At 67.2% G+C, this 115,343-nt stretch carries 87 protein-coding genes and 4 tRNA genes (2 of these 91 running past the window's edge); 30 read left to right on the plus strand and 61 right to left on the minus strand.

All coding sequences use genetic code 11. From position 1 onward, the window contains the following. The 4 genes from J2728_RS10765 to J2728_RS10780 all read right to left on the minus strand — a co-directional run. A protein-coding gene (locus tag J2728_RS10765; RefSeq protein ID WP_309998974.1) for a CehA/McbA family metallohydrolase domain-containing protein crosses the window boundary here: on the minus strand, window positions 1-1,464 show its 5' portion. It extends 57 nt beyond the left edge of the window; the window shows 1,464 of its 1,521 coding nt (coding positions 1-1,464); its start codon is at window positions 1,462-1,464; its stop codon lies off the left edge, out of view. Window positions 1,465-1,571: 107 nt separating this feature from the next. After that, the gene (locus tag J2728_RS10770; protein WP_309998976.1) at window positions 1,572-4,463 is read right to left on the minus strand and encodes a TonB-dependent receptor; all 2,892 of its coding nucleotides are present in this window, start codon (window positions 4,461-4,463) and stop codon (window positions 1,572-1,574) included. Window positions 4,464-4,567: 104 nt separating this feature from the next. Beyond that, window positions 4,568-5,491 carry a FecR family protein gene (locus tag J2728_RS10775; RefSeq protein WP_309998977.1) on the minus strand — a complete coding sequence of 308 codons (924 nt, stop codon included), beginning with the start codon at window positions 5,489-5,491 and terminating at the stop codon, window positions 4,568-4,570. Continuing rightward, window positions 5,488-5,994: an RNA polymerase sigma factor gene (locus J2728_RS10780; protein ID WP_309998979.1), complete on the minus strand. Its 507-nt coding sequence runs from the start codon at window positions 5,992-5,994 to the stop codon at window positions 5,488-5,490. Before J2728_RS10780 ends, J2728_RS10775 begins: the two co-directional genes overlap by 4 nt. A 591-nt stretch (window positions 5,995-6,585) precedes the next feature. Here J2728_RS10780 and J2728_RS10785 point away from each other — a divergent pair. From J2728_RS10785 to J2728_RS10800, 4 genes are all read left to right on the plus strand, one after another. Further along, entirely contained in the window at window positions 6,586-9,093 is a 2,508-nt protein-coding gene (locus J2728_RS10785; protein WP_309998980.1) for a TonB-dependent receptor, read from the plus strand. Beyond that, window positions 9,081-9,671 carry an RNA polymerase sigma factor gene (locus tag J2728_RS10790; protein WP_309998984.1) on the plus strand — a complete coding sequence of 197 codons (591 nt, stop codon included), beginning with the start codon at window positions 9,081-9,083 and terminating at the stop codon, window positions 9,669-9,671. Before J2728_RS10785 ends, J2728_RS10790 begins: the two co-directional genes overlap by 13 nt. Continuing rightward, complete coding sequence (locus tag J2728_RS10795; RefSeq protein WP_309998985.1) at window positions 9,661-10,632, plus strand: FecR family protein; 972 nt, start codon at window positions 9,661-9,663, stop codon at window positions 10,630-10,632. The genes J2728_RS10790 and J2728_RS10795 overlap by 11 nt, the downstream gene beginning before the upstream one ends. A gap of 126 nt (window positions 10,633-10,758) precedes the next feature. Next, window positions 10,759-13,404 (plus strand): TonB-dependent receptor, encoded by a 2,646-nt coding sequence (locus tag J2728_RS10800; protein ID WP_309998986.1) that lies wholly within the window; start codon window positions 10,759-10,761, stop codon window positions 13,402-13,404. 113 nt (window positions 13,405-13,517) lie between these two features. On the opposite strand, the gene J2728_RS10805 is transcribed toward J2728_RS10800, so the two are convergent. From J2728_RS10805 to J2728_RS10815, 3 genes are all read right to left on the minus strand, one after another. After that, window positions 13,518-14,570, minus strand: a complete 1,053-nt coding sequence (locus J2728_RS10805) for an esterase-like activity of phytase family protein (protein ID WP_309998987.1) — start codon at window positions 14,568-14,570, stop codon at window positions 13,518-13,520. Next, the gene (locus J2728_RS10810) at window positions 14,567-15,622 is read right to left on the minus strand and encodes a LacI family DNA-binding transcriptional regulator (RefSeq protein ID WP_309998988.1); all 1,056 of its coding nucleotides are present in this window, start codon (window positions 15,620-15,622) and stop codon (window positions 14,567-14,569) included. Before J2728_RS10810 ends, J2728_RS10805 begins: the two co-directional genes overlap by 4 nt. 111 nt (window positions 15,623-15,733) lie before the next feature. Next, entirely contained in the window at window positions 15,734-18,091 is a 2,358-nt protein-coding gene (locus tag J2728_RS10815) for a TonB-dependent receptor (RefSeq protein ID WP_309998989.1), read from the minus strand. Between the two features lie 277 nt (window positions 18,092-18,368). Here J2728_RS10815 and J2728_RS10820 point away from each other — a divergent pair, with 277 nt between their 5' ends. Next, a complete protein-coding gene (locus J2728_RS10820) occupies window positions 18,369-19,622 on the plus strand; it encodes a NupC/NupG family nucleoside CNT transporter (protein WP_309998991.1) in 1,254 nt (417 codons plus the stop codon). Here J2728_RS10820 and J2728_RS10825 read toward each other — a convergent pair. Then, complete coding sequence (locus tag J2728_RS10825) at window positions 19,600-20,430, minus strand: carbohydrate kinase family protein (RefSeq protein WP_309998994.1); 831 nt, start codon at window positions 20,428-20,430, stop codon at window positions 19,600-19,602. The genes J2728_RS10820 and J2728_RS10825 overlap by 23 nt on opposite strands. An 80-nt stretch (window positions 20,431-20,510) precedes the next feature. On the opposite strand from J2728_RS10825, the gene J2728_RS10830 reads away from it, so the two are divergent. The 8 genes from J2728_RS10830 (at window position 20,511) to J2728_RS10865 (ending at window position 28,672) form a co-directional block, all read left to right on the plus strand. Continuing rightward, a complete protein-coding gene (locus J2728_RS10830; protein ID WP_309998995.1) occupies window positions 20,511-21,161 on the plus strand; it encodes a phosphoribosylanthranilate isomerase in 651 nt (216 codons plus the stop codon). Continuing rightward, window positions 21,158-22,060, plus strand: coding sequence for a nucleoside hydrolase (locus J2728_RS10835; RefSeq protein WP_309998997.1), 903 nt, complete (start codon window positions 21,158-21,160; stop codon window positions 22,058-22,060). Before J2728_RS10830 ends, J2728_RS10835 begins: the two co-directional genes overlap by 4 nt. 183 nt (window positions 22,061-22,243) lie before the next feature. After that, on the plus strand, window positions 22,244-22,849 hold the full coding sequence (locus tag J2728_RS10840) for an RNA polymerase sigma factor (protein ID WP_309998998.1): 606 nt from the start codon (window positions 22,244-22,246) through the stop codon (window positions 22,847-22,849). Beyond that, the gene (locus J2728_RS10845; RefSeq protein WP_309999000.1) at window positions 22,815-23,780 is read left to right on the plus strand and encodes a FecR family protein; all 966 of its coding nucleotides are present in this window, start codon (window positions 22,815-22,817) and stop codon (window positions 23,778-23,780) included. Before J2728_RS10840 ends, J2728_RS10845 begins: the two co-directional genes overlap by 35 nt. A 91-nt stretch (window positions 23,781-23,871) precedes the next feature. Further along, window positions 23,872-26,250, plus strand: coding sequence for a TonB-dependent receptor (locus J2728_RS10850; protein WP_309999002.1), 2,379 nt, complete (start codon window positions 23,872-23,874; stop codon window positions 26,248-26,250). A 4-nt stretch (window positions 26,251-26,254) separates the two neighbouring features. Further along, the gene (locus tag J2728_RS10855; protein ID WP_309999003.1) at window positions 26,255-27,451 is read left to right on the plus strand and encodes a ComEC/Rec2 family competence protein; all 1,197 of its coding nucleotides are present in this window, start codon (window positions 26,255-26,257) and stop codon (window positions 27,449-27,451) included. 118 nt (window positions 27,452-27,569) lie between these two features. After that, complete coding sequence (locus tag J2728_RS10860) at window positions 27,570-28,001, plus strand: OsmC family protein (RefSeq protein ID WP_309999004.1); 432 nt, start codon at window positions 27,570-27,572, stop codon at window positions 27,999-28,001. A 41-nt stretch (window positions 28,002-28,042) separates the two neighbouring features. Next, complete coding sequence (locus tag J2728_RS10865) at window positions 28,043-28,672, plus strand: pyridoxamine 5'-phosphate oxidase family protein (RefSeq protein WP_309999005.1); 630 nt, start codon at window positions 28,043-28,045, stop codon at window positions 28,670-28,672. Here J2728_RS10865 and J2728_RS10870 read toward each other — a convergent pair. From J2728_RS10870 to J2728_RS10905, 8 genes are all read right to left on the minus strand, one after another. After that, window positions 28,652-29,428: an acetoacetate decarboxylase gene (locus tag J2728_RS10870; RefSeq protein ID WP_309999006.1), complete on the minus strand. Its 777-nt coding sequence runs from the start codon at window positions 29,426-29,428 to the stop codon at window positions 28,652-28,654. The two genes, J2728_RS10865 and J2728_RS10870, sit on opposite strands and share 21 nt — an antisense overlap. After that, the gene (locus tag J2728_RS10875; protein ID WP_309999008.1) at window positions 29,425-30,594 is read right to left on the minus strand and encodes a patatin-like phospholipase family protein; all 1,170 of its coding nucleotides are present in this window, start codon (window positions 30,592-30,594) and stop codon (window positions 29,425-29,427) included. The genes J2728_RS10870 and J2728_RS10875 overlap by 4 nt, the downstream gene beginning before the upstream one ends. Before the next feature lie 26 nt (window positions 30,595-30,620). After that, a complete protein-coding gene (locus J2728_RS10880) occupies window positions 30,621-31,643 on the minus strand; it encodes a 3-hydroxybutyrate dehydrogenase (RefSeq protein ID WP_309999009.1) in 1,023 nt (340 codons plus the stop codon). A 170-nt stretch (window positions 31,644-31,813) separates the two neighbouring features. Beyond that, window positions 31,814-33,202, minus strand: a complete 1,389-nt coding sequence (locus J2728_RS10885; protein WP_309999012.1) for an efflux transporter outer membrane subunit — start codon at window positions 33,200-33,202, stop codon at window positions 31,814-31,816. Further along, on the minus strand, window positions 33,199-34,293 hold the full coding sequence (locus J2728_RS10890; protein WP_309999013.1) for an HlyD family secretion protein: 1,095 nt from the start codon (window positions 34,291-34,293) through the stop codon (window positions 33,199-33,201). The genes J2728_RS10885 and J2728_RS10890 overlap by 4 nt, the downstream gene beginning before the upstream one ends. Further along, entirely contained in the window at window positions 34,280-35,899 is a 1,620-nt protein-coding gene (locus tag J2728_RS10895; RefSeq protein WP_309999015.1) for an MFS transporter, read from the minus strand. The genes J2728_RS10890 and J2728_RS10895 overlap by 14 nt, the downstream gene beginning before the upstream one ends. Before the next feature lie 237 nt (window positions 35,900-36,136). Then, entirely contained in the window at window positions 36,137-36,739 is a 603-nt protein-coding gene (locus tag J2728_RS10900; RefSeq protein ID WP_309999017.1) for a hypothetical protein, read from the minus strand. Then, window positions 36,693-37,028: a hypothetical protein gene (locus J2728_RS10905; protein WP_309999020.1), complete on the minus strand. Its 336-nt coding sequence runs from the start codon at window positions 37,026-37,028 to the stop codon at window positions 36,693-36,695. The genes J2728_RS10900 and J2728_RS10905 overlap by 47 nt, the downstream gene beginning before the upstream one ends. 188 nt (window positions 37,029-37,216) lie before the next feature. Between J2728_RS10905 and J2728_RS10910 the strand changes: the two genes are divergently transcribed. Continuing rightward, entirely contained in the window at window positions 37,217-39,967 is a 2,751-nt protein-coding gene (locus tag J2728_RS10910; protein WP_309999023.1) for an ATP-binding protein, read from the plus strand. Between the two features lie 352 nt (window positions 39,968-40,319). On the opposite strand, the gene J2728_RS10915 is transcribed toward J2728_RS10910, so the two are convergent. Then, the gene (locus J2728_RS10915) at window positions 40,320-41,855 is read right to left on the minus strand and encodes an N-acyl-D-amino-acid deacylase family protein (protein ID WP_309999025.1); all 1,536 of its coding nucleotides are present in this window, start codon (window positions 41,853-41,855) and stop codon (window positions 40,320-40,322) included. Window positions 41,856-42,021: 166 nt separating this feature from the next. Between J2728_RS10915 and J2728_RS10920 the strand changes: the two genes are divergently transcribed. After that, complete coding sequence (locus J2728_RS10920; RefSeq protein ID WP_309999026.1) at window positions 42,022-42,531, plus strand: Lrp/AsnC family transcriptional regulator; 510 nt, start codon at window positions 42,022-42,024, stop codon at window positions 42,529-42,531. 3 nt (window positions 42,532-42,534) lie between these two features. Here the strand turns inward: J2728_RS10920 and J2728_RS10925 are convergent, their stop codons facing one another. The 6 genes from J2728_RS10925 to J2728_RS10950 form a co-directional block, all read right to left on the minus strand. Continuing rightward, entirely contained in the window at window positions 42,535-43,521 is a 987-nt protein-coding gene (locus J2728_RS10925) for a dipeptide epimerase (RefSeq protein WP_309999029.1), read from the minus strand. Beyond that, window positions 43,521-44,546 (minus strand): N-acetyltransferase DgcN family protein, encoded by a 1,026-nt coding sequence (locus J2728_RS10930; RefSeq protein ID WP_309999031.1) that lies wholly within the window; start codon window positions 44,544-44,546, stop codon window positions 43,521-43,523. Before J2728_RS10930 ends, J2728_RS10925 begins: the two co-directional genes overlap by 1 nt. A 26-nt stretch (window positions 44,547-44,572) precedes the next feature. Continuing rightward, window positions 44,573-44,818: an Lrp/AsnC ligand binding domain-containing protein gene (locus J2728_RS10935; protein WP_309999464.1), complete on the minus strand. Its 246-nt coding sequence runs from the start codon at window positions 44,816-44,818 to the stop codon at window positions 44,573-44,575. Between the two features lie 189 nt (window positions 44,819-45,007). Next, on the minus strand, window positions 45,008-45,457 hold the full coding sequence (locus J2728_RS10940) for an Lrp/AsnC family transcriptional regulator (RefSeq protein ID WP_309999032.1): 450 nt from the start codon (window positions 45,455-45,457) through the stop codon (window positions 45,008-45,010). 30 nt (window positions 45,458-45,487) lie between these two features. Next, complete coding sequence (locus J2728_RS10945; RefSeq protein ID WP_309999035.1) at window positions 45,488-46,507, minus strand: isoaspartyl peptidase/L-asparaginase family protein; 1,020 nt, start codon at window positions 46,505-46,507, stop codon at window positions 45,488-45,490. Window positions 46,508-46,514: 7 nt separating this feature from the next. Further along, on the minus strand, window positions 46,515-47,546 hold the full coding sequence (locus J2728_RS10950; protein WP_309999038.1) for a cyanophycinase: 1,032 nt from the start codon (window positions 47,544-47,546) through the stop codon (window positions 46,515-46,517). A 274-nt stretch (window positions 47,547-47,820) separates the two neighbouring features. Here J2728_RS10950 and J2728_RS10955 point away from each other — a divergent pair, with 274 nt between their 5' ends. Then, the gene (locus J2728_RS10955) at window positions 47,821-50,634 is read left to right on the plus strand and encodes a TonB-dependent receptor plug domain-containing protein (protein ID WP_309999041.1); all 2,814 of its coding nucleotides are present in this window, start codon (window positions 47,821-47,823) and stop codon (window positions 50,632-50,634) included. 58 nt (window positions 50,635-50,692) lie between these two features. After that, the gene (locus J2728_RS10960) at window positions 50,693-52,612 is read left to right on the plus strand and encodes a M61 family metallopeptidase (protein ID WP_309999043.1); all 1,920 of its coding nucleotides are present in this window, start codon (window positions 50,693-50,695) and stop codon (window positions 52,610-52,612) included. Between the two features lie 118 nt (window positions 52,613-52,730). Here J2728_RS10960 and J2728_RS10965 read toward each other — a convergent pair whose 3' ends face one another. The 7 genes from J2728_RS10965 to J2728_RS10995 form a co-directional block, all read right to left on the minus strand. Next, entirely contained in the window at window positions 52,731-53,330 is a 600-nt protein-coding gene (locus J2728_RS10965; RefSeq protein WP_309999044.1) for an FMN-binding negative transcriptional regulator, read from the minus strand. A gap of 31 nt (window positions 53,331-53,361) precedes the next feature. After that, window positions 53,362-54,903: an amidase gene (locus J2728_RS10970; protein ID WP_309999046.1), complete on the minus strand. Its 1,542-nt coding sequence runs from the start codon at window positions 54,901-54,903 to the stop codon at window positions 53,362-53,364. A 20-nt stretch (window positions 54,904-54,923) separates the two neighbouring features. Further along, complete coding sequence (locus J2728_RS10975; protein WP_309999048.1) at window positions 54,924-56,888, minus strand: alpha/beta fold hydrolase; 1,965 nt, start codon at window positions 56,886-56,888, stop codon at window positions 54,924-54,926. Between the two features lie 71 nt (window positions 56,889-56,959). Then, complete coding sequence (locus J2728_RS10980; protein WP_309999050.1) at window positions 56,960-59,413, minus strand: TonB-dependent receptor; 2,454 nt, start codon at window positions 59,411-59,413, stop codon at window positions 56,960-56,962. Window positions 59,414-59,521: 108 nt separating this feature from the next. Further along, on the minus strand, window positions 59,522-60,571 hold the full coding sequence (locus J2728_RS10985; RefSeq protein ID WP_309999051.1) for a FecR family protein: 1,050 nt from the start codon (window positions 60,569-60,571) through the stop codon (window positions 59,522-59,524). Further along, on the minus strand, window positions 60,564-61,091 hold the full coding sequence (locus J2728_RS10990; protein ID WP_309999054.1) for an RNA polymerase sigma factor: 528 nt from the start codon (window positions 61,089-61,091) through the stop codon (window positions 60,564-60,566). The genes J2728_RS10985 and J2728_RS10990 overlap by 8 nt, the downstream gene beginning before the upstream one ends. Window positions 61,092-61,345: 254 nt before the next feature. Continuing rightward, window positions 61,346-62,377 carry an ornithine cyclodeaminase gene (locus J2728_RS10995; RefSeq protein WP_309999465.1) on the minus strand — a complete coding sequence of 344 codons (1,032 nt, stop codon included), beginning with the start codon at window positions 62,375-62,377 and terminating at the stop codon, window positions 61,346-61,348. A 138-nt stretch (window positions 62,378-62,515) separates the two neighbouring features. Between J2728_RS10995 and J2728_RS11000 the strand changes: the two genes are divergently transcribed. Further along, window positions 62,516-62,941: an Lrp/AsnC family transcriptional regulator gene (locus tag J2728_RS11000; RefSeq protein ID WP_309999055.1), complete on the plus strand. Its 426-nt coding sequence runs from the start codon at window positions 62,516-62,518 to the stop codon at window positions 62,939-62,941. Window positions 62,942-63,218: 277 nt separating this feature from the next. On the opposite strand, the gene J2728_RS11005 is transcribed toward J2728_RS11000, so the two are convergent. Beyond that, complete coding sequence (locus J2728_RS11005; RefSeq protein ID WP_309999057.1) at window positions 63,219-63,968, minus strand: SDR family oxidoreductase; 750 nt, start codon at window positions 63,966-63,968, stop codon at window positions 63,219-63,221. 90 nt (window positions 63,969-64,058) lie between these two features. Here J2728_RS11005 and J2728_RS11010 point away from each other — a divergent pair, with 90 nt between their 5' ends. Together J2728_RS11010 and J2728_RS11015 are read left to right on the plus strand one after the other, a co-directional pair. Next, window positions 64,059-64,958, plus strand: a complete 900-nt coding sequence (locus J2728_RS11010; protein WP_309999059.1) for an AraC family transcriptional regulator — start codon at window positions 64,059-64,061, stop codon at window positions 64,956-64,958. A gap of 290 nt (window positions 64,959-65,248) precedes the next feature. Beyond that, window positions 65,249-65,416, plus strand: a complete 168-nt coding sequence (locus tag J2728_RS11015) for a hypothetical protein (RefSeq protein WP_309999060.1) — start codon at window positions 65,249-65,251, stop codon at window positions 65,414-65,416. 4 nt (window positions 65,417-65,420) lie between these two features. On the opposite strand, the gene J2728_RS11020 is transcribed toward J2728_RS11015, so the two are convergent. The 3 genes from J2728_RS11020 to J2728_RS11030 all read right to left on the minus strand — a co-directional run bounded on the left by J2728_RS11020 (window position 65,421) and on the right by J2728_RS11030 (window position 68,715). Then, window positions 65,421-66,446: an SDR family oxidoreductase gene (locus tag J2728_RS11020; protein WP_309999063.1), complete on the minus strand. Its 1,026-nt coding sequence runs from the start codon at window positions 66,444-66,446 to the stop codon at window positions 65,421-65,423. Window positions 66,447-66,613: 167 nt separating this feature from the next. Further along, a complete protein-coding gene (locus tag J2728_RS11025; RefSeq protein WP_309999065.1) occupies window positions 66,614-67,528 on the minus strand; it encodes an SDR family oxidoreductase in 915 nt (304 codons plus the stop codon). Between the two features lie 296 nt (window positions 67,529-67,824). Beyond that, window positions 67,825-68,715: a LysR family transcriptional regulator gene (locus J2728_RS11030; RefSeq protein ID WP_309999068.1), complete on the minus strand. Its 891-nt coding sequence runs from the start codon at window positions 68,713-68,715 to the stop codon at window positions 67,825-67,827. 120 nt (window positions 68,716-68,835) lie between these two features. On the opposite strand from J2728_RS11030, the gene J2728_RS11035 reads away from it, so the two are divergent. Together J2728_RS11035 and J2728_RS11040 are read left to right on the plus strand one after the other, a co-directional pair. Then, complete coding sequence (locus J2728_RS11035; RefSeq protein WP_309999069.1) at window positions 68,836-69,297, plus strand: DoxX family protein; 462 nt, start codon at window positions 68,836-68,838, stop codon at window positions 69,295-69,297. 66 nt (window positions 69,298-69,363) lie between these two features. After that, the gene (locus J2728_RS11040; RefSeq protein WP_309999466.1) at window positions 69,364-69,576 is read left to right on the plus strand and encodes a tautomerase family protein; all 213 of its coding nucleotides are present in this window, start codon (window positions 69,364-69,366) and stop codon (window positions 69,574-69,576) included. Between the two features lie 177 nt (window positions 69,577-69,753). On the opposite strand, the gene J2728_RS11045 is transcribed toward J2728_RS11040, so the two are convergent. Next, entirely contained in the window at window positions 69,754-70,785 is a 1,032-nt protein-coding gene (locus J2728_RS11045) for an AraC family transcriptional regulator (RefSeq protein WP_309999071.1), read from the minus strand. Window positions 70,786-70,836: 51 nt separating this feature from the next. Between J2728_RS11045 and J2728_RS11050 the strand changes: the two genes are divergently transcribed. The 3 genes from J2728_RS11050 (at window position 70,837) to J2728_RS11060 (ending at window position 74,108) form a co-directional block, all read left to right on the plus strand. Next, window positions 70,837-72,153 carry an MFS transporter gene (locus J2728_RS11050; RefSeq protein ID WP_309999073.1) on the plus strand — a complete coding sequence of 439 codons (1,317 nt, stop codon included), beginning with the start codon at window positions 70,837-70,839 and terminating at the stop codon, window positions 72,151-72,153. A 107-nt stretch (window positions 72,154-72,260) separates the two neighbouring features. Continuing rightward, window positions 72,261-73,112: an SDR family oxidoreductase gene (locus J2728_RS11055; protein ID WP_309999074.1), complete on the plus strand. Its 852-nt coding sequence runs from the start codon at window positions 72,261-72,263 to the stop codon at window positions 73,110-73,112. Between the two features lie 201 nt (window positions 73,113-73,313). Further along, window positions 73,314-74,108 (plus strand): MipA/OmpV family protein, encoded by a 795-nt coding sequence (locus J2728_RS11060; protein ID WP_309999075.1) that lies wholly within the window; start codon window positions 73,314-73,316, stop codon window positions 74,106-74,108. 47 nt (window positions 74,109-74,155) lie between these two features. Here J2728_RS11060 and J2728_RS11065 read toward each other — a convergent pair whose 3' ends face one another. From J2728_RS11065 to J2728_RS11080, 4 genes are read right to left on the minus strand one after another with little or no spacing between them, the layout of a single operon-like run. Further along, a complete protein-coding gene (locus tag J2728_RS11065; protein ID WP_309999077.1) occupies window positions 74,156-74,464 on the minus strand; it encodes a DUF4387 domain-containing protein in 309 nt (102 codons plus the stop codon). Next, entirely contained in the window at window positions 74,448-75,866 is a 1,419-nt protein-coding gene (locus J2728_RS11070) for an acyclic terpene utilization AtuA family protein (protein WP_309999080.1), read from the minus strand. The genes J2728_RS11065 and J2728_RS11070 overlap by 17 nt, the downstream gene beginning before the upstream one ends. 28 nt (window positions 75,867-75,894) lie before the next feature. Further along, entirely contained in the window at window positions 75,895-77,208 is a 1,314-nt protein-coding gene (locus J2728_RS11075) for a CitMHS family transporter (protein ID WP_309999081.1), read from the minus strand. A 30-nt stretch (window positions 77,209-77,238) separates the two neighbouring features. Then, a complete protein-coding gene (locus tag J2728_RS11080) occupies window positions 77,239-79,404 on the minus strand; it encodes a TonB-dependent receptor (RefSeq protein ID WP_309999082.1) in 2,166 nt (721 codons plus the stop codon). A 134-nt stretch (window positions 79,405-79,538) separates the two neighbouring features. Here J2728_RS11080 and J2728_RS11085 point away from each other — a divergent pair, with 134 nt between their 5' ends. After that, a complete protein-coding gene (locus tag J2728_RS11085) occupies window positions 79,539-80,720 on the plus strand; it encodes a citrate synthase family protein (RefSeq protein ID WP_309999085.1) in 1,182 nt (393 codons plus the stop codon). 451 nt (window positions 80,721-81,171) lie between these two features. Here the strand turns inward: J2728_RS11085 and J2728_RS11090 are convergent, their stop codons facing one another. The 11 genes from J2728_RS11090 to J2728_RS11140 all read right to left on the minus strand — a co-directional run bounded on the left by J2728_RS11090 (window position 81,172) and on the right by J2728_RS11140 (window position 104,840). Next, window positions 81,172-83,256, minus strand: a complete 2,085-nt coding sequence (locus J2728_RS11090; RefSeq protein ID WP_309999086.1) for an alpha-L-fucosidase — start codon at window positions 83,254-83,256, stop codon at window positions 81,172-81,174. 13 nt (window positions 83,257-83,269) lie between these two features. Further along, window positions 83,270-85,669 carry a hypothetical protein gene (locus J2728_RS11095; protein ID WP_309999087.1) on the minus strand — a complete coding sequence of 800 codons (2,400 nt, stop codon included), beginning with the start codon at window positions 85,667-85,669 and terminating at the stop codon, window positions 83,270-83,272. Between the two features lie 38 nt (window positions 85,670-85,707). After that, on the minus strand, window positions 85,708-88,038 hold the full coding sequence (locus tag J2728_RS11100; protein ID WP_309999088.1) for a GH92 family glycosyl hydrolase: 2,331 nt from the start codon (window positions 88,036-88,038) through the stop codon (window positions 85,708-85,710). After that, window positions 88,035-89,489 (minus strand): glycoside hydrolase family 125 protein, encoded by a 1,455-nt coding sequence (locus tag J2728_RS11105; RefSeq protein ID WP_309999090.1) that lies wholly within the window; start codon window positions 89,487-89,489, stop codon window positions 88,035-88,037. The genes J2728_RS11100 and J2728_RS11105 overlap by 4 nt, the downstream gene beginning before the upstream one ends. Beyond that, a complete protein-coding gene (locus tag J2728_RS11110; RefSeq protein WP_309999091.1) occupies window positions 89,486-92,104 on the minus strand; it encodes a glycoside hydrolase family 3 C-terminal domain-containing protein in 2,619 nt (872 codons plus the stop codon). Before J2728_RS11110 ends, J2728_RS11105 begins: the two co-directional genes overlap by 4 nt. Before the next feature lie 9 nt (window positions 92,105-92,113). Further along, window positions 92,114-94,756, minus strand: a complete 2,643-nt coding sequence (locus J2728_RS11115; RefSeq protein WP_309999093.1) for a beta-mannosidase — start codon at window positions 94,754-94,756, stop codon at window positions 92,114-92,116. Window positions 94,757-94,769: 13 nt separating this feature from the next. Further along, on the minus strand, window positions 94,770-97,079 hold the full coding sequence (locus J2728_RS11120) for a beta-N-acetylhexosaminidase (RefSeq protein ID WP_309999095.1): 2,310 nt from the start codon (window positions 97,077-97,079) through the stop codon (window positions 94,770-94,772). Window positions 97,080-97,089: 10 nt separating this feature from the next. Then, window positions 97,090-98,175, minus strand: a complete 1,086-nt coding sequence (locus J2728_RS11125; protein ID WP_309999097.1) for a glycosyl hydrolase family 18 protein — start codon at window positions 98,173-98,175, stop codon at window positions 97,090-97,092. Between the two features lie 15 nt (window positions 98,176-98,190). Then, the gene (locus J2728_RS11130; RefSeq protein ID WP_309999098.1) at window positions 98,191-99,840 is read right to left on the minus strand and encodes an alpha-L-fucosidase; all 1,650 of its coding nucleotides are present in this window, start codon (window positions 99,838-99,840) and stop codon (window positions 98,191-98,193) included. Further along, window positions 99,840-101,993 (minus strand): glycoside hydrolase family 2 protein, encoded by a 2,154-nt coding sequence (locus tag J2728_RS11135; RefSeq protein WP_309999099.1) that lies wholly within the window; start codon window positions 101,991-101,993, stop codon window positions 99,840-99,842. Before J2728_RS11135 ends, J2728_RS11130 begins: the two co-directional genes overlap by 1 nt. Window positions 101,994-102,170: 177 nt before the next feature. Continuing rightward, entirely contained in the window at window positions 102,171-104,840 is a 2,670-nt protein-coding gene (locus J2728_RS11140) for a TonB-dependent receptor (RefSeq protein ID WP_309999100.1), read from the minus strand. 438 nt (window positions 104,841-105,278) lie between these two features. On the opposite strand from J2728_RS11140, the gene J2728_RS11145 reads away from it, so the two are divergent. From J2728_RS11145 to J2728_RS22285, 4 genes are all read left to right on the plus strand, one after another. After that, window positions 105,279-106,061 carry a copper homeostasis protein CutC gene (locus tag J2728_RS11145; protein WP_309999102.1) on the plus strand — a complete coding sequence of 261 codons (783 nt, stop codon included), beginning with the start codon at window positions 105,279-105,281 and terminating at the stop codon, window positions 106,059-106,061. Between the two features lie 3 nt (window positions 106,062-106,064). Beyond that, complete coding sequence (locus J2728_RS11150; RefSeq protein WP_309999105.1) at window positions 106,065-106,871, plus strand: GntR family transcriptional regulator; 807 nt, start codon at window positions 106,065-106,067, stop codon at window positions 106,869-106,871. A gap of 80 nt (window positions 106,872-106,951) precedes the next feature. After that, window positions 106,952-108,175: an ROK family transcriptional regulator gene (locus J2728_RS11155; RefSeq protein WP_309999107.1), complete on the plus strand. Its 1,224-nt coding sequence runs from the start codon at window positions 106,952-106,954 to the stop codon at window positions 108,173-108,175. Window positions 108,176-108,373: 198 nt separating this feature from the next. Next, the gene (locus J2728_RS22285) at window positions 108,374-108,469 is read left to right on the plus strand and encodes an NAD(P)H-dependent oxidoreductase (protein ID WP_473701034.1); all 96 of its coding nucleotides are present in this window, start codon (window positions 108,374-108,376) and stop codon (window positions 108,467-108,469) included. 219 nt (window positions 108,470-108,688) lie between these two features. Here the strand turns inward: J2728_RS22285 and J2728_RS11160 are convergent. The 11 genes from J2728_RS11160 to J2728_RS11210 all read right to left on the minus strand — a co-directional run. After that, window positions 108,689-108,765 (minus strand) — tRNA-Arg (locus J2728_RS11160). A 27-nt stretch (window positions 108,766-108,792) separates the two neighbouring features. Then, the gene (locus J2728_RS11165) at window positions 108,793-109,098 is read right to left on the minus strand and encodes an ETC complex I subunit (RefSeq protein WP_099443843.1); all 306 of its coding nucleotides are present in this window, start codon (window positions 109,096-109,098) and stop codon (window positions 108,793-108,795) included. Between the two features lie 26 nt (window positions 109,099-109,124). Then, a tRNA-Pro gene (locus J2728_RS11170) sits at window positions 109,125-109,201 on the minus strand. A gap of 59 nt (window positions 109,202-109,260) precedes the next feature. Continuing rightward, window positions 109,261-109,722: a DUF192 domain-containing protein gene (locus J2728_RS11175; RefSeq protein WP_309999110.1), complete on the minus strand. Its 462-nt coding sequence runs from the start codon at window positions 109,720-109,722 to the stop codon at window positions 109,261-109,263. 70 nt (window positions 109,723-109,792) lie between these two features. Next, window positions 109,793-110,386 carry a stationary phase survival cold shock domain protein CspD gene (gene cspD, locus J2728_RS11180; RefSeq protein ID WP_309999112.1) on the minus strand — a complete coding sequence of 198 codons (594 nt, stop codon included), beginning with the start codon at window positions 110,384-110,386 and terminating at the stop codon, window positions 109,793-109,795. A 170-nt stretch (window positions 110,387-110,556) separates the two neighbouring features. Beyond that, window positions 110,557-110,631, minus strand: a tRNA-Glu gene (locus J2728_RS11185). Between the two features lie 46 nt (window positions 110,632-110,677). Then, window positions 110,678-110,752, minus strand: a tRNA-Glu gene (locus J2728_RS11190). A gap of 136 nt (window positions 110,753-110,888) precedes the next feature. Further along, window positions 110,889-112,703 (minus strand): single-stranded-DNA-specific exonuclease RecJ, encoded by a 1,815-nt coding sequence (gene recJ, locus J2728_RS11195; RefSeq protein ID WP_309999467.1) that lies wholly within the window; start codon window positions 112,701-112,703, stop codon window positions 110,889-110,891. 184 nt (window positions 112,704-112,887) lie between these two features. After that, window positions 112,888-113,865, minus strand: a complete 978-nt coding sequence (locus J2728_RS11200; RefSeq protein ID WP_309999113.1) for a class 1 fructose-bisphosphatase — start codon at window positions 113,863-113,865, stop codon at window positions 112,888-112,890. Between the two features lie 59 nt (window positions 113,866-113,924). Beyond that, complete coding sequence (gene glpX / locus J2728_RS11205; protein WP_309999115.1) at window positions 113,925-114,878, minus strand: class II fructose-bisphosphatase; 954 nt, start codon at window positions 114,876-114,878, stop codon at window positions 113,925-113,927. 73 nt (window positions 114,879-114,951) lie between these two features. Further along, window positions 114,952-115,343, minus strand: the 3' end of a protein-coding gene (locus tag J2728_RS11210) for a homoserine dehydrogenase (protein WP_309999116.1). 898 nt of this gene lie beyond the right edge of the window; 392 of the gene's 1,290 nt are visible here — the last part of the coding sequence; the start codon falls outside the window, past its right edge; its stop codon occupies window positions 114,952-114,954.

Below are 115,343 nucleotides of genomic sequence, written 5' to 3' on the forward strand. Positions count from 1 at the left end.
CTCGCCGAGCGGGTCCGGCAAGGGCTCGGCTTCTCCGCCGCTGGTGCCGCGAACGCGAATATAGATGGGGCCGCGCACATTCCTCAGCACATGGACCATCGACAGCGTCTCGCCCTCCCGAGCCCACGACGCGGGGGTGAAGGCGCGCGCCACGCGCGTGGTCGGGTTCGCGTCCAGGGAGCGGTCGCTAGCGGCCCCCAGAATTTCGCCCTGGATGAGGTCCACGCGGGCCACGCTAGGGGAAAAGCCGCCAAAATTCTTGCCTGACGGGTCGCGCACGCGGATCACCACCGTCACGTCCGAACCCGCCGGAACTTCCAGACGACCACCGATATCGGCCTTCGCGCCGGCGGCGCTCGCGGTGACGTCGACCTCCGAGACGAGATCACCCAGCGTCACGAAGATGCGCCCGTTGCGTAGACCATCCAGCACATCATCATAGGTATGCGCGGCCTTCACATAGGTCTTCGAGTACTCCCCAGGCCAGAAGTCATCACCCCCGTCCGTGTAGTGGCGATGCGAGTCCGAGGTCGAGGTGATCCACCAGCGGCGCCCCTCTCCCAGCATGGCGTCCCAGAAGCCGCCCAGCCTGGCCGTCATCTGGTCGAAGCCGCCCATGGTCGGGGCGCGGGAATAGCCGCCCCGATCGCCTTTGGGCTTGAGCGATCCGTCGGAATTCAAGCTCGAGGCCTGGTGTCCGGGCGCGCCCTCCATGCCGACGGCGACATCGGGGGCGGTGTCGTTCCAGTCACGCAGCTCGGACGGCGAGACCAGGCCATAGCGCCCCACCCCGGTCGCGGACCTGGACGGGTGGTTGGCGATTACGACCGGCGGCCGGGGCAGCGCCTTCATGTGACGCAGGGCCTCCAGCATGAAGGCTTCCTGGTCGCGCGCCGGATCGGCGGGCCAGGGCTCGCGCCGATTGTAGCGGCTTTCGATTCCGAACAGGGCGTCGCGCTCCCCGTCCGACCGCGGCAGGATCAAGCTGGAGTGCTCGGCCGCGGGTGTATCGAGCTCCATGCCCCAGAATTGCAGCACCCCCGGCGTCTCGCGCCGCGCGCGGAGCAGTTCGGGATAGGCCTCGTCGCGATTGAGCTTGGAATGGTTGGGGCCCCCGTGATCGGTGGCGACCATCCAGGACAGGCCGTGCTTGGCGGCCATGCGGGCGTTGGTGGTGATCGGGTTGCTGGCGTCGCCCGCCTTGATCAGGATCGGCGGCTGCGACGGATCGGCGGCGGGCTTCACCGAGACGCTGAACCAGCTGTGAACGTGGTGATCGCCAGCCAGCCAGCGACGTTCCGAAGGCTTGGCGGGCCGGACGGTGCGTTTGGCCGGCGCGACCGGCTGAACGGCGTGCCCGGGGTGAGCGGAGGCCATGGTCCAGCCCCCAGGGACGAGACACAGGGCGAGCCCCAGGACGGCCGTGGAGCCCATAAGGCGGCGATGAGGCGAGAGCGTACGCATCGGGACTTCCTAGCCGAGCGGTGTGACGTTTCCCACAGGCCGCGGTGGAAAGGCCAAACGGCCCGCGTCACACGACGCGGGCCATCCGCCTCCAGCGACCGGCGACGTTAGAACTTGGCCCGAAGACCAAAGCTCACCGTGCGGCCGTAGTTGGTGTAGCCGCCGAACCAGCCGCCCTTGATGAACTGCCACTGCGAGGCTTTTGTCAGGTTCTGCCCCTCGATCGCCGCCGTGATCCGAGGCGTGATCTTGTAGCTGACGCTCGCGTCCAGCGAGCCGAACGCCTTGTCGTTCAGCGCCGACAGGCCCGCGCCGCCGACGTCCTGCAGGACGTCGTCGACCCAGCTATAGCTGGCGCGCGCGGCGAAGCGCTCCTTCTCGTAGAAGGCCGTCACGTTGAAGCTGTTCTTGGCGACATTGACCATCTCGTCCTTGAGGGTCGGCGAGTAGGTCGCTTCGGTGTCGGTGTAGGTGTAGTTGGCCAGGAAGCCCAGGCCGTCGAATGGCGCCGGCAGGCGCTTGAACAGGTGCTGGTAGGCCAGCTCGACGCCTTTGATCGTCGCCTTGCCGCCGTTGGTCGGCGAGGTCAGCACATAGGTCTGGCCGTCGACGATGATGTTGGTGTTCTGGCTGTAAACGAAGGTCGTGATGTCCTTGTAGAAAGCCCCGCCGATCAGCGCGCTGCCCGGGGCGAAGTACCATTCCAGGGTCGCGTCATACTGCCAGGCCTCGAACGGCTTCAGCAGCGGATTGCCGCCCACGGCTGTCAGCAGGGTCCCGGAATTCAAGGTCAGGCGCGGCGCCAGGTCGGCCAACGACGGCCGGGTGATCACCTTGGCGGCGGCCACGCGGGCCTGCAGCGTATCGGTCAGCTCGAGCGCGAAATTGGCCGTCGGCAGAATGTCCGTATAGGTCTTCTCGAAACGCACGGGCAGCGCCGCCGAGCCATTGTCGGCGTGGCCGGACGAGACCTGCTTGGTCTGGGCCACCCGCGCGCCGACCTGGCCGCGCAGCGGCGCACCGAACAGGCTCGTGTCGATATCGCCGAGGGCGTAGCCCGCCGCGATCTTCTCGGACACGCGATACGAGTTGCGCTGGTCGGCGCGGGCCGTGCCCTTTTGGTTCGGGTCGCGCAGAGCCCAGAAGGCGGCCGGATCCGGCATGGCCCAAGACGAGGGCACGCCGCCATCGGTCCCGCCGAGGAAGTCGCTCACCGGGAACGGATCGAAATAGTCCGCGCCGAAGAACTTGCCAGCCAGATTGGTCGTGTAGTTGACGTCGGCGCGATTATACGACCGCGAGCGCTCGCGGAACTTGACGCCAAACTGGAGGCGGCTGACCGGACCCAGGCTCACCGGCCGTTCGGCGTCGAACTGCAGGGCGGTCTCGTCGTCCGTCGCGTTGTTGACCCGCCATTCGATACGGCGGAACGGCAGCAAGGACGGATTGTTCAGGTCGCCGGTCAGCAGCGTGACGTCGGGCAGCGCGTCGCCGGCCTGGGGCAGATTGAAGGTCGTCCGGCCCATCGCGCCCTGCAGGCGGGTGCGGGTGATCGGCTTGGAGGTCTCCGAATAGGCCCGCGCGTAGGCCAGATCGGCGGTGATCGTCCAGTCCTCCAGAGTCTGGCGGATCTTGCCGGCGATCATCATGTTGTCGTGCGCCAGGTCGCTGACTTCACGGCCGATCTGGCTGTTGGTGTTCGCCGTGCCGCCCGTCATGACGCCGTTCTTGATCACGGCCGAGCCGGCGACCAGGGTCGAGAGGTCCGGATCGACCGAATAGGTCAGCTCGTCATAGTGGTCGTCCAGCTTGGTGTAGCTGGCGTCCAGCGTGATCTCCGTGGCGTCGCTGGGACGATACTGAGCCGACAGGACCAGGCCCTTGCGCTCGCGATCCTCGCGTTCCAGCGTCGGGCGGATGTTGGTCGCGTACAGGTTCACGCCCTGGGCGATCAGGCTTTTCCCCAGAGCGGTGCTGGCGTTTGGAAAGCTCCAGCCAACGCCGGTGATACGGTCCTGGCGTAGGGTGCGCTGGTCGTACACCAGAGCCGCCAGAACGCCGAACGTGCCCGCCGCGTTGGTCCAGCTGGCCAGACCCGACAAGCGCGGATCGGTCTTGCCCGCCAGTTCCGGACGGCTGGCGGTGGCCGACAGCGCCAGAGTGGTGCGGCCCAGGTCCAATGGGCGGAACGTCTTGATGTCGACGATGCCGCCGATGGCCCCCTCGTCCAGCGAGGCCAGCGGCGTCTTGCCCACCTCGACGCCGGCCACCAGCTCGGACGGCAGTGTGTCGAAGCGGAATTGGCGGCCGCTCTGGCCACTGTCGCGCATGTTCTCGTTCACCGCGGCGCTACGGCCGTTCAGGGTGACAATCTGGAAGTTCGGGCCCAGACCCCGGACGCGGACGAACAGGCCCTCGCCCCGGTCGCGGGTGATGGCCACGCCGGGCACGCGCTGCAGGGCCTCGGCGATGTTGTTGGACGGGAACTTGCCGATGTCCTCGGCGGAGATGGCGTCGACGACGTTGGCGGCCTTGCGCTTGTCGTTCAGCGCGCGGGCCAGCGAGTTGGCGAAGCCACCGGTGACGACCAGTTCCTCGACCGTGGCTGGCTCCTCGGTTTGGGGCGGAGAGGCTTCTGCGCGCGTCACCGTCGCGGCGACGGGCGACGGCGCGGTGGAGACGCGCTGGGCGGCCGGGCGCAGGATCGCGGCCCCGCCATTGCGCACGAACGTTAGCCCAGTGCCCCGCAGCAGTTCAGCCAGACCGCGCTCGGCGTCGAACTGGCCCCGCACGCCTTCGGTGCGCTTGCCGTTCAGCAGGACCGGATCGGCCAGGACCTGCAAGCCGGTAGCCCGCGAAAAGCTCGGCAAGGCGGAGGCGAGGTCGCCGGCCGGGATGGCCAAGGTCGGCTTCTCGGGCGGGGCGGCCACGGCGGAACTCGCCGCCAGCAGCACGGCCGCGGAGGCCGAGCCAAACCAGATCCAGGTCTTAGAAGTCATGTCGTCATCCCCGATTTCGCGCGACGCTCAACGTCGGCTTCGGGGGGGTGACGCTGGCGCCCCCCATTTCCGGACAGAGATTTTTGTGAAGTTTCGACGACGCCCTACCGCGACAGCACCACGCCCGCGGGCGTCTCCCGCACCTCGAAGCCGTGCATCAGCGCCAGGTTGCGCACCAGCGCCCGCGGCTCATCGAGACGGAAGCGGCCCGCCACGCGCTGACGCCCCAAATCGGGATCAGCGATCGTGATCAGGGTCGGCGAGGCTCGGTTCAGGCGTTCGACCAGGCGGGCCAGCGTCACCCCATCTGTTTCAAGCCAGCCAGAACGCCAATCGTCCGCATGAAGGTCGAAGGCGCGCACCGCCGATAGCCGCCCCTCCTTGGCGAAGGCTCGCTGCCCCACCGTCAGATCGGCTGTGCGGTGGATTAGACCCGAGGGCGCCAGCCGGACGCGACCACGCCGCACCGACAGCTCCAGGCGCCCATCCCCGCGCTCCAAATCGAAAGCGGTGCCCAGAACGCGCGCCGAACCTTCCGGGGCCTTGACCGTGAAGGGCCGCGCCGCGTCGTGGGCGACGTCGAAGAAGGCTTCCCCGCGGACAAGATCGACCTGGCGCCGCCGCGTTCCCAGCCGCACCTCCAGGCGCGTGGCCCCGTCCAAGGTCACCAAGGTCCCGTCGGACAGGGTCGCGACGCGCTGCTGACCGGGCGCGGTTTGCAGCACGATCGGCTTCAAGGTCATCAGCTGAGCCCGAGGCCAGATCGCGAACAGCGCCAATCCACACGCCAGAAGCCCGCCCGCGAGCACGGTCAGTGGACGCGCGCGTAGCGCCGCGCCACGCCGCTGTTCACTCATCCGCATGGCCTCGGCCAAGGCCGGATCCTGGCTCGCGCCCCAGACCTGCTCGAAGGCCTGGGCATGCGAAGGGTCAGCCGACTTCCAGATCTCGAAGGCGGCGTCGTCGCGATCGCCGGCGTCCAAGCGCCGGGCGGCCCAGAGGGCGGCTTGTCGCCGGGCGCGGCTCATGGACGCCCCTCCCCCGCCCGCCGTTCAGCCTTGGCGACTTCGCGATGCAATTGCTCGAGGGCCCGCGCCACATGCTTTTCGACCGAGGCCTCGCTCAGTCGCAAATCCTGGGCGATCTGACGTGACGAATGGCCGTGCAGCCTGCGACGGATGAAGACATCTCGGCGCAGAGGCGGCATGGCGTCCAGCGCCTTACCGAAGACCTCGACCCTTTGGCGATGCATCAGAATCTGTTCCGGCGCGGGGGCTTGGCAGGGGATATCGTCATCCAGAGCCTGGGCGGGACGCCGGCTGGCGCGACGGAAATGATCTCGCACCAGGTTCAAAGCGATGCGATAGCCCAGGGCGGCGCGATCGACGATGGTGCGCGCCCGCTCATAGGCCAGGAGGCGTTCGAACGTTTCCTGCACCAAGTCCTCGGCGGTCGCGGGATCGCGCGTCCGTCGAACAATGAACTGATAGAGGTCGCGCCGCTGCGCGCGCAGGCTAGCCAAGTCGCTCATCGAAGCGCTTCTCGCTCACCAGGAGCGGCGGGACGTGAGGACCGGCGCGGCATGTTCCGGCGCCTAGCACGACTTTGTGACATTACCGCTTCTGGTAGACCAGCATCGGTCTCGACCGGCGCCAAGAAGCCAGCCGCCTCGCGGCAAGGCGCCCATCAGCCGGCCCCAACGCGATGGGCCACTGTCGCCCAAGTGTCATGCTGAGCCGATAAGGAGCGCTGGGCCTTGAGCCGCCAGTCGCTTCCGCCAGGCATGTCCTCCCGTCTTCTTCCTCCCGCGCTCGCGTTGGCTGTTGTCGCGGCGCCGGGTTGCGCGTTGGCGGCGCCCATCACCTTGGCCGAGAGCCTGAACCGGCTCGCCGGCGAGCGTGATGTCGTGATCCTGTTTCCGCCGGACTTGGTGAAGGATCGACCAGGTCGGTCCTCGCCTCGTTTCGTTTCCACGGGCCGGGCCATCGAAATCCTCCTGGCCGATGCTCCGGCTCGTGGGCGCGAAGTCCGGCGGGGTGTCTTCGTGGTGGAGCGCGTGTCGTCACCCGCTCCGAGCACCGCCTCCCCGCCTCAAGTCTCGGCGCCGCCATCGGGAGACGCCGTGGTTGAACCCATCACGGTGACGGCGGCCTACGCGGCCAGCCTGGATCGATCCATCGCGCTCAAACTAAGGGCTGGCTACGGCCTGGACGCGGTCAGCGCCGAGGACATCGCCCGCCTGCCGGCCGCCAATGCCGCGGAAGCGCTTCAGTTGGCGCCCGGCGTCAGCCTCGAGCGCCACCGTGGCGTCGGCCTCTATGTCAGCGTCCGAGGCCTGGGTCCCCAGTTCCAGAACGTGCTGCTGAACGGGCGGCCGATCGCCATGAACGACCTCGTGGAAAACGGCGGCTTCCGCGGTCGCCAGTTCCGGTTCGAGGTCCTGCCCGCCGATGTCGTCGATCAGATCGAGGTCGCCAAGACGGCGACCGCCGAAATGGACGAAGGCGCATTGGGCGGCAACATCGACGTGCGCACCTTCAAACCCTTGGATCGCGGCCGCCGCTCCGTGGTCTCGGCGCGTGTCTCCGACGGGCGGATCGGCAAGGCCGATCCTTCCCTGTCTGGGGTTTGGAGCTGGGTGGACGATAGCGGACGTCTGGGTTTGCTGGCGGGCGGAGTTGTCGAACGCCGACGCATCCGCAACGACCGTCTCTATCAGACCGGCTGGAATCTGAACCGCTTCGCCACCGTCCTGGGCCCTGGCCTCTACACGCCCACCCGCACGCGACCGACCATCGAACTCGAAGATCGTCGCATGGCGTCGGCCGACTTCACCCTGCAGTGGCGGCCATCTCCCCATTGGCGGCTGGATGTCGACCTTCTGGCGACGCGGCTGGACGCCCACTACCGGGAGTATGGGCTGGACATCTACACGGACGACACCTCGATCTCGAACCCACGCTTCGTGGCGGGCAGTCAGGCGGTCAAGGGCCACACAGCGCAGGCCGGGGTCATCGAGGACGCCCGCTGGATGGCCTCGCAGGAAACCAGCCTGAACCGGCATGACCTGCTCGCGCTGGGCGTTCATGAGCAATGGACCAGCGACGCCTGGACGATAGACGCCGACTACGCCTTTTCGCGCGCCCGCAGCTATCACCCGGACGGTCGCGGCACGGTCCGCGCCCGTGTCGCCTTCTATGCGCCGCTGGAATACGACTTTCGAAACGGGCTGAGCGGCGGGCCGACGCTACGCACCACCCGAGACTACGCCGATCCCGCCAGCTTCGTCGGCCAGACCTTTGACTATACCTGGAAGGATTCCCGCGACACCGATCAGCTCTACCGGCTCGACGCGGGGCGAGAGCTGGACGCGGGCAAGCTCTCGTTCGGTTGGGAAACCCATATCCGGAAGAGAAACTACCAGCGGCGCGACTGGAACCTGAACGCCCTGGTCGGGACGCCGCTGACGAGCCTGGGCGACCGGGCCTACGGCCTGACGCCCTTCGACGATTTCCTAAGCGGAACGCCCGCCGACCTGCCGCGCCGTTGGGTGGCTCCGGACACCCGGTTCTTCCACGACCTGCTCTATACGTCCGCGATCGCGGACCAACCGCCGTCGCTCGCGGATCGACGCAACTCCTTCGTGGTGCGCGAAGCGATCCGTTCGGCCTATGCGCGCTATGACTTCACCACCGCCTTGCTGGGTCGGCCGGTCGGCGGAAACATCGGCCTTCGCCACGCGCGGACCCGCCAGACCTCGGTCGGCGTGATCGCGAGCGGCGACGATCCCCTGCCGGCCCAATGGCGCAAGGAGTACGGAAACTGGCTGCCTAGCGCGAACCTGAGGGTCGATCTGAGCGCCAACCTCCTGCTGCGCTTGGCGGCGTCGCGCGTGATCAGCCGGCCCAACGTCATCGACAGCGCGCCGCGCATCACCCTGGCGCGAGACACGCCGACCGCCAGTGGCGGTAACCCGGAGCTAGCGCCATTCCTGGCCACCCAGGCGGACGTTTCGCTGGAGTGGTACTTCCCAGGCGGCGGCGCGATCAGCCTGGCCGCGTTCGACCGAAAGCTGGACAACTACATCACCGCCAAGAACACGTTCATCGAAGCGCCGGGGCGCGGCCAGATCCTGCTCTCGACCAACGTGAATGGCGGAGATGCGCGGCTACAGGGTCTGGAGGCGACCTTCAGCCGTGTCTTCCGCGCGCTGCCGGCGCCGTTCGACGGCCTGGGCGTCCAGGGCGCTGCCACGCTCGTGCGTAGCCGCGCCAACTACTTCGCCGGCGATCGGGTGATCCGCAACGCCCTGCTCGGTCTGTCGCGCTCAAGCTGGAGCGCCGTCGTCTTCTACGAGAAGGGGCGCGGCTCGGCGCGGCTCGGATACAACTGGCGCGGCGCCTACCTGACCTCGATCGGCAGCTCGATCACCGCGCCGTCGACCACGGCGGCGTTCGGCTCTCTGGACGGCGCGGCCTCCTGGCGACTGAACCGAAACGCCACCCTTTCCCTGGAGGGCGTGAACCTGACCGACGCCCGCCGCTACGTTTATGGCGAAAGCCGGGACCAGCCGATGGAAATCCACCACTGGGGCCGATACCTGTCCGCGAGGATGAGATGGGCGTTCTGACCTTCCCCGGCGCGAGCGCCAGTGTCGATCCGCCCGATGGACCCAGCGAGTCCGCCCCGGCCACTCCGCCGCTAGAGGCGCCGCGCTTCGAGGCGCTGGTGTCACGCTATCGTCGCCCCCTGCTGCGCTTCTTCCAGCGCCGGTCCGTCGGGGTCGAAGACGCCGAGGATCTGACGCAGGAGGTCTTCATGCGGCTGTCTCAGCGGTTCTCGCGTCTGCACTGGGGTAATCCGGACGGGCTGGTGTTCACGGTCGCCGCCAACACCTTGGTCGATCACGAGCGCCATCAGCGCTCGCGTCGCCGCGACCGCCATGTGGAGGTCGATCCCGCCCTGCCCGCCGACGAACCGACCGCCGAGGCCGCCCTGGCGGGACGCCAACGGCTGGCCAAGCTGGTCGCGGCTCTAGAACAACTGCACCCCAACGCACGCGCCGTGTTCGTGCTGTGCCGTTTCGAAAACCTGACGCAAGCCGAAGCGGCGGCGCGCCTGAACCTGTCGCTCAGCGCCGTCGAGAAGCACATGATGAACGCCCTGGCTCGCCTGCGCGACGCCATCGAGACCGCGCATGACGCCTGAAGAAAATCCTGATCCCCGCCTTCTGATGGCGGCCAGTCTGACTCGTCCGCTGACCGTCGCCGAGCAGGCCGTATTGGACGCTTGGTCGACCTCGTCGGCCGAGGCGCGCGAGGAAATCGCCCGCACCCGTGAAGTTTGGCTCGCCATGGGATTGGCGGCCGAAGCGCCCGTCGTGCGCGCCATGCGCCACGAGGCGCGCCGCCATGCGCGCCTTGACCGATCAGCCCGGCCAGACCGGCGCGCGATTGTGGCCAGCCTAGGCGTGTTGGCCGCGGCCCTTGTCGTGGGCGTGGCGATCAACGCCGGGCCGCGCGTCCAGCGCTACGACGCGCCGCCCCACGCCTCGGCCCGCCTGACGCTCGCCGACGGCAGCCACGTGGTGCTTAGCCCCGGCGGCCGCATGACCACGCGCTTCAGGCCGCATGCCCGAGACGTATCGCTGGAGGCCGGCGACGCCTTCTTCGAGGTGGCTCACGACAAGACTCGTCCCTTCGCGGTAGAGGCCTCGGGGCGAACCCTGATGGTGCTCGGCACGCGCTTCAACGTGGCCGGCGGAGGCCGGTTGATGGTGTCCCTGGTCGAGGGCTCGCTGCGCGTCAGCCAACCAGGAGCGACCAGCGTGCTGCTGCGTCCGGGCCAGCGGTATGTGGGAGGCGCGGGTGTCGGCGGCGGCGTCGAGGCGGGCGACGTGACGGGCGACGCGGCCTGGACCGATGGCCGAGTGGTGCTCACCGACGCCAGCCTTGGCCAGGCGGCCGAGCGACTGTCACGGGCCTCGGGCCGCGAGGTCCATCTGACGGATCCGTCGCTGGCGCGCCTACGCCTGTCGGGCTCGCTGGACATTGGTCGGATGGATGATGTCAGCGCTGCGCTGGAGGCCCTACTGCCGGTGCGAGCGATGGTCACGAAGGAGGGAGGCCTCGTCGTCTCTCCAATCGAGAGTTCATCCCGACACGGATAAAATCGCGACTTTTCAACAGGATCGTCGCAAATATTTCACCGACGTCGGACTGAGGGCAGGCCCGCGTCCCTCCGTTCTTCTGCGCTGACCCGCCTCCCTGCGGGCTCACCAGAGATCGGGGATACAATGTCCAGCTTCAAGTTCCCGTCCGCGCGCTGCGCGGGCGCCGTCGCCATCCTCGCCTTCGCCGCGCTGGGCGCGGGCCAGGCGCAAGCCGCCGACGCGGCGGCCGCGACGCCAGCGGCCGAACCCGCGGACGCCGTGGATGCGATCGTCATCACCTCGTACGGCAAGAGCCTGCAGGCCGCCGCCGCGCTGAAGCGCTCGGCCGAGTACGGCCTGGACGCCGTCAACGCCGAGGACATCGGCAAGTTTCCGACGCGCAACGCCGCCGAGGCTCTGCAATTGGTCACCGGCGTGACCATCGACCGGCAGCGCGGCGCTGGCCTCTATGTCAGCGTCCGCGGTCTGGGCCCGCAGTTTCAATACACCGAGCTCAACGGCCGCTCGATCGCGGTGAACGACCTGATCGAGAATGGCGGCGCTCGCGGTCGCCAGTTCCGCTTCGAAGTGCTCCCCGCCGAGCTGATCTCGCAGATCGAGGTCGTCAAGACCCCGACCGCCGACATGGACGAAGGCGCGCTGGGCGGCAACATCAACATCAAGACCTTCAAGCCGTTCGACCTGGGCAAGAAGGCCGCCTTCTCGGCGCGCGAGACCTACAACGACGTCCGCAAGAAGGCAGACCCGTCGGCCTCGGGTCTGGTCAGCTGGACCAACCAAGACAAGACCTTGGGCCTGTTGGCTTCCGGCCTCTACGACGAGCGCCACGTTCGCAACGACCGCCTCTACATGGTCGGCTGGAACCTCGATAAATTCAAATCGGTGCTGGGCTCAGGCCTCTACACGCCGACCCGCACCCGGCCAACGGTCGAGACAGAACACCGCAAGCTCTATTCGGGCGCCATCTCCGGCCAGTGGAAGCCCAACGGCGACTTCCAGACCGACGTCGACGTCCTGGTCACGCGTCTGGATGTCGACTACGACGAGTTCGGCCTCGACATCTATCCGGACGATACGACCTTCGCCGTCCCGACCTTCGTGGCGGGCTCGCAAAAGGTTGTCGGCGACACCGTCGTGGGCGGCACGATCAACAACGTCCGCTGGATGGGCTCGCGCGAAACCAGCCTGAACCGCCACGACTTGACGATCTTCGGGATCAAGCAGGCCTGGACGCCCGGCGCCTGGACGTTCAACGCCGAGTATGGCTATTCGCGCGCCCGCAGCTATCACCCCGACGGCAAGGCCACGACGCGCGACCGCATCGCCTTCTTCGCCCCGCTGACCTACGACTTCTCGCGCGGCTATAAGGCGATCCCGCAGCTGACCACGACGGTCGACTACAACAATCCCGCCAACTATGTCGGCCAAGCCTTCGACTACACCTGGAAGGACTCGCGCGACACCGACGAGACGTTCCGCCTGGATGGCTCACGGGTCTTCTCGGGTTGGTTCACCAAGGTCGCGTTCGGCGTCGAGCAGCACAACCTGAACCGCACGTACCTGCGTCGCGACTGGGTGTTGAACGACATCCTGAACGTGCCGCTGACGACCCTGGGCTCGAGCTTCTACCAGCCCATGCCGTATTCGGGCTTCCTGTCGGGTCTGTCGGGCAACTCGCCGCGGACCTGGGTCTCGCCCACCAGCGACGCCTACTACAACAAGATGTTCACGCCGGCCGTCGCTGCCCAGCCGTGGTCGAACGCGGACCTCCGCAACACCTTCATCGTTGACCAGAAAATTCACAGCGCCTATGCGCGCGGCGACTTCAAGTTCGACCTGGGCGGCGTGCCGGTCAGCGGCAACGTCGGCGTGCGCTACGCCGAGACCAAGCAGTTGGCCAGCGGCACGCTGATCAGCGGCTCGACCCCGGTGCCGGTCGCCTATCTGAAGGAATACAAGAACTGGCTGCCCAGCCTGAACGTCAAGGCCGAGCTGCGTGACGACCTGGTCGCCCGCTTCGCGGCCTCGCGCGTGGTCAACCGCCCGAATGTGACGGACAGCGCCCCGCGGATCACCGTCTCGCGCGACTCGCCGACCGCCTCGGGCGGCAACCCGGACCTCGATCCTTTCCTGGCCGACCAGTACGACGCCTCGCTGGAGTGGTACCCCGCTCCCACGACGGCCGTGACCGGCGCGGTCTTCGTCAAGACGATGGACAACTACATCACCGCCCAGAACACCACGATCCAGGTGCCGGGCCGTGGCGACGTCCTGCTGTCCAGCAACGTCAACGGCGGCGACGCCAAGGTCACTGGCTTCGAGGCGGCCTACAACCAGTCCCTGAACTTCCTGCCCGCCCCGTTCGACGGCTTCGGCGTGCAGGCTTCGGTGACCCTGGTCGACAGCAAGGCGAACTACTTCGCCGGCAATCGTCAGATCAAGGACGACCTCGTGGGCCTGTCCAAGCGCAGCTACAATCTGGTCGGCTACTATGAGAAGGGTCCGATCAGCGCCCGCCTCGGCTGGTTCTGGCGCTCACGCTACCTGTCGTCGATCGGCAGCACCAGCCAAGCCCAGGCCTATATCGACGCCTACGGCTCGCTGGACGGGTCGCTCTCCTACCAGATCGCCCCGCAATACGCGGTGACCCTGGAGGGTTCGAACCTCACCGACGAGATCCGCTACGTCTACGGCAAGTCCAAGGACCAGCCGATGGAGATCTATCACTGGGGCCGCACGGTCTCGCTGACGCTCCGCGGCAAGTTCTAATCCCCTCCCCTAGCGCCCTCGAAACGATGAGGGCGTCGCCTCGCGCGGACCGACCACGGGTTGGTCCGCGCCTCTTTCCACATGTGATCAGGCGATCTCACGGAAAGCGGCTCCTAGCGAGCGATCATCACCAAGATCCGCTGTGGCTCCGTCTCGGTGAAATTGTCGTCGGCGAAGAGGACCAGCGTTCGCTTGCCGCCGATGACCGGCCCCCATGCCATCGCTTCGAAGTTCGCCGCGCCGCCCGGCAGCCGATCGAAATTGACGACCAACCGCTTGGACAAGATCCGGAGCGGCGCACCGACGAGATCGCGGCGGCCGACGATATTCTCTCCCGTGGCGACGTCGACCAGATAGAGCCGGCAATGATGGGTGAAGCGTCCCTCCGCGCTTTCGACGCCGGAGCGCTCAAGCACCAGAAGCCGTCGCTCATCAACAGCCAGAATCTCGCTCACGCCATTGTCGCCTCGCCGGGCGGGCGCGGCCTGGATCGGGTCGAGGCGGTAAGCGTACTGAGCCTTGAGGCGTCCGGCGCGATCCAGCCGGGAGATCCGGGTGACGCCGCCGCGTGCGACCGTGCTGACCGCTCCGTCCTCGACAAGCGGCGCTTCCATCGCGAGCCACATCCACCGGCCGCCGGGCGAAAAGCTCACGCCTTCGAAGGTCATGTTCGGCCGCGCGCCCGAGGTCCTTGTCGGATCGAAGCGGAAGGGTGCTGGCGCGCTGATATCGCCGCCCCATCGCCCATGGCGATCCATGCGACGCAGCGACGGGTCGAAGCCCCTGGCCGGGTCGCCTTCGCTGCTCCAAACAAGGTCGTTGGTACTTGGATCGATACGCAGCGCCTCGGCGTCGGCGCGCTCGCCAGCGGCGCTCCGAGTGGCGGCGAAGGTCGAACCGTCTGGCTGGCGTAGGGGGACCTGTCGGGTCAGCCGCAAGGCCTTGACCGCTCGGGCGTCATAGTCGAGGCGGCCGATAAAGAACCGCGCGGGGGCCTTGTCGGACTTGTCGTCGGAGATCATCAGCCAATCGCCGGTCCGCGGGTCGTAGTCGGCGCCCGAAATGCCGCCAAACGGCGCGCCGCCCACGTTCAGGTCCTTGGGCGGATCAATCGTTCCGACCAGCTTAAGCGCCAAGGCCAGACCCAGGGCGACGCCGAGGCTCATTTCAGGACTCGGACCGACGCGCGCTCGACAAGCTCGACGTTGAACACCACGCGACGGCGCGGTTCACCCCGGGCCGCCATCCGACGAACCAGGGTCTCGACGGCGGCGGCGGCCATGTCCTCGACCGGCATGTCGATCGTGGTCAGGGGCGGCGTATGCAGTTGCGCCCAAGGAATGTCGTCGAAGCCGACGACGGACACATCTCGCGGAACCGAAAGCCCGAGGGAGCGGATGTGACGCATGGCGCCGATAGCGATCAGGTCGGCGCCGGCGATCACGGCGGTGGCCGAGCGACTTTCCAGCGCTCGCGTGACAGCCGGCTCCAGATCCAGCGAGAAGGCGTTGTGGACGTGCCAGACGAGGTGCGCCCGCTCGCGAACCACGGCGATCGCGCCCTCGGCCCGCTGGCGGGCGCTGGACGCGGCGTGAGGGCCGGAGATCACGCCGATATTGACGTGACCGGCGGCGATCAGGTGCTCGGCCGCCAGACGACCGCCCTCGGCATAGTCGGCCTGGATGACGTCATAGCCCGGCAGGTTGCGGTCCAGCACGACCGTGGGCACCCCCTCGATCAGCTTGCCGACCGGACCGTCGTCGGCGATCGGGAACCAGATCACCCCGTCCACGCCATGGTCGATCAGAAGATTCACGGCCCGCCGCTCGGCTTCGTCCGAGCCTTCCGTGTCGGTCAGGAAGACGCTGTAGCCATGCGCGCGCGCCGCCTGAATGACCCCCTGCGCCAGGCTGGGGAAGAAAGGGTTGGTCAGGTCGGGCAGGATCAGGCCGATCGCGCCGGTCTTGCCCGTCTTCATCGCCTTGGCGCTCTGGTTCGGCCGATAGCCTAGTTCGGCGGCGACTTTCAGGACGTGTTCGCGGGTGGCCTCGCCGACCGATCCGGCGCCGTTGATCGCGTAGGACGCGCTGGCCAGCGAGACGCCAGCCGCCTTGGCTACCTCCTTCAAGGTGGCCCGCCGGCCCATGGCGGCCGGGGCCGACGCGTCGGTCTGAGGCGGATCGGACTTGGCCATGCTCGTCTTTCGTTGCTTAGCCATGAGGTGAAAGCTTTCAGGACGGGCGTCAAGAACGAGATCGGGGCGAGTCCCTAGGACCCGCCCCGCGAGGGACGCCGAACAACGGGTGGGCGACGCCCCGCGTCTTCTGGGTCAGAACCGCGCGCGCACCGAGAGGGTGTAAGTGCGCGGCGCGCCGACGAAGTAGCGGTCCAGGGTGCGATTGTTCGGGTTCGCGGCCGTGTAGCCGAACTCCGGCTGGGTGGCCGTCGAGCCGCTGACCGCGCCGATGTACGCCTCGTCGAACAGGTTATCGACGTTGAACTGGAAGCGCAGGTCCGGCAGCCCCTGGCCCTTCAGGTCGTAGGACGCCGTCAGCCCCACCAGGGTGTAGCCGTCGATCCTCTCCACGCCGATCTCCTGGAAGGTGGTGGGCGCCACGATGTGCCCGCCGACGCGGTCGCCGACATAGCGGACATTGGCGTCGATCTTCAGCCCCCCCAGCGGCTTCCAGCCGACCTGGGCGAAGGCGCTGTTCTTGGGAATGTCGCGCACGTCCGCGCCGCCGATCACCGCCACGGCGGCCAGCGCCCTGCGCGCGGCGCTGCCGACCGCCGGATTGTCGTGCTTGGCGTCCTGGCGCGAATAGGAGCCGTAGAGATCGAAGGCCCCGAAGTCGTAGTAGCCGGTCAGCTCGACGCCCTTGGTCTTGATCCCGGCGATGTTGACCGCCTTGGTCGCGACGTTGCCGCGGACGACCTCGTCGGGGTCCAGCGCCGCCGTTGGATCACGCGGCACGATGCCGACATTGTTCTTCAGCGACACGTCATAGGCCTGGATCGAGAAGGCCATGTTCGGCTTCACGTAGCGCAGGCCCAGATCGACGTTCTCGGTCGCGACCGGGTCGAGATCCTTGGGGCTGATCACCGCCGTCGAGCCCAGGAAGGCGTCCTCGGGGATGCCCGCGAAGTTCTTGGCGTAGCCGCCGAACAGCTCCCAGGCGTCGGCCAGTTGGAAGGTGGCGCCGAGCTTGGGATTGATGTCCGAGTGCTGCGAGAACTTGACGTTGGCCTTGTACTCCAGCGGCGACTTGGCGTCGTATTTGACGTTGTACCAGGTCACGCCCAAATCGACCTTCAGGCGGTCGTCGAAGGCTCGGATCTCGTCCTGGGCGTACAGCATGGTCGTCTCGACCGAGGCCGACCGCTCGTACTCGACATAGTTCAGCTTCGAACGGTCATGGGCGACGCCCTGGGCCGAATTGAAGATCGGATAAAAGTTGCGCTTCTCGGTGGAGTCGCCGCCTTCCCACCAGCCGCCGAAGCGCAGGGCGTGGGCGCCGAAGCGCGCCTTGAGCTCACCGGTGACGCCATAGCGCTCGCGATCGCGCGGCGTGACCCGCATGTCGGCCGGGCCGCCCAGGAGGTTGCTGTTGCGCAGGGTGGTCAGGGTCGGCCGCACCGCCCCGCCATTGGCGTTGTAGCCCGTGACCGCGCGGGGATCGCCGCCGGTCAGGACGCGCTGGCGATCCTGGTAGCGGAACGACTCGCCCTTCAGAGACTGGTAGTACGGATTGACGTCCAGGCTCAGCGCGTCGCTCAGCACGATGTGGCTATTGGCGTAGGTCAGCCAGTCCTTGCGCCAGCCGCCCAGCGCGCCGCCGAAGTCGACGTCCTTGGCGGGAATTCCGGTGATCGCGTCCAAGGCTCGGTCGCTGCGCGGCGACGCCTCGAACTCGCCCTTGGTGACGATGTTGAAGTCGTTGTCGGTCTGGTCGTTGTACGAGACCCGGGCCTTCAGGAACGAGCCGTTGTCGAAGGCCTTCACGACCTTCAGCTCGTAGTGATCACGCTCGGAACCTCGGCTCTCGCGCCCGGCCCAGACGTCGTTCTCCTGGTGCGAATAGGTCAGGTAGCCCGACAGGCCCGGGGCGATCTCGCCGCTGTCGACCCGGCCATAGATCCGGCGAAAATCGAACGAGCCGACGCCCGCCTCGACCGTCGCGCCGAAATCCTTGCGCGGAGCGTCGGTGACGAAGTCGATGAAGCCCCCCAGGGCGAAGCGAGACGGCGCGCCGATGTCGCCGGCGCTCTGCGAGACGGTGATCTTGCCGACGTTACTGCTTTCGATGAAGCGCTGCGGCGGCGAGCCGCCGTTGAAGCGGCTGTCGCCGGTCGGAATCCCGTCCAGGGTCAGGCCGATCTGCTCGTCGCTGAGGCCGCGCATATAGATCTCGAACGAGAAGCTGCCGCCGCGCGCGTCGCCGGTCGAGACCTGCACGCCGGGAACCTTGACCAGGGCCTGGGCGATCTCCGCGCCCAACGGACGCTCCTGGATATCCTCGGCGCCGATCGTGAAGGTCGCGCGCGTCAGGCCCGAGCCGAAGCGCTCGGCGGTGACCACCACCTCGTCGATGGTGTCTGCGCCGGTCGTCGCCGTGGTCTGAGCCAGGGCGGGCGCGGCCATGATCAGGCACAGCGCGCTCGAAACCAGCAGGGTGGACATCCTCATACTCAAAGCCCCCTCAAGGCGAACCGCGTCAACGGCGTCGGAATAAATTAGTGAAACGTTTCATATCCAATTTCAATGACAGTTTCATCACGGGCGAAAGCCGCCTTTGGCCTGCTCGATAAGGCGTCAGTCCCTGATAATATGAACTTTTCGCGCGCAGGTCGGCTTGCGAGAAGGGTTTCCCGAGGTCGAAGGGATGAGGCGATCGCGCCCGATATGGGACTATTTCGTTGAAACGTTTCACTCTATAGGATCGCGACGCACGGTCGGAGGGGACATGGCGGACAACGAAACCGCGCGGGCGCTGTTGGGCGTCGTGGCGTTCCTAGGCCTAGGCTGGCTGCTGTCGGAGAACAAGCGCGCCCCGCCGTGGCGAGCCGTCCTTGTGGGCCTGTCCTGCCAGGTCGGCCTCGCCCTGCTGCTGACCAAGGTTCCCGCCATCACCGCCGCCTTCGCCGCCGCGACCCGCGCGGTCGACGCGCTGCAGGCCGCCTCCAGGGCTGGCTCCAGCTTCATGTTCGGCTATCTGGGCGGCGGACGGGCCCCGTTCAGCATGGCCGACCCGAGCGCCGCCTTCATCTTCGCCTTCCAGGCCCTGCCCGCCATCCTGCTGGTCGGGGCCCTGTCGGCCCTGCTCTGGCACTGGCGGGTGCTGATCGTGATCGTCCGCGCGGCCGCCTGGGCCTTCGGCAAGCTGTTCGGCGTCAGCGGCCCGGTTGGCGTCTCGACCTCGGCCTGCGTGTTCCTGGGGATGGTCGAGGCGCCACTGCTGATCAAGCCGTTTCTGCCACGCCTGACCCGTGCCGAGATCTTCATCATCATGGTCGACGGCCTGTCGGTGATCGGCGGCTCGATGATGATCGTCCTGGGCTCGCTGATCTCGGCCAAGGTGCCGAACGCCTTCAGCCACCTGCTGATCGCCTCGCTGATCAGCACCCCGATGGCGATCGGCATGGCCCGCCTGATCATTCCGGGCGAAGCCAGCGCGACGAGCGAGCCGATCATCCTTTCCAGTCCCTACCGCAGCAGCCTGGAAGCCCTGACCTTCGGCACGCTGGACGCGGTGAAGATGGTGCTGAACATCGCCGGCCTGCTGATCGTGTTCGTCGGCCTGATCGCCCTGATCAATATGGGTCTGGCCGCCCTGCCTCATGCCGGCGCGCCCCTAACCCTCGGCGCGATCCTGGGCTGGCTGCTGACCCCGATCGTCTGGCTCACTGGCGCGCCCCTGCCCGACCTGCGGACCGTCGGCGCGATCCTGGGGACCAAGGTCGCCGCCAACGAGGTCGTCGCCTACAGCGACATGATGGCTCTGCCGCCGGGGGCGCTCAGCGATAAGAGCCTTCTGATCCTGACCTACGCCCTGGGGAGCTTCGGCAATGTCGGCAGCGTGGCGATCCTGATCGGCAGCCTGTCGGCCATGGCGCCCGACAAGGTCGGCGAGGTGGTCGAGCTGGGCTTCAAGGCGCTGGCGGCGGCCTTCCTGACCATCTGTATGACCGCCACGATCATGGGACTGATCGGCGCCTGAGCAACGCTTCGGCCGCCGCGCCCCCGGCCAGGGCGGCCTCGCGAGGCGCTCCGCCGGCGACGAGGACCGCCAGGGCTCCGCCCGCGAAGGTATCGCCCGCGCCCGTGGCGTCCGCGACGGTCATAGGCGCGACTGGAAGGTCGAACGTCTCCCCGCCCGCCTCGACGCGGACGCCCGCCGCCCCGCGCGTCTCGAACAGGACCTGACCGCTCGGTCGCGCGGCCTGACGTCCGGTTTCCAGCCCCGCGCGCTCCCCGGCGTTGCAGAAGATCACGTCCGCTCGATCCGCCAGGCGCGCCGCCAAGTCCGCCGGGAAACAGGCTGGGTCGTCCTTGACGATCCAGGCCAGTCGGCCCGCGGCCGGGAACACGTCCAGCAGGCGTCGCGAAATCTCGGACGGCCCCGCGGCGATCACCAACCAGGGCGCTGTCGCCGCGAGCTGTTCCTGCGCGGAAGTCAGCCACGCGGGCCCAGGCCGCAGCAGGCAGCCGTAGCTCCCGCCGGCGTTATAGATCAGCAGACACCGCGTGGACGCCGCCGAGTCCAGCCTCGCCACTCCGTCCGAAACGACGCCTGCCTCGCGGCACGCGGCCAGATAGGCGTCCCCGTCGGCGTCGTCTCCGATCCAAGTCAGCGGCGCGGCCTCGACGCCCGCCAAGACCAGGGCCGCGCTGGCATAGAGCGCCGCGCCGCCCGCGCGCGGCCAGGCCGCATCGCGCATCAGACGGGTCCCGCGCCCCGTGAAGACACCGTCGACCTGGACCACATAGTCGATCGTCGCGAAGCCCGCGACCACCACCGACGCCATTTCGAACTCCTCCGGCCACGCGCTTGACTGAAACGTTTCACTTGATAGTTTGCAAGGAGATTTTGCTTCTGGACGACCTCATGCAGCCGCCCGTCTTCATCGCGTTCACCGGCGTCGATCGCCCCGATCTGCTGCCCGGCATGCGGCGGCTCTCGGCGCGCTATCCGATCGAGTGGGGCGTGCTGGTCGACCCCGAGCAGGAGGACAAGGCGCTGTTTCCCGCCGCCCCGGTCCGCGAGGCCCTCCTGCAGGCTCGCGACCTGCGGTGGGCGGCGCACATCTGCGGCGCGGCGGCGCGCGCGATCGTGGCCGATCCGCTGAACGCGCCCCTCGCCCCCGCCGGCGTCCAGCGCGCGCAGATCAATCACGGCTTCGCGGGGAGTGACGCGGTCCAGATCGCCGCCGCGCGCGACTACGGCCGCCGCCTGGGCGTTCGCACGGTTCTACAATGCCAAGGCGACTTCCCCGGCGAGCCGGGTGTTGATTGGCTTTTCGACGTTTCGTTCGGAACCGGCGTCCGGCCCCAGCGGTGGCCCGCGCCGCCTTCGCCCGGCGGTCCGTTCGGCGGCTACTCCGGCGGCATAGGCCCTGACACGGTCACCGAGATCCTCACCCGCATAGCCGCGCCCCAAGGGGCCCTCTACTGGATCGACATGGAGTCGGGCGTACGCACCGACGACGCGTTCGATCTGGCCAAGTGCGAGGCGGTCTGCCGCGCTGTCTACGGATGAGCGCCTCGCCCCGGCTGGTGATCCTCGACACCGATCCGGGCGTCGACGACGCCCTGGCCCTGCTCTATCTGCGTGCCCGTCCCGAGCTGAAGCTGTTGGCGATCACAACCGTCTTCGGCAACGCGGACGTCGAGACCACGACCCGTAATGCTCTATGGCTGCGCCAACGGCTGGGCCTGTCGGCGCCCGTCCACCGCGGAGCCGCTTCTCCCTTGAGCGGCCAGCGCGGGGCCGCGCCCGTCCATGTGCACGGCCAGAATGGGCTGGGCGACATCGACCTCGCGGGGCCCCCTCTTCCGCCGCCGGACGCCGGCGCGGCGCACGAGCGCATGATCGCCCTGACGCGCGCGAATCCCGGGGCGGTGACCCTTGTGGCCATCGGTCCGCTGACCAATCTGGCGCTGGCCTTGCGCGCCGCGCCCGACATCGCGGGCCTCGTCGCCGGCGTCACCATCATGGGCGGGGCCTTCGCGCGGGGGAATGTCACGCCCTATGCCGAAGCCAACATCCACAATGACGCCAAGGCCGCGGCGGAGGTGCTGGCCGCGCCTTGGCCCATCACGCTGGTCCCTCTGGACGCCACAAGATCGTGCGTGCTCTCGACCTCGGCGGCGCGTGGGGCGGGCGGCTTTGTCGAGGCGGTCACTCGCGGCTACGCCGCCGCCTACGCCGCGCATGAGGGCCTGGACGGATGCCCGCTGCACGATGTCGCCGCCTTGGTGAGCCTGATCGCCCCCGAACTTTTCACGGACAGGCGAAACGCCGTGCGCGTCACCCAAGGCGGTGAACGTCACGGGCAAACCCGATGGACCCAGCACGGAACGCCGGCGCGGGTCTTGCTGGAAGCCGACGGCGCCCATCTGGTGGAGCATTTTCTGCGATCGGCGGCGCCGCTCTGAGGATCGGTTGCTCGTCTTCGAGATAGAGTCGCGCCGCCAGACGCCCTTCCCGACTTTGGCTGTCGCTCGAAAGTCAGACATTTCCGAGCGCCAACTGCGAACGACGGACGCGTGAGGCCTCAACGGGGCGCCAGCGCTTGATCTTGGCTGGTTGTCACAAACGCCTGATAGCAAACTGCCTCCATGAAACTGGCCTCCCATGAGCGGGCGATCTGGCTGGCGCGAAACGCGCTGCCTTACGAGTCGGCCCTGCGCGCCTGGCTGTCTCGGCGTCCGCTCGCTGGCCTGGAAGTCGACGACATCGTCCAGGAGACCTACGCGATCCTCGCCGGCCTCGAGCGCGTCGATCACATCGTCAATGGCCGAACCTATATGTTCGAGGTGGCCAAGTCGGTGGTGCTGCGGGCGCTTCGCCGCGGCCGCATCGTCGCCTTCGAGGCGCTCGCCGAGGCCGAGGGCATGGAGGCACCGAGCGACGAGCCCTCGCCAGAGACTGTCGCGGCCGACCGCCAGGAACTGAGCCGCATCGCGGCCCTGATCGCGGGCCTGCCAGCCAAGTGCCGCGAGGCGTTCACCCTGCGAAAGGTCCACGGTCTGTCGCAGCGCGAGGTCGCCCGGCGCATGGGCGTTTCCGAAAATACGGTCGAAAAGCACGTCGGAAAGGGTATCGGGGTGCTGATGGATGCGCTGGGGCGTGGCGGAAACCGCGGAGCCCAGGCATCTAGAGAGCGCGGCAACCAGGATGTGAGCTACGTTGACCAAGAGCCGAGACAGCAGCGCCGAGATTGACGCCGCCGCCGCCGCCTGGGCGGCGCGCGTCGATCGAGGACCGCTGTCGGATGAAGAGCAGGCGGCGCTCGAGGCTTGGGCGGCGCGCGATCCCCGGCGGGCCGGCGCCTACGCCAAGGCCTTGGCCGTCAGCGCGCACCTGGATCGCGCCCAAGGCCTGGGCGCGGATTTCGCGCCCGCCGCCCACCCCGTGGCCAAGGCCGCCGATCGCCGCCGCCTTCTGGCGACCGGAGGACTGCTGGCCGCCGCGTCGGTTGTCGGAGCCGTGGGCTACGGGGCGATCAGCCTCAGGGGACGGGTGACCACCGCCAAGGGCGACATCCGCCGCGCGCCGTTGGCCGACGGCTCGGCCGTGACCTTGAACACCGACACCACGATCCGAGCGACCTTCGACGGCAAGATGCGACGCGTCGATCTGTTGCGCGGAGAGGCGCTGTTCGACGTGGCCAAGGACCCTGCCCGCCCCTTCGTGGTCGTGGCTCAGGACGTGCGCGTGCGCGCCGTCGGCACCAGCTTCTCGGTGCGCAGACGAGCCGATGGCCAAGTCGCGGTGCTGGTTCGCGAAGGCGTGGTCGAGGTCTGGCGCGGCGCCGAGGGCAAACCCGTGCGACTGACCGCGCAGCACGCGGTGCTGGCTCCTAGCGCCGGCGCGCTCGCGCCTTCGCGGGTCGATCCGGCCGCCGTCGACCGGGCCCTGGCCTGGCGGGAGGGGCTGATCGACCTGGATGGCCTGACCCTCGGCCAAGCGGCTGACGAGTTCGCGCGCTATTCCGATCGACGCATCGTCATCGACGATCCCGCCATCGCCAGATTGAAGATGACCGGCGCCTTTTCGGCCAGCGATCCCGACGGTTTCGCGAAGGCCGCGGCGCTGAGCTTGGGCCTCAAGGCCACGACGCGCGCCGATGGCGTGCGCCTGGACCGCGGCTGAACTTTTTCGGGAGCGACATGGCGGAAGCGGCCATGTCGAGGCTCCACACCGATGAGGCCGGCGCGGGACCGGTGGATTTCGGGGCGACACCATGATGTTGAAACAAACCCTGGCTGGCGGCGTGGCCGCCTTGGCCCTCCTGGCCTGCGCCTTGCCAGCGGCGGCGCAGCAACGCACCTTCGATGTCCCCGCCCAGAGCGCGACCTCGGCGATCTCGGCCTTCGCGCGGCAAGCGGGCCTGCAGGTGGTGGCGCCGGCCGACGGGTTGGAAGGCGTCCGCACCCAGCCCTTGAAAGGCGCGATGGACGCGCGAGCGGCGCTACGCAAGCTGATCGAAGGCACGGGCCTGGAAATCGTCTCCGACACCAACGGCGTGATCGTGCTGCGTCGCGTCGCGGCGCCGGCCGGCGCCGCCGTCGAGGCCGAGCCGACCGCGCTCGATACGATTATCGTCACCGCGCAGAAACGCGAGGAAGCCGCGCAAGGCGTGCCGATCTCCCTGACCGCCTTTTCTGGCCGCGCGGTCGAGACCTATCGGCTGGAGAGCCTGCGCGACATCTCCCGCCTGACGCCGGGCCTGTTGGTTTCGTCGTTCAGCCAGTCGAGCCCGACCATCGCCGTGCGGGGCGCCACCAACACCTTCACCCAAATCGGCGCCAACAAGCCGGTGGCCGTGGTCATCGACGACCTCTTCATCCCCCGCAACAGCGCCGCGACGTTCGAGCTCTATGGCTTGAATTCGGTGCAGGTGCTGAAAGGCCCGCAAGGCACGTTGTTCGGCCGCAACGTCACCGGCGGCGCCATCGTGCTGGACACGGGCAAGCCCGGCTTCGGCGCTCAGGCGGGATCGGCGCGGGTCGGGGCCGGCGACCATGACTTGCGGCAGCTCGACGGCCGCGTGGACATCCCTGTCGGCGACAATCTCGCCTTTCGCCTGGCCGGCTCCCTGAAGAAGCACGACGGCTATGGGCGGGACCGCCTGACCGGCCGCGAGCAGGATGACCTCGACAGCCAGAACCTCAGGGCCCAGGCGCGCCTGCGCGCCAACGACGATCTTGAGGTGCTGCTTGGCGCCGACTACGCCGAGGACCACAACGGCGGCCGCACCCTGTCCTCGAGGGCCGCGGGCTCGGACGGCGACCGTCGTACGTCGGAACTGGGTTACGTCCAGGGCTTCGCCCGCAACCAATGGGGCGCTTCGGCGCGAACCTATTGGAGCGCGCCAGTGGGACAGGTCACCGCGGTCACCGGCTATCGCTGGTCGCAATCGGGCGAGGACTATTCGGGCACGGGAACAAGCTACCGCTTCCTGACAGGAACCAACACCCAGAGCGTCAACCGCGACGTCGACGATGTCGGCCTGTTCTCGCAGGAGATCCGCTGGGCTAGCCCGAAATGGGAGCGCGGCGATCTGGTGGCCGGCGTCTATTTCGCCGACGAGGACGCCAAGCGCCAGTTGCGTACGCGGGGCCTGGCCGCCGTCACGGGCGTGGCGTCGTCCGACGTGCTGACCGACCAGGCGGTCAAGACCAAGAGCTACGCCGCCTTCGTCGACGGCACGCTACGCCTCCCGGCCGACTTCGACCTGACGGTCGGCGCGCGATACACCCACGACGAGAAGACCGCCTCGCTGGTCCGCACCGACTTTGTCCGCCCGGCGACCGGCAGCTTCGCCGCGCGCGGCCTCAAAGCCGACTGGAGCGAAGTGACGCCCCGCGCCGTGCTGTCGTGGACGCCGCGCGAAACGCTCAAGGTCTATGGCAGCGTCACCCGCGGCTATACCGCCGGCGGCTTCAACACCGACGCCGCGGTGATCACCGCCCTGACCAAGCCTTTCGATCCCGAGACCGTCACCAACTACGAGCTGGGCGTGAAGTCCCAGTGGCTGGCCGACACCCTGCGGGTCAACGCCTCGGTCTTCCACATGGACTACAAGGACAAGCAGGAGCTGTTCTTCAACAATCTGACGCGGGTGCTGACCATCACCAACGCCGGCCAGGCGACGGTGGAGGGCGCGGAGGTCGAGGTGGCCTGGCGTCCCCTGCCCTGGCTGAACCTGATGGCCAACTACGGCCTGCTTGACACGGTCTACGACAACTTCGTCATCCCTGGCGGGGCGGTGAATACGGGCAATCCCCTGGGCTCCTCGCCGCGCGACAAGGGCGCCTTGGCGGCCGATGTCCGAATCCCGCTGAACGGTGTGGGCTATCTCACCGGCGCGATCAGCTGGGCCTACACGGATGGCTACTACACCGGCGCCACCAAGGACTCGAACCTGCGCGTCGACAGCTACGCCCTGACCAACCTGTCGGTGGGCTACGAGAGCCGCGATGGTCGCTGGGCCTTGACGGCCTGGGCCAAGAACCTGGGCGACGTCGACTATCTGCTGACCCCGTCCACCCAAGGCGTGCTGGCTGAATATCTGGGCGAGCCGCGCACGGTCGGGGTCATGCTCTCGGCGCGGTTCTAGGATCATGTCGGCGACGGATTTCACCCGCCGCGGCCTTCTGCTGGGCGCGACGGCCTTGGCGACAACCGCCGCCTCGCCACGGGAAGAGGACATCGTTGGCCAGCCCCTGCGCCCCTGGCGGCGCGGAGGGCTCGACATCCACCACATCGCCACCGGCAAGGGCGACTCGACGCTGATCATCGGGCCGGACGGCGCCAGCCTGATGATCGACGCCGGCGCCTCGAAGACACCGCCGCCAGCTAGTCTGGACGCCCGCCCCAACGACGAGCGCCGCCCTGGCGAGTGGATCGGCCGATATGCCCGTCGGCATCTGCCCGCCGCTGGCGCGCCCAAGCTGGACACGTTCCTCGTCAGTCACCTGCATCCGGACCATATCGACGGCCTCTACGACGTCGCGGCCCAGTTGGAGATCGGCTTGCTGGTCGATCGCGCCTATCCCGACTACGCCTATCCCCAGCCGCTCGACGCGCCATTCGCCAAGACCTACCAGGCCTTCATTCGGAAGCGCGTCCAGTCCGGAGGCAAGGTGGAGCGGTTCAGGGTCGGCGCGGCGGATCAGCTCGCCCTGCCCGGCGCCGAAATCCGCAATCTCGCGGCCAACGGCCAGGTCTGGACTGGACGCGGGAACGAGACCCGCCAGATGTTCCCGGCGATCGAGACCTTGGTCAAGGACGACATCCCCGACGAGAACGCTTGCTCGACCGCCATCAGGCTGCGCCATCGCGCGTTCGGCTATTTCGCCGCGGGCGACCTGACCAGCCACGGTTTCGACGGAGCCTTGCCCTGGCGCGACGTCGAGACCCCAGCCGCCCGAGCCGCCGGCGCCGTGGACGTGGCGGTGGCCGCCCATCATGGCATGTTTGACGCCACGGGCGCGGATGTGGTCAGGGCTCTAAAGCCCCGCGCCTGGATCATTCAGGGATGGCACGTCGCCCATCCCAGCACCGACGCTCTGGAACGCATGCTGAGCCGCCGGCTTTATCCCGCGCCCCGCGAGGTCTTCGCCACCGGCCTTTCACCGGCCAACGTATTGGCCCACGCATGGCTTACCGATCTGATGGCCGCGCAAGGCGGTCACGTGGTCGTGCGCGTGGCGCCCGGGGGCGACAGCTACCGCGTGGTGATCACCGACAATCGCGACGAAACCGATCGCGTGGTCTCGGTGTGGGGCCCTTGGCCGGCCGCCGGGTCCCAGGGCTAGCGCCTACCCGCGGCTGAGCGACCTGATTTTCCATCGGCCGACATCGCCGCTTTCATTCAAGCCGGCGGGGGGCGATTGTGATCCGCTGGGATGACCTTCGACATCACGGGAGAGCCGCATGAAGATCAATAGGACAGGGTCGGCCGCCTGGAGCGGCGGTATCAAGGACGGCAAGGGCTCGATCTCGACCGAGAGCGGCGCCCTCCAAGCCTACCCCTACGGCTTTTCGAGTCGCTTCGAAGGTCAGCCGGGATCCAACCCCGAAGAGCTGATCGGCGCGGCGCACGCGGCCTGCTTCACGATGGCGCTCTCTCTGGTCCTCGGCGAGGCGGGCTTGCGCGCCGACCGGATGGACACCTCGGCCAAGATCACGCTCGAGCAGGTCGATGGCGGCTATGCGATCACCGCCTCGCACCTGACGCTTCGGGCCAATATCCCCGGCGCGGACCAGGAGACCTTCGAGAAGTTGGCCGCCGGCGCGAAAGCCAATTGTCCGGTTTCCAAGCTCATGAACGCCGAGATCACCCTCGACGCGGCGCTGGTCGACTAGGACGCGCTCCAAGGTCGGGACCAGCGGATGAGGAACTTTTCGTGAGCGGATACAGCTTCCTGGACCTGGCCTCCTCCGCCAGCGTGAAATCCGCCCAGGCGGAGATGGGCGTCGACCATCTCTGGGCGCCGGGGCGGGTCGATCGCCAGTTCGAGGCGTTCACCCAAAACGAAGAGGCCTTCATCGCCGCGCGCGACGGCTTCTACATGGCCAGCGTTTCGGAAACGGGTTGGCCCTATGTGCAATATCGCGGCGGGCCGGCTGGCTTTCTCAAGGTGCTCGACCCGACTACGCTGGCCTTCGCCGACTTTCGCGGTAACCGGCAATATATCAGCGTCGGCAATCTGGACGCCAATGACCGGGTCGCCATGATCCTGGTCGACTACCCTCGGCGCGCCCGCCTGAAGATCCTGGCCCACGCCGAACGCCTGGCGCTCGACGCGGACCCGGCGCTGTCGGCCCGCCTGATCGATCCCGACTACCGAGCCAAGCCGGAGCGGATCTTCCGGCTAAGGCTGGCGGCGTTCGATTGGAACTGCCCCCAGCATATCGTCCCGCGTTTCACCGAGGCGGAAATCTCCCGCGCCGTTCAGCCGTTGCACGAAAAGCTGGAGGCGCTGGAGGCCGAGAACCGCGCCCTCCGCGAGCGTCTAGCCCAAGCTGGGGGCTGAAGCCTCGGCCGTCTCCTCGTCGTCAAGATAGTCGTATACGACCTTGCCAAGTCCGAGCGTGAGGTCGGCTACGAAATGGGTGGTCGAAACGAGTTCGCGTATCGGCAGATCCGCCACCGGGGCTAGCGCGTGCGGGACCAACGACAAGGCCCCAGGTCCCGTCCAGACCCCCTTCAGCTGAATATCCTCCAAATGATACTCGACGAGCTCGCAGATGCGCGCCGTTCCGTCCACGTGCGGAATGATCTTCAGCAGGAAGTTGGGAGAGGCCAGCGCGCGCAAAGTCGCTTCGGGGTCCCCCTCCTGGTGCTTGTAGCCCATGGTGCCTGTCGCGACACGGACCGGCCCATAGTCCAGCGTACCGACAAGCGTGTCCGTTTCGGTGCGAAGGGTTGGGCCCGCGAGCTTCTTGGGAAAGCCCCACAGCTCGCGTCCGCCCGCGATCGGCGGGTGGTCGTTCAGGAACATGTTGAGCGTGTAATTCCCACTCGTCCCCCGGAAGCGAACAGGGATGACTTGACCCGCTTCCGTATAATTGCCGAAGCCGGCCGAGTCCGGCATGCGGATGAACTCGAACTTCACCAGATCTGAAACCACTTCGAGAGGTTCGGGAACAATCTCGCGAAGTTTATCTGGATCGGTGCGGTAGGTGAGGATCAAGAACTCACGGTCGCGGAACCGATACGGCCCCGGTGGGTACGCGGGTTGCGTGAGCGGCATCGCGAACGCACGATCACGAACTTCGGAAATGTTCATGAAAGTCTCCCGTTGGTGGCGATGTCGAACGTGAAGACGCCATCCGCGGTGGTCGGCCGCTCCAGCACTTCCGGATGGCGCAGGGTCCGGATTGTGTCGGACAGTCCCGCAGCCCAATGATCGTCCATGCTGCGAGCGGAAAATTCGAAGTCCTTGGAGCCCCCTTCAGTGCGATGCGACTGATAGATGAGCTGAATGATGCTGTAGACCTTGCGATCAGATTCCGGCGCCAGTAGCGCGTACTCGGGCGTGTCGCGCAAATGCTCGGGCATTTTCGAAATGAGTTCAGTCAAGGCGCTGCGTAGCTTTTGCTCCTTTCTGAACTGATCGGACCTCGCCCGCGTACGGCTGGAATACTGGATTTCCTTCTGACGCGTCATTACCTCCGGCAAAGAACGCGGAATGGCGCCGCGCGCGCTCCACAAATCGACCTGGAAGGCGAGCGTGTCCTGACGTTCCGCGCTCTCGACGACCCATTGGAGCGGCGTGTTCGAAACCACACCGCCGTCCCAATAGTATTCGCCTTCGATCTCGACCGGCGCGAAGGCGGGAGGGAGCGCCCCGCTGGCAATGATGTGCTCGGGCCGAATTTCGTGCGTTCTATTGTCGAAATAGATCAAGTTGCCTGTCGCCACGTTCACCGCGCCGACGCTGAACCGCATTTCGCCGGAATTGATTCTGTCGAAGTCGACGAGCCGCTCCAGCGTGGTCCTGAGCGATGACGTATCGTAGAAGCTGATAGCGTCGGCCGTACCGGTCGCCGCGGCGTATGCGGGAACAAGCCGCGGCGAGAAAAACCCTTCGGCGCCGCGCATGACGGCGGCGACAGCATGCCACTGGTTCGACCAGTGGCGGACAAGGTCTCCGCCGAGTTGACTTGGCGTGGCCAGCCAGTCCGTCCAAGGGTCGGAGGTCACGGTCCGCCAGAACGCACGCAGCTTCTCGACCCGCGCCTCCGGGGCGCTGCCAGCGATCAGCGCGGCGTTGATCGCGCCGATCGAGATGCCCGCGACCCAGTTCGGGTGAAGCGACGCTTGGGCCAATCCTTCGTACACACCGGCTTGATAGGCCCCAAGGGCGCCGCCGCCCTGTAGGACAAGCGCCACGCGATCGAAGGGAACCGTTCGCCGCGAGCCCCCCGCCCGCCCAAAGCCGTCGGGTTTCAATGGTGTATTCACTTGCCGCCCCCTGCCTATCGCATCGCCCAGCCGTGGCTGACCACCAGCGACTGGCCGGTCAGGGCGTTTGAAGGAAATGCCGCCAGAAAAGCCGCGCAACGCGCGACGTCATCGGGCGTCGTGAATTGCCCGTCGACCGTTTCTCCGAGCATGAGGTCTCGGATCACCTGATCTTCGGTGATGCCGAGTTTCTTGGCCTGTTCCGGAATCTGCTTCTCCACCAGCGGCGTCCGAACGTAGCCCGGGCAGACGACGTTCGCGCGCACGCCATGGTCCGCCCCTTCCTTCGCGACGACTTTCGCCAGACCGATCAGCCCGTGCTTGGCCGCGACGTAAGGCGCCTTCAGCTTGGAACCTTCCTTGGAATGAACCGAGCCAATGTAGATAATCGACCCACCGCGTTGCCGAGCGTACATCCGCTGGAGACAAGCCCGGGTGGTGAGGAACGCGCCGTCCAGGTGGATCGCGAGCATCTTCTTCCAGTCGGTCAAACTGAATTGATCCACTGGCGAAACGATCTGAATGCCCGCATTGGAGACGAGGATATCGATACCGCCGAACCGATCGCATACCGCGCCCACGCCAGCGTCGACCTCGTTCTCGTTCGTTACGTCCATCTTCACGGCCAGGGTTGAAGAGCCGCTGGGGTCGAGTTCGTCGGCGGTCGCGCGCGCGGCCTCGATGTTGAGATCGGCGATCGCGACTTTCGCGCCCTGCCGGACGAAGTGGCGGGCGATCTCCTTGCCGATACCGCTGGCGGCCCCCGTGACGATCGCGGCTTTATCTTTCAAATCCATTGGAAGTCCCTTGTTGGCTGCTTCCCACTCTCTGAGCGAGACGGGATCTGTCTGGCGTTCCGAGGTCTCACAGCCGCGGAATATCGCGTGGGGGCCGCCGCGCGGTGGAGGGGAGCGGACACTCGCCAGCTTGGCGAAGGCCAGAAGCGATGGGCGCGCGCCCGGGTCGATAAACGTTGAGAAGGTATGTCGCCATGCATCGAACCTTCCGATCGCGCCGAGCCTTTCGCCGCGCCGCATGTCTAGGATTATTCCATCGCGGACGGAGGTTAGTCACCGTTAGCCAACTAATGTCGCCACCACCTCTCGACGGTAATGGAATTGGCAATTGAAATGACAAAAACCTCTACACGCGCAACAAGAACAATGCTTTACGCGCGCGACGACGTTACTTGATGCGAGCGTCCGGATTATTCTCTCGCTTTTTCCGAACGCCGCCAACCGCCCCCAAGGGCCTGAAAGAGAGCGGTCGAGGCGAGCAGGTGGTCACCGCGCGATTGCGAGAGCGACAATTGCGCAGACAACAGGCCGCGCTCGGCGTCGAGCTGTTCAAGATAGGGAGAATAGCCTTCGCGGTAGCGGCGCGACGCAAGCTGTTGAACCCTGAGAAGGGCGGCCTGCTGGCGCGCCAGCACTTCCTCCTGCTCTCCGAGCCGTTCGACCGACGCCATTCCGTCCTCGACCTCACGGAACGCGGTAAGGGCGGCGCGGCGATAAGCGAAGGCGGCCTGGTCGCGGCGGGCGGCCGCGCCTTCCGCTCCGGCGCGTATCCTCCCACCGTTAAAGATCGGCGCCAGGACGCTTCCGCCCAGCGAGAAGATCGACGGCGGATCGCCTGGGAGCAGCGAGGACGCGACGAAGCCGCCGGACGCCGACAACTTGATGTCCGGCAGGAAAGCGGCGCGCGCCGCGTCCAGCGAGCGGTCGGCCGCGACGATCCGCTGCTCGGCGGAAGCGATGTCGGGTCGCTGTCGAAGCACGCTCGCCGGCAGCAGCGTCGGCATCGCGGGGATTGTCAGCGCCGTGATCGTCGATCCACGCGCGATGGGCCCAGGCGCGCGACCGAGCAGAATGCTGATGCCATTCTCGAGCTTGGCTATCGCGAGGTCGACGGTCGGGATGACTTGGGCGGTCGCCTCATACTCCGCTTCCGCCTGCGCCAGATCCAGTTGCGAGCCGTACCCCGCTTCGGCGCGGCGCCGAATGAGCTTCAGGGTCCCAGCGCGCGCATCGAGGGTGCAGCGCAGGATCGTCAGCCGTTCATCAAGCGTCCGAAGCTGGACATAGCCGCTGACCACGCCAGCGGCGACGGCAAGCCGAACGGTCCCCCGGCCATAATCGCTAGCCAGGAGCCGCGCTTTCTCGGCCGCGGCGCTAGCGCGCAGTCGACCGAACAGGTCGATGTCGAACGACGCCTGCGCTTCGCCTTGCGACGCCCATTGCTCGACATCGATCCCGAACGCGTTGACGCTTCGGGTGCGACCGCCCGTGGCGACGCCTTGAACCTGAGGCATCCTGGCGCCGCGCGCGGCGGCGAACTGCGCGCGCGCCTCCTCGACGCGAGCGGCGGCGATCTCGATATCCTCGTTGTGCGCCAGAGCCTCTTCGACGAGGCCGCTCAAGGTGGCGTCGCCAAAGCTACGCCACCATTGAGCGTCGACGACGGCATCCGCCCCTTGTCGGCCACCGCGCCACTGGGCCGGCGACGCCACCTCGGCCGCTGGCGGCGTCATCGGACGGGGACCGGCGCAGGCCGACAGGAGGAGCGCAAGGCCGCCAGCGGCTAACCGCCCTCTCATGGCCGGACGCTCGTGTCGACCCGGACCTCCACCGACATGCCCGGACGAAGGTTCTTCGCCCCCGCCGCGCTGGTGTCGACCGCGATCCGCACGCCGATCCTTTGTGGGATCTTCACGAAATTACCGGTCGCGTTGTCCGGCTTGAGCACCGCGAACTCCGATCCGGCGGCGGGCGAAAGTCGCTCGACACGGCCCTTCAGCCTGGCGCCGTTCAGGCCGTCGACGGTCAGGCTGGCCGGCTGACCTGGACGAATACGCCCTGTCTGGGTCTCCTTGAAGTTGGCGATGACCCAGCGATCGGATGGCACGATCGCCAGCAGTTGGGATCCATTGGTGACGTAGGCGCCGACCCGGATGCCGACTTCGCCCAGGGCGCCGCCTTCCGGCGCGCGTATCACGGTGTGATCGAGATCGATTTCGGCCGCGCGCAATTGCGCGCGCGCCGCTTCAACCTGCGCCTCAAGAGCGCCACGGCCGACCTCGACGGTTCGGATATCCTGGCGCCCGATCTCTCTTCCGGCCCGCGCTTGGCGCAGTTGAGCCTGTGCTAGGGCGAGAGCGGCCAGCGTCTGATCACGCTCTCGCATCGAGATCGAGCCGTCACGGGCAAGATCACTGGCGCGGGCCATGTCGGCGCGCGCCTTGGCAAGCTGCGCTTGCGCGCCTTCGACGCCCGCCACCTGACCTTGGAGGCCCGCGGACCGGGAAGCTCGGGCCTGGGTCGAGTTGGCGAGAGCGGCTTCGGCCGCAGAGAGATTGGCGCGCGCCTGCTCGACGCGGGCGCGGTAGACGCGGTCATCGATCCGCACCAATAGTTGACCGGGCTTTACGACGTCGTAGTCGCGGACCAGCACCCGCGTGACATAGCCGCTCACCTGCGGGGCAATAACCGTGACCCGGCCTCGCACATAGGCATTGTCGGTTCGCTGGTATCGCCCCGCGAACGGCGGCAGATTCCAGGCGGCGAGAACGAGGAGAACGCTGGCGAGCGACAGCGCCACCGTGGCCGCGATCAGTATCGGATGCTTGGCGGCGGGACGCCATTTCGCCGCCTCGTTCTCCGGCGGCGGGGCGTCTTCAGCTGCGGTCATTGGTATTCTCTCGGTAGCGCGCAACCAGAATGTTCGCGAAAATGAAGGCGGCCGTGGCCAGCGCGAGGATGGCCACGAACCTGAAGACGTCGTTGAAGGCGATCACGGCGGCTTCGCGCGCCACCGACTGTCCCAAAAGGCCCGCGCCCTGAGCGGCGCGCTGGACGGGATCGACGAGCACGGGGGCCAGCGATGCGCCGCCGCCGCTTATCCGGGCGGCGACCTGCGGATCACTCGCCAACAGGTCGGCGGCCAGCGCGTTGTTGGCGTTGCGGGCCCAGACCGCCTGCATCGAGCCGAGCAGCGCCGATCCCATGAGCCCGCCGACGTTCTGCGTGATGCTGAAGGTGACGACGAAGCTGACGAGATAGTCACCGCCACGCTGGATCATTCGGAGGAAGCCATAGAGAAGCGCCGGTCCCACGAACAACGTGGCGCCGAAACCGATCAAGGCCTGGCTCATGATCAGTTGCGCGGGGCGTGTCAGCGTGGTCGCTTCGCTGTCCAGCCATGCGCCGGCGGCGATGATCAGGGCGGCGAGGAGAACTTGCCAGGGTATGCGGCGCTCGGACAGCGTGAGCGCCGCGGCGACAATGCCGAGCAACATCGCTATCGCGACCACGGCGAAGAGGCTCGCGAGCTGGTCGTTGTTGAGCCCGCCGAGCGTCAGGAGGCCGACCGCGCCGTAGGTTTGCTCCGCGAGCGCCAGGCGCATCACCAGCGCCACGGCGGCGAACCGCAGAATTCCCCATGTGCCGATCCATTCGAAATGCACGAGCGGATCGGGTCGGCTGGCCTCATTCAGAAAGGCAGCGGCGAGCAGTACGATAGAGGCCGCGAGCGCCATGCCGAGCCAAGGCGTATCGGACCACCAGAGCATGCGGCCCTGCCCGATGATCTGGCAGAACAGCAACAGGCCGGCGGTCGCCAAGATGATCGTGAGGTAGTCGCGAGGGGCGAAAGCGGGGCTCTTCTCGCTAGGAGGCAGTGGCAGGGCGAGAATGAGCGCGAGCGAGAATAGCGCCAGGGCGACTTCGAGGGCGTGCAAGCCCCAAAGTCCATTATCGACCAACACCTCGACGGGGACGAGTCGGGCCAGCGGCGTGCCGAGCTGAGAAAGGCCCATGCCGATCACCGCGCCCAGCGGCTTCGCCTTGGGCGGCATGGCTTGCATCAGATAGTAGATGCCGAGGGTGATCAGCGCGGCCGCGGCCATACCGCTGGCCGCGCGCACGAACACCGCCGCCCAGAAGCTGGCGAAGCCGAAATGCACCAGCCCCGCCAGCGCGTAGAGGCCAAGGAGAAAGCTGGTCACCTGCGGGATGCCGAATTGCGCCCGCGCCTTCACGAGAGAGAGGTTGGCCGACGCGTTGATCGCGACATAAATCGCGGGCAGCGCGCTCGCCTCGGCCGCGTAAAGTCCGAGAGGGCCAGCCACGCCGCCCGTGTTGACGGTCGTCAGGGCGTTACCAAACGTCGAGGTCGCGGCGAGAAACATGCCGATGGCGAAATAGCCCAGGCGACGGCCCACGGGATGCGAAGGCGAAAACGGCGATCCCGCGAAGAGCGGCCTCTCATCGGGCGCGAAGGCATGCTCCCCGCTCATGACGATGCTGAGAGAACCGCGTCGTCGCCCGCGCGCTCGACCGAAGCGCTGGTTACGCGCGCGCGCCGGTGGGCTGTGAGGAGATATTTGTCCACGTGTAGAACTTTCTGGCCGCGCCGCCTTCGCCGCGCCACACGGTCATAGATTCTCACGCCGCGGACCGGACGCGAGTGACTGTTAGCGCGGCTCAAGCCCCAGGCGTCGCCGTCTTCGAAGCGTTCCTCACGTCGAGATGGCCTACCGGGCCCGGTTGCGACAGCTTCCAGGCGGCTGGACCTGCGCGCTTGAGGCGATCTCGGGGATCCCCCGGTCGCGCAGCGCGCCACCCGTAAGCCGTTCGAGGATCGCCTCGGCCATGCGCTCCTGAACGTCGAGCTCGCCCTCGCCGATGATGTCGATGCGATCCGACCAAAGGATCTGTCCCCAGCGGCTGGAGAGCTCCACGCACACGCGGCGCACCTCCTGCACCCGTCGGATCGTGCCATGCAGCACCAGATCCGAACCCGCGTGCGTGGCCACTTCCTCGAGCGAATAACGGCTCTCGCGAAACTGGAACATGATCGCCCGCGACGCGACCCGGAGGCGCGCGTCGCGTTCCGCCGCGTAGATGATCTCGTCGGTCACCCCCGCCGCGAAGACCTTCTCGTGGATGCAGAGCGCGGTGAACGGCAGCACCGCCAGCATCGGCGGCGCCAGTTCCGCGCCGGTCGCTTCGACGGCGATGCGCGACACATCCCGCCGCAGGTGAAAGTTCGGCGCATAGCCTCCCGTCGGAATCGACACGATCACCTCGTCATGACGACCCGGCCCCGCGTAGTAGGCGGCAAGCTTGCGCCGCAATCGGCGCGCCTCGACGCGCCTCGACGCGCACGGCTGAATCGATGCGCGGGTCATAGTCGACCACGCCGCCATAGAGTTCAGCGCCGATCACCAATTCCTTTAGCGTCGCCGCGCGGCCCGCGAGCGCCTCCTCAACGACGAAACGCAGAAAGGCGTACAACTTGCCCGAGCCGGTGAACGCATGGGCGCGAAGCCGTTCCAGCTGCGCCCACACCTCCTCGGGCGTTGGTCGACGGACGGTCTCCCCGGCGCCGGCATCGACCGGCGCCGCGATCTCTGCGAAGCGCATACACTATCTCCCGGCGCGGAACGGCAACGGAAGTCGAGCAAACCCCGCTCCCCGTCCCGGCCTGACTCGCATAGAGGACCCGCCCCAAAGCTCCGAGTAAACAGGTGCCAAACACCGCTAATTCGCGCATAAGTTAGCGCTAACCTGTGTGCGGGGGCGCAATTGAGTCGGCAATCCGACAGACGGTCATGAACGACCGGCTTATTAGTTTCGGATCGTTCGAGCTTCGCCCGGAACGGGGGCAATTGCTCAGTGGCGGCGCCCAACTAAGCCTCGGATCCCGCGCGCTCGCGATCTTGACGCTGCTTGCCGAGCGAGCTGGCGAGATCGTTTCGGCGCAGGAAATCACCGATCGGGTCTGGCCCCACACTTTCGTCCAGGAAAACAATCTTCGCGTGCACGTCTCCGCGATCCGCCGCGCGCTGCGGGCCGGTGCCGATGACAATATCGAGATCACCAATGTGCCGGGGCGCGGCTATCGGCTGAGCGCCGACGTGACCATCGAGGTGACAAGCGAGGAAGCGGCGGACGCGGGGATGTCCGCGGAAATCCGGCCGCTTCCACCTCCGCTGCAGATTCACCACCTGATCGGTCGGGAAGCCTGCGTCGCCGAGGTGGTGGAAAGCATCGCGCGGCATCGGCTCGTCACGATCGTCGGCTCGGGCGGGATCGGCAAGACGAGCGTCGCGCTAGCCGCTCTAACGCGGCTTCGGTCCCGCACCCCCGTCTGCTTTGTCGACCTGACTAACTGTACATCACTTGCGCACGTGGCCGCGGCCACGGCCGCCGCGCTCCAAACGCCAATGGGCCAAGACACGATGCCCACCGCGCTGGTGGAACGCCTGCGAACGGCCGAACTGGTCCTCATGCTCGACAATTGCGAGCATCTGATCGACGCGGCGGCAACGGCCGCGGAGGCGCTGCTGCAATCATGCCCGGGCGTCACGCTGCTGGCGACCAGCCGCGAACCGCTGCGAGTGCTCGGGGAAGCACGGGTGCATCTCCAGCCCCTGCCCGTGCCCGCCGCGGCGGATCCGGTGGAGACGATAACAGGCAATCCCTCGGTCGCGCTGTTCGCGGAGCGCGCCGCGGCGGCCGGTGATTTCTCCCTCGCCGAGGGAAATGCCCAGCAGGTCGCGGCGGTGTGCCGCTCGCTCGACGGATTACCGCTCGCGCTCGAACTGGCGGCGGCGTCGATGCCGATGTTGGGGCTGGAGGGGTTGTCCAGCGGACTGGCCGGGCGCCTCGTCTTTGGTCGCCGCACGCTCGCGCGCCACGAAACGCTCGAAGCGATGTTGGACTGGAGCTTCGAACTCCTCTCCCCCGACGAACGCTTGGTGCTTGGCTGCCTCAGCCTGTTTCGCGCCACCTTCGATCTCGCCGCCGCCGCGCAGGTAGCCGCGCTCGGCGGGACGGAAGAAACGAGGACCGCGCGGGCTGTTCTACAGCTGGCGACGAAGTCGTTGCTTGCCGTCGAGCCTTCGCGCCAAGGGGTCGTTTATCGCCTGCTGGAGACGACCAAGGCCTATGCCCGGCGCAAGCTGGACAGCTCCGGCCAGGCGGAAATCGCGGCGCGTCGGCATGCCGAATGGGTTGGGACGCTGCTGGATCGCGCCCAAGCCGATTGGCTGCGGATGGATCGCGCCACCTGGTGGGAGCGATACGGAAGCGCGATCGACGACGTGCGGGCGGCGCTCGTCTGGTGCCTCGGCGAAGCCGGCGACAGGAGGTTGGGCGTCACCCTTGTCCTGGCCTCGGCGCCGCTGTGGCTCGGCATGTCGCAATTCGCGGAATATCGTCGCTGGCTTGAGCAGGCGATCGAGACGCTCGACGCGCTTGGCCAGCGTGGCGGCGTGGAAGAGATCAAGCTGCAGATCGGCCTGTGCGTGCTGCTGTTCAATGCCGACCGCCCCGGCGAACAGTTCGTGCGCGCGGCGACCCAGGTTCTGCGCATTGGGAAGACGATCGGCGATCCGGTCGCCAAGGCGACAGCGCTGTGGATGCTCTCCGGCGAGAGGGGGATCATGGGCGACCATGTCGTTGCCCTCAACCTCGCGCGGCGGATGTTGGCGCCTGAAAGCACTGATGTTGACGCGGACCTGCGAAATTTCGCGCGACGGGTCATCGCGTTGATGACCTTTCGCGTGGGCAGGTTCGAAGAAGCCGTGGCGATCAGCGCTGAACTGGTCACCAGCAGCAGCGACCGCACGGCCTATGGCGCGGTGCTTCGGTACGATCATTCGACGATATTGCGGGGCAACCACGGCGTCACGCTGGCGGTGCAAGGCCGACTGAAAAGCGCGCGGACGATAATCATGGAAGCCGTGACCGATGCCCGCCGGCTGCGCAATCCAAGTTCGCTCTGCTATCTGTTGAGCAGCGCCGCCTGTCCGGTCGCGCTGTGGCTGGGCGACGACGAACTGGCTCGGCACTATGTCGAGCTGCTGGGCCGCGCGGCGGAAGACAACCGCTTCACCTACATGGCCGAACTCGCGGCTTGGTTCTCGCGGATCTCCGAGCTGCGCATGGGGAAGCCGGCACAGCCGCCCGCGCTAGATCGACCGCGCCCGCCCCTGCCGCATGACAAGGACGTCTTCATCACCAGCTGCGCGGCCCTGTGCGACGCCGAAGCGACCGCGCGGGCGGAAGCTCGCGGCATCCATTGGGCGACCGCGGAGATCCTGCGCGCCGACGGCGAGAACAGGCTGCGAGCCGGCGATGCGGCGGCCGGGCGAGCTCGCTTCGAGCGGGCGCTCGCGATCGCCGAGGCGCAGGGCGCCTGGCTCTGGGCGCTGCGGGCCGCGACTTCCCTAGCCCGCCTGACGACAGCGGACGCGGCGGCGCGCATCCTGGCCCCGGCGCTCGCGCGCATCGAAGGCGATGAAGACTATGCGGACGTACGCGCGGCGCGCGCCTTGTTGCCGGAGTTGACCCGCTAACGCTCAATCACGACCCCTAGGTGATATGAGCCGCTAAGCGCTTTTGGCGCTCATATCGGGAAGACCTCCGCCCCGGTGCTCATGGGCACGCCTGTCATGCGTGGCCTGCGCAATGAAATCCGCCTCGACTTCCAGGGGCGCGGCGCGTTTCTAGACTGGGTCGAAGGGCGACAATCCGCGCATTCCTGACCGCCCGCCGCTCGGGTCGCGAAGGCGAAGTAGCGCCCCCGCTCAGCATGACTCAATCCACGACGTCATCAGCCGCGATCGGTTGCTCACAAGCATGTGTCGAACGGCTGAACCCGCCGCTAGACTGGTGGGTGCCGAGGATATTCGTGATGTCGCAAGCCGCCTAACTTTCGGACGGCCCGCCCCGCCGCACGACCTCTCCGGGGCGCGCGCCTGTTGGCGCGCCCTTGTCGAACACGACGACGCCGTTGACCCAGACCGTGCTGACGCCGGTCGCCAGGGCGTTGGGGTGCTCCAGATCCGAACGGTCGGCCATGCGCGCGGGATCGAACAGCACGAGATCGGCATGGAAGCCCGGCGCGATCGCGCCCCTCTCCGCCAAGCCCAGCTGGGCGGCCGTCTGCGCCGACATCTTGTGCACGGCCTGTTCCAGGGTCAGCAGATGCTCTTCTCGGACGTAGGCCCGCAGAACCTTCGCGAAGGCCCCGAACCCTCGGGGGTGAAGGCCGTGGGTCATGCCGTCGGAGCAAATCACCGCGTACTTCCAGGCGACGAAGGCGGCGATGTCGGACTCGGCCATGGCCGAGCCGATCACCGCGTCCACCCGCTCGACGTCTGGATGGGCCGCGCCATAGGCCTCCGACTGCCGGGTCAACGCCAGATAGGTCTCGACCGGATCGGCATGTCGCTCGGACGCGATCTGGGCGATGGTCTTGCCGACCAGGGACGGATCCGGCGCGAACACCGCGATCCGCAGGCCTTCCGGCGTGGTCAGTTTGGACAGGGCGAACCGCGCGGCGGCGCGATCCTCGAAGTTTCGCTCCGGCAGCAGGACCGAGAGATTGCTCTGCCAGAAGCCGTAGGGATAGACGTCGGCGGTGATGTCAACGCCCTGGGCGCGCGCGGCGTCCAGCCTGGCGAGGATCTTCGGCGCCTCGCCCCAGCGATCGACGATGCCGATCTTCAAGTGCGAGATCTGCACGGGCAACTTGGCTTCGCGGCCGATATTGATGATCTCATCGATCGCCGCGTCCAGCCTCACGTCCTCGCTGCGCAGGTGGCTGATATAGCGCCCACCGCCCGCCGCCGCCGTCCTGGCCAGGGCTAACACCTCATCGGGCGTCCCATAGATTCCGGGGTCGTATTCGAGCCCCGTCGACAGGCCCAGCGATCCCGCGCGTAGGTCCTCGGCGAGTTCGTCGCTCATGCGCGCTATCTCGGCCCGCGTGGCCGGGCGCTTGTAGTCCTGCCCCATGGCCCGGGCGCGCAAGCTGCCGTGGCCGGTATAGGAGGCGACATTGACGGCCAGGGGCGATCGAGCCAGTTGATCGAAATAGGTCCTGAGCGGCACGGCGGACTCGCCGTCCTGCCCCACCACGATGGTGGTCACGCCCTGGGCGGCCAGCATCGCCATCTCCGGCGTCTTCTCGGCCCGCCGATCGTGATGGCTGTGGGCGTCGATGAAGCCGGGCGCCAGGGTCAGTCCCTTGGCGTCGACCACGGTCTCGCCCGGCGCGGGCTTGAGCCGTCCAACGGCGATGACGCGGTCGTTGTCGATCCGCACGCTGACCGAACGGGCCGGCGCGCCGGAGCCGTCGATCACCTTGGCGTGGACAATCAGCGTCGAAGCCAGGGCGCCAGAGCCCAACAGGCACGCGAACGCCGCGCCCAGGGCCGACCGGAACAGGTGAAGTCTCATACGCCCACGCTCTGTTGCATCCAGTGAAGTCTAGCGCGGGCTCGCAAGCGTTTCCGCTGTTTCACGGGGTCTTGGCGCGAGGAGCCTTCCCCCGCCCCGCCGCTGGCGCTTACCTTTTCCGCCGCCTTTGCGCTAAGCGTGACGAGACGACCACCAAGGACGGCCCATGACGGACCCGCGCAAGGACCTCGACCGCATCGACCTCAAGATCCTGGCGCTGCTGCAGCGCCAGGGGCGAGTGACCAAGGCGGCGATGGGCGAGCTGGTTGGGCTGTCGGCGTCGCGCTGTTGGGAGCGGATGAAGCGGCTCGAGAAGTCCAAGATCATTCGCGGCTACCACGCCGAGGTCGACCTGGGGCGGCTAGCCAAGCTCTCGACCTTCGTCGTGCAAATCAAGCTGACCGACTACTCGTACGCCAAGGCCAAGGTGTTCGAGGCCGGTGTCGCCGACCTGCCCAACGTGATCGGTTGCCAGGCCGTTCTGGGCGGCGTTGACTATCTGATCACGGTCGCGGCCTTCGGCATCGAGCACTATCAGACCATCATGGAGCACATGCTGGACACGCTGAACGTCTCGTTCGACTACGTGACCCTGCCCGTGACCAAGAAGCTTAAGGGCGAGGCCAACCTGGATCTGACCGCGTTGCTGGCGACCGGCCAGGACCTCGACACCTGACGCCTATCCCCAGAGTTCGGGGCCGTTAGGCCTCAGCCAGCCGTCCTGGTAGCCGAAACCGCCGCTAACATCGCGGACGAGCTGCATCGGGCAATCCAGATCGATGATCTCGCAGTTTCGCGCCAGCAGCAGCGCTGGAGCGATGCCGAGCGACGTCCCCTCCATGCAGCCGACCATCAGCCGCAGGCCGCGCTGGCGCGCCATCGTCGCGAGCGCCAACGCTTCGGTCAGTCCTCCCGCCTTGTCTAGCTTGATGTTGCAGAAGGCGTAGCGGCCCACGACCTTGTCGAGATCGGCGCGATCGTCGAACGACTCATCGGCGCATAGCGGCACGGCGCCGCGATAGTCGAAAAGCTCGTCATCCCGGCCCACCGGCAGCGGCTGTTCCAAGAGCTCCACGCCCAGTTCGGCCATCCGCGGCGCTCGGTCATTGAGCTGTGCGAGCGTCCAGCCTTGATTGGCGTCGGCGATCAGACGGGCTGACGGCGCGGCCGCGCGAATGGCCTCGAGACGCGCCATGTCGTCCGCGTCGCCCAGCTTGACCTTCATCGCGCCGTAGCGGCTCGCCCAGCGCGCGGCCTTGGCGCCCATGGCCTCCGGCGTGTCCATGCCCAGGGTGACAAAGGTCTCGACGGGCGTCAGCGGCGCCAAGCCCGCGCGGTGGACGGCGGAGAGGCCCGAGCGCTTGGCTTCCAGGTCCCATAGGGCGCAGTCGACGGCGTTGCGGGCCCCGCCGGCCGGCAGAAGCGCTTGCAAACGCGCGCGGTCCAGATCTTCACCCCGCTCCAGCCGCTCGGCCAGATCCCGCAATTGCAGCAGCATTCGGTCGGGAGTGTCGCCGCGATAGTCGACGCCCGCGGCTTCGCCGCGCCCCACCACGCCCCCCGCCTCGATCTCGACCTCGATGACGATGGCCTCGGTATAGGCTTTGCGCGCGATGACGAACGGTTCGGTCAGGGCGTGGACCCGCGACCGCGCGGTCAACCGCATCAGGCCGCGCCTCGGCGCGCGATATCCTCCACAATGCCATCGACGATCGCCGCCACGCCAGCGCGCACCGGATCGCAGCACGGAACCCCCAACTCGGCCGTCACGCCGCGCATATAGGCAGCGGCGGCCTCTGGGGAGAGCCGAGAGGTGTTCACGCAGACCCCGGCCAGGCGAACGTCGGAATTGGTCAGCCTCGCCAGCCTTAAATTCAGCTCCGCCGCCTCCGCCAGGCTGGGCGTCGGGAAGGTTTCCAACCCATCGATCGTCGTCCGCGTGGCGTCATGGCAGAGCACCAGAGCGTCGGGCTGACTGCCATGCAGTAGGCCCAGCGTGACGCCCGCGTAGGCGGGATGGAATAGCGAGCCCTGCCCCTCGATAATATCCCAATGATCGTCGGCCGCCGGGGGGCTGAGCACCTCGGCCGCGCCGGCCACGAAATCCGAAACGATCGCGTCGATCGGCGCGCCGGAGCCGGCGATGAAGATGCCGGTCTGGCCGGTGGCGCGGAAATCGGCGTCGACGCCCCGCGCCTTCAGCTCCTTGGTGAGAGCCAGCGCCGCGTACATCTTGCCGACGGCGCAATCGGTGCCGACGGTCAGCAGGCGCCGACCGCCGCGCTTCGCGCCTTCGCCAACCACGCTGAAGCGCGGATCGGCCTCGCGCGCCTCGAACAGCCGACGCCCCAGGCGATCGGCCGTCTCGCGAACGCGGGGCAAGCTGGCGAGACGGGTATGCAGCCCCGAAACCAGATCCAGCCCCGCTTCCAGGGCCTCGATCAGCACGGCCTCCCAACGCGGTGGAATGAAGCCACCCGCATTGGCCACGCCGATCAGCAGTGAGCGCGCGCCGGCGGCCTTCGCCGCTCTGGGGCTCATGTCGGGCAGGCCCAAATCGACCTCGCCGCCGGGCAAGCGCAGTTGGCCGACGCAAGCGTCAGGGCGCCAATGGGCGACGCCCAGAGCGGTCTTGGCGCTGACGCGGTCGACGTCGGCGAGGAACATCAGACACGGATAGGGAAAATCCACGGTGGTCTCGTATGATCGAGGGGTCTTCAGGCGGCGAAGGATCGGGCGCTGGTCTCGCCCGCAGACCGCGGGAGACGGGAGATCATGGCCGCGGTCACGCCGCGCATCCGGGTGATCCTGGCGACCAACGCGTCCAGCGCTTCGGCCCGCGAGGCCTCGACCACCGCCACCAGATCGTAGTCTCCCGAAATCTGGTGCAGCGCGGTCAGTCCGGCGAGGTCCGCCAGGTCGCGCTCGACGCTGTCCATGTCTCGTCGCGCTAACCGGAGCATGACATGGGCGCGATGAGCCGTCGCGCGTCCCGAATCCGCCGCGACACCCAGGAAGCCCGGCCCGGTATGAATCTGCTCAAGCCGCACGACGTCTCTCCACTGAAACCCGATCAAGAGGCTATGTCGGAGCGGGCCGTAAAAACCACCGACTTAGGCGTGGCCGGCGAGAGAAAAGCTCGGCAAGAGCGCTTAGCGTAGAACTTTTGTCGCCAGCAGGATCGATGACGTCGTCCGCTCGATCCCTTCCAGCTCGCCAATCCGGTCGATGAGCGCGTTGAGTTCACCGACGGTCTCGGCCTCCACGACCGCGATGAGGTCGTATTCACCGCTGATCGCGTGCAGAGCCGAAAGCCCAGGCATCTGAGCCAAGGCCTCCTCGATCGCCTTCGCGTGCTTCAGCAAGGCCTTGATCATCACCTGGGCGCGGATCAGCCGCCGATCGTAGGCCTCGCCCAGCCTGACGGTATAACCGCCGATCACGCCCTCCTCCTCCAGCCGGCTGAGCCGCGCGTAGACATTGGCGCGGGACAGGCCAAGATCGCTGGCGAGTTTGGTCACCGGCTGTCGGGAGTCCTCCCGCAGCAGAGCCAGCAGGCGCCGGTCCAGGTCGTTCAGTCCCCGGTCATCCGATTTCGTCACGCCCGCCCCCTTCCCAGTTGGCGTTTCAGATCAACGCGGCGAAGGCTCGTCAGCGTAGATCGCCGTGCGCGGCGCGGGCGCCGCCGAGGAAATCGCGCCACGATACATGCCCAGGTCATTCATGCCGAACGCCACGCGCCCCTGGCCGTCGATGGCGATCAATCCGCCGTCGCCGCCGATCTTGGTGATCGAGGCCATGGTCCCGTCGGCGGCCTGCTGGATGGTTTCGCCCTTCCAGGCCACGCGGTCGCAGACCTGACGCGCGGCGCTTTCCCGGATGAAGTATTCGCCCGATCCGGTGGCGGAGACCGCGCAGACGCCATCGCGGGCGTAGGTCCCCGCCCCGATGATCGGGCTGTCGCCGATGCGGCCCCAACGCTTGCCCGTCATGCCGCCGGTCGAGGTCGCGGCGGCGACGTGGCCGGCCTGATCCATGGCGACCGCGCCCACCGTGCCGAAAAGGTGGGTGGGATCCAACGCGGCCTGGTGATCCTTGCGCCAGGCCAGCAGTTGCTTCCAGCGCTCCTCGGTGTGGAAATACTCGGGCGGCGCCTGTTCCAAGCCCTGCTCCTTGGAGAACTGGTCAGCGCCTTCGCGAGCCAGCAGCACGTGCGGCGACTTTTCCATGACCGCCCGCGCCAGGCTGATCGGATTGCGCGTGCGCGTGGCGCCCGCGACGGCGCCGGCCTTCAAGGTCGCGCCGTCCATGATCGCGGCGTCCAGCTCGTTGCGCCCTTCGGCCGTGAAGACCGCGCCCCTACCCGCGTTAAACAGGGGATTGTCCTCCAGCACCCGAACGGCGGCCTCGACCGCGTCGAGGCTGGAGCCACCCGCCTTGAGAACCTTCGCGCCCGCCTCCAGCGCGGCGTTCAGCCCGGCGCGATAGGCCTTGTCCTTCTCGGGCGTCAGTTCCCCGCGTTCGAGCACGCCCGCCCCGCCATGGACCGCCAGGGACCACTGGGACGCAGTCTCCGCCGCCGTCGCGGGCGCGGCCAGCGCCAGAGCGAAAAGGGCGCCGAACGCGAAGCGGGTGAAGGTCTGGAAGATCATCTCGGTCCTAACGCGCCTGGGGCTTGTTCTGGCGATCGCCGCGGATCAGCACGCCCTTGTCGACCCGCGCGGTGATGGTGAAATCGGGATTGGTCACCCGGAAGGTCTTGAAGTCGAGGGTGCTTTTCGGTCCCACCCCCACGATCGGGAACGGGGCGTAGGTCAGCGGCTGGCCGGCGATGATGGTCGCCGGCTTCTTCATCGGACGCACCAGCCACGCATGGCCAGGGCCGTAGTAGCGGCCAATCCCCTGGGCGTCGATCAGCATGGCCCCGGCCTCGTCGACGCCCAGGCCCGTGATCGCCGTGTCGTTCTCCTCCTGGATCAGACGCCCCACGAAGGCCACGAGCCGCCCCTGACGGTCGCGCTTGTCGAAGTGGGTGTCGGTGATGACCTTGGACAGATACGGCAAGCGCAGGAAATCTCGCACGAGCGTGACGCTGGGGCCGGTGGGGTTCTTCAGCGCGTCAGGCGAGGTCAGGCTGATGGAGTCGAGGCAGCCGTAGACATAGCCGCCCAGCACCGCCAGGCCCGCGCTGGTGCCGCCGATCGGCTTGCCCGCCTTGACGTGGGCGTCCAGCGCCTTGTTCAGCGCCGTGCCCTTCCAGGCGCGCACATAGTTGCTCTGGTCGCCGCCGCCGAAGAAGATGCCGTCGGCGCGCGCGATGATGGCGAGCAGCTTGGGATCTTCGCCAGCGTCCTCGTTGTGGATCACCAGGGTCTCGACCGAGACCGCGCCGCCGACATCCTTGTAGATCTCGTCCTGCAGCTCACGGCCGCCGCGCGCGCGCAGCACGACGATATGGCCGCCGCCCGACTGCTTGACGAAGGTTCGGAACGCCTCGACCGGCCAATCGCCGCCGCCGAACAAGCCCAGCAACGGCCCGGTCTTGCCCGGCGTCGGCGCGTTCACGTCGCCGATCGCATAATACTCATAGCCCGGACCGACCGCGTCGGGGCCCGACGGGGTCTCGGCGTGGGCGACGCTCGCGCCAAGCAGCAGCGCGGCCATGGCCATCGCGGAGCCAATTCGAACCATCGGGCTTCCTCCATTCCCGCCGAGCCTAGTCGCCGAACGACCTTTCGCGAGGCTCGAGAGCGCGCTTCTCGGCCAATAAAATCTGATCGCCCAGCATCGAGGCGGGATTTTCAAATTGCTGCACGCGAAAAGCAATGTGTCCATAAATTTTGACAATCTGTCATTTCAGGCTTCCAATCTGGAAAAGCCGCGATCCAAATGAGCTCAATCTCGAACAGTGACGAGGTTCCGAGCGCCCAGGAAACGACCGTCGGCGCGAATAGAGGGGGATAAAATGAAGGCTCATCTTCTTCGGGCGAGCGCGCTGGCTGGCGCGACCGGTCTTCTGATTGTCGGCCAGGCGGCCGCGCAGACGGCTCCGGCCCCTGGCGCCGACGGCGACGCCGTCGAAGCGCTGGTGATCACGGGCTCCCGCATCCCCCGCGTCGCGACCGAAGGCCCCGCCCCCGTCACGGTCATCACCAGCGACAGCATCAAGGCCGCGGGCTTCAACAGCGTTCCGGACGTCATGCGCGCCCTGACCCAGAACGGCGGCGAGACCCAGACTCAGCAGTCGTCCAGCGGCATGGACTGGACCCCGGGCGCCCAGCAGGTCGACCTGCGCGGCCTGGGCCCCAACCACACGCTGGTGCTGGTGAACGGCCGCCGCATCGCCGACTTCCCCCTGCCCTACAACGGCAAGAGCGCCTTCACCGACACCTCGTCGATCCCGCTGGGCATGATCGACCGGATCGAAGTGCTGAGCGGCAGCGCCTCCGCGGTCTACGGCTCGGACGCCATCTCGGGCGTGGTGAACTTCAATCTGAAGAAGAAGGTGGACGGCACGACCGTCGACGTGACCTTCGGCGGCTACGAGCACGGCGGCGGCGCCAGCCAGCGCGTCAACATCTCGAGCGGCTATTCGAAGGACGACTTCGACTTGGTGATCGGCGGCGAGTTCGTCAATCAGCGTCCGGTCTGGGCCTATGACCGCGACATCCAGGACAGCACCAAGGACAGCCCGACCAAGCGCACGGCGATCGCGCGGCGCGACTTCTTGCGGATGGATCCGACCGAAGAGGTCTACATCGATCCTGGCGCGAACACCTGCGCGACGCTTTCGAAGCTGAACGGCGGGTCGATCGAATATGTCAGCCGCCCCGGCTGGGGCGCCTATGACGCCGATCTCGACGACTACGGCCCCGGCTACTATTGCGGCAGCTACAGCTCGATCGGCTACGGCACGATCATCAGCGAGCGCAAGAGCGCCAACGTCGTCGCCACGCTCAACTACGCCCCCCGCGACACCCTTTCGTTCTTCGCCGACATCTCGGCGGGCTACAGCCGCACCCGGCAGTTCCAGGACGTCCTGAGCTGGGAGTACCAGGACGCCAACGGCAGCGAGGACGGCATCTTCTACAACCAGTTCACCGGCGCGCTGGATCTCTGGCATCGCCAGTTCACGCCCGAGGAGATGGGCGGACTCAACAAGGGCTTCATCAAGAACGTCTCCAAGACCTTCAGCATCACGCCGGGCGTGAAAGGCTCGCTGGGCGGCGGCTGGGACTACGAGGCCTTCTACAACTTCAGCCAGCACCGTTCCTCGATCAGCTGGCCCAAGGTGGTGACCTCCAAGGCGACCGCTCTTTTCCTGGGCTCGCAGCTGGGCGTGGACGCCGACAGCGGCTATCCGATCTTCAACGCCGATCCGGCGCGGCTCTACAAGCCCCTGACCACGGCCGAGTTCGACTCGATCACCGCCCGCACGACCTACAAGCCGGTCGCGCGCCAGCAGGGGGTGTCGTTCCAGATCAACCAGGCCGAACTGTTCCGCCTGCCCGCGGGCCCGGTAGGCTTCGCGGCGGTCGCCGAGTACGGACACCAATCCTACAAGCTGGGTCTCGATCCGTTGGCCACGGTCAACTACTACTACAATCTGCGCGACGCCGATGGCTCGGGCTCGCGCGACCACTGGGGCGCCGGCTACGAGTTCCGGGCCCCGTTGCTGAGCAGCCTTGAGCTGTCCACCGCCGGCCGCTACGACAGCTACAAGTACGGCGGCAACACGATCGACAAGTTCACCTACAATGGCGGCCTCGAGTGGCGGCCGGTGAAGACCTTGCTGCTGCGGGGCGCCTACGGCACCGGCTTCCGCGCTCCGGACCTGCACTATGTGTTCGCCAAGGAAGGCATCAGCCACCCCTCGGGCACGGACTATTACCGCTGCCGCACCGAGGAGCCGGGCGAAGATATCGGAGACTGCAGCTATGCCGACGAAGGTCTGGTCAAGGTGCGCTTGGGCAACGCCAAGCTGAAGCCGGAGACCTCCAAGTCGTTCAACTACGGCGCGGTCTGGTCGCCGGTCCGCAACTTCGACATCTCCGTGGACTATTTCCGCGTCCAGCTGAACAACGCCGTGCTCGACATGAGCCTGGACAGCGTCCTGCGCCAGGAAGCCGACTGCCGGATCGGCAAGACCTCGGCGGGCACGGCCGTCGACGCCGCCTCGCCGACCTGCGTCGACGCCCTGGCCCGCGTGAAGCGCAATCCGCTATCGGCCGCGATCAATCCAGGCGCGATCAGCACCGTGACGATCAACCCGATCAATGTCGCCACCGAGCGGACGACCGGCATCGACGTGGCGGCCCACTATCGCTGGCCGACCGACAGCCTGGGCACGTTCGATTTCAGCATCGCCCACACCTGGGTGCACAACCACACCAGCCGCCAGTATCCGGGCGATCCCATCGAAAACCAGCTGGCCTTCGACAGCGGCTACGACATCCCGCGCACCAAGAGCAGCGCGGCGATCAACTGGCGTCTCAACGGCCTCAGCGTCGGCCTGCACGGTCAGCGCCTGGACCGGGTGCCCAACTACGCCGAGGACGGCTGGACCAAGGCGACCTACATGGTCAACGCCACGGTCCAGTATGAGATCAACGACCGCACCCGCGTGAGCCTGGCCGTCGACAATCTGCTCGACAAGAATCCCCCCCGCGACCCGACCTACTCGGCGTATCCGTACTACGACACCTCATGGTTCTCATCGACGGGCCGCAGCTACTACCTGCAGCTGACCCACAAGTTCGGCGGCGCCAGCGGCCTGTAAGGAACGATCCGGAGCGGCCGCGCCGCGACCGCTCCGCCCCTCTACGCGGGAGGCCCGCATGACGCCGAAGCTTCTTCTGGCCGCCGGCCTCGCCCTATGGGCTTCCATGGCGCTGGCGGAACCGAAGCCCGCCGCGCCCACGCCGCCGATCCCCGCGGCGCGCCCCATCGACTACCCTGGCGTCATCGACCTCAAGGTCGATGTCAGCGACACGACGCGAAAGGTTTTCCGGGTCACCGAGACGATCCCCGTCACAGCGGGCCCACTGGTGCTCTCGCTGCCCAAGTGGATACCGGGCGAGCACTCCCCCAGCGCTCAGATCGTACTGATGAGTGGCTTCACGATCACCGCCGACGACGGCCGGCGCGTGGAATGGCGGCGCGATCCGGTCGAGATGACGGCCTTTCACGTCGATGTACCGGCTGGTGTGCGGTCTTTGACCGTCCGGCTGGAGCAGCCCACGGCCCAGCCCGGAGGCCCGGTGCGGATCGCCGTCACCCCAAACCTGGTGCTATTGAAGTGGACCGCCGTCGCGCTCTATCCCGCCGGCCATGAGGTGAGCCGCATCCGCGTCAGGCCAAGCCTGACGGTTCCCAAGGGCTGGAGTCTGGCCACCGCTCTGGACGGCGCGGAGACGTCCGGGGCGACCACGCGCTTTTCCGAGACCAGCTTCGAAACCCTGATGGACTCCCCGGTCTATGCCGGTCGCCACAAGGCCAGCTTCGACCTCGATCCCGGATCGCCGAGGCCCGTACGCCTGAACGTCTTCGCCGACGCGCCCAAGGACCTGAAAGCGACGCCGGCCCAGATCGAAATCCATCGACGGCTCGTCCAACAAGCCGACAAGCTGTTCGGCGGCGCGCGGAATTTCGATCACTACGATTTCTTGCTGAGCCTGAATCCGACGGTGGGCTATCTCGGCGCCGAACATCAAAGGTCCAGCGAGAATGGTTACAGCTCGGCGGGTTACTTTACGGCCTGGGACAGCGCGTTCAGCGGCCGGGACATCCTGGCCCACGAGTATGTGCACGCGTGGAACGGCAAGCACCGGCGTCCGGCCGACCTCTGGACGCCCGACTATACGACGCCCATGCGCAACAGCCTGCTCTGGGTCTACGAAGGCCTGACCGAGTACTATGGCGACACGCTGGCCACGCGCTCGGGCCTCTATTCGTCCGCGCAGATGCGACAGCGCCTCGCCCTGATCGCGGCGAACGCCCAGGCCACCCCGGGGCGAAGCTGGCGCGGTCTGCGAGACACGACGAACGCCTACATCATGAATTCGGCCGGCGGCACGGGCTCCACCAGCTGGCTGCGGTCGCTCGACTACTACGAAGAAGGCCAAATGCTCTGGCTGGACGTCGACACCCTGATCCGCGAGCGCACCAACGGCGCCAGGTCGCTGGACGATTTCGCCCGCGCCTTCTTTGGAGTCGACGACGGCGACATGAGAGTCTCGACCTACACCTTCGAGGATGTCGTGGCCGCCCTACACGCGGTCGCTCCCTACGACTGGGCCCACTTTCTAAACGCCCGACTCGACGCCCACGATCGCGCGCCGCTCGACGGCCTGACCCGTTCGGGCTGGAGCTTGGCTTTCGAGGCGCGGCCGTCCGCCTACGTCATCGCGTATGAGAAGGACGCCGAGGCCAGCCTGCTCACCTTCTCTCTTGGCGCGGAGATTGGCTGGGACGGCGCGATCAAGGAAACGCTCTGGAACGGCCCCCTCTTTCAGGCCGGCGTCATCGCCGGCGCCCGGATCGTAAAGGTGGCCGGAAAGCCCTATTCCCCCGAAGCCTTGAAGGCGGCGATCGTCGCCGCCGCGAAGCCGGGCGCGCCGCCCATATCGCTGAGTGTCGAGGCCGACGACCGCGTTCGTCCGGTTCGAATTCCCTACCACCTGGGTCCGAGGTATCCGACCCTGAAACGTGTCGCGGAGACCCCCGACCGATTGGGCCAAATCCTCTCGCCCCGATAGTGGCTCGGCGTCCCCATGGGCCAGCCCTTGAGCGAATCTTAGCCTCGACGGCTTTGGCGTGGCGCTTCGCGCTCCAGCGTGGTGTTGGCGCCTTTCCAAGACGAGGTATTCGCCAGTGTCAGCGGTCAGGATTGAAGCGCCTCATCCAGTCGGTCAGCTTGCCGGGAACCAGGCCCGCCATGATGTCGGCGTAGACGTCATCACGCTCGTCCTGGCCGAGCTTGAAGCGGCCGTCCAACCGCGTCACATCGGCGCGAAAGGCCACCACCCCTCGACTGAGGCGGCCATAGCGCTCCCCCATCTCGCCGGGTGACCAAGACTTGGGTCGATTGGCCTCCATCGCACGGGAGAGCCGATCAAGAGACTCCGCGACCGTGACGGCGCCTAACCGAACCCGAACCTCAATTCGCAGCACCGCGTAGTTCCAGGTCGGAGCTTGGGTTCGGTCGGACATCCAGGATGGCGAGACGTAACCATGGGGCCCCATGAACAGCGCCAGCGCATTCGCATCCCGCTCCAGCGCCTCGACCTGGGGGTTCGAGCGCGCCAGGTGTCCGGTTAGTGAGACCAAGCGCCCTTCCCCGTCGAGATCTGCCAGCAAGGGCAAAGGCGTGGCCTGGAAGCCAATTGCACCACCACTGACCATCCAAGCCAGGGGATAGGCGGCGATCAGGTCCGCGACGTCATCGTCCGTCCAGGTCGAGAAGGTATGGCTCATCGGTCAGCGGATTCCAGACGGGGAGAATTGGTCACCCGCGCGTGACATCGTTAAGCGCGGCCGGCGACTTTGCGGCGATCCAGGGCGAGGCCTGCTCGTAGGCGTGGCCGAGCTTGAGCACCGCGAGGTCGGCGTGGTTGGGCCCGATGATCTGCAGACCGATAGGCAGGTGTCGAGCGCCTCCAAAGCCGGCCGGAACAGCCAGCACCGGCAGTCCGGCCATGGTCGCCGGCAGGGTCACCTCCATCCAGCGATGATAGCTGTCCATCTGGACGCCGGCGATCTGCTTTGGCCAACGCGTGGCGTTCTCGAACGGGAAGACCTGGGCCGTCGGCAGCACCAGGAAATCGAAGCGCTCGAACGCAGCGCGGAAAGCCTGGTAGATGCGCGTTCGCCCCACCGAGGCCGCCGCGAGTTGGGGGGCGGTCAGCGCCATGCCGCCCTCCACCTCCCAGATCGCTTCCGGCTTCATCAGCGCGCGCTTGGCCGGATCGTCGTAGAAGCCTTGCAGATCCGCGCCGACGGACCAGTGACGCAGCGTCACCGCCGTGCGCCACATGTCCTGCGCGGGCTCCGATAGAGTGGCCGCCTCGACCGTCATGCCGATCGCCCTAAAGGCCTCCAGCGCCTTGACGCAGGTGTCGAGGACGCCGGCCTCCATCGGCAAGGCGCCGCCCAGATCGCCCAACCAGCCGATCCGTTTGCCCTTCCAGTCCCGCTCCAGGGGACCGGCGAACATCGACGGGTCGTCGGTCAAGGAGAATGGCGAACGCGGATCCGAGCCTGCCTGCACTGAGAGCAGGAGCGCCAGGTCCTCCACCGTCCGCGCCATCGGGCCGGAGGTAGCGAAGTTCTGCCAGAACACGTCGCTGTTCGGGACCGACGGCACGCGACCAAACGACGGGCGGAAGCCGAAAACGTTGTTCCATCCGGCCGGATTACGCAGCGAGCCGCCGAAGTCACTGCCGTCGGCCAAGGGGACCATTCGCAGCGCCAGCGCGACGGCGCCGCCGCCGGTGCTGCCGCCGGCCGACCGGTCTGGAGCATAGGCGTTGCCCGTGACGCCGAACAACGGATTGAAGCTATGCGAGCCGAGCGCGAATTCCGGGACGTTGGTCTTGCCGATGAAGATCATGCCGGCCTTGCGCATCCGCTCCACGACCAGGCTGTCCGCGGCGGGGACGTTGTCGCGCAGAATGGGCGAGCCCTGGGTGCTGCGGATGCCCTTGACCGGCGCGGTGTCCTTGACCGCATGCGGCAGGCCGTGGAGCGGCCCATGGAACCGGCCGGCGGCCGCATCCTCGTCGAGAGCCGCCGCCTGCTTCATCAGCGCCTCGCCATCCACGCGCGAGACGATTGCGTTGAAGCGCGGATTTAGGCGGTCTGCCTGGGCAAGATGCGCGGCCATGACCTCGCGAGACGAGAGGTCGCGACGGCGGAGGGCGGCGACCATCTCACGCGCGCCCATCTCCACGATCCCACGCCCTGCCCTAGACTGGGCCAAGGCCGGCGCCGCCAAGGCGGCCGTAGCGGTCGCCAATACCGTTCGGCGGTTCATTCCATTGCCGGACATGATCTCGTTTCCTGTAGGCGTCAGAGGTGGGCGTCGAACCAGGCGAGCACTCGCTCCTGGATGTCGGTCTGATGAGCAGGCTCGTAGGTCCAGTGCGGCTCGCGCGGATAGATGACCATGGTCGCGTCCTTCCCCAGCAGGCGCAGGCCTCGATAAAAGGATAGGCCCAGGGTCACCGGCACCCGCCGATCCTGCTCGCCGTGCAGGACCAACACGGGAGCCCGCACCCGGTCCACGAACCGCACGGGCGACGAGGCGTCCATCCGCGCCAAGTTCTCGGGCGTGCGCGCGAAGAAGCCGGCCACGAAGTCGGGCGTGTCGGTAGTCAGCAGCATGGTCGAGACATCGACCGGGGCGGCCCCGACGATGGCGGCGCGGAAGCGGTCGCTGTGGGTCACCGCCCAAGCCGATAGGAAACCGCCATAGCTCCAGCCGCCGATGCCGACGCGCGCCGGGTCGGTGACGCGCTGGGCCACCAGCATGTCCAGGCCGTCGAGCACGTCCTGGAAGTCGTCGCCGCCCCAGTCGTTGATCGGGCCGCGGGTGAAACCGATGTCTTGACCATCCGAGCCACGCGGATTGGGCAACAACACCGCATATCCGTGGGTCGCCAGCATCTGCGCCCAGTCGTGCCAACTGCCCAGCCAGCCCGACCACCAGAAGCCCTCGGGACCGCCGTGGCCCTGGATCACCGTCTTGATCGGCGTGCCGGCGACATACCCCGGCGGAGTCACCAGCGTCCCGTAGACCTTGCGACCATCCTTGCTGCTGGTCCAGCTGACCTCGCGGACCTGGCCCAGGGTCCATTGGCGGACCTGAGGATTGAGGTCGGTCAGGGGCTGGGCAGCGGCCTGACCCGGCGTCCACAGCCAGACGTCATCGGGACGGGTCGGCGTATCGCCGGCCATGGCCACACGGCCGCCCTCGGCGCTGAACCCCGTCAGGCGGCCGTCGAACGCCAGCAGGGTCTTGATCTGTCCGTTCGCCGCGTCGATCCGCACCAGCTTGGTGCGGGTGTTCTCGAACGACTGGGCCAGCAGAGAGCGGCCGTCGGCGGCCCACTCCAGGTGGTTGACGTGGCCGGGATGGTCCTCGCCGATCCGCAGGCGGCGATCGCCGTCGACATCGATGATCCAGGCTCGCAGGCCGATGTACTGCTCGCGCAACTGCACGAAAGCCAGGCGCTTACCATCCGGCGACCACTCGCCCGGACCGGACGCCTCGCGGAACAGGGTCCTGGCCACGCCCGTGGCGGCGTCGATGATCACGACGTCCGAGTGGTAGAAGTAGTCGTTCAGCCCCGTGCTGTCGGCCACCCGCGCGGCCAGCCGCTTACCATCCGGCGACCAACGCGCGTCCGCGATGTTGCGCCCCTCGATGGCGATGCGACGAGGCTCGCCACCGGCGCCATCCAGGAGCCAGAGGCGGCCAAGGTCGCCCTTGTCATCGATGACCACGTGATCGCGCTTCTCGACCGCGTCGGCTTTCTGCTGCTCGGTCCTCGGATCAGCCGCGACGTAGGCGAAGGCCTTGCCGTCGACCGAGCGCGAGAAACCGCGCACCTCCGTGACAGAGGCCGTCAGCCGCCGAGCCGGGCCACCATCGGCTGGCGCGATCCACAGTTGCCTGGCCGCGATCTTGCCCGCGGACGGATCGATCTGGTTTGACAAGAAGGCGATGTCACGTCCGTCCGCCGACCACCGCGGGCTGTTCTCGATCTGCGTTCCAGAGGTCAGGCGACGGGGCGGCGCGCTGCGGTCGACGGGCACGATCCAGATCGCCGACCGCGAAGGACGCTGTGTCGAGAGCGTGGGCGTGACCACGTAGGCCACGCGCTTGCCGTCGGGCGACAACTGCGGGTCCGACACATCGCTCAGGCCCATGATGTCCTTGGCGTCGATCGGCGCCGCCGCGACAATGGCGGGCGCGCCGCCCAGGAACGCCACGACGGCCAGCGCCAGTACAAATCGAAGTCCGCCGGTCATGCGCCCGCCTCAGGTTTGTTGGGGAAGGCCTCGGCGCGCGCCCCGCGGGACAGCGCACCGAGGCGGGTCGGCTAGCGCAGGTTCCAGTTCACCGTCACGCCCACGGTGCGGGGACGGATGATGAACTCGCTAAGGCCGGTGCCAGTGCTGGACAGGCCGTAGCCGAACGCCACCGCTCGCTTGTCCGTGAGGTTCGTCGCGAACAGCGCCACGTCGACATTGTCGAGACTGAGGTTCAAGCGCGCATCGAACTGGTTGTAACCGGCGACCTTGACGTTGGGCCCCTGCAGCGTCTCGGGCGCCTTGGCCAGATAGCGGTGGGATACGGTCAGCGTCGGGGTCAACGGCGCGTCGAAGCGATAGGTCGCCGTGTTCGAGATCTGCCAGGGCGAGGCGCCGGGCAAGCGGGTGCCTTCGAGCAGCGGCGGCGAAGCCGTCATAACCGTCTCGGTCAGCTTGGCGTCGAGATAGGTAATGTTCGAAGACAGCATCAAGTTGGTGGTCGGCTTGGCCACCACGGCCAGTTCCACACCCCGGATCCGAGCCGAACCGGCGTTGGTTCCATAGGTGAGGTTGTCTCCCGGACGAACCAGGCGGACCTGGATGTCGCTCCACTCAATATCGTAGACAGACGCGTCGACCTGCAGCTTGCCGTCCAGCCAAGCGCTGTGCGCGCCCAGTTCGTAGTTCCAAAGCGAGTCCGACGCCCATGCCGCGGGCGTGTTGAAGCCCGGCAGGTCGACGACGGTGTTGGGGTTGCCGAACCGGAAGCCCTTGCTGGCCAGAGCATAGACCGTGAGGTCGCGGGTGGGGCGCCAAGCCACTGAAACCTTTGGCACGAACCCGTCATCGCCGGCGTTGCGGCGCGGCACCGTCTGGCCGGTCAGCCCGTAGCTGATGCCGTAGCGCTGGATCTCCACCCAGTACTTGGTGTCGAACAGGCGGCCACCGACCGTTGCGGTCACCTTGGGCAAGAACTCGTAGCTGAGCTCGCCAAACAGCGCCTTTTCCGCGCCCTCGCGATGGCTGTAAGTGCGGTTGAACAGCTCGCCCCGCAGCTGCGCGGCGTTGTAGCGCGAGGCTAGGACGGCCGCGCCGGTCGGGAGGCTGCTCAGCGTGGAGACGTCGGTTTTGGTCTCCGAGTACATGCCGCCGATCAGCCACTTGAACGGACCGTCCCCGTCCGAGGCCAGTCGCGCCTCCAGGGTCTTCATGTTGGTATGCATGAATTCCTGGGACAGCACGCCGCGCGGGGCGAAGGTGCGTAGGGCGCTCGATCGCGTCACGTCGCTGTCCAGCACGTGATCTTTGGTATTGGTCGAGGCCAGGATGGTCAGGTTGGCGAAGTCGAACTTGTGGTCCAGGCGCAGCGAGTGGATCTCGAAGTCGTAGTCCGTCGGGCCCGGGAGGATGGTCGACCGCGCATACGGTCCGAACGCGGTCTGCACCGTGGCGATCTCGTCCGACTTGTTCTGCTGGTAGAGGCTGAGCAGCGAAAGGGTCGTGCCGTCGGTCGGCGTGAACACCACCGAGCCGCGCACGCCGTTGACCCGCAGGTTGTTGGTCGTGTTCGCGCCCAGATTATCGATGTAGCCGGCGTCCTCGCGGGAGAATCCCACCACGCGCACCGCCAGCTTGTCCTCGATGATGGGCAAATTGATCATGCCCTTCACCGCATAGCCCGCCTTGCCCGAGTGCGAGATCTTGCGAACCGTGGTCTCGGTCGCGGCGTCATAGCCCGAGGCGTCGGCGGTGTTGACGATGTAGTTGATCGCGCCGCCCAGCGAGGCCGAACCGAACAGCGACCCCTGCGGACCGCGCAGCACCTCGACACGGTTCAGGTCGAAGGTGTCGACGTCGGGAATGCCCGAGGCGTAGCTGGGTTCGGTCAGCGGAATTTCGTTGAGGAAATAGCCGGTCGGCCCCTGCCCCTGGTCGATGCCGGCCGTGGCCCCGACACCGCGGATGGTCACCGCGGATTGGCCCGACGTGCCCTCGTTGAACACAACGCCGGGAATCCGCCCCAGATAATCGGCGTTGCTCTGGGCGCCGGCGGCCTTCAGCTGTTGACCGGTCACGGCCGAGGCGCCGCCGGCCAGGTCCTGTAGGCGCTCGGCGCGCTTGCCGGCGGTCACGATGATCTCATCGACGACGGCCGCCGGGTTCGATGCCTCCCCGGCGGACACCGTCTGGGGGCGGTCGGCCTCGCCGGCGGGCACGATGCTCAGACCACCGGACGGCGTGCGGCGCACGCCAAGGCCATTGCCGGCCAGCAGCGCCTCCAGGGCCGCCTGATCCGTCAGGCGACCGCTGACGCCCGGCGAGGTTTTGCCCCGCACCACGCCAGGATTATAGATCACGTCCTGGCCGCTTTTCAGGGAATAGGCGCGGAGGGCCGAGGCCAGATCTTGCCGTTGGATGGCGTAGTCCCGCGCCGGCTGGGCCTGGGCCGCCGCCGCGCCGCCCGTCACCACCAAAGCCGCGCAACTGGCCAGCAGCATGCCGCGTAGATCCATGGTCTTCATCCGTGCCCCCTCGAACTCAAGCGTTCAGTGACAGGGATGCAGCCCAGGGGATTCCCCCCCATCGCTCCTCGAACTTTTGTGACAAAAAAATTTTGGACACCGCGACCGCTAGCGGCGCGACAGCACGATCTGGCCGTCGCCGCCGCTGGCCGCCTTGATCGGGAACGAGGTCGCCACGGCCTCGGCGAAGGCCTTTGGCCGATCGGTGTGGAACACCCCGCTGACCGGCAAGGCCGCCAGATCGGGATCGGCCACCACCAGGCGCGGCCCGCCGTACCGGTTGAACTCCTCAACCGCCTCGCCGAGCGGCGTCGACTCCAGGATGATCCGTTCGGTGCGCCAGGCTTGGACATGCGCCAGATCGACGACGGCGACCGCCGGCGGGGCGGCCGGGACCAAGCGCGCCTCGTCGCCAGGCGACAGGATGACGGCCGGGGCCGCGGGTCCGGCCACCAGTTTGGAGGGCTCGCCCGACGCGGCGCCAGTCGGAAGCGGTTGGCTCGACGCATCCCGGAAGATCGCGACCTTTCCCTCCTCCAGCGTCACCGTCGCCCTCTCGCCGTCGCGGCGGACGTCGAAGGCCGTGCCCAGCGCCCGGACCTCGTCCTTGCCGACGAACACCCGAAACGGTCGTCGGGTGTCCTTGGCGACCTGGAACCAGGCCTGCCCATAGTCCAGGAACAGACGCCGCTCGGCGCCATCGAACCGCACCCGCAGCTTGGACTGGGTGTTGAGCATGACCGTCGAGCCGTCGGCCAATCGCAGGCGCCGCTGCTCGCCCGGCTCGGTGCGATAGGTCTTGCCGAGCAGAAGCTCCGGTCCGACGAGCGCGGCCGTGACCGCCGCCGCGGCGGCGATCCCGCCGCCGAGCAGCGTCCGACGATCCAGACGCGGCGTCCGCGCGGTCTTGCCGGCCATCAGAATGGCGCGCGCCTCGGCGTCGTCGGCCAGGGCGCCGACTCCATTGAAGATCCGTGCATGCTCGTCGAACGCAGCCCCATTGGCCTTGTCGGCCGTCAGCCATCGCCGCAGCTGTTGCTCGTCTTCACGGGTGCGCTGGTCCGAAGCCAGACGCGCGACCCAGTCGGCCGCCGCATCCGGACCTGCCGTTCGGGACGACTTGTGGCCGTCGGCGAAGATCCAACCGCGCTTACGCATCCTGATCCATCCGCGCTCGGATGTGACCGAGCGCCCTGCTCACCTGCTTTTCGATCGTGCCCACAGAGACCCCGAACCGTGTCGCGAGTTGAGTGTAGGTCAGACCATCCATTCGGTTGAGCAGAAAAACCTCTTTCGTCCTCGCCGGCAGCTCCTCGAGGATCTTGGCCAGCCGGATGAGGGCCTCCCGTCCCTCGAAAATACGGGCGGGGGTTTGTTCGCTGTCGACAAGTTCAACGGTGCCGATGTCGACATGCCGGTCCTCGCGTCGCGTCCTGGCCCGGCGGCCGCGCTCCAGGAAGACGTTCGAGGCCACCGTGAAGAGATAGGCCTCGGGGCTGACGAGGTCGCCCGGATCGACCCGACTGATGCGGATAAAGGTCTCCTGGGCGCTGTCCTCCGCGGCCGCGAGGTCCAGGCCCTTGCGTCGGAAATAGCGGACGATCGTCTCCCGGTGGCGCGTGGCCAGGTCCGAGAGCCGCGCCCGACGATCGTCTCCCGTCCTGATGTCCATCTTCATCGGCGCCGCGCCATCCCCGACAAGGGTCTAACCGGACGCAACGCCTCCGCGTGCGTCGCGGCGGTCGAGCCTCGTCGTTCCGACGCCTGCCCGTCCCGCCGCCCGGCCGATCCCCTTATTCTGATCGTTGCGTCCAGTCCTCGGGCAACCTCATCCGCCTGGCAACCACGGTTTTCGAATTCTCAGGCGCCCTCTGCCCATCCTCCGCGCAACCTCGCGGGCCGTCTTCGCCCGTAGGTTGGATTGATCCGCGCCTAGACGGCGACCGGCATCGCCGTCTCCTCGCGCGCGTTCAGCAGGCCGAAGAGGTCGCGTGGATCCCGCGGCGAGGCCAGCAGGTTCAGCCGCGCTCCATCCCCCGCCTCGACCATCCGGTCGCGCACGTAGCGCAGGGCCGAGAAGTCCTCGATCGCGAAGCCGACCGAGTCAAAGATCGTAATCTGGTCAGCGCCGCGACGGCCGGGCGCTTGGCCGGACACCACCTGCCACAGCTCGGTGACCGGGAAGTCTGGCTCCAACTGCTGGATCTCGCCCTCGATACGGGTCTGGGGCGCGAACTCAACGAACACCTCGCCCCGGCGCAGGATATCGACCTGCAGCTCGGTCTTGCCTGGGCAGTCACCGCCTACGGCGTTCAGGTGCACGCCGGCCCCGACCATGTTGTCGGACAGGATGTGGTTGCGCGCCTTGTCGGCGGTGACCGTGGTGATGATGTCCGCGCCAACCACCGCCTCGGCGGCCGAGCCGGCCACCGTGATGTCGAAGCCCCGGTCGCCCATATTGGCGATGAACTTGCGCGTCGCGGCCGGGTCGACGTCGTAGACTCGCAGCCGGCGCACGCCCAGCACCGCGCGGAAGGCATGGGCCTGGAACTCCGATTGCGCGCCCAGGCCGACGATCGCCATCGTGCTGGCGTCGTCCCGCGCCAGATGCCGCGCGGCCATGGCCGAGGTCGCGGCGGTCCGCAGCGCCGTGGTGATGGTCATCTCGGCGATCAGCTCCGGATAGCCGGTGCGCACCGAGGCCAGCACCCCAAACCCGACCACCGTCTGCAGTCCTCGGGCGACATTGGTCGGGTGCCCGTTAACGTACTTGAACGCGAAGGCCTCGCCGTCGCTAATGGGCATGAGCTCGATCACGCCGTCCGCCGAGTGGCTGGCCAGTCGCGGCGACTTCTCGAACGCGCCCCAGCGCCGGTAGTCCTCTTCGATATAACCGGCCATCTCGGTCAGGACGGTCTCCAGGCCGATCCGATCGACCAGCTCCACGACGGCGTCGACATCCATGAAAAGCACCGGCAGTCCTCCAGTTTTAAGCGTCGCGAGCAGTCTAGTTGCGCGCCGATACCGGACGGGATGCTCAAAGAGCCTATCATTTCGACCGATATTTTGGCACTTCTGACATTGCGACCATGAGTTTTGCCAATGCACCTCTTTGACGATCTGGACCGTCGACTGATCAGCGCGCTACGCGAGGACGGCCGCGCGCCGGTGTCGAAGTTGGCCATCGTGCTGGGCGTCTCCCGCCAGACCATCGAGAACCGCCTGACCCGCCTGCTCGACAGCGGCGCGGTCCTTGGCTTCACGATTCGGGTGCGCCAGGACGCCGAGGACGACGCGGTCCGCGCGATCATGATGATCGAGGTCGTGGGCAAGTCGACGACCGCGGTCATCCGCAGCCTGCGAGGTCTGCCGGAACTGCACTCGCTGCACTCGACCAACGGCTCCTGGGACCTGGTGGCCGAAATCCGAGCGGCCAGCCTGCAAGACTTCGACCGCGTGCTGCGGCACGTGCGCGAGACGCCCGGCGTTCAGAACAGCGAGACCAGCCTCCTGCTCAGCAGCGTGTAAGGAAGACGCGCGCCAGACCGGACATTGAGGGACCTTCAGGAGCCCGACGTTCAAGCACCGAGGTGGTTGAGCGTCCTGGCCCGTCCGGAACGTCATTCGGCCGAACCGCGCGGCCTGAACCGTGGGGCCGGAGGAGCACACCTCCGCGTCTCCGCCACCGCAAAGCGCCATTCTTTCAGGGTCGCGAGCGCATTGCGCCAATTGCTGACATTGGCGCGCGCCTCCAGACACTGGATGGTTGTTGGAGGCGCGTCGAGTACGCCTTTGCCCGCCTTAGTCAGCGGGCTTGAGCGAGCGCCAGGGCGTCGGCGCCCGCGGGAAAGCGGAGCTGGCCAGCCGTGTCGTGAACCGCGGCCCAGACCGCCTGGGCGACATCGCTCTCTTGCGTGGTCATGGCTGGCGTTGCGAACGCTTCGAGAATGGGCTCCGCGAACGTCGCGTAATCTCCCGGCAGCAGATCCTCCAGCGGGACTATGGCGTTCGCGCCAAACCGGGTGGTCGGCGCATAACCAGGCTCGACCAGCTTCACGCGCACCCCAAAATAGCCCAGCTCGTGAGCGAGCGACCCCGAGAACCCTTCCACGGCCCATTTGGATGCGGTGTAGGCGGCGGCCAGAGGAAACTCTCCAAGCGCGACACTGGAGGTCACGTTGACGATGGTCCCCGCGCCACGCTCGCGCATCCGCGGGATGACGGCCTGACACATGGCCATCACGCCGATCGTGTTGGTTTCGATCAGTTGGCGGATCAGCGACATCGGCATCGCCTCGAAGGCGCCGACCCCGCCGACGCCCGCGTTGTTGACCAGCACGTCGATCGGGCCCGCCGCGTCGATCAGCGCGGCGATGCTCGTTGGGTCCGTGACGTCCAACGGCAGCACCCGCAGGCGGCCGGACTCGCCGCCCAGAACCTCCGGCGCGGGACGTCGCATCGTCGCGATGACATTCCAGCCATTCAGAAGGAAGTGTTCCGCGGTCGCCTTGCCATAGCCTGATGACGTGCCGGTGATGAGGATCGTCTTGGTCATTGCCTGTCTCCTTGATGCGAAGAACATAGGCAGCCGGCCCCGGACGATATATAACTTCGCGTCCAGTATTATTTATGGATCGTCTAACGCGTGGACCCTCTTAGCGATATCATCAGCCTGCTACGGCCCACAGCCGCTGTCTCCAAGCCGATCACCGCTCGGGGGGATTGGGGCGTGCGCTACCAAGCCCATGACGCCCCGGGATTCACGATCATATTGTCCGGGCAAGCCTGGCTGACCCTTGAGAGCGCGAAGCCGTTGCGAATTGCACAGGGCGATTTCGTACTCCTCCCGAGTACGCCCGCCTTCTCTCTCGGCAGCGAGCCTGGGCTGGAATGCGTCCCCATGGAGCCCCAGAGTGAATCGGTTCGACACGGCGAGCAGGACGGAGACCCCGACTTTGTCGCCCTGGGCGGCAGTTTCTCGTTTGAGCGGATCAACGCGCCGCTCCTGCTCACCCTGCTGCCCGGCTTGATATATATCCCCGCGTCGGAAGGCCGCGCGACACGATTTGGCCGTCTCATCGAGCTGCTGGCCGAAGAGTGCGCCGCCGACGATCCGGGCAAGGCGCTGATCGTCGAACGCCTGCTCGAGGCTCTACTAGTCGAAGCGCTGCGCTGGCGCGGCGCCGGCGATCCGGGCCCCCCCACAGGCTTGCTCCACGGCATGCGGGACCCAGCGCTCTCACGCGTGCTGCAGGCCATGCACGCGGATGTCCGCGCAGGCTGGACGGTGGGGGACCTCGCCAGGATCGCCGGCATGTCGCGCTCAGGTTTTGCGGCGCGGTTTGGGGAGGTGCTGGGCTGCGCCCCGATCGAATATCTGGCGCGCTGGCGCATGGCGATCGCCAAGGACGCCCTGACGCGTGGCGTTAAATCGCTAGACCGGATCGCGGAGGAAATTGGCTACGAATCCGCCAGTGCGTTCAGCACCGCATTTCGCAAACGGCTGGGATGCCCGCCAGGCAGGTTTGCGCGCGGCAAGACCTGAGCCGGCGCCTTCACTGCATTCGGGGCGATCGGCGCCCCCATAGCCTGGATCCTCGAAGCTTGAGCTGATCAAGCGATGGGTATCAAAGGAAAAGGACGGGCACCCTGTCGCTGCCCGCCCCCGATCAACACCGTCTTGAAGAGCTGGACTCTGCCGGAGAACAGCTTCACGCGGGCCCCTCCAGCCACCCGCGCTGGCGCCGGTCAACAGCCCGGCCGTAGGGGTCGATCAGCCGGTGGGCGTCAGCTACCGCTATTCCCAGCGGCGGCTCTACGATCGCTCAGCTGGCCATGATCGACGCGACCGAACAGAACATCGTTCTGACATTCGAGGACGCTGATCATGGCTCCGCCGAAGCGGACGGTCAGCGATTTGCGTTCGCGCGGGTTGCGGAGAAATCGCGCCAGGCGCTGACGCTGTCGATCGAGCCGCGCGGCGCGCCGTTGGGCCGGGTGTGACGGTTTAGCCAGTTCTCCCGAGCAGGGAAGTCGCCGCCGCCACAATCCCCTCCCGGGGCTCGCGCGGGGTCCAGCCGAGCACGCGCCGCGCCTTGTCGTTCGAGGTCTTCTTGGCGTAGCCAAGGTCGGGAAGGAAAGGACGCAGCTCGGCGTTGAAGCGGGCGGCGATGCGCACCACGAAGTCGGGGAGCGCGCGCGTCGGGACCTGCCTGGCCGCGTCGCCAAGCGCCGCCCTGATGGCGGCGCCGATCTCCTTCAGACTGAGCGCCCGTCCGTTGGAGAGCAGAAATCGCTCACCGGCCGCGGCCGGGTTGGTCATCGCCATGACATGCGCGCTGGCGACGTCGCGGACATCGACCACGGGTATGAAAAGGTTCGGGACCACCGGCATCGCGCCGTCGAGCATGCGTTGGACGATGTGGTTCGCGCCGGAAACGTCCTTGCCCATCACGGGTCCCATGACCGCGACCGGCAACATCGTGGTCAGTTCCAGACCTCCGCCCTCGGCGGCGATAAAATCCCAGGCCGCGCGTTCGGCGAGGGTCTTGCTCTTGCCGTAAGCATCGACGCCGGGGCCATCCAGAATGGTCCAGTCGGCTTCGGTGAACACATGGCCGTCATGCGGATGTCCCCAACTGACGGCGTGGAATGCGGAGGTAAGAACGACGCGCTTGACCCCCGCCTCGCGCGCAGCGCGCAACACGCGCAGCGTGCCTTCGCGCGCGGGAACGATCACCGCGTCTTCGCTCGCGACCCTTCCGGGCTGGACCGGCGAGGCGACATGCAGGACGACGTCCATGCCGGCGACGGCCTCCGCCCAGCCGTCGTCGCGCAGCAGATCGGCCGCGACGAAGCTCAGCCTGTCGGCATGAACCATGCCCGCGCCCTCGAGGACGCCGCGCACGACCCCTTCCTTGGCCAGCGACCGGATGGTGGAACGAACCAAATGGCCTTGCTCCAGAAGCTGGAGAATGCAGTGCCCGGCGATGAAGCCCGAGCCGCCGGTGACCAGAACGCGCTTCGGAATCATAGTGGAGTTCCTTTTTGACACCGATGCTCGTCGACCCGTTGGCCGCGTCAGGTCGGCCAAAGCAACGCCCCGCCATCCGAGGCTTCCGTCACAAGCGCGCTACCTAGGGTCATGGGGTCTGGCCATTCCGACGCGCCGTCAGCCCAAAGGCCCGCGGCGGCCGACCCTCACGCGAAGGTCACGTTCGCGAGGCGCAAGGACGTCTCCCAAAGACGGGCGGCGACGTTGGCGTCCAGCGCCTGCTCGGGAGGCTTCTCCTCGGTCGGATAGCCCCGCGTTCCGCTCAACCGGTCAGGCCCATAATAGGCGCCGTCCCGCGCCGCGGGGTCGGTCGCCGCGTACAGGGTGGGCAACGCGCCTTGCCATGCGGGCTGGAACAGGAAGGGCAGGAAGCGTCGGAATAGGCCGGACGGACTTGATCGGCCCGCGCCATTCAGGATCAGATCGGTTCGTGTGATGCCCGGATGCGCCCCGATGCTTGCGACGCCCCACCCGGCGGCCTTGCTACGTCGGCTGAGCTCCAAGGCAAACAGGATGCACGCCAACTTCGACTGGCTGTAGACCGGAAACGGCTTGTAATCGCGCTCGGCCTGCAGGTCATCGAAGTCGATCGCGCCACCTCGCGCCGCGATGCTGCCAAGCGTCACAACGCGCGGACTCCGCCCCTTCTTCAGCAGCGGGAGCAGATGAGCCGTTAGCGCGAAGTGGCCGAGATAGTTCGTGCCGAATTGAAGCTCGAAGCCGTCGCGGGTCTGTCGACGTCGCGGCGGGGTCATCACACCGGCATTGTTGATCAGAAGGTCGAGCCGATCCTGCTCCCCCGAGAGCTTCTCGGCGAAAGCGGCGATCGAGGCGAGATCCGCGAGATCCAGTTGCCCAAACCGCGCCTTCGCTCCTGGAACGGTCTCCTTGATGCCCGCGACGGCCTTGGCGCCTTTCTGGGCATTGCGCCCGGCGATCACGACGCTGGCGCCGGCGCGGGCCAGGGCCAGCGCGTCCTCATAGCCCAGTCCGCCCGTACCTGTGACGACGACCAGGCGGCCCTCTTGCGGCGGGATTTTCTTCGTCGTCCACTTTGTCATGGTAGTCAGGGCCTCCTCGGGGTTGGCTGACGTCGAGCCTGTCGCGCCGCGACGAGCCCGCGTCTCATCTCTTGGCCGAGATGCCTTCGGCGCGGCGACTTCGCCATGCCGGAACCCTCAAAAAACCTGCCCAATCCTCCGCCGAGACAACAAGCTCGGTCGCGAGCACAGCCGCCATGACCGAGCTCGGCGCTTAGTTTCTTCTTGAGCGCCTCCAGCACGGGGGCCGGTGCGCCGGTGGGCTGGGACTGTGCGGATCGTCGTCGCTGATGGCGCGAGATCGCCATCCCGCCTGGCTAGGACATCACGGGAAGGACTTCGCTCAGCCAGTCGATGAAAACCCTGACGCGGGAGGACAAGTGTCGGCTCTGCGGATAGAGCACCGACACCGGCATCGCCGGCGGCGGGAAGCCTTCCAGGACCGGTATCAACTGTCCCGCCGCAATCTGATGCTCAACGCGGTAGCGTGGGACCTGGATCAATCCCAGCCCGGCGACGCCCGCCGCCGTATAGATCTCCGCGCCGCGGACGACCAGGTCGTAGGGCAGCGTCATCTCCCGCACCTTGTCCCCTTCCATGAACTCGAGCGGGTAAGGCTGTCCGGTCGCCGAGGCGGCATAGCCAGCCATCCGGTGGTTCCCAAGATCGTCTGGGGTCATCGGGACGCCATGGCGTTCGAGGTAGGCCGGACTCGCCAGGGTCAGCTGCTCGAAGGTGGTGATGCGGCGGCCGATCAGCGACGAGTCGGTCAGCTCACCGGCGCGTACGACGCAGTCGACGCCTTCGGTGATGAGATCGACCATCCGGTCGCCCTCGCTGAGGCTGAGCGAGATCCCAGGATAGCGCGACACGAACTCGGGCAAGGCCGGCAGGATGAAGAACCGCGCGATCGTCCCCTGCATGTCCACCCGCAGAGGCCCCCGGGGTTCGGCATTGCGAAATACGCTTTCCACTTCGTCCAGATCGGCCAGGAGCTGAACGCAGCGCTCATGGTAGAGGGCGCCATCGAGCGTTGGCCTTACCGTCCGGGTGGTCCGTTCGAGCAGCCGGACGCCGAGATCCGCCTCCAGGCGCTGGATGGCATGGGTCGCGCTGGGACGCGGAATCCGTAGGTCACGCGCCGCCTGAGCGAAACTCCCGCGCTCAACGATCCTGGCGAAAAGCCGCATGACGTCGATGCGATCCATGCCTCAACGCTAAGCCGATTGTTACGCTCTGTAAAACAGTGATGTCGAAATGAGCGATCTAGTGCCGAATTTCGAAACACCTAACCTTCATCGCAGGATCAGCGATCGAAGGAAGCCCGAGTGCCGAACCAACTTCTCATCCCGTCGCTTGCGCCCTTCTACGCAGCCGCCAAGCCGGCGACCTATGCGGTGCTGCGCGCAGCCTTCGGCCTGACGGTCGTCACTCACGGCGTGCCGAAACTGTTCGGCGTCGCGCACGGCTCAATGGCGGACCCGTTAGGCGGCTCGATCAAGCTGATCGCCAACGTCCTCCACCTGCCCTTCGCCCCGCAACTGGCCATGTTCGTCGCGCTGCTCGAGACCTTCGGCGGGCTCGCCGTGGCGATCGGCCTGGCGACCCGGCTCATCGCGCCGATGCTGGGGGTCCAGATGCTCCTCATCAGCATCGCGCTTGGCCCGACCTACCCGTGGATCGACCGTGGCGTCGAGTATCCGCTGATGCTCGGCTTCATCGCCCTGATGATCTCCGTTCACGGCGGCGGCCCCTATTCGATCGACCGTCGCATTGGCCGCGAACTTTGAGGGCAAGGCGGCCGGGAACTCCCCGTTCAATTCAACAGATCAGTCGACCAAACAGGAGCGAACACCATACCCTTCGTCAATTTCAAGGTGCCCGAAGCCGCGCTCAGCCGCGCGCAGAAGGAAGAGATCGTTCATCGGACCACGGCGATGCTCGTCGAATATTTCTCCGAGGCTACCCGCGCGCACACCATGGTCCTGATCGAGGAGGTCAAGGATGGCGGTTACGCCCGCGCCGACGAAGTGTTCGTGATCCCGGACGCGTATCGGGCGGGAGGCTGAGCTCCGCAGCGGCGCCACAAACGAAAACGACGATAAACCTGGGCGGGCGACCGCCCGCAATCGCACCGGGAAGCGCCCAGGCGTCGCGCAACCCGGCAAGCGATCAGGACCGTGCTCCACGCGCCGAGGGGCCGCCCGAACCTTATTGTCGGAGCAATCCCCTCGACCTGATAGCGGCTAGGCGGTCTGCGGCCTGCGACCGACATATTCGCTGTAGAGGCGCTGCTGGTTCATGACGTCACGCTTCGGGGCGACGCCAAACGTCCGGGAATACTCCCGGCTGAACTGAGACGCGCTTTCGTAGCCGACCTGATAGGCGGCGTCGGCCACGTTCACATCCTCCATCACCATCAGGCGCCGCGCCTCGAGCAGGCGCAACTGCTTTTGGAACTGTAGCGGCGTCATGGAGGTCATGGCCTTGAAGTGCTGATGGAAGGACGAGAGGCTCATTCGCGCCACTTGCGCCAATTCCTCCATGCGCAGCGTCCGGGCGATGTCCTCATGCATGAGGTGGAGGGCTTTCGCGACCCGGGCGGCGTTCGACTCGGGCTCGGCCAGCTTGCAGAGTTCGCCGCCATTCGGGCCGCTCAGAAGCCAGTAGCAGATCTCGCGCATGATGGACGGAAAGAGGATCGGGATCGCCTTTGGCGTCTCGCACATCCGCAGCAGGCGAAGGACGCACTCGGCCAAAGGCTCATCGACCCGGCGCACGAACAGGCAAGGCCCGGATGTGACAGGCGGCGCCGGTTGGGTATCGAGCTGTTCCAGTACGTCGCGGATCATCGCCACGTCGAGCTCGAGGTTCACACCGATATAGGGCGCGTCGGGACTTGCCTCGATGATGCACCCTGTCGCTGGCAGCGTCATACCGACCGCCAGACACTCCATCGTCCCGTAACGCAGGGTCTCCTCACCCAAGGTGATTTCCTTGGCGCCCTGGAGCACAACACAGAGCGACGGCTTGTAGACCTGGCGCATCCGCATCCGCGCCTTGAACGAGCTAACGATGTTGAAGCTGTCGATGGGGGTCGGGAACACACCCTGGCCACCGCCCTGGCCCGCGATATAGGCGTTGACCGCCTCAAACAGCGATAACGACATGCGGACCTCCGGCGGGTTCCGAAGCCAACGCGGCGCGCGCGCCTCCGCCGCCTTATCTTCCACTGCAGGATTAGGCAAGTTTTTTGAGACTTCCGGCATTCTGATCATTAGGCGCTCCATCTAGCTTGAAGATGCGAACAAGCGAGGAGTGCGTCGAAAATGACAGAAGCCGCCGCGCGGTCAACAAATATTACAATAACACTACCTGTTATTTCGAAACACTACAGCAATGAGTACGTGAAAGGCCGGCGCACATTCGCTATACTTTCCGCACTTCTTCTTATAAGTGCATTTTCGCAGATCGACAGAATACTTCCATTCATTTTATCGGAGTCGATTAAATCCGATTTAAATCTGAGCGACACCGAAATGGGCCTACTCACGGGCCTCGCCTTCGCTGTGTGCTATTCGCTGCTGTCCTTGCCTCTGGCCCGAGCCTCGGATCGAGGATCGCCTCGCTTCGTCCTGGTTTCGTGCATCCTGCTCTGGAGCGCGATGACAGCGCTCGGCGGCTTCGCGGCCAGCTTTCTTTTGCTGGCGCTCACGCGTTTCGGCGTCGCGTTTGGAGAGGCCGGCGCGGTGCCCGCCGGCCATGCGCTGATCGCCCGCAAAATCCCTCCCGAACACCGCGGCCTGGCGATCGGTCTTTTCGCCATGGGCATCCCGCTCGGCACCATGGTCGGCTTCGCCGCCGGCGGAGCGATCGGCGAGACGGTCGGGTGGCGCACCGCCCTGGTCGGCGCCGGGGCCATCGGTGGGCTGATCGCTCTGTTGACCCTTCTCGCCGCCGGCCCAACCCCGGCGCTCCAACGTACGGCCGCCAACCGTGAACCTTTCCTGCGGTCCAGCCGGCGCCTGTTGGCGTCCCCGGCGTTCCGCTGGCTGTTTATCGGCGCGATCTTCCTCGGCTTCGCCGCTGCGCCCTTCTATGCCTTTTCCGCGCCGTTCCTCATCCGCACGCACGGTTTCAGCACGAGCCAGGTGGGGCTGGCCTTTGGTCTCTCGCAGGGCCTGATGGGTATCGTCGGCACCCTTCTGGGCGGACGCTGGTTCGATCGCGCGGTCGGTTCCGGGACCGGGAGAGTGCTCGGCCCGCCAGCCGTTCTCTTCCTGATCGCCAGCATCACCACGAGCGCGGCCTTGTTCACCCCGGTCGGCTGGCTGTCTATAGCCCTGCTGGTACCCGGGATGTTGTCCTTCTCGTTCATGCTGCCATGGGCGTTTGGCGCGGCGCATCTCGTGGCCGGCGAAGGCAAGCAAGCGCAGGCGTCAAGCCTGGTGATGATCGGCTCCGGCCTCCTTGGCCCAGCGCTCGGGCCCGTGATCGTCGGGATGGTCAGCGACGCGGTGACCGCCGCGCAAGGATCCAACGGCCTTGGCTTCGGGCTGCTGATCGTCCCGATCGCGAGCGTCCTGACCGGCGTCACCCTGCTAATCGCGAACCGGCGCATCGCCCCTTTACTGGCGCGACGGTGACTTTCGCCGCCTCTGATCCGCCCACGACGAAACCTTGCCCGCCGACCTAGAGGCGCGGCCGCACCCATCGCCAGCAAACCACTCATATCGAGAAAGGAACCATCGGAATGTCCGATGCCGATACTTCACGCCGCACATTCATGGCTCTCGCGGCCGCCGCTCCCGCGGCGCTCGCCACGGGAGGCGCGGCTTCGGCCCAGACGGCCCCGTTCGGCCCGACCGCTCTTCCCGGCGTCGGCAGGGCGGCTGTCGTCACCGGCTCCTCGCGCGGCATCGGCGCGGCCACCGCCAAGCGCCTGGCGCGCGATGGCTTTGCCGTGACCGTGAACTACCTCACCAACCGCGATCTCGCCGACCGTGTCGTGGCCGACATCAAGGCGGCCGGGGGACGCGCCATCGCTCGCCAAGCCGATGTCGCCGATCCCGCGGCGGTCAAGGCCCTGTTCGACGCCCATGACCAGGCGTTCGGTGGCGTTGATGTGGTGGTCAACAACGCCGGGATCATGAACGTCGGCCCCTTCGCCCAGATGACGGACGCGGCCTTCGATCGCATGATGGCCACCAATGTCAAAGGCAGCTTCAACGTGCTGCGCGAGGCCGCGCGACGTACACGTGACGGCGGCCGGATCATCAGCCTGTCCTCCAGCATCATCAAGACGCCGCCCCCGGCGACGGGCGCCTATGCCGCCACCAAAAGCGCCCAGATGCTCTTTTCCAACGTCCTGGCCAAGGAGCTGGCCGGTCGCGACATTTCGGTCAATGCGGTCGCGCCTGGCGCGGTCGACACGCAGCTTCTGCGTCAGCACGGCGAAGCGGCGCTCCGCGGCATTCCCGAACAGACGCCCCTTGGTCGCCTGGGTCTGCCCGAAGACATCGCCGGCGTCATAGCGCTTCTCTGCTCGCGGGACGGCGCTTGGATCGATGCTCAAACCGTGTTCGCCAACGGCGGACTAGGTTGATCGACAACCGCCGGCCGGCTGAAGCCGCCAGGGCGCCAGCCACACCAGTCTGACAATCGGATCAGGGAGTTTCCCTCCCCCTTCCCGCTCCGATTTCAGAGAGACCGCCGGTCCCCACCCCAGGCGGTCTCCACGGCCACCGAAGCGCCGCGAGAACCGGACACCTTCGGTGGCCCATCTTCCATGCCGAAAGGAACCGTTATGCGTATAGTTCGTCCGACCATGCTCGCCTGCGTATTCGCCGCCTTGAACGCGGGCGTCACCCAAGCGCAGGAGACCCAAGCCGACACGTCGCCGCACGGCGTCGTCGCGATCGGAGCGGGCGTCGTTCCTGAGTTTGACGGATCAAAGGACGCGCGCGTCCTTCCCGCCGTGCTCGCCGACATTCGCTGGGGCGGCGTCAACTTCCAGGTCGGCGGACAAGGCCTTCGCGCCGACATCGCCTCGGGTTCGCGCCTGGCGTTCGGTCCGGTCATCGGCGTGCGGCTACCGCGCGACGACGCCGACGGACGCGTCGGCTTGCTGCCGGAGATCGACACGGCGATCGAGGCTGGCGGGTTCGTCGGATATCGGTTTGGCGGAAACGAAAGAGGACAAGGTTCCCTGGAGACGGAACTCTCCGTCGTCCACGACGTCTGCGCGCACGATGGTCTGCTCGCGACGGCGCGGGCCAGCTACGCCGCGATCCGCGGCGACACATTTTCGCTGTCGCTGGACGCGCGGACGACCTGGGTGAACCAGGACTACGCGCGCACCTATTTCGGGATCACCCCGGCCGAGGCCGTCACCAGCGGGCTGGCGGCCTACCGCCCAGGTTCCGGGATCCGAGATGTCGGCGTGAGCATGACGGCGGGATACTGGTTCAGCCCCAGGTTCGGCGTCATGGGCGCGCTTGGCGCGAATTACCTCATCGGCGATTTCGCCGACAGCCCGATCACCGCGGAAGGACGTCGCTGGCAGCCCACCGGCGCTCTCACGATCGCCTACCGTTTCTGAGGCCGTATGCGCCCCAAAGTCTAGGCCTTGGCCGCCGATCTACCGGCTTAGCTCAGCGGCGTGTCCAGAAGCCTGACATACTGCTGACCGCTGTGCATGTCGCGTTCCACGGCCCCGCCTTGCGGCGTCTTGCGAGGATAGGAGATCTTCACGACACTCAGGGTGTCGACCGCGAACCGCTTCACGAGCGTGGGATCGACGCCGAAGACCTTCGCCACGGCGTCAGCCGAAAGGCCAGAGGCGTCCTTGTAGCGCGCGTAGTTCTCCGGGCCGTCAAAGAACAGATCCACCGTCACCCAGAACGGGCCCGCGTTCTTCGAACGCACCTGGCGGCAGACCTCATGCAGCTTGACCATCGCGGACCTCCTTGTCCTGGACGCCGGCGCCGACCCAACGGATGCGGACCAGCTCGAACGGATCGGCGGTCTGCACGACGTGATTGAGCTTGAACTCGAACACCTGGCCGCGCTCGATCTCGGCCGGCGAGAAGGGAAAGGCGTAGCTGGGCAGCTCGATGCCCCGGCGTACCGGGAAGTGAAAGAAGTAAGGGTTGCAGACCTTGGCGATCTGGGTGGCCAAAGCCTGGGTGGCGGCGGTGGCCACGAACAGCAGGCCCACCTCCAGCGGCGCCGGAGCGCCAGGCGGCCGAGCTTGGCCAGAGACAGCGTTCCAGCCATAGGCGCGCAACGAGATATCGTAGTCGCCGGCCGCCTCTCCCATGGTGCGGCGAACGCGGTCGCGTAGCGCCTCGTCCATGCGCGCCATGAAGCCGTCGAGATCCGCCATCACCGCTCGGTCCTCGATGCCGACGATCATGATGGTCTGGAACGCCCCGCCCGCCGCGCCTTCCAATTTCATCGTGTAGGGTTTGCGTCGCCAGCGGGAGCCGGTGACCCGCACCGTCCTTGCGTCCAGGGCCCGGTATTCGGAACCCGTCACATCCAGCACGCCGCCTGGCTCGATCAGGTGGAACGGATCGCTGTTCTCATAGAGCATGTGGGCGGCGACGGTGCGCGGCTCGCAACGGTTGTCGGGCGACAGGGGCGCGATGTCGAACCCCTCAGCGTCGACCGAGAACAGAATACCGGGATTCATTGGATTGACGGTGCACTGACCACCGCATTCGGCGACCTTGGCGCCATGCCAGGCTGCCCCCGCAGCCGCGCCCAGCATCAGCGGCGCGGCGGCCAGCACGGCGGTGTCGGTGGTGCGTCCTCCAAGCACGATCTCCGCGCCCCCCTGCAGGGCCGAGATGTAGGGCTCGGGACCGAGCAAGGCGACGATGTGCGAACAGGCGTCCACCGTCGCATCATCCAGGGGCCCCAGCGGCGCCAGCGCGCGCACCTGACCGGCGGCGTTCTTGGCCTTCAGCGTCGCCTTGTCCTGCTCGGAATAGAGCACGGCGATGCGCGGGCGCAGCCCCAGCTCGTCGGCGACATCCTGGACGATCTCCAGCGTCCAGTCGACGGCCTCGTCGCAGCCGGAGGTGCCGCACGAGCCGACCAGCAGCGGAACGCCGGCGCGGTCGCGGGCGTCCATCAGGATCGCGAGGTCGCGCTTGACGGCCGCGCGGCTGTACTTGGACTTACCGGTCCCGAGATAGGCCGGGCCGCTGTCGGTCGAGCCGGCGTCGAGCGCGATGGCGTGGGCGCCAGCCGCGAGGCCCGCCTCGACCTCGTCCGCTCGCACCCCCGCCCCCAACGCCCCGCAAGGCACCAGTACCTTGACCCCGCCATCGGGGAGCTTGCCGTCGTTCATCGCGAACTCTTTCGAATTGGAGCGGTCATCAGGCCGCACGCAGGGGGAAGGCGCCGGTGGCCAGAGCGGCGATCAGCAGCAGCAGGGACGCGGCGATGGCCCATTTCAGCGAGAACCGTTGGGCGGCGCCGACCTCGACCTTCAGGAGGCCGGTGACCAGGTAGATGGCCGCGATCAGGGGGCTCAGACCGTGGACCGGCTGGCCGATGATCGAGGCGCGGGCGATGGCCTCGGCCGGCACGCCGAACTTGGCGGCGGTTTCGGCGATCACCGGCAGGACGCCGAAATAGAAGGCGTCGTTCGACATGAAGAAGGTCATCGGCATGCTGAGCAGCGCCGTGATCGGGGCCAGGTAAGGCCCCAGTTGCGGCGGGATCGCCGTCAGGGTCGCGTCGGCCATCGCCTTGACCATGCCCGTACCCGACAGAATGCCGGTGAAGGCTCCGGCGGCGAAGATCAGCAGCACCACACCCAGCACGTTCTTGGCATGGGCGGCGACACGCGTCCGTTGGACGCCGATGTCCGGGTAATTGACGATCAGGGCGATGGCGAAGGCGCCCATCATCAGGGCTGGCAGCGGCGCCGCGCCGGTCACGAGGCCGCCGACCAGGGCCAGGGTCAAAGCGAGATTGAACCAGATCAGCTTGGGCCGCTTGGCCTCCGCCTCGCCGGTGTCGATCAGCGGCGCGTCGGCGGTCGCGGGCTCCAGGGGCTCGAGGAAGAGGCGCCCCAGACGCTTGCTCTCGCCGATGCCCAGCCACCAGGCCAGAGCCAGCGTCCCAGCCAGTCCGGCCAGGATGGCCGGGATCATCGGCAGGAACACCGCGCTCGGCTCCAGGCGCAGGGCGCTGGCGGCCCGCGCGGTCGGCCCGCCCCAGGGCACCAGGTTGACGATGGTGTTGCTGAGCCCCAGCAGCAGCGCCAGGATCAGCGGGTTCAGCCGCAACCGCCGATACACCGGCAAGAGGGCCGAGATCGTCACCAGGGCCGTGGTGGCGCCGTCGCCGTCCAGCGACACGACCATGGCCAGGAGCGCCGTGCCGAGGGTCACTCGCGCGGGGTCGTCGCCGACCATCGAAAGGACCCAGCGCACCAGGGGATCGAACAGGCCCGCGTCGATCATGATCCCGAAATAGAGGACCGCGAACGCCAGCATCAGGGCCGTGGGCGCCAGCTGGGTGACGCCCTTGACCATCATGCCGCCCAGCTGCGGACCGGCGCCGGCCAGCAGGCCGAAAACGATCGGCACGATGATCAGAGCCGTGATCGCCGACAGACGATGGGTCATGATCAGCGTCATGAAGCTGATCACCATCAGAAAGCCCAGCACCGCCAACGTCATCACGCCCTCCCCTCTCCGCGCGTCGCCACGTCAGTAGTTCCAGCGCAGCGTGGCGCCGACCGTACGCGGCGGGGCAAAGATGGCCAGGTTCGCGCCTTGGAAGACGACCTGATGGGTCTTGTAGAGCTGGTCGGTCAGGTTCTTGCCCCACACCGACAGATTCCAGCGGCCGTCCGGGCTGTCATACGCGAGGCGCGCGTCGATCAGGGTGCGGGCCTTGCGGGTGGTGATCTCGTTGTTGTCGAGGTCGTCGTAGATCTTGCTCTCGAACGTTCCATCGATCGCCGCCTCGATCCGCGCGCCCGAGGCCAGCGGCTGGGTGTAACTGGACGACAGGGTCAGCTTGTGGCGCGGGCCGCGGGTCATCCGATTGCCCGAGCGGTCCGCGCCCCGATCGAACAGGCTGAGGAACTTGCCGTCGGTATAGGCGTAGCTGGCCGCCATGCGCACATGGTCGTCGAGGCGCGCGTCCAACGACGTCTCCAACCCGCGGATTCGCGCCTTACCGGCATTGGTGGTGATGGTGTCGAAGCCGCGCGTGCTGCGCACCTGAAGGTCTTTGTAGTCGGTCTGGTAGATCGAGGTGTTCCAGGTCAGACGCCGGTCCAGCAATCGGGTCTTGGCGCCCAGCTCGTACAGGGTCGCGGTCTCGGGATTGAACGGCGTCACCGCCGAGGTCGGGGTCGAGGGAGTGTCCTGGAAGCCGCCGCTTTTGAAGCCCGTTGAAATCACCCCGTACAGCATGACGTCGTCGCCGGGCGAAAAGTCGCCGCCGATCCGCCAGGTCAGCTTGCTCCAGTCGTGACTGGCGTTGACCGTATAGCGGGTCGAGGCGCGCAGCAGGGCCGTGGAGTCCTGGTTGCTGAGCGCATAGCCCTTGTCGTCCTTGGAATAGCGCAGGCCGCCGAAGACGTTGAGCTGGTCGGTCAGCGGCCAGGTGGCGTCGCCGAACACCGCGTAGCTCTCGACGCTGGCGGCCTGGATGAAGCGGTCGCGGGCGGCATAGGTGGCCGGCGGGGTCGGGCGGGACTTGATGTCCCCGAACAGCGTGTCCATCCGATCGGTGTCGCCGCTATAGTAGTAGCCGCCGACCACCCAGCGCAGCTTGGACGACGGGAGAGCCGAGAGCCGGACCTCGTGGCTCTGGAAATGGCTCTTCTCGTCCTGGCCGCCCTTGAAGTTCAGGGCGTAGATCGTGGGATTACCGCCGTCGAAGTCCTCGGCGTAATGATAGACGAGGTCGCGGTACGAACCGATATAGGTCAGGCTGGCCATCGGCAGGTCCCACGACAGGTTCGCCCGCGCGCCCCAAGTGTCGCGATCGTTGCGGCCGTTGTTCTCGGCGAAATACTGGTCGCGCTGGCCGTTGATCTTCCAGAGCGCGCTGGCCGGAACCGCGCGATCCAGTTGCACGACGTGACGGGCGTCGCCGTTCATCCGGTCGCGCGTGCCGTCGAGGGCGAAGACGGCCGTGAAGGCGTCCGTGGGCTGCAGCAGCAGTTGCAGGCGACCGCTCTTGGTGTCCTGATCCTCGGCCCGACCGCCGGCGAAGGCGTTCTTGGCGTAGCCCTCATGCTGGCGTGAGCTGAGGCTAAGCCGCACCGCGGCCTTGTCCGAGACCGGCGCGTTGACGAATCCGGCCGCTTCGAACCGCGAATAATCGCCCACCGTCACGGCGGCGCCGGCTTGCAAGGCGTCCAGGGTCGGGCGCTTGTTGAAGACGCTCACGGCGCCGCCGACGACATTCTTGCCCAGCAAGGTGCCCTGCGGCCCCTTCAACACTTCGATCCGCTCGACATCGAAGGCGTCGAAGGCCACCGCCGACGCGCGGCCATAGTAGACCTCGTCGACGAACACCGACACCGAGGGGTCGCCCGCCGCGCCGCGGTCGGACGAGCCAATGCCGCGTAGGGTCGGACGTGGCTGGCTGCTGGGGAAGTTGTCGAACGAAAGACCCGGCGTGCGGTTGGCGACATCCTGCACCTGGACGATGCGGGCCTGCTCGATCTGCTTGTCGCCGAACACCGACAGGGTCAGCGGCACGTCCTGCAGGTTCTCGGACCTCTTTTGAGCGGTCACCACAACCTCGTCGATCTGGATCGGGTCGGGCGCTGTCCGCGCCATCGCGGCCGATCCAGAAGCCAGCGCCAGGACACAGGCCGATCCTAGCAAGCCGAAGCGAGCATTCATGGTCATTCCCTCCCCGCGCTTTACATTGACAGTTTTCGTCAATGCGTTCTTTTTTGATGCGGTTACTTACATTGGGATCAATATAGAATGACTCGTCAATCTGTACGAAAATCGTCTATATGAATGAGAGCGCGCTTTTCATGTCCGCCGAAGAGGCGGCCGACGCCTTGGGCGTCACCGTCACGACGCTCTATGCCTATGTCAGTCGAAAGGGCATCCGCTCCGAAAAGCAGCCAGGCTCGAAGAGCCGCCGCTATTGGCGCGCCGACATCGAGCAGGCCCGCAAGCGCGGCCGCCCCGCCGATCCCTCGGCGGGGTTGATTGGGTCAACCGCCGTAACCTTGATGACGCCGAAGGGCCCGTTCTATCGCGGCGTCTCTGCCGTCGAGCTGGCCGAGACCGCGACCATCGAGGAGGTCGCCGGTCTGCTCTGGAACGCGCCGACCGCGTTCGCGGAGGCGGCGCCGTTCCTCCCGCCCAACTATGGCGAGGTTCTCGCCGCGCTGGGCGACCTGCCCCGCATACCGCGCGCCATCGCCCTGTTCAGCTTGCTGGAGCATGCCAATCCGCGCGCCCACGACCTGACGCCGCAGGGCTACGCTCGCACGGGCGCCGAGGCCGTCCGCTGCTTCGCCGCCCTGGTCAGCGGCGGCTCGCCGAACGATCGCGGACCGATCCACGTCATGCTGGCGCGCGATCTCGGCCTGCCGACGGGCTATGGCGACATGATCCGGCGCTGCCTGGTGCTAGCCGCCGACCACGAGCTGGATCCGACCACCTATGCGGTGCGCGCCGCCGCCAATACCGGTGTCACGCCCTATGGCGCGGCCATGGCGGGTCTCGTGGCCGGACGCGGGCGCCGGCTGCACCTGGCCCGCGCCGAGACGGTATCGCGCTTTGTCGAGGAGTTCCTGACCGGCGATCCCAGGGAGGCGGTCCTATCGCGCTTCCGCGTCGGCGAGCCGCTTCCGGGCTTTGGCCGCTATCTCTACGCCGACAAGGATCCGCGGGCGCAAGCGCTGATCGCGTCGCTGGAGCAACATGCGCCCGCGCCGATGATGCAGCGCTTCCGGACCGCCGCCGACACAATCGAGGATCTGACCGGCGCCGCGCCGGACTTCATCGTGCCGACCGTGTTGCTCGGCAAGGTTCTGGGGCTGAAGGGCGAGGAACTGGCGGTCTCGACCGTCGGCCGCATGGTGGGCTGGATTGCTCATGCCCTGGAGCAATACCAGGACAACGAACTCTTCCGCCCACGCGCAAGCTACCGCGGACCTCTGCCGGCGCGTTCCGAACCGGCAAGCCCACAGGGCTTGGATTGACGCTGAGCGCCAGTGGCAGACGCTAGCGTACTTCCAAGAGCCCGCTGCCCTCGCCGCCCGGTTGGTGGTGCGGTGAGGCCTTAACGCGACCTGCGCAGACACAAGGCGCTCCGTCGTCGATGGAGGTCAGGTGGAACGGGTTCACACGCCGGTTGCGACCAGGACGCCTTTCGATGACGCCCGGCGCCTTCACTTCATCGACGGCCTTCACCGTGCTGGCTCGATCGATACCCAGCGCGAGCCCTGGCGCGGCGTTACGCTCATTGCTTAGGGCGTGGGTGGCGAACGACGGCTGGCCGAAGATGGCGGCGTGGATGATTTACCCGCTCCAACGCGCTCGACCACGCCCGCGCCCTGGTGGCGCTATCGAGGACCGAACCTCCTCGCGGTGCCGTGACGAAGATATGAGGCTTTCGCGAAAACCGACGATCTCGCGAAAGCCTCCGTGGTCCTAGTCCTCCGGAGTAGCGATGACCCCGAGTTCGGCGAAGACGATTTCGCTCTCTCCCTTGGCGGCGCGGAGAAGCGCCAGCTTCAGGTAACGGGCCTGTTGGGCGGCGAAGGTGATCCGCTGGGGCGCCAGGCTGGCGGCGATGTTGGAGAACTCGCCCTCAGCGGCGGGGGTCCAGGCCGCGCCGTCCAAGCTCGTGGAGACCCGATAGGCGGACGGCGCGCCCGCGCCGCGCGGACGGTCCCAGGCGGGCAGCAGGGTAAAGCCGCGCAAGACGCGTACTTGCCCCAGATCCAGGGTCACGGCGCAGGGCGTCGCGGCGTCTCCCAGGGGCGCGCGCCAAGCCGAGCCCCGGCCATCGTCGATGAGGGCCTCGGCGCCGGGGGCGCTGGCCGAGACGATCCTCCAGTCCGACTTGCGGATGTCGAAGCGCCGCTCGGCCGCGCCGCTGACGACGCCGCTGACCGGATCGACCGCGACGGCGCGCACGCGCCCGCCCTCGGGCAACTCGAACGGCGTGGTGAAGCGGGTGGTCCCCGCGCCGGGCGAGGATCCATCTAGAGTGTAGCGCAACTCCAGTCCGGGGGCGTCGCCGAGGATGGAGACCCGCCCTTCGTGGTCGCGCACGATCGCGGGCGGATCGACCAGGACCGACTGCCGGAACAGGCTGATCTCGCTGATGGCCGGACCGGCGGGCGCGTCGAGGATCCTCAGGCGTAGCTTATGCGTGGTCATGGGCGCGGCCAGTCGCACCAGGCGCTGGGCCCCGATCCCCTCGTGCTGGGCGATCTCGCGCCAGCCGTCGCTCCACGTGTCGAGCGCGAAACGGCTCACGCGCAAGCCCAGCGGCAGGTGCTCGCGCAATCGCACGACGTCGAAGGTTCGCGCCTCCGGCAAGGTCAGGACCAGCTCGCAAACGCTGGCGTCGTGCGCCCAAAAGGTGTCGCGGCGGTCGTCCAGGACGGCGCTGGCGGGATGCGCCGCATGCGCGCCACTGGCCTTGGCGATCGCGCCCTTGGCGAGGTTCCTGGCGAACAGGGCCCGACGCGCGTCACCCCAGGCCTTCAGCGAGGCGACATCCTGGTCGGGGATGCGCCCGCGCCGATCCGGCGGCAGGTTCAGAAGGAGGTTCGTCCCTCGCCCGACGGACTCGAAGTAGATTTTCTGCAGGCGTCCCGGCGACTTCACCTCGGCGTCTTCGTAGGCGTGCCAGAACCAGCCCGGACGGATCGAGACGTCCACCTCGGCCGGCCACCAGACCGAACCGCCCCGCACGCCGCTCATGCCTTTTTCTTCGGTGAAGGGGCCATCGTCCATGGTCGCCCAGCAGGGGTCCTTGGCGTAGCCCTCCTCGTTGCCGACCCAGCGCAGGTCCGCGCCCTTCGGATCGAAGGTGACCGCCATCGGCTGGAGCTCGTGAACGAAGGCGATGATCGAGGGCCAGTTGTAGTAGTTGGGTCCGATCTTCCGCACCTCGCGCGCGCCGCCGTAGTAGCCGTCGCCGCCGTTGGCGCCGTCGAACCAGACCTCGAAGAGAGGTCCGTACTGAGTCAGCAGTTCACGCAGCTGGTTGCGATAGTAGGTGACGTACTCGGGGCGCCCGTAGTCGGCGTGATTGCGATCCCAGGGCGATAGATAGATCCCGAACTTAAGGCCGCCGCGCGCGCAGGCGTCCGCCATCTCGCGAACGATGTCGCCCTTGCCGTTCTTGTAGGGGCTGTTCTTGATGCTGTGCTCGGTGAAGCGGCTGGGCCACAGGCAGAAGCCGTCGTGGTGCTTGGCGGTCAGGATCAAGGCCTTGAGCCCGCCCGCCTTGGCGGCGGCGACAATCTGGTCGGCGCTGAAATCGGTCGGATCGAACAGCGACGGCGACTCGTCGCCATAGCCCCACTCGCGGTCCGAGAACGTGTTGATCGAGAAGTGCACGAAGGCGTAGGTCTCGAGCATGTGCCAAGCCAGCTGGCGGGGCGACGGCGTCGCGCCATAGGGCGAAAGACCACCCGCCGCGCGGGCCGTCATCGGCAGCGCGGACGCGGCCGCGCCGGCCAGCAGCAGGCGGCGAGACAGAAGCAGTTCAGGGCGCATCAACGGGCTCCACTCATGGAGAGACAGGGGTCTCGACGGGATCGGGGATCAACCACACCTCGGCCACCTGGTGGCCGCGGCCGCCGCCACCCACGCCGGGTGGACGGCTCCATGCCAGGCTCAGCTCGCCGGACTGGGTTAGGGTTGGCGGAACGGCCAGCTCAATGGTCATCGGGTTGGTCACGCGCGAGGTCGGCGGGTGCAGCTCAACGCCATTGGCCGTCAGGCGCATGGGCAGCTGATAGTCCTCGCCGGCGTAGACGGCGCGCAGACGCCAGGTCCGCTTCGGGTCGAGATCGCGATAGACCATGGTGATCGGACGGTCGTACAGGGTCTCGGCATACGTCGTCCAAGCCCCGCGCCAGCCGTCGTCGGGGATCTTGTCCGCCACGCCGTCGATGGCGCTCTCCCGCAGGTCGGGATCGCGGTCGAAGCCCACGCCGCGCGAGAGGTGTGGTTCGCGATCGGGATCGCCGAGATCGTCATAGAGGGCGCCGCGCGCCGCCATCGTCGGATCGGCGATCACCGCCAGCCGCGCTTGGCGCCGGGCCTCGTCCGACAGGGCGCGGATCTCGCCGAACTGCCCCCTAAGCCAGACACGGTCGTTCATGGATGCGTCCACGCGATCGAGGTTAGCGCCGCGCTCGATCGACGAGGCGCCGTACTTCTGGACGCTCAACTGGAGGCCGGCATGGGCGTAAAGACGCCCAGCGAGATCGAACAGGCGCGCGCGCAGGGCGAGAGCCTCCGGCGCATCGGGCTGGGCCAGAGCGTTCTCGGCTTGGCGCATCGCGGCCTCGGCGCCCAGCTTGGGCGCTTGCGCGAGCACCGCCAAAGCCGTCGCCTGCCGCTCGGCCTCCGCGCGTGACCGCGCGCGCGCCCAGGCGTCGTAGACCGCCCGGTAGAGCGCGGACTCAAACCGCCAGTCCTGTCGCTGCGTGAGGGAAGCTCGCCGCTCGAGATCGTCGAACAGGGCTAGGGTGGTGTCGATCCCGGCGTTATCGGCCGCCCTGCCCGTCCAGTTCTTCTCCAGCGCCATCAGGCCGTCGGCGAACCGCTCGCTGGAGGCCGCGCCGAACCGCGCGCCCAGGAAGACCCGCGCGTAGTCGCCCATCACCGCGCGCGGCGAGACGTCGGGCGACCAACCCAGCTGGAACCACAGGGACATGTTCACGTCATCGTTAACGCCTTCCGAGTAGGTCACCGCGCCCGTGTTCAGTGGCGCGAAATGGCGGAAGATCGTCTTCTGTCCCAGCGGGCGCGGATTAACCGGCTCCCTCCCCTCGGTGATCGCGAAGGCCGGATCCCACTCAGGAACCGGGAACTGTGAGTGGAGGGTGTGACCGATGTCGGGATAGAACTGGATCGGGTAGCGGGCCGGGATAAGCCGGCGCTGCGTCGCCATCGGATCGCGAGTCTGCGGCCCATGGAAGACACCGGTCAGCCACTCTGGATGGCGCTGTGTCTGGGCGTAGAACGCCTCGCTTTCCGCCCGGTCGAAGCCTTGCGCCGACACCCAGACGGTCGCGCCCGGATGCACGCGCCGCAGAACCCGCGCCTCCCGCTCCACCAGCGGGAAAAGCTTGTCGGGGTGAGTATGCCCCGGATCACCGCCGGGCGCGTAAAGCGCATCCACCTTTGGCAAGCGGCGGATCAGCGCCTCGAACGTCTTCAATTCGGCCGCGACCGTGGCGGGCTCGCCATAGTCCTTGGCCAGTAGCGGATAGTAGAGCGCGAAATTCAGACCGTAACGCTGGGCCAGGGCCGAAAGCCCGATGATGGTCTCCAGCGGCGGCGCGGGAAACAGCGGGCTGGTCGCCGCGTCATCCGACACAGGAGCGATCACCTGGATCGTGTTGCCGCCGAAAATCGCGATGTCGCGAACACGGCGCTCGAACATCGCCAAGGTCCAGGCGTCATAGCTGTTGTTCTTGAAGCGATAGCCAATCTGCACGCCGCGCACGCCCTGGGCGGGCGCTGTGTCGATCGAGAGGTCGTCCGGCGCCTCGACGCGCCCCGGCGCGATCTCCAGCTTGCGCAGCAGCCAGCCGACGCCAAACAGGCGCCCGCGCGGCGTGGCGGCCGCGATAACCACGGCCGTCCGACCGGCCGCGCGCAGTGTGCGCACCGAGAAACCCTCGGACGTCTTGGCCGCCTCGCCAGCGGGATGGGCTCGCCAGGCCCCACGCAAGAGCGGCGGCAGCAAGGCCTCGACCGCCTCGGGCCCGGCCACCACGACCAAGGGCGCGGCGAGATCGCCACGCCGCCCCCAAGACATCCCCACCCGCGCGCCGATCTCCTCCGAGAGGAACCGGGGCGCCGCGACCGTGTCCGCCTTTGCGCCGGCCTCGGCGGAGACTAGCCACGCGCGCGTCAGGTCCTCGGCGTGGGCCACCGCTCCCGCGGCTATCACCAGGGCCGCCAGGCCAAGGGCGAGACGGCCCCGCACGATCAAGCGAACGTCGGCTTGGAGGGCGGACGGGAGGACGGCGCCGCGCCGAACGCCGGGTTGGGCTTGGCGCCCATGCGGAATACCAGCCGGCCGCCCTTGGCGATCTCGTCATGGTCGATCCAGCACCGGTCGTGCGGCGCGCCGTTCCAGGTCACCGACTGGATATAGAAGCGGTCTGGCGCGACGCCTTCGGCCTCGATCACCAGACGACGGCCCTGCCCCACCGCGATCTCGGCGCGCGGGAACAGCGGCGAGCCGAACACGTAGGCGCCCAGCACCGGATCGACTGGATAGAGGCCCAGCGCGCTCATCACGTACCAGGCGCTCATCTGACCGCAGTCCTCGTTGCCGGACAGGCCGTCCGGCTTGGCCTGGTACTGGCTCTTCAGCAGCATCCGGACCTGAGCCTGCGTCTTATGGTGCGCGCCGCAGTAGGCGTAGAGATAGGCGACGTGATGGCAGGGCTCGTTGCCGTGCGCGTACTGGCCGACCAGACCGGCGATGTCGGGCGGCGAGCCTGGCGGCATCTCGGAGCTGGCCGTGAACAGCGCGTCGAGCTTGGCCTCCATGCCCTTTTCACCGCCGAACAGCGTCATGAAGTCATAGAGGTCGTGCTGGGTCAGGAACGTCGCCTGCCAGGCGTTGGCCTCGGTGAAGTCGCGCCACTTCTCCATGTGGCCCAACGCGCGCGGGTCGAACGGCGTCACCCACGAACCGTCCGCGTCGCGCGGCCGCATGAACTGGGTCGAGGCGTCGAACAGGTTGCGATAATTGCGCGAGCGCGCCAGCAGGGCCTTGGCGTCGTCATGGGCCCCGGCGGCGGCGGCCAGATGCGCCATCGCCCAGTCGTCATAGGCGTATTCCAGCGTCCGACTGGCGCCTTCGACCACCTCGTCCACTGGGATGAAACCCAGGCGCTTGTACCAGTCCAGGCCCAGGACATCGTCCTCGAAGGCGCGCTTGCGGAACGCCTTCCACGTGCGGACCGGATCGAGATTCCCCAGGCCCTTGGCTTGCGCCTCGGCCAGCACCACGGCGGCGTGCCAGCCGTTCATGGTGCCGGTCTCGATACCCTGCAAAGGCCAGACGGACGGCCCCTTGGGACTCTCCTCGGCCATGGGAACAAGGCCCGCGACGACGTCTCCCGCGCGCCGCGGATCGACCAGGGTCAGCAGGGGATGAAGCGTGCGGTAGGTGTCCCACAGCGAATAGGTGCTGTAGTTGCGCCGCCCCTTCGCGACCACGTGGTCCTTCTGGTCCATGCCCCTGTAGCGACCGTCGACGTCGCTGAACAAGGTCGGCGCCAACAGGCTGTGATAGAGCCCGGTGTAGAAGATCTTGGCGTCGGTCTCGGACGCGCCGTCCAGGCGGATGGCGGACAGAGCCTTCTCCCAGGTCGCCCGCGCCTCGCGCCGCGCGCCGTCGAAGTCCCAGCTCGGAGCCTCGGCCCGCAGGTTGGCTAGCGCGCCTTCGATATCGACGCCGGACAGGCCGACCTTGACCAGCAGCGGCGCTTCGCCGGCGTCGGGATAGCGCAGCACGGCCTTGAGGTTCTCCCCGTTGGCCTCGCGCGCACCGACGGCCAGCGGCTGGTCGGCCGAATAGAGCTGGGCGCTCTTGAACGGGCGCGATAGCTTCATGGCGAAGTAAATCCAGCGGCCCGGCGCCCACTGGAACACCTGGCGCGCGCCGACCAGGGTGTCGTCGCCGACAAGGCGCAGGGCCGCGTTCTTGACGCGGGTCTCCGGCGCCTTCTCCCACCAATCCTTCTGGCCATGTTGCAGGTCGATCAGCAGATGGCCGGGCTCGCCCTTGGGGAAGGTGTAGCGGTGCAGGCCGACGCGCTCGGTGACCGTCAGCTCGGCGTCGATGCGGGTGTCGGTCAGGCGCACGCGATAGTAACCAGGCGAAGCATGCTCCGTGGCCCGGTCGTAGCGCGAGCGATAGCCGTCGTCGGGGCGGCCGGGCTCGCCCGGCGTCAGCAGCAATGGTCCGGTCGCGGGCACGACCAGCACGTCCAGCAGGTCGGCGCAGCCGGTCCCGCTGAGATGCGTGTGAGAGAAGCCCATGATCGAGCCGTCCTGCTGGTGGTAGCCCGAGCAGGAATCCCAGCCGTTGTTGCTGGTGTCGGGGCTCAGCTGGACCATGCCGAACGGCAGGGTGGCGCCAGGATAGGTATGGCCGTGGCCGCCCGTGCCGATGAAAGGGTCCACGAAGTCGCACAGATCGCAGCGGGGCGCTGCGCTGACCGGCGAAACGGCGGCGGCGAGACCGGCCAGGCTCCCCCCCGCGAGCAGGCCTCGGCGGTCGATGGTGGGCACTTTCGTCATGCGATCGAATCCAGGGGCCGCGCCAACAGCGCGGGCTTGCGGTCGGCGATCTCGACGATCAGTTCGCCAAACAGGGTGTTGGCCCAGGCGAACCAGTCGCGGGTGAACTTGCTGGGATCGTCCTTGTGGAAGGCCTCGTGCATGAAGCCCGTCCCGGCGTGGGTGGCCTTCAGCGTCCGCAGGCAGGCCAGCACCGTGGCGTCGTCGCCGTCGGCCAGGGCGTTCAGGCCGCGCATGATCAGCGACATCGGCCAGATCAGGTCGAGACCCGCGTGCGGGCCGCCGATCCCCTCGGCCGCGTGGCCCTTGAAGAAGTAGGGATTGCGCTCGCTCCAGGCCAAGGCGGCCGTGCGGCGGAACACCGGATCATCGTGCGGGATGCAGCCCAAATAGGCCAGGCTCAAGAGCCCCGGCGCGTTGGCGTCGTCCATGAACAACGCGTTGCCATAGCCGTCGACCTCGAACGCCCAGACTGGCTGGCCGTCCGGCGCGAGGGTCATGCCATGCGCTTTCAGAGCCGCGCTCACCTCGTCGGCGAAAGCCACGCACTCGGCGGCGAAGACGGGATCCTTCAGGACCTCGGTTGACAGCTCGGCCAGCTGGCGCAGGACGGCGGCGGCGAACAGGTTCGACGGGATCAGGAAGGGATAGACGCAGGCGTCGTCGGACGGCCGGAACATCGAGTGGATCAGCCCGACCTTGCGGGTCGGCGCGCCCCGGCCCTCCAGCATCAGCGTCTCGGTGGCGAGCGTGGTTGGCCGCTGGAAGGCGTAGGGTCCGGGACCGTCCTTGCGCTGCTGTTCACGCAGGGTGCGGACCACGACGGTCATGGCCTGACGCCACTCGGCGTCGAATGGCGTAAGATCGCCCGTCGCCCGCCAGTAGCCGTGGGCCAGACGAACCGGATAGCAGAGGCTGTCGATCTCCCATTTCCGTTCGGCGACGCCCGGACGCATCTCGGTGACGTCCCGCAGCGACCACTTCAGGTTCGTGCGCGCGGAGGGATCGCGCATATAGGCGTTGGCGTAGGGGTCGATGAGGATGCAGCGCGCCTGGCGGCCAATAACACCGCGGAACAGCGTCCGAAGTTCTGGCGCCTTGGCGGCCAGCGGCAAGTACGGCCACACCTGGGCCGAGGAGTCGCGCAACCACATACAGTCGATATCGCCGGTCATCACGAAGGCGTCGGGTTTACCGCCCGCCTCGCCCAGGAACACCGTCGTGTCCAGCGTGTTGGGGAAGCAGTTCTCGAACAGCCAGGCCAGTTCGGGGTCGGCGACCTTGGCCTTCACGCGCTTGATCAGAACCTCGACGGCCGGACTGACGAAGCGTCGGCTAGCGGTCGGTGGGCGATGTGAAACGAAAGTCTGGGCCTTGGCCGAGCCGGCGGCCAAGGCGGCGGCCGCGGCGCCGCCCAGCATGGCCTCGCGACGAGAAAGACACGCGCTCATCGCGGAAGCTCCTGACGGCCTTCGATCGTGAAGCTGATCGACTGTCCCGGCGCCTGGCCGGGTTGGCCGCCGCCGATGAACAGGGTGTAGCGGCCCGGGACCACCGCGCGCGCGCCGTTCTGGGCGACCTGGGACAGGTCGCGGGGTGAGATAACGAATCGGACCTTGCGGCGCTCGCCCGGCTTCAGGCTCACGCGATCAAAGCCGACCAGCGTGCGCAGCAGCAGGCGATCGGCCTGTCGACCGCGATAGTCGTCGGGCTTGGGCGGGATCAGATAGGCCTGCGCCACCTCGTCGCCGGCGCGCGCGCCGACATTGGCCACCTCGGCCTCCACCACCAGCGGATCACCGGCCTTCAGGGCGGCGGTCGAAACAGCGGGCGGGCCGTACTCGAAGCGCGTGTAGCTGAGGCCGTAACCAAACGGATAGGTCGGATCGCCGTCGAAGTAGCGATAGGTCCGCCCCTTCATCGCGTACTCGATCAGCGGCGGCAGGTCGCGGGCCGAACGGTAAAAGGTCACCGGCAAACGGCCCGACGGATTGTTCAGCCCCGCCAGGGTCTCGGCCAGGGCCGTCCCACCCGACTGGCCCGGATACCAGGCCGCCAGGACGGCGTCGGCGTGGGTCTTGGCCCAGTCTAGCTCGATGGCTCCGCCCGAGGTCAGCACGACCACCAGCGGCTTACCGGTCGCCGCCAGGGTTTCCAGCAGGCGCCGCTGGGGAGCCGGCAGGGCGATGTCGGTGCGGTCGCCCCCGTCAAAGCCAGGCACCGCGATTTGCAGCGCCTCGCCCTCGACGTCGGGCGACAGGCCGACCACGGCGACCACCACATCCGCCTCGCTGGCGGCCTTGACCGCCTCGGCCAGCTGCGGAGCGGCCGGCGCGCGCCATTGCAGCCGCACGCCCTGGTCCTCGCCGGTGTGCGACAGCTCCAAGCGGATCTTTCGCGGACGGGTGTCGGCGAAGTTCAGCACCGCCTCGACCGCCTTGCCCGAGCCGTCGTCATCGACCACCAGCTTGTCGTCGACCCAAAGACGGACCGGGTCATGGCCCTTGCAGTCGAAACAGCGGGCGACGCCGACCACCAGGGCGTATTCGCCGGGACCTGGCGGGACCACGGCGCCGGTCCAGCGCACCCCATAGCGGGCCGGATCAAGACCCGGCGCGGGCGCCGTGCGGTCCCAATCGAAATTGACGACGCGGTCGGTGCGGACCACGTGCGGCGTTCCGGTCATGGCCGGATCGTCGAAATAGGCGGCCGTCAGACCCTGCGCCGCGTCGGGACCGACGCCGGTTCGCAAGGCGGTCTCGGGCACGGCGACGGGCACGCCCTCGGCGACCGGCGCGCCCTGAGCGTAGCGGACATTGCCCGCGCCCCATTGGGCCCGCAGACCTTGCAGCGGCGTCACGGGATCGACGGCCGTGCCGTGATAGTTGGCTTCCAGAACCTCGAGTGCGTCGGCGTCGGGACCGATAACCGCGACCCTCGCGGTCGGGGCCAGAGGCAAGCGGTTCTTGTCGTTCTTCAGCAGCACGATCGACTTGCGCGCCGCCTCCAGCGCCAGGGCGCGGTGAGCGGGCGCGTTGACCGCCTGAAGGCCGATCTTGGCGTAGGGGTTCTTCGGGGCGGGCGCGTACAGGGCGCCCAGGGCGGCGCGGGCCTCGAACACGCGGGTAACGGCCTGATCGACCGTGGCCTCGTCGACATCGCCCCGGCGCACGGCGGCCGGCAACTGAGCATAGGCGACGCCGCAGTTGAGATCGTCCCCGGCCTTCAAGGCGGCGGCCGAGGCGGCGGCGTTGTCGAGCCGGAAGTAGTGGAATTGGGACATGTCGTCGACCGCGTCGCAGTCCGAAACGACGAAACCCTTGAAGCCCCAGTCCTGGCGCAAGGTTTGGTCCAGCAGCAGCGGCGAGGCGCAGGCCGGGAACCCGTGGATGGCGTTGTAGGCGCACATCACCGAGCGCGCCTTCCCCTCGACCACCGCGCGACGGAAGGCCGGCAGGTAGGTCGCCTCCAGATCCTGCGGCGACACATCGACGTCGAAGCCGTGCCGGCCGGCCTCGGGCCCGGAATGGACCGCGAAGTGCTTGGGCGTGGCGATAGCCCGAGGATGGTCGGGATCGGGTCCCTGGATGCCCCGCACGAAGGCGACGCCCAAGGCGCCGGTCAGGTGCGGATCCTCGCCATAGGTCTCCTGCCCTCGCCCCCAACGCGGATCGCGATAGATGTTGATGTTGGGCGACCAGATGGTCAGCCCTTCGTAGCGACCCGGATCGCGATCGCCGACGGCGTTGAACTTGGCGCGCGCCTCGGTCGAGACCACTTCGCCGACCTTGCCCAGGAGGTCCTTGTCCCAGGTCGCCGCCAGGCCGATCGCCTGCGGAAAGACCGTGGCTGGACCATTGCGCGCCAGGCCATGCAGGCCTTCGCTCCACCACTCGTAGCCGCGAACGCCCAGCCGCGGGATCGGCGGGGCCGCGCTCTGCAGCTGGGCCGCCTTCTCTTCCAGGGTCATGCGCGAGACGAGAGCCGCCGGGGTCTCGGCGGCGGAAGCGGAGGTTGCCGTCAGCACGATCGCCGACGCCGAAAGGAGCAAGGGTCTGAGCATCATCAAGGCGTCCTACGGCGTCGTGGGCTTGGTCGCGCCGTACAGGCTGCGGAGGGTCAGGGCGCGCTGGAGCTTGGCCAGCGGCGCCTTGGAAGCAACCTGGATGGTCACCGTCTCGCCCGGAGGCAGGTCGAAGGCGTTGTCGGACAGGGTGGCGTCCAGATCGCCGAAGCTCAGCCATACGGCTCGCGCCAGCTTGGCGGCCTTGATCGTCACCGCGTAGCCGTCGGCGGTCTTGGTCCAGGTCGATGTCAGTCCGGGGTTCGGCAAGGTCATCGCCTTGGCCGGAAGCGGCGTGACGACCGCGCGCGAGATCGTCTTGCCACCCTCGATCAGTTCGACCACGGCGAAGGTGCGAGCCAAGTCCGCGCCCTTGAACAGCGTGTCGTCCAAGAGGGTGGCGACCTGGGTCGCCGCCAGCGGCTTCAGCTCGGCGTCCGACGTGCTGTCCGACAGGACCTTGCCGTCGACATCCATCACCCGCGCGCGCCAGCGCACCGGCGCCGGCGTCACGCGATCGGACAGCAGCGTGATGGTCGTCGCGCCCTTGTCGTGGATCGCGGCCAGGGCGACAGGGGCGTAGAAGTGGCGAGCGCGATAGTGCAGCGCCTTCCAGCGGCCGTAGTAGTCCAGGCTGGACCAGGAAGCGCCGGGCCAGACGTCGTTAAGCTGCCAGTACAGCGAGCCCATGGTCTGGGGCATCGAGGCGCGATGGTGCAGCGCGGCCAACTCGATGCCTTCGGCCTGCATGACCTGGCTGAGGTAGACGAAGTCCTCGAAGGTCTTCGGTTCGCCGTAGTTGCGGCGGATGTAGAACAGAATCCGCTCGTTGCCCTCGCCCTTGGCGTACTTCTGGTGGGCCCGCATGACGGTGGAGTTCGCCGACATGTCCTCGGGCTTGGCCACGGTCTTCAGCGTGCGCATCTCCGGCTGCGACTGCAGCCCGTATTCAGACATGAAGCGCGGCGTGACGTTCAGATACTCCTCGACCGGCAGCGAGCCGCCCCAGACGCTCCAGTAGTGGCGATCGCCGTCGGTCAGCAGGTCGGCGGCGCCGTCATAGTCGGTGGTGGGCGAGCCGGCCCAATAGGGCGTATCCGGATCGTTCTGCTCGACCGCGCCGCGCAACACCTGCCCGAACAGGGTGGTCATGCCGATGACGATGCGCTCGCGCTCCTCGGGCGGGATCGACGTCTTGAAGGTGATCCGGTCGCCCCAGTTCTCCCAGCCGGTCTGGACTTCGTTGTTGCCGCTCCACAGGACGATGCTGGGGTGGTCGCCCAGGCGCTTGACCTGCTCGACGGCCTCGATGCGGGTGTTCTCGCGGAAGGCCACGTCATAGGGCGGGATGGCGCCGCCGAACATGAAGTCCTGCCAGATCATCAGGCCCAGCTCGTCGGCCATCGCGTAGAAGGCGTCGCTCTGATAGTGACCGCCGCCCCACATGCGCAGCATGTTCATGTTGGCGTCGCGGGCCGAGGTCAGGATGGCCTTCATCTGGGCGTCGGTGACGCGCGGCGAGAAGCTATCGAATGGGATCAGGTTCGCGCCCTTGGCGAAAACCGGCACGCCGTTGATCACGAACGTCATGCTCTTGCCCCAGGCGTCGGGCTGGCGACGCAGCTCCACGGTCCGCAGGCCCGAGCGACGCTCGGTCTTGGCGACGACGGCGCCGTTGACGGCGATGCTGGCGTCGAACCGGTAGAGGTCCTGGCGGCCGTAGCCCGCCGGCCACCACAGCTTGGGCGCGGCCACCGGGACGGGAACAGAGACGCGGTTGAGGCCCGGGGCCAGGGTCACGCTCTGGCGCGCGACCGGCAGGGCCGAGCCATCCGGCGCCGTCGGAACGACCGCCAAGTCGACCACGCGCGTGGCGTCGGACTCGATCTCGAACTCGGCCGAGAGGCGCGCATGGTCGGCGGTCACTTGGTCCTGGCGAATGCGGAAGCCGTCGATGCGCGCCTCGTCCCAGGCCTCCAGCCGCGCCTCGCGCCAGACGCCCTCGGTGACGTAGCGCGGCCCCCAGTCCCAGCCGTAGTGGTAGGGCGACTTCCGGACGTAGGTCGAGGTGTGCTTGGCCGGCGGCTCGTCGCCGAAGGCCGAGTCATAGGCGCCCGGCAGTACGTAGGGCTGCTTCAGGATCTCCGGCTGCAGCTTCTTGATCGGCGACTTGAACGCGATGACGATCTCATTGGCGCCCGCCTTCAGCACCGACTTCACCGGCACGCGCCAACGACGATGCTGGTTGTCCGCCGAGAGAAGCTTGGTCCCGTTGACGAAGACGTCCGCGAAGGTGTCGAGGCCGTCGAAGACCAGATCCACATGATCGCGCGCCAGCAGGGCCGCGTCGGCGTCCAGCGTGCGCTTGTACTGCCAATCGGCCAGGCCGATCCATTGCAGTTGCGCCTCGTTGGTCCCCACGAAGGGATCGGGAATGCGACCCGCGGCTAGCAGGTCGGTCTGAACCGTGCCGGGCACGGTCGCCGGCCGCCACCGCAACTCGGCGGCGTGGGTCTTGGCGGCCGCGTCGTCCGGATCGAGGCGGAAGCTCCAGCCCTGGTTCAGGCTTTGGGTTTCGACTGGTCCGGCCAGGGCGGCGGATCCCGCGAGCGCGACGGTCAGGGCGGCGGCGGCGAAGAGCGCGGATCGCGACATTGTCGTCTCCGGATCAGGGGGCGGTGCGAGGGGCCAAGGCCATGGCCTCGACGGTGTAGAACGGACCCGACAGCGGCGCCGTGAACAACAGGCACAGGTCGGCGTCGCCGGTTCCGGCAGGTAGGTCGCCCTTGAAGGTCAGGCGATTGCTGGCCATCGCCGGATCGGGCAGCGGAAAAGTCGCCACGACGGAGCCCTCGCAGCCGCCCGCCCGCACCACCAGTTCGCCAAAACGGGTCGCGTTGTAGTGCCAGCGGACCTTGGTGGTGTCGCCGGCCAGGCCGTAGTGGCGCGGCAGGCGCGCGACCTTGACCTCGAAGCCGCCGGCCAGATCAAGCGGCGCCGCCGGGTACATCTGGCAGGTGTCGAAGAGGTTGACGTTGAAAGCCGGCGCATCGGCTTCCGCCTCGGAGGTCAACGGCGCCCGCAATCCCAGCGCGCCCAGGGGGCAAGCGGTCAGGTCGGTATTGCCGCGGCTCAACAGCGCCACGCGGCTGACGTCGATCATCCGCAGCGTCGCCGTCGCGCGACCATCGGCCGTGAAGGCGGCGGCGCGCACCGAGCCGCCGACGGGAACCGACAGTGGCTTGGCGTAGAGCGGCGAACGCGCGGTCGGCGCCTTGCCGTCCAGCGTATAGCGGATCTGTCCAAAGCTGGTCTGGGTCGACAACGACACCACGGCCTTGCCCGTCCGAAGCGCGGCGCCGCGGCCGTCGTCCAGCTTGAAGTTCACGGCGAAGGCGCTGTCGGCGGCGTTGATCCCCTGTCGCGCATAGCGCAGGCGCTGGATATCCAGGCGCCCCAGGAAACTCTCCCAGTCGCGCCTTTCCTTGGGCGACCAGGTCATTTCCGCGATCGCGTCCAGGCGCGGGAAGATCGCGTGGCGCACCTGGGCGGGTGTGACCAGGTACTCGCTCCAGGCGTTGCCCTGGGCGCCGAGCACGTGGCTAGCCTTGTCGGGCGCGATGCCCTTGGGCATGGGCTCGTAGGCGTAGACGTCCTTCAGGGTCATGATCGACAGGCGACCGGGAGGCTCGTCGGCGCGATCGCTCTGCAGGCTGTCCAGATAAAGGGTCGGCGCGGGCGACAGCACCACATCGTGGCCTTGGTTGGCGGCGTCGATCGCCCCCTGCTCCCCCCGCCACGACATGACGGAGGCCGAAGCCGGCAAGCCGCCCTCGAGGATCTCGTCCCAGCCGATCAGGCGGCGGCCGTGGGCGGCCAGATACTTGCCGAGATGCTCGATGAACCAACTCTGCATCTCGTGCTCGTTCTTCAGGCCCAGTTCCTTCATGCGGGCCTGGACCGCGGGCGAGCTTTGCCACTGGTCCTTGATCGCCTCGTCGCCGCCGACGTGGATATAGGTCGAGGGGAAAAGGGCCATCACCTCGTCCAGCACCCCTTCGATGAAGGTCAGGCTGGGTTGGTCGACATCGAACAGGTAGGGGTTGATCCCCCAGTCCACGGCCACCGGCGGTCGATCGCCGAAGACGCCGATCTCGGGATAGGAGGCGACGGCGGCCTGGGCGTGGCCCGGCATGTCGATCTCCGGGACGATCGTCACCGCGCGTTCCTTGGCGTAGGCCACGAGGTCGCGAATCTGGTCCTGTGTATAGAATCCGCCATAGGGCGTCGCCGAGGGCGCCTCGCCGGCGGTCGGCGGGGCGCGCCAGGCGCCGATCTCCGTCAGCTTGGGATAGCGCTTGATCTCCAGCCGCCAGCCCTGGTCGTCGCTCAGGTGCATGTGCAGCGTGTTCATCTTGTGCGCCGCCATCGCGTCGATCAGCAGCTTGATCGCGTCCACCGGCTGAAAATGGCGAGCGACGTCGACCATGATCCCCCGCCAGCCGAAGCGCGGCTGGTCGCGGACCGTCAGGGCCGGAACCTTCACCGGCTTGCCGAAGGCCGCGTCGGGACTCAGCAACTGGGCCATGGTCATGGCGCCGTACAGCAGGCCCGCGTCGTCCTTGGCGGCGATCCGCGCGCCCTTCGCCGTCACGGTCAGCACATAGCCCTCGGCGGCCGTCACCGACGGGTCTCGGACCAGGACGATGGCGCCCGCCCCGCCTTCCCGCGCGTGGAGGTCAAGCCCGCGCGTCTGCTTGACCTGCCCCGCCAAGAGACGGGCGGCGGACAGGGCGGCGGCGTCGCCGGCCGGCGCGGAAATCACGGCCCCCGAGCGCACCAGCAGCGCGCCCTGGCCCGGGATGAGCTCGGCCGGAACCGGAATGATCGGCGTCGGCGCGGCGGCATGGGCGGAAGCGGCGCTCAGCGAGAGCGCCAGGACCGCGAGGCTCGCGGACAGGAGGCGGCGGGGGCTCATCTATTAATCCTCAGCGCTTGACGACGGGCAGGACGTCCCAGATCGCCGGGTCCTCCGAACCCAGGACCCAGGCGCTGAAGCCGACGAGGCCTCGTTGCTTGACCAGGTCATAGCGAGCCTTGAAACTGCGGGCGTCGGGCATCGAGACCCACTCGTTCATCTGGTCGCGGTACAGGACGTACCAGCTTTCCTTCTGAACATCGTCCCACTGGACCTTCACGCCGTACTCGCGCGCCATCGGGATCGACTCGTCGCCATCGAAATAGACGCCGTTGATGTTGACCGCCTCGCTGCCGTCGGCGCGCACGGGATTGTCGGCGAACCAGCGATAACCGTAGAGCGGGATGCCCAGCGACAGCTTGTCGGCCGGCACGACCTTCAGGGCGTAGTCGAGGTTCTCCAGCACCCACGGCATGCCGCCGACCGGGCCGGGCGGCGTCCAGCGGGTGTGCTGGTCATAGGTCATCAGGCTGATCTCGTCGGCGATCTTGCCCAGGGCCTCGATGTCGTAGGCGCCGCGCCAGTACTCCCACATCCATTTGGAATAGGCGCCCTTTCCCGGGTAGCCGGGAGCGTTCGGCACCACGGCGATCCCCATGGTGAAGCCCGCGCCGTGCAGGGCGTCGGCGGTCTGCTTGGCCATTAGGGTGAAGGCGTCGCGGTCCAGGTAGCTGATGTTCTCGAAGTCGAAGTGGAAGCCGACATAGCCGTTGGCCTTAGCCTCGCGGACCAGGGCGTCGGCCATGCTCTTCTTGGCGGCTTCATTCCGCATCAGTTGATGCAGGCCGGCGCGGTCGGTCAGCGAGATGATCGGCATGACCGGCAGACGCGCGGCCTTGGCCTTGGACAGGACGCCGGGATTGGGCGCGCCCGTGACCAGACCATCCTTCGACACCCCATACCAGGTCGGCACCAGGAGGCCGATCTTGTCGATGTTCTGCTCGAACGAGCGTGTCGATTTGGGGGTCTCCATCAGGTAGAACAAAGCCACCGGCTGGGTCGGCTTGGCGGCCCTGGGCTGGGCTTGGGCGGCGCCCGTCAGCGACAGCCCCAGAAGGGCGGCGGCGAAGAGCGCGTGGGTCAGGATGCGGCGCATGATGGCCCTTTCAAATCAGGCGAGGTCGATACGGTAGACGTAGGCGGCTTGGTCGACGGGCTGACCGCCGACCGCCAGGCGCAGGCCCTCGGCCGACTGGCTGAAGGCGATGTCCCGGCCAGTGCCGAGCGCGGTCACGGCGCGAACGCGGTCGGTGGGCTTGATCGAGGTGATCAGGGCCTCGCTCCCCTCGGGCGCGTTCAGTTGCAGGGCGTAGAGCCGCCCGCCCCGCGTGGTGAAGCGGAAGTCGCGCGCCGTGTAGGGCTTGGTCTTGGTTTCCTGGAACGAGCCGTCGGCGATCTCGGTCGGCCCCTCGCCGAACACGCGCCACGGCCGCGAGCCGTAAATGGCCTCGCCATTCAGGGCCAGCCACTGGCCCATGGCCAACAGAGTGTCGCGGGCGGCCGGGGGCATGCCGCCGTCGGCATGCGGACCCACGTTCAGCAGCAGGTTGCCATTCTTGGACACCACGTCGATCAGCAGATGGATCAGTTGGGCAGGGCTCTTGTAGGTGTCGTTCTCGATGAAGCCCCAGGACTTCTCGCTGATCGAGGTGCAGGTCTGCCAGGTGTTGGCCTGGATGCCCGGCGCCTGGCCCCGCTCGATATCGAGGACGCCGGCGCCGACCGGCATGGAGCCCAGCTTGTAGTTGACGACCGCGCCCTGCCCCTTGGCCGCGCGGGCGTTGTAGTACTGGGCCAGCATCGCCGGGAGGGCGGCGCGGAACTCGGCCTTGCCGATCCACCAGTCGAAATAGATCAGCTCGGGATCGTACAGCTCGACCAACTCGGCCGTGCGGGCCAGCCAGTCGTCGACGAAGGCCGGCGAGACGGCGGTGAAGTCGCCATAGAGATCGGCGTCGTCCTTGCCCGACATGCGCGGATGCGCGGGGCCGTAGAGCTCCAGATAGCGCGGGTCGTTGACGTCCGAGGGGATCTTGCGCCCCTCGTCGAAGAACCAGTCGTGCTCAGCCCGATGGCTGGAGAGGCCAAAATGCAGGCCCTCGGCGCGCGCGGCCTTGGCCAGGTCGCCGATGAGGTCACGCTTGGGGCCAGTCTTGACGGCCGTCCAGTCCGACAGGCGGCTGTCGTACATCGTGTAGCCGTCATGGTGCTCGGCCACCGGCACGACATAACGCGCGCCGGCCTGCTTGAAGAGACTGGCCCAGGCGGCCGGGTCATAGGCCGGCGCGGTGAAGCGCGGGATGAAGTCCTTGTAGCCGAACTTGTCCTGAGGCCCGTAGACGGCCCGGTGGTGTTCGTACTCCTTCGAGCCCTTCTGGTACATCAGGCGCGAGTACCATTCGCCCCCGAAGGCCGGGACCGAATAGATCCCCCAGTGGATGAAGATCCCGAACTTCGCGTCCTGGTACCAGAGCGGCGTCGCGTAGGTCTTCAGAGAGGGCCAGTCCGCGCGAAACGGACCCGCCGCCGTCGTCGCGCGGGCGCGCTTCAGCACCGCCGCGCGCGGCGCGTCGAACTTGGCGGCGGCGCGACGCCAGGCCTGGTCGATCTGGGCCGGGCTCAGCCTGTCGGCGGTCGGCGCGGTCGGCGACGCCGTCTGGCCGAAGCTGGGCGGCGCGGCCACGGCGGCGGCCCCGCCCGCCGCGGCGGCGAGAAAGGCGCGGCGATCAAGGCCTTGGGAAACGGTCTTGGTGTCGGACATCAACGCACCGCTGGGCTGGAGGGAAGCTGCGAGGCCTCGGGCGGAAACGGCGCCGCGCCCAAGGCGAAAGGACGGTAGTCGATCGCCTGCCCGCCGGCGCGGACGCCGTTCGCGGCCAGGACATCGACGCTGAGGCGGACCAGGCCATTGACTGGCTTGTCCCAGGCGCCGGTCACGGAGATCGGCTTGGCCAGATCAAGGTCTCGCGGCGCGCTCTGCGCGATCACCGCGCCATTCTGGTCCAGAGCCTTCCACCGCACCTTGGCGCCCAGCACCGGATAGGACGGCAGGGCGCCGGCCGGGCGAGACGCGATCTTGGCCACGAAGCCCTTCAAGCCGCCCTCCCCCACGGTCCAGCCGACCGAGACGTCGACCACGCGATTGCGTTGCTCCCAGACGGCGTACGAGGGTTTGCGCTGGCGGTTCTCGTCCACGACGCCGTGATCGACATAGCCGTCGACCGAGCCGGCATAGAGGTTCCGGCTGGAGTGATAGTCTTGGTACGTCCAGAAGATCGCGCCGCTGACGAAGTCGCGCTTCTCGAACGCCGCCAGCTGGCCCAGAAGGTTCTCGGCGCGCGCGGCGTCGGCCGATTTGGGGTCGGCGGAGAACGGGCCCGGCCAGCCGAACTCGGAGATGACGAGCATCTTGTCCGGATAGGTCTTGTCGAAGAAGTCGAGCCAGGCGTCCACGGCGTCGGCCCCGCCGCTCCACGTCCCGAAATAGGCGTTGGCCATCACGAAATCGGCCTCGCGCAGGGCCTGGGCCGGCTTCCAGGTGATGGTCACGTCGGAGTCGGCGAACGTCACGAGACGGCCGGGATCAACGGCCCGCACATGCGCCTTGAGGGCCCGGAAGAAGGCCAGACCGCCCGGCTTGGAGGCGTCGCTTTCGTTCATCAGGCTCCAGGCCAGGACGCTGGGATGGTTGCCGGCCTCGGCGATCATCTCGCTCATCATCCGCTTGGCCAGGGCCAGCAGGCGCGGATCAGCCAGTTGAGCCTCCGTCATCTGCCAGATGGGGATTTCCGGGATCAGCAGCATGCCGTTGCGGTCGGCCTCGTCGAGGACCGCCTGGGGCTGCGGATAGTGGACAGGACGCGTCAGGGCCACGTGCAGCGCCGCGAGGTCGTTCCAGTCCCGGCGGATGGTCCCCGCGCTCTCGGCCTGCCCTTCCCAAGGCGAGTCCTGGTGCCGGGTCATGCCGGTCAGGCGGACGGGGCTGCCGTTCACATAGAGACGGCGATCCTTGATCTCGATCTGGCGGAAGCCGATCGCATCGGTCCGCGTGTCGAGCAGCCGCCCGGTCTCGTCGCGCAGCTCTACCGTCAGGCGATAGAGTTTGGCCGCGCCGACGTTCCAGAGTTGCGGCCGGAGGACTTCGAGCTCGACGACCGGCTCGGCCGCGCCGCCGCCAGCCACCTCAACCCTCCGCTCGGCGCGCGCCACGACGCGCCCCTCCGGATCCTCGAGGCGAGCCGCGACGCCATAGGCGTGGGAGGCGCTGTCGACGTTCTCGATGGCGATGCGCGAAACGGCGGTCGCGCGGTCGCCCGATAGGCGCTGACGGATCGTCTGCCCTCGGATCTGGCCCTCATCGGCGACGTCCAGCCAGACATCGCGCAGAACGCCGCCGTTGCGCCACCAGTCGTACCAGACACTGCCGGAGGCCTGCAGTCGCATGGCATAGCCCGGGATGGTGGCGAAGCCCGGGCGGTTGTCGATCGCCACCGCGATCCGGTTCTCGCCGGCGCGGAGCTGCTTGCCGACGTCCAGATGGTAGGCGGTGAAACCGCCTTCATGGCCGCCCACCTCCACGCCGTTCACGAAGACCCGGCTCTTGTAGAAGGTGGCGCCGAAATTCAGTTCGATGTGGCGGCCGGCCAGCTCGGGCGGCAGCGTCACGGTGCGGAAATACCAGGCCAAGCCGTCATAGGCCTCATTGGGGCCTAGGTTCCAGGTGTGCGGGATCGTCACGACGCGCGCCCCTTCGGGAGCCGCGTCAGGCCAACGGGCGCTCAAGCCCGCATCGCCGGGATCGGTTTGGAAGCGCCATGCGCCGTCCAAGTCTATGCGCGCGCCGGCATGGGCCGCTTGACCGAAAAAGGCCAGGGCGATGATCAGCAGGCTCAGCAAAGCGCCGGTTCTGGTCATGCGCGTTCGTCCCTCCCCAAAAACGCGGCGGACCCGAAAACCCGAGGCCCTTCAAGGTCCGACCAGCATCGCTCTCGCCCCGGAGACCAATGCTGTTCAACGGAACCACCCCCAAAGAAAATGAGTCGCCGTCGTCTTGCAGTACGACGGCGACCAAGTCGGGGGAGGTAGTAAGCGCTACATCTTGTAGGCGAAGCTCAGGGACAGCACGCGACCGTTCTTGTAGAAAGCGGTCGGGGCGTCCTTGGTCCCGCTGTACGAATAGTAGGTTTCGTCCAGCAGGTTCTGGGCGTTCAAGGTCAAGGACATCCGATCGGTGAACTTGTAAGCCGCCGAGAAGTCGAGCTGGGTATAGCCGTCGGTGCTGTCCTTGGAGTTCAGACGACCAATCCCGGTGAAGTACGACGAGCGGTAGTTGTAGCTCAGGCGAGCCTGGAACGGACCGTGCTCGTAGTACGGGATGACGTTGACCGTGTACTTGGACAGGAACGGCATGTTGTAGTCTTTAACCTCGGCCTCCGAGTAGGAGACGTTGGTCTGGATGCCGAAGCCCCAGGGCAGCTCGCTCTGGAACGACACCAGCAGCCCGTTGACCTTGGCGTCTTGCGCGTTGATCGGCGAGTTGACGCTGTAGGTCTCGGTCTTCTGCGTGTTCGGATTGAACAGCTGCATGTCGGTCGTCTTGGAGACGACGTAGGAGCTGATGTCGCGGTGGAAGACTTCCGCGGCGACCATGGCGCCCGGCGCGAAGTACCATTCGGCGGAGAACTCGAGGTTCAGCGCTTCATAGGGCTTCAGGTTCGGGTTGCCGCCACCGGCGGTGTGCTGGTTGTCGTCCCGGCTGAAGGCGCCGGCCAGTTGGCCATAGCGCGGACGCGCGATGACCTGGGCGGCGGCGCCGCGCACGACGACGTCGGGCGTCAGCGAGTAGGCGATGTTGAAGGCCGGCAAGAACTTGTCATAGCTCTTGGAGGTCGTCGTCTGGGTGTAGGTGTTGCCGTTGTCGGTGCTCAGCCAGTAGGTCGAGTCGTCCTTGGTGTTGACGAAACGCCCGCCGATGTTGCCGCGCCAGCCGTTCTGATCGAAGTCGGCCTGCACGTAGGCGGCGGCGACCTTTTCGTCGACCTGGAAGCTCGAGCCGTAATCGATGCTGTAGAACGAGTACTTGCGCGCCTTCAGGAGGCGGATGATCTCTTCCTTCGGAATGGTCGTGAACTGGGTGGCGTTACCGCTCGCGCCCAGGCCGCTGAACAGGTCGGACGGCGTCTTGATCGTCTTGATGTCGGCCAGGCTGAACGGGGTGTCGGAATAGTCCGACGTGCCGGCCGAGGACTCCTTGTTGGTGTGGTCGGAGTACTTCGCGCCAAAGCGGATCTTGGTGAAGGGACCCCAATCCAGATCGCGCTTGAAGTCGATTTGGCCGTAGGTTTCCTCGTCCGAGGTCACGCCCGTGTAGACGCCGCCCAGCTGATAGCCGGTGAAGGTGACGCCGTTGCGGGTGATGGTGCTGTTCTTGCGGCTAGCGAAGGTGCCGGGGACGGCCGGGTCGGAGGTGTAGTTCACCACCGTGTTCTTGCCGTCGAACGCGTAGGTGAAGCCCGCGCTGGTCATGGCCGAGAACAGGTATTCCGGATCCTTGCCGCCGGAAGCCTTGGTGTAGCCGCCGTCCGCGTGGATGTCCCACTCGCCCTTACGCCAATTGGCGGCCAGGTTGATGCTGTCGTTCTTGATCGTGGTCTTGCGGTAGTTGGTGTCGAGTTGGGCGGTGTCGCCGTTCGACTTGGGACCAAAGACGCCCTTGGTCATCAGGCCATTGTTGACCGTGGCCGCCTGCAGCGTGCTCGGCGTCCAGACAGCGACCGAATATTCCGACTGGCTGAAGTTGTTGTACTTGCCGTCGATGTGGAGGCCGGTGAGCAGGAACTCCAGATCGTCGGTCGGCTTGTACTGCAGAGCGCCCGAGAGACCGACGCGCTCGCGCGTCTGGTCGAAATAGGCGAAGTTGATGCAGCACGGCAGGCGCGAAGCGCGGAGCTGGGCCAGGCTGGCGTTGGTCGGCGCCGCGCCATTGATGGTCGGACCGCCCGTGACGTTGCCGGCGGCATCGTAGGTAAAGGCGCTGTTGAAGCTGTCGCCGCCGCTGTAGCCGAAATACTCGACCCCGGCGCGCGTCAGGTGCTGCTTGTCATAGGTGGCGCCGAGCAGAACGCCCAGGCTGCCCGTGCTGTCCTTCCAGCTGTAGAGGCCGGAGGCGCGAACATTCCCTTTTTCCGAGCGGTCGTTGTAGGCGTAGCCCACCGAACCCGAGAAGGTGTTCGCGTCCAGGTCCAGCGGCTTGCGCGTATGGACGATGACCGTGCCGCCCAGGCTGCCTTCGTCGATCCGGGCTTCCGGCGACTTGAAGACCTCGGCGCGCGCCACGATCTCGGGCGCGAGAAGCGAGTAGTTGAAGCTGCGGCTGGAGCGATCCGACGGGTTGCCGCCCCAATCGGCGGAGGCGATGCTGTGGCCGTCGACCAGGATGCGGTTCAGGGCCGGGTCGGTGCCATGGATGGCGACCCGCTCGCCTTCGCCGAACTGGTGGTCGACGCTGACGCCAGGCACGTGGGCCAGCGCTTCGGCGACGTTACGGTCCGGGAACTTGCCGACGCCCTCGGCGGTGATCACGTCGACCACCGCATTGGCTTCACGCTTGACTTGGATCGATTTCTTCAGGCTCTCGCGGATACCGGTGACGACGACTTCGTCGACCGTGGTCTCGCCGCCAGTGGCCTGTGCCGAAGCGGCCCCCGCCGCGAATACACCCACCAGAGCAGTGGTCAGTAGAACGTGTGATCTGAGGCTCATTTTCGAGTCCCCCTCCCCTTTGAGCGCCTAGGCCCTCGCCTCCGCCAGACCGCCTTACGGCGGCCACATCGGATCCAGCGGCCCGCCGATCGGCTAAGACCATTAAGATACCTTATGCGACCTTTAGCCTGGATTGGGCTGCACCCGTCGTCAATTGGTAATTTAAATTGTGTTTATAATTCTCAAAATGCGCATAAATTTGAGACGCGGAATGACCACGAGGGGGCGGCACACGGCGCACCCCGCTCCACCATGAGGTGAGCCCACCAAATATATCACATATATTCAATGATTTAACAAAAAACACGAAAGGCCGCCGCTCGATGATCGAGCGTCATCGCCCAGACGGCGGCCACTAGAGCCAATAGCAGCAATTGGTTCTGTCTACAAAAAACCTGGGCGCGATCCTCGTGCTGCTCGCCTGCTCCTGGATTGGTTATGGATCTCGACGGTATTTGCGATCGCCCCTTGTTGGAAGTTTGTGTCGACGACGCCGGCGGACTGGCCGCCGCGCGGCGCGGCGGCGCGGATCGCATCGAGCTCTGCTCGGCGCTCGCTCTCGACGGCCTCACCCCGTCGACCGGCCTCATGCAGATCGCGTCGACGCTCGACCGACCAGTCTATGCGATGATCCGTCCGCGGGGGGGTGACTTCGTATTTTCGGACGCCGACGCGGACATCATGCTCCGCGACATCGACGCCGCCCGCGCGGCGGGCTTGCCGGGCGTCGTGCTCGGGGCGAACCGGCCGTCAGGCGAGCTTGACGCCGGCGTCTTGACACGCCTGTGCCGTCACGCGGCCGGCTTGGGCATGACGCTGCACCGCTCGATCGATCTGGTTCCAGACCCCATCGAGGCCGTCGACCTGGCCGCTGAGCTCGGATTCGAACGGATCCTGACCTCTGGCGGCGCGGAGACAGCCGAGAACGGAGCCGACCGGATCGCGCGAATGGTCGCTCGCGCCGGGAAGAGGCTGTCGATCATGGCCGGCTCGGGGGTGACGCCCGCGAACGCGCCAGACATCCTGAGCCGGACGGGCGTGCGGGAACTGCACGGATCCTGTAGCGCCCCCGCCGAGGCTAACGCCGGCTTCGCCACCCTCGCCCCCTCGGCGTCTCGCGAGACCCGCTCCGAAATCGTGGCCGAAATGGTCGCCGTGCTCACGCGGCATGCGTCCAGATCGCGCGTCGGCGATCGCACGCTAAGTTCCGCGTCGAGCTAGGCCATGTCGTTCGCCGACCTCGTGGGCCGCCTGGAGCCAAACAACACCGCGCCGCTCTATATGCAGCTCCAGCGCGTGCTGCGGGAGGCGATCCACGGCAAGGTCCTGCCACGGGACACGCCCCTCCCCGCGGAACGCGATCTTGCCGAAGAGTACGCCGTCTCCCGCATCACCGTCCGCAAGGCCCTTCTTGGCCTGGAGGAGGAAGGGCTGCTGAACCGGCGACGCGGCGTCGGCACTTTCGTCGCGGGGCGGGTCGAAAAGAACTTCTCCAAACTCTCGTCCTTTTCCGAAGACATGCTCTCCCGCGGGCGCCGCCCCCATAGCGCCTGGATCAATCGATCCGTGGGAGAGGTCACGCCCGAGGAAGCGCTGTCGCTAGGTCTCTCGCCGGGCGCCGCCGTCTATCGCTTCCACCGCATCCGCTATGCCGACGACGCCCCGATGGCGTTGGAGTACGCCACGATCCCCGCCCATTGCCTTCCTACGCTGAACGCGGTGGAGGACTCTCTCTACGAGGCGCTCGAGCGGAGTGGTCATCGTCCTGTCCGAGCCCTTCAAAGGCTCCGAGCCGTCAGTCTGTCCGCCGAGCAGGCCGAACTTCTCGGCGCCACGCCCCGCGACGCCGGCTTGCTGATCGAGCGACGCGGATTCCTCTCGGATGGACGGCCCGCGGAGTTCAGCCTGTCCGTCTATCGAGGCGACACCTACGACGTCGTCGCCGAACTCGGCGACAGAAGAGCGCTCGATCCTAGCGGACGATGGCTTTGGGGGCGCCTTCGAAATCTTGACGCAAAACGCCAACCGTAGGTGGATCATCCCGCCGAGAATCGTGCGGAATATGCTGTCGCGGAGTGAATGTCGCGTAGTGGGTGTCGCGGGGACAGTGGATGGCGCGATCAACGAGCCGGCCGAAAGGTGCGAGAGACAGGACCCAGGAGGCGCGGCTTTCGGGCACCAATCTCGAGCGCGCCGGCGACTACAACCAACGCGTCACTCTGCAGGCGATCCGCCTGGAAGGCCCCCTCACCCGCGCCGACCTCGCCGCGATGACGGGGCTGACGGCGCCGACCATCGCCAACATCACCAAGCGCCTGCTGGACGAGAACCTCATCCTCGAAGCGGGCAAGCTGCACGGCGAGCGCGGCCAGCCGGCGATGAAGCTCGCCGTCAATCCTGACGGTTGCTTCTCGCTCGGCATGAACATCGACCGCGACCACATAACCCTGGTCCTGCTCGACTTCGCCGGTCAGGTTCGCGCCAGAGCCACGCGCGAGATCGATTTCGCCTCGCCAGACACGGTGCTCGCCTTCTTCGAAGCCGAGACCCGACGGATGCTGGAGGGATGGGAGCTCGACACCAAGCCGATCCTGGGCATTGGCGTGGCGATGCCCGACGACATGGGCAGCGTGGACCTGCCGCATAGACCGCCCGAATATAGCGCCTGGAACCACGTCGACGTCAGGGCGATGCTGTCGCCCGTGCTTTCTGTGCCGGTGTATGTCGAGAACGACGCGGCCGCCGCGGCCCTCGGCGAGCTGCAATACGGCCATGGCCTGCAGAAGCCGAGCTTCTTCTACATCCTGCTGGCGTCGGGGCTGGGCGGCGGGCTCGTGATCGAGGGCGAGTATTTTCGTGGCGCGAACGGACGCAGCGGCGAAATTGGCTTTCTGCCCGTGCGGTCTCGCCGGACCGAGGGGCGCACATTGCAGGACGCGGTTTCCCTTTCCGCGCTCTATGCGGACCTTGAAGCCTCCGGCTTCAAGCCGGCCGCGCCGGAAGCGCTGCTGGACTTGCCCCCAGAGGGGCAGGCAATCATCGATTCTTGGATTGATCGGGCGGCGGAGCTTCTCGCGCCCACGCTCGCCGTCGTCAACTGCGTGGTCAATCCCGAGGCGGTCTACCTCGGCGGAAGGCTACCGGCCGCGATCGTCGCTCGACTAACCCACGCGCTCAACCAGCGCCTGACCAAGATGGAGAGCGTGCCGATCATGGCCAAGGTCCTCCGGGCGGCGACGGCCGAAGACGCCCCGGCGATCGGCGCGGCGACCCTCCCGTTCATCGGCCAACTGCTGCCCTCGAAGGCCACGCTACGAAAAACCGCCAAGGAGTGAAGGCGCGCAACCCGGATGATCTCGAACGCGAAACGCTCCGAAAGGCGACCTTCGGAGAAGGCGCTTCGCCGCTTTTAAGCAGGCCGGTTCCAACTTGGGGCCCAGCCGCGCGCGCCGCCAACGAAGCGCACCCTGATTATAGGGATCAGCGACTACGCGCCCGCCACGCCGTTGCGCACGCCTCGTAATGACGCCGACGTGATCGCGATCACGCCCGAATATAACCATTCGGTTCCAGCCGGCCTCAAGAACGCGATCGACGTCGGCCCACGCCCGAGACCCAAGCCTTCTTAAGCCGCTTCGTCGCGGCGTTCGCCGACTGGGTGACGGTCATCCGGAGCACGCAAGCGCCCGGCGCGGAGCAGACCCTCCCGGGGGCCGAGAAGAGTCAGGCTTCCGCGTTCGCAAGACCGCGGTCGCCGCCCTCCCCATCCGCAAACGAGGCTCCGGACGGAGGAGGCCATCAGCGGCTTTGGCGGCGCTGGCGTGCTCTGGCGTGCTCTGGCGTGGTTTTGGCGCGCCCTGCAGGATTCGAACCTGCGACCGTTCGCTTAGAAGGCGAATGCTCTATCCAACTGAGCTAAGGGCGCGCGCTCGCCGGCCCAGCCTGGCGGACCCTAGTGGGTCCAGGGCTGCTTGCGGTTGGCCGCGAAGTTGTCGGCGTAGGCCTTGATGATCCGCTTGGGCGTCTTGGGCTCGAACAGCTGGAACGCGATCTCGTGGCGCTGCGCATAGGCCACGGCCTCGTCGCGGGTGTCGAACGTCAGGCGAATCTGACCGTTCATGTCGCTGGACTGCGTCCAACCCATCAGCGGATCGGACTTGCGAGCCGACGCCGGTTCGAACTCTAGCACCCAGTCCTTGGTCTTGGCCTTGCCGGACTGCATGGCGTTCTTGGCGGGGCGATAGATGCGGGCCAGCATGGACCTCTCCCAAAGTGCCTTGCCGATGGTCGGAGCGGCAGGATTTGAACCTGCGACATCCTGGTCCCAAACCAGGCGCGCTACCAGACTGCGCTACGCTCCGAAACATCGGCAGGCGGCTGCTCTACAGGGGTTCGCCGCGCGGATCAACGGATGCTAGCCTCATCCCTTCGGGAAGATCCTGTGTAAAACGCGATCGCCGGGCAAGATTCCGAGCTGCGCGGCCCGTCCGCCGGCGATTTCGAGGACGCCCAGGACAAGCCCCCCCGATGGCAAGGGCGTCTCGTCATGGGGACGCGCGTTGCGAACGATCGACAGGATTCGCCCGTCCGGCTGGATATAGATGATGTCCAGCGGGATCAGCGTGTTCTTCATCCAGTAAGCGGCCGGCCGCGGTCGCTTGTAGGTGAAGAGCATGCCTCGATCGGGCGCGAGGGCCTTGCGGAACATCAGTCCCCTGGCCTGTTGGGCCTCGGTGGCGGCGATCTCGACCTGGAAGCGCGCGCGACCGCGGCTGGTGACGACCTCGACCGTCTCCAGCTTGGCCTCCGCCGCGCGCGCTCCGCCAAAGCCGAGCGCCCAAGCCCCGCCGGTCGCGGCGAGGATCGCGCGCCTGTCGATCATGGATTCCGCCACACGTCACCTCGTTCGAAAGCTGGCCCAGAGACTAGCTTTCGAACCAAGCGGGCGAAAGTCAGGCGTCGCAGGCGGTGATCTCGGCGACCACCAATCCCTTGGGCCCGCGCGCGAACCGGACAAGCACATCGTCGCCAGGCTGGAGGTCTTCCAGACCCCCGCGCCGAAGCGTCTCTATATGGACGAAGATATCGCCAGGCTCCGCGTCGCGAACCACGAAGCCGTACCCCTTGGTCCGATTGAACCATTTGACCTTGGCGCGTTCCGCCGGCCCTTCGGGGACCAGGGCGCCTCGGCCATGGCTGTCGCCTCGCAGGCCGTCCCGACGGGGAGGACCATCGGCGAAGGTCCGCTTCTGTCGCTCGATCGGCGCGGGCGCGGAACTTTCGTCAAGATTGACGACCTCGCTGACCTGCCAGCCCTTGGGCCTTCGCACCACATCACAGACGATCACCGCGCCTTCCAAGGCGGTCTCCCGCCCGCAGTTGCGCAACGACGTCACATGCAACAGCACGTCCTTCAGCCCAGTCTGACCAGGATCATCGGGTATGATGAACCCATAGCCCTTACCGGCGTCGAACCACTTCACTCTGCCACTAATGCGTACGAACTCTTCGTGCGCCGCAGCGTCCTCGAAATTATAACCAGACATCCCACCCCTCTGGCTCGCCTGATCAGCCCATCGGAGCGAGCACACGAGAACAGTGTTCTCGCGTAAGGAGAACCGTCAATGACGAAATCGCGTCAGACGGCCACGCAAGCGCCATCCGCGACATTTCGCCGCGGACACAATCTGGAAACATTCTGAAATACAGCCGAAGATGGCAGTCCCTAGGGGAGTCGAACCCCTCTCTCCAGATTGAAAATCTGGCGTCCTAACCGATAGACGAAGGGACCACGTCGCCGCCGTCGGCGGAACATCGTCGATATATGGCCTCGCGGGTGGCAGTCCCTAGGGGAGTCGAACCCCTCTCTCCAGATTGAAAATCTGGCGTCCTAACCGATAGACGAAGGGACCACGGCCCCGCGAGGAAGCGGGTGTATAGCCGCGCCTTTTGGGCCGCGCAACCCGCTGGAAATCATTTTTTCGGTCCGTCCACATCCTCCGGCGCGACCAATATCGATCAACGCGCCAGGCCTCGTCGGATACGCGGCTAAGCGTAGCGCGCCCGGGGGTCGTTGGCGTCCTCGATCTCGAACTGCACGCCGTTGCGGCCCATGTAGTCGTCAGGCTTCAAGCGCCCCGCCACATCCAAGGCGCCGCCGCCGGCGAGCAGTCGCTGTCCCAGCGGCGTCTCGGCGCTGCGCCAGCTGACGGCCTTGATCCGATCGCCGGTGGGACCGACCAAATCCAGGCGCACATGCCCGCCCTTCAAGGCCATCACGCGATCGGGCCGTACCTGGGTCAGGGCGAACATCGGCTCGGGATTGCCGGGACCAAAAGGCGCGAGGCGTTGGAAGTCGTCGTGCAGCGCCCGACTCGCCGCGCGCGGCTGCAGAAGGACGTCGATCTCGACGGCCTCGGCCCCCACCGCCTCCATCTCGCCGGACAGACGCGCCTCGAGGAAGGCCCGGAACTCGGGAATCATGTCGGGACGAATCGAAAGCCCCGCAGCCATGGCGTGCCCCCCGCCCGCCATCAGCAATCCCGCCTCGAAAGCGGCTTGGATGGCGCGGCCCAGGTTCACGCCGGGCTGCGAGCGTCCCGAGCCCTTGCCGACATTGGCCGCGCGGTCGATGCCGATCACCACCACAGGCTTGCGAAAGCGCTCGCGCAGGCGGCCGGCGACGATGCCGATCACGCCGGGGTGCCAGTCCTCGCCCGCCACGACGATCACGGGCGCATCCGGATCGAGGTTCCCGCGCTCAAGCATGGCGGCGGCTTCCTCGACCACGGCGGCCTCGACCGCCTTGCGCTCGGTGTTGAGGCTATCGAGCTCCTCGGCCAGGGCGCGCGCCTCAAGCGGGTCATCCGTGGACAGAAGTCTCGCGCCAAGGTCCGAGCGCCCAATGCGGCCGCCCGCGTTGATGCGAGGCCCCAGAATGAAGCCGGCATGGAAGACCGACGGCGGGCCAGAGCCCTTTCCCACCTCGAAAAGCGCCTTGAGGCCCGGATTGCCCCACGATCCCATGGTCCGGAGGCCCAAGGTGGTCAGGGCGCGGTTGAACCCGACCAACTGGGTCACATCACAGACCTCGCCCAGCGCGACGAGATCCAGCCACTGGCGCGGATCAGGCTGCGGTCGTTCCTCCGTGAACAGACCGCGCTTGCGCGCCTCGCGATTGAGCGCCGCCAGCAGCACGAACGTCACCCCGGCGGCGGCCAAGACCCCCTGCCCGCTCTGGCAGCCCGGACGGTTGGGATTGACGACCGCCGCGGCGGCGGGCGGGTCCTCGCGCATCAGGTGGTGGTCAATGACCACGACCTCGAGCCCGATCTCGGCGGCGCTGGCGATGGCGTCGTAAGCGGCCGCGCCGCAGTCCAGGGTCACGACCAATTCGGCGCCGCTCTCGCGAATCTTGCGGAAAGCGGCGGGGCTGGGCCCATAGCCCTCGGTCAACCGATCGGGAATGTAGATCGGCAGTTCGACGCCCATGTGTCGGAACCACCGGACCAACTGGGCGGCGCTGGTGGCGCCGTCGACGTCATAGTCCGCGAAGACCATGGTCGGCCGCCCCCGCTCCAGGGCGTCGATCAGGATCTCGGCCGCCCGGTCCATGTCGGTGAAGCTGGAGGGGTCGGGGAACAGCGCCTTCAGGGTCGGGCGCAGATAGTGTTCGGAATGCTCAAGCGACACGCCGCGCGCGACCAGGGCGCGGGCCAGAGGCTCGATCAGGCCATGGCGTTGCTGGATATCTCGCACCACCAGCGCATCGGCCGCGCGCTCACGCCAAGCGCGGCCGCTCAGCGAACGTTCGACGCCGAGAAAGGCGCTGGGAGCGAAATTCGAAACACCATCGGCGGCCATGGCGGCAGAGTACCCGGTCATGCGGATTCGCTCCATGCGACACCGCTATGACAGTCCCGGACGCAAGAGCCTGTCCTGTTTAGATGCTTGAGCGTCTAAACAGGATAAACAGGCTCTAGAATCAAACATTTAGAGCCCTTTTGAACGCTTTAGATGATTCCATCTAAAGCTAAAGGGCTCTAGGTCAGCCGCGCAGCATCTCCGCGCGGACCTCCTCGACCTCGTTGGCCGAGCCCAGCACCACCGGCACGCGCTGGTGCAGCTTGGTCGGCTGGATGTCGAGGATGCGCTCGGCGCCATCGGTCGCCTTGCCGCCGGCCCGCTCGACCACGAGGCCCATCGGGTTGGCTTCGTACATCAGGCGCAGCTTGCCGGGTTTGCCGGGCTCGCGAGCGTCCCACGGGTACATGAAGATCCCGCCGCGCATCATGATGCGATGGACGTCGGCCACCATCGAGGCGATCCAGCGCATGTTGAAGTTCTTGGCCCGCGGCCCTTCCTTGCCCTTCAGGCAGCCGTCAATGTAGCGGCGCACCGGCTCGGCCCAATGGCGCTGGTTCGACATATTGATCGCGAACTCGGCGGTGTCGGGCTTGATGCTCAAGGCCGGGTGGGTCAGCAGCCATTGGCCGTCGGCGCTCAGGGTGAAGGCGTTGACCCCGCTCGACAGCGTCAGGACCAGCATGGTCTGCGGGCCATAGACGGCATAGCCGGCCGCGACCTGGTCGCGGCCCGGCTGCAGGAAGTCGGCTTCGGTCGGCGCGTGGCCCGCCGGCGCGGGCAGGACCGAAAAGATGGTGCCGACCGAGACGTTGACGTCGATGTTGCTGGAGCCGTCCAGCGGGTCGAACGTGACCAGATAGCCGCCCACGCGACCGGTCGGCTCGACCTCTTCCAGTTCTTCCGAGGCGAGGCCGGCGACCGGGCCACAAGCCTTGAGGGCGTCGCTCAGCATGTCGTTGGTGATGACGTCGAGCTTCTTCTGCTCCTCGTCCTGCACGTTCGTGCTGCCGGCGGCGCCCAGGCTGCCCGACAGCGCGCCGGACGCCACCACCCGGCTGATCTGGGCGCAGGTCGCGGCGATCGTCTGGACAACGTCCTTCAGAGCGGCGTCGGCCGGCTCCGCCGCGAGCCAGGCGGCCAAGTCGACAAAGGGGGTCATGGGAACCTCAAAATCGAAAAGATCGACCGCCCTTATCGAACGGCCGTGACAAGAAGGTCTCAGACCTTCCGCTTCATGCGGACCTCGCGGACGGTGCCCGTCGAGGAGTTCATCACTAGGGTGTGGGTGTGGACGCAGCCGTCACGGAACACGACGCCGTCCACAAGCCCGCCACGGGTGACGCCCGTCGCGGCGAAGATCGCCTCGTCGCGGACGATCTCGTGCAGGTCGTACTTCTTGTCGAGATCCGTCACGCCCCAGCGCGCCGCGCGAGCGCGCTCGTCGGCGCTGCGGAACAGCAGGCGCCCTTGGAACTGGCCGCCGACGCACTTCAGGGCCGCGCAGGCCAGCACGCCCTCGGGCGCGCCGCCAGAGCCGAGATAGAGGTCGATGCCCGTCGAGGGGTCGGTGGTGTTGATCACGCCGGCGACATCGCCATCGGTGATCAGGTGGACGCGGGCGCCGACCGAACGCAAGCCGGCGATGATCTCGGCGTGGCGGGGACGGTCCAGCACGCAGACGGTGATCTCCGTCGCCGGGACACCCTTGGCCTCGGCGAGCGCCTTGACGTTCTCGGCCGGCGAGCGGTCCAGGTCGATCACCCCGGCCGGCAGGCCCGGGCCGCAGGCGATCTTGTCCATGTAGGTGTCGGGCGCGTTCAGCAGCGTGCCCTTCGGGGCCCAGGCCATGACCGTCAGGGCGTTGGGCTGAGCCTTCGCCGCCAGGGTCGTGCCCTCTAGCGGATCGAGCGCGATGTCGATCTTGGGGCCTTTCCCCGTCCCGACCTTCTCGCCGATGTAGAGCATCGGCGCCTCGTCGCGCTCGCCCTCGCCGATGACGATCTCGCCGTCGATGTTCAGCTCATTGAGCGCATTGCGCATGGCGTCGACGGCGGCCTGGTCGGCGGCCATTTCGTCGCCACGCCCCAGCATCGTCCAGGAGGCGATGGCGGCGGCCTCGGTCACGCGAACGGCGTCCAGGACCAGCGAGCGGTCCAGGGTGTTCGAACTCATCCGTTTCTCCCAGCCCCCGCAGCCGGAGGCCTAGTTCCCAATGTCGCCTTCGCCGCCTGGTTTTCCCGGGTCGTTAGATGCGCGCCACGCGCAGAAGGCGGGGACGCTCTAGCACGGTCCGCAGCTTTTCGATGCGGCTAATCGCGTCAAGAAGCTTCGATTCCGGGGTCGCATGAGTAACGAGCACGATCGGCACCCCGCCCGCGCCTTCGATGGGCTTTTGCAGGAAGCTGTCGATCGAGACGCCGCATTCGGCCAGGGTCTCCGAGATCGCCGCGATCACGCCGGGCTGGTCCTGGACCATGATCCGCAGATAGGCCTTGCCGACGGCGCGGGCCGGATCGATGGCGATGAACGGCTTCAGATCACCGGCCGGCGCCTGGAAGACCGGACGTACGGCGCGTGTCATGACGTCGGCGATGTCGGCGGCGACGGCGGCGGCGGTCGGGCCCGCGCCCGCGCCGG

The sequence above is a fragment of the Caulobacter segnis genome (assembly GCF_031454995.1).
In the GTDB taxonomy this organism is placed as follows: Bacteria; Pseudomonadota; Alphaproteobacteria; order Caulobacterales; family Caulobacteraceae; genus Caulobacter; species Caulobacter segnis_E.

Bases quoted from the DNA above. Each gene is read 5' to 3' on its own strand.
- J2728_RS10770 (WP_309998976.1), bottom strand. From the start codon at position 4,463: ATGACTTCTAAGACCTGGATCTGGTTTGGCTCGGCCTCCGCGGCCGTG.
- J2728_RS10775 (WP_309998977.1), bottom strand. From the start codon at position 5,491: ATGAGCCGCGCCCGGCGACAAGCCGCCCTCTGGGCCGCCCGGCGCTTG.
- J2728_RS10780 (WP_309998979.1), bottom strand. From the start codon at position 5,994: ATGAGCGACTTGGCTAGCCTGCGCGCGCAGCGGCGCGACCTCTATCAG.
- J2728_RS10790 (WP_309998984.1), top strand. From the start codon at position 9,081: ATGGGCGTTCTGACCTTCCCCGGCGCGAGCGCCAGTGTCGATCCGCCC.
- J2728_RS10795 (WP_309998985.1), top strand. From the start codon at position 9,661: ATGACGCCTGAAGAAAATCCTGATCCCCGCCTTCTGATGGCGGCCAGT.
- J2728_RS10800 (WP_309998986.1), top strand. From the start codon at position 10,759: ATGTCCAGCTTCAAGTTCCCGTCCGCGCGCTGCGCGGGCGCCGTCGCC.
- J2728_RS10805 (WP_309998987.1), bottom strand. From the start codon at position 14,570: ATGAGCCTCGGCGTCGCCCTGGGTCTGGCCTTGGCGCTTAAGCTGGTC.
- J2728_RS10810 (WP_309998988.1), bottom strand. From the start codon at position 15,622: ATGGCTAAGCAACGAAAGACGAGCATGGCCAAGTCCGATCCGCCTCAG.
- J2728_RS10815 (WP_309998989.1), bottom strand. From the start codon at position 18,091: ATGAGGATGTCCACCCTGCTGGTTTCGAGCGCGCTGTGCCTGATCATG.
- J2728_RS10820 (WP_309998991.1), top strand. From the start codon at position 18,369: ATGGCGGACAACGAAACCGCGCGGGCGCTGTTGGGCGTCGTGGCGTTC.
- J2728_RS10825 (WP_309998994.1), bottom strand. From the start codon at position 20,430: ATGGCGTCGGTGGTGGTCGCGGGCTTCGCGACGATCGACTATGTGGTC.
- J2728_RS10830 (WP_309998995.1), top strand. From the start codon at position 20,511: ATGCAGCCGCCCGTCTTCATCGCGTTCACCGGCGTCGATCGCCCCGAT.
- J2728_RS10835 (WP_309998997.1), top strand. From the start codon at position 21,158: ATGAGCGCCTCGCCCCGGCTGGTGATCCTCGACACCGATCCGGGCGTC.
- J2728_RS10840 (WP_309998998.1), top strand. From the start codon at position 22,244: ATGAAACTGGCCTCCCATGAGCGGGCGATCTGGCTGGCGCGAAACGCG.
- J2728_RS10850 (WP_309999002.1), top strand. From the start codon at position 23,872: ATGATGTTGAAACAAACCCTGGCTGGCGGCGTGGCCGCCTTGGCCCTC.
- J2728_RS10855 (WP_309999003.1), top strand. From the start codon at position 26,255: ATGTCGGCGACGGATTTCACCCGCCGCGGCCTTCTGCTGGGCGCGACG.
- J2728_RS10860 (WP_309999004.1), top strand. From the start codon at position 27,570: ATGAAGATCAATAGGACAGGGTCGGCCGCCTGGAGCGGCGGTATCAAG.
- J2728_RS10870 (WP_309999006.1), bottom strand. From the start codon at position 29,428: ATGAACATTTCCGAAGTTCGTGATCGTGCGTTCGCGATGCCGCTCACG.
- J2728_RS10880 (WP_309999009.1), bottom strand. From the start codon at position 31,643: ATGCGGCGCGGCGAAAGGCTCGGCGCGATCGGAAGGTTCGATGCATGG.
- J2728_RS10885 (WP_309999012.1), bottom strand. From the start codon at position 33,202: ATGAGAGGGCGGTTAGCCGCTGGCGGCCTTGCGCTCCTCCTGTCGGCC.
- J2728_RS10890 (WP_309999013.1), bottom strand. From the start codon at position 34,293: ATGACCGCAGCTGAAGACGCCCCGCCGCCGGAGAACGAGGCGGCGAAA.
- J2728_RS10895 (WP_309999015.1), bottom strand. From the start codon at position 35,899: ATGAGCGGGGAGCATGCCTTCGCGCCCGATGAGAGGCCGCTCTTCGCG.
- J2728_RS10905 (WP_309999020.1), bottom strand. From the start codon at position 37,028: ATGCGCTTCGCAGAGATCGCGGCGCCGGTCGATGCCGGCGCCGGGGAG.
- J2728_RS10910 (WP_309999023.1), top strand. From the start codon at position 37,217: ATGAACGACCGGCTTATTAGTTTCGGATCGTTCGAGCTTCGCCCGGAA.
- J2728_RS10915 (WP_309999025.1), bottom strand. From the start codon at position 41,855: ATGAGACTTCACCTGTTCCGGTCGGCCCTGGGCGCGGCGTTCGCGTGC.
- J2728_RS10920 (WP_309999026.1), top strand. From the start codon at position 42,022: ATGACGGACCCGCGCAAGGACCTCGACCGCATCGACCTCAAGATCCTG.
- J2728_RS10925 (WP_309999029.1), bottom strand. From the start codon at position 43,521: ATGCGGTTGACCGCGCGGTCGCGGGTCCACGCCCTGACCGAACCGTTC.
- J2728_RS10935 (WP_309999464.1), bottom strand. From the start codon at position 44,818: ATGCTCCGGTTAGCGCGACGAGACATGGACAGCGTCGAGCGCGACCTG.
- J2728_RS10945 (WP_309999035.1), bottom strand. From the start codon at position 46,507: ATGATCTTCCAGACCTTCACCCGCTTCGCGTTCGGCGCCCTTTTCGCT.
- J2728_RS10950 (WP_309999038.1), bottom strand. From the start codon at position 47,546: ATGGTTCGAATTGGCTCCGCGATGGCCATGGCCGCGCTGCTGCTTGGC.
- J2728_RS10955 (WP_309999041.1), top strand. From the start codon at position 47,821: ATGAAGGCTCATCTTCTTCGGGCGAGCGCGCTGGCTGGCGCGACCGGT.
- J2728_RS10960 (WP_309999043.1), top strand. From the start codon at position 50,693: ATGACGCCGAAGCTTCTTCTGGCCGCCGGCCTCGCCCTATGGGCTTCC.
- J2728_RS10965 (WP_309999044.1), bottom strand. From the start codon at position 53,330: ATGAGCCATACCTTCTCGACCTGGACGGACGATGACGTCGCGGACCTG.
- J2728_RS10970 (WP_309999046.1), bottom strand. From the start codon at position 54,903: ATGTCCGGCAATGGAATGAACCGCCGAACGGTATTGGCGACCGCTACG.
- J2728_RS10975 (WP_309999048.1), bottom strand. From the start codon at position 56,888: ATGACCGGCGGACTTCGATTTGTACTGGCGCTGGCCGTCGTGGCGTTC.
- J2728_RS10980 (WP_309999050.1), bottom strand. From the start codon at position 59,413: ATGAAGACCATGGATCTACGCGGCATGCTGCTGGCCAGTTGCGCGGCT.
- J2728_RS10985 (WP_309999051.1), bottom strand. From the start codon at position 60,571: ATGCGTAAGCGCGGTTGGATCTTCGCCGACGGCCACAAGTCGTCCCGA.
- J2728_RS10990 (WP_309999054.1), bottom strand. From the start codon at position 61,091: ATGAAGATGGACATCAGGACGGGAGACGATCGTCGGGCGCGGCTCTCG.
- J2728_RS10995 (WP_309999465.1), bottom strand. From the start codon at position 62,377: ATGGATGTCGACGCCGTCGTGGAGCTGGTCGATCGGATCGGCCTGGAG.
- J2728_RS11000 (WP_309999055.1), top strand. From the start codon at position 62,516: ATGCACCTCTTTGACGATCTGGACCGTCGACTGATCAGCGCGCTACGC.
- J2728_RS11005 (WP_309999057.1), bottom strand. From the start codon at position 63,968: ATGACCAAGACGATCCTCATCACCGGCACGTCATCAGGCTATGGCAAG.
- J2728_RS11015 (WP_309999060.1), top strand. From the start codon at position 65,249: ATGATCGACGCGACCGAACAGAACATCGTTCTGACATTCGAGGACGCT.
- J2728_RS11020 (WP_309999063.1), bottom strand. From the start codon at position 66,446: ATGATTCCGAAGCGCGTTCTGGTCACCGGCGGCTCGGGCTTCATCGCC.
- J2728_RS11025 (WP_309999065.1), bottom strand. From the start codon at position 67,528: ATGACAAAGTGGACGACGAAGAAAATCCCGCCGCAAGAGGGCCGCCTG.
- J2728_RS11030 (WP_309999068.1), bottom strand. From the start codon at position 68,715: ATGGATCGCATCGACGTCATGCGGCTTTTCGCCAGGATCGTTGAGCGC.
- J2728_RS11045 (WP_309999071.1), bottom strand. From the start codon at position 70,785: ATGATCAGAATGCCGGAAGTCTCAAAAAACTTGCCTAATCCTGCAGTG.
- J2728_RS11050 (WP_309999073.1), top strand. From the start codon at position 70,837: ATGACAGAAGCCGCCGCGCGGTCAACAAATATTACAATAACACTACCT.
- J2728_RS11055 (WP_309999074.1), top strand. From the start codon at position 72,261: ATGTCCGATGCCGATACTTCACGCCGCACATTCATGGCTCTCGCGGCC.
- J2728_RS11060 (WP_309999075.1), top strand. From the start codon at position 73,314: ATGCGTATAGTTCGTCCGACCATGCTCGCCTGCGTATTCGCCGCCTTG.
- J2728_RS11065 (WP_309999077.1), bottom strand. From the start codon at position 74,464: ATGGTCAAGCTGCATGAGGTCTGCCGCCAGGTGCGTTCGAAGAACGCG.
- J2728_RS11070 (WP_309999080.1), bottom strand. From the start codon at position 75,866: ATGAACGACGGCAAGCTCCCCGATGGCGGGGTCAAGGTACTGGTGCCT.
- J2728_RS11075 (WP_309999081.1), bottom strand. From the start codon at position 77,208: ATGACGTTGGCGGTGCTGGGCTTTCTGATGGTGATCAGCTTCATGACG.
- J2728_RS11080 (WP_309999082.1), bottom strand. From the start codon at position 79,404: ATGACCATGAATGCTCGCTTCGGCTTGCTAGGATCGGCCTGTGTCCTG.
- J2728_RS11085 (WP_309999085.1), top strand. From the start codon at position 79,539: ATGTCCGCCGAAGAGGCGGCCGACGCCTTGGGCGTCACCGTCACGACG.
- J2728_RS11090 (WP_309999086.1), bottom strand. From the start codon at position 83,256: ATGCGCCCTGAACTGCTTCTGTCTCGCCGCCTGCTGCTGGCCGGCGCG.
- J2728_RS11100 (WP_309999088.1), bottom strand. From the start codon at position 88,038: ATGACGAAAGTGCCCACCATCGACCGCCGAGGCCTGCTCGCGGGGGGG.
- J2728_RS11105 (WP_309999090.1), bottom strand. From the start codon at position 89,489: ATGAGCGCGTGTCTTTCTCGTCGCGAGGCCATGCTGGGCGGCGCCGCG.
- J2728_RS11110 (WP_309999091.1), bottom strand. From the start codon at position 92,104: ATGATGCTCAGACCCTTGCTCCTTTCGGCGTCGGCGATCGTGCTGACG.
- J2728_RS11115 (WP_309999093.1), bottom strand. From the start codon at position 94,756: ATGTCGCGATCCGCGCTCTTCGCCGCCGCCGCCCTGACCGTCGCGCTC.
- J2728_RS11120 (WP_309999095.1), bottom strand. From the start codon at position 97,079: ATGAGCCCCCGCCGCCTCCTGTCCGCGAGCCTCGCGGTCCTGGCGCTC.
- J2728_RS11125 (WP_309999097.1), bottom strand. From the start codon at position 98,175: ATGCGCCGCATCCTGACCCACGCGCTCTTCGCCGCCGCCCTTCTGGGG.
- J2728_RS11130 (WP_309999098.1), bottom strand. From the start codon at position 99,840: ATGTCCGACACCAAGACCGTTTCCCAAGGCCTTGATCGCCGCGCCTTT.
- J2728_RS11135 (WP_309999099.1), bottom strand. From the start codon at position 101,993: ATGACCAGAACCGGCGCTTTGCTGAGCCTGCTGATCATCGCCCTGGCC.
- J2728_RS11140 (WP_309999100.1), bottom strand. From the start codon at position 104,840: ATGAGCCTCAGATCACACGTTCTACTGACCACTGCTCTGGTGGGTGTA.
- J2728_RS11145 (WP_309999102.1), top strand. From the start codon at position 105,279: ATGGATCTCGACGGTATTTGCGATCGCCCCTTGTTGGAAGTTTGTGTC.
- J2728_RS11150 (WP_309999105.1), top strand. From the start codon at position 106,065: ATGTCGTTCGCCGACCTCGTGGGCCGCCTGGAGCCAAACAACACCGCG.
- J2728_RS11155 (WP_309999107.1), top strand. From the start codon at position 106,952: ATGGCGCGATCAACGAGCCGGCCGAAAGGTGCGAGAGACAGGACCCAG.
- J2728_RS11165 (WP_099443843.1), bottom strand. From the start codon at position 109,098: ATGCTGGCCCGCATCTATCGCCCCGCCAAGAACGCCATGCAGTCCGGC.
- J2728_RS11175 (WP_309999110.1), bottom strand. From the start codon at position 109,722: ATGATCGACAGGCGCGCGATCCTCGCCGCGACCGGCGGGGCTTGGGCG.
- cspD (WP_309999112.1), bottom strand. From the start codon at position 110,386: ATGTCTGGTTATAATTTCGAGGACGCTGCGGCGCACGAAGAGTTCGTA.
- recJ (WP_309999467.1), bottom strand. From the start codon at position 112,703: ATGGCCGCCGATGGTGTTTCGAATTTCGCTCCCAGCGCCTTTCTCGGC.
- J2728_RS11200 (WP_309999113.1), bottom strand. From the start codon at position 113,865: ATGACCCCCTTTGTCGACTTGGCCGCCTGGCTCGCGGCGGAGCCGGCC.
- glpX (WP_309999115.1), bottom strand. From the start codon at position 114,878: ATGAGTTCGAACACCCTGGACCGCTCGCTGGTCCTGGACGCCGTTCGC.